The sequence below is a fragment of the Amycolatopsis sp. PSD-21 genome, assembly GCF_055561455.1.
In genome coordinates this window covers 1567048-1682390 of record NZ_CM145712.1, presented here as the reverse complement: position 1 = coordinate 1682390, position 115343 = coordinate 1567048, and the positions used below count along the sequence as shown (strand labels likewise).

The 115343-nt window shown below is 69.5% G+C and carries 87 protein-coding genes and 1 pseudogene (2 of these 88 only partly in view); 27 read left to right on the top strand and 61 right to left on the bottom strand.

Annotated features, from left to right (window positions below; all coding sequences use genetic code 11):
* Window positions 1-660 carry the 5' portion of a DUF5925 domain-containing protein gene (locus ACZ1DY_RS08295; RefSeq protein WP_465484062.1) on the bottom strand. It extends 405 nt beyond the left edge of the window, so 660 of the gene's 1065 nt are visible here — the first part of the coding sequence; its start codon is at window positions 658-660; the stop codon falls past the left edge of the window.
* A gap of 151 nt (window positions 661-811) precedes the next feature.
* On the opposite strand from ACZ1DY_RS08295, the gene ACZ1DY_RS08290 reads away from it, so the two are divergent.
* On the top strand, window positions 812-2002 hold the full coding sequence (locus tag ACZ1DY_RS08290) for an ATP-binding protein (protein WP_465484061.1): 1191 nt from the start codon (window positions 812-814) through the stop codon (window positions 2000-2002).
* Window positions 1999-3720: a tetratricopeptide repeat protein gene (locus tag ACZ1DY_RS08285; RefSeq protein ID WP_465484060.1), complete on the top strand. Its 1722-nt coding sequence runs from the start codon at window positions 1999-2001 to the stop codon at window positions 3718-3720. Before ACZ1DY_RS08290 ends, ACZ1DY_RS08285 begins: the two co-directional genes overlap by 4 nt.
* Before the next feature lie 40 nt (window positions 3721-3760).
* On the opposite strand, the gene ACZ1DY_RS08280 is transcribed toward ACZ1DY_RS08285, so the two are convergent.
* Window positions 3761-5488 (bottom strand): DUF2334 domain-containing protein, encoded by a 1728-nt coding sequence (locus tag ACZ1DY_RS08280; RefSeq protein WP_465484059.1) that lies wholly within the window; start codon window positions 5486-5488, stop codon window positions 3761-3763.
* Window positions 5485-6642 (bottom strand): non-hydrolyzing UDP-N-acetylglucosamine 2-epimerase, encoded by a 1158-nt coding sequence (gene wecB / locus ACZ1DY_RS08275; RefSeq protein ID WP_465484058.1) that lies wholly within the window; start codon window positions 6640-6642, stop codon window positions 5485-5487. Before wecB ends, ACZ1DY_RS08280 begins: the two co-directional genes overlap by 4 nt.
* 301 nt (window positions 6643-6943) lie before the next feature.
* Here wecB and ACZ1DY_RS08270 point away from each other — a divergent pair, with 301 nt between their 5' ends.
* From ACZ1DY_RS08270 to ACZ1DY_RS08260, 3 genes are read left to right on the top strand one after another with little or no spacing between them, the layout of a single operon-like run.
* The gene (locus ACZ1DY_RS08270; protein WP_465484057.1) at window positions 6944-7111 is read left to right on the top strand and encodes a hypothetical protein; all 168 of its coding nucleotides are present in this window, start codon (window positions 6944-6946) and stop codon (window positions 7109-7111) included.
* A 4-nt stretch (window positions 7112-7115) separates the two neighbouring features.
* Entirely contained in the window at window positions 7116-8615 is a 1500-nt protein-coding gene (locus ACZ1DY_RS08265; protein WP_465484056.1) for a glycosyltransferase family 2 protein, read from the top strand.
* Window positions 8615-9286, top strand: coding sequence for an RlpA-like double-psi beta-barrel domain-containing protein (locus ACZ1DY_RS08260; protein WP_257488725.1), 672 nt, complete (start codon window positions 8615-8617; stop codon window positions 9284-9286). Before ACZ1DY_RS08265 ends, ACZ1DY_RS08260 begins: the two co-directional genes overlap by 1 nt.
* A 3-nt stretch (window positions 9287-9289) precedes the next feature.
* Here the strand turns inward: ACZ1DY_RS08260 and ACZ1DY_RS08255 are convergent, their stop codons facing one another.
* Genes ACZ1DY_RS08255 through ACZ1DY_RS08245 form a run of 3 tightly spaced genes read right to left on the bottom strand, consistent with a single transcriptional unit; the run spans window position 9290 to window position 11273 of the window.
* On the bottom strand, window positions 9290-10369 hold the full coding sequence (locus tag ACZ1DY_RS08255) for an MAB_1171c family putative transporter (protein WP_465484055.1): 1080 nt from the start codon (window positions 10367-10369) through the stop codon (window positions 9290-9292).
* Window positions 10366-10848: an ImmA/IrrE family metallo-endopeptidase gene (locus tag ACZ1DY_RS08250; RefSeq protein WP_126737690.1), complete on the bottom strand. Its 483-nt coding sequence runs from the start codon at window positions 10846-10848 to the stop codon at window positions 10366-10368. The genes ACZ1DY_RS08255 and ACZ1DY_RS08250 overlap by 4 nt, the downstream gene beginning before the upstream one ends.
* Before the next feature lie 2 nt (window positions 10849-10850).
* Window positions 10851-11273, bottom strand: a complete 423-nt coding sequence (locus tag ACZ1DY_RS08245; RefSeq protein ID WP_257488727.1) for a helix-turn-helix domain-containing protein — start codon at window positions 11271-11273, stop codon at window positions 10851-10853.
* 156 nt (window positions 11274-11429) lie between these two features.
* Here ACZ1DY_RS08245 and ACZ1DY_RS08240 point away from each other — a divergent pair, with 156 nt between their 5' ends.
* The 4 genes from ACZ1DY_RS08240 to ACZ1DY_RS08225 all read left to right on the top strand — a co-directional run bounded on the left by ACZ1DY_RS08240 (window position 11430) and on the right by ACZ1DY_RS08225 (window position 13476).
* Window positions 11430-11696, top strand: coding sequence for a hypothetical protein (locus ACZ1DY_RS08240; RefSeq protein WP_126737688.1), 267 nt, complete (start codon window positions 11430-11432; stop codon window positions 11694-11696).
* A gap of 11 nt (window positions 11697-11707) precedes the next feature.
* Window positions 11708-11989: a hypothetical protein gene (locus ACZ1DY_RS08235; RefSeq protein ID WP_192746216.1), complete on the top strand. Its 282-nt coding sequence runs from the start codon at window positions 11708-11710 to the stop codon at window positions 11987-11989.
* A gap of 105 nt (window positions 11990-12094) precedes the next feature.
* A complete protein-coding gene (locus ACZ1DY_RS08230; RefSeq protein ID WP_465484054.1) occupies window positions 12095-12535 on the top strand; it encodes a hypothetical protein in 441 nt (146 codons plus the stop codon).
* A gap of 383 nt (window positions 12536-12918) precedes the next feature.
* Entirely contained in the window at window positions 12919-13476 is a 558-nt protein-coding gene (locus ACZ1DY_RS08225) for a M23 family metallopeptidase (protein WP_257488729.1), read from the top strand.
* A 3-nt stretch (window positions 13477-13479) separates the two neighbouring features.
* Here the strand turns inward: ACZ1DY_RS08225 and ACZ1DY_RS08220 are convergent, their stop codons facing one another.
* Window positions 13480-13917 (bottom strand): hypothetical protein, encoded by a 438-nt coding sequence (locus tag ACZ1DY_RS08220; protein WP_465484053.1) that lies wholly within the window; start codon window positions 13915-13917, stop codon window positions 13480-13482.
* A 160-nt stretch (window positions 13918-14077) separates the two neighbouring features.
* On the opposite strand from ACZ1DY_RS08220, the gene ACZ1DY_RS08215 reads away from it, so the two are divergent.
* Window positions 14078-14818, top strand: a complete 741-nt coding sequence (locus ACZ1DY_RS08215; RefSeq protein WP_465484052.1) for a hypothetical protein — start codon at window positions 14078-14080, stop codon at window positions 14816-14818.
* Window positions 14819-15009: 191 nt separating this feature from the next.
* Window positions 15010-15825, top strand: a complete 816-nt coding sequence (locus ACZ1DY_RS08210; protein ID WP_465484051.1) for a hypothetical protein — start codon at window positions 15010-15012, stop codon at window positions 15823-15825.
* Between the two features lie 50 nt (window positions 15826-15875).
* Here the strand turns inward: ACZ1DY_RS08210 and ACZ1DY_RS08205 are convergent, their stop codons facing one another.
* Complete coding sequence (locus tag ACZ1DY_RS08205; RefSeq protein WP_465484050.1) at window positions 15876-17222, bottom strand: flavin monoamine oxidase family protein; 1347 nt, start codon at window positions 17220-17222, stop codon at window positions 15876-15878.
* Between the two features lie 112 nt (window positions 17223-17334).
* On the opposite strand from ACZ1DY_RS08205, the gene ACZ1DY_RS08200 reads away from it, so the two are divergent.
* Window positions 17335-17961 carry a TetR/AcrR family transcriptional regulator gene (locus ACZ1DY_RS08200; protein WP_126737683.1) on the top strand — a complete coding sequence of 209 codons (627 nt, stop codon included), beginning with the start codon at window positions 17335-17337 and terminating at the stop codon, window positions 17959-17961.
* Between the two features lie 52 nt (window positions 17962-18013).
* The gene (locus ACZ1DY_RS08195; RefSeq protein ID WP_465484049.1) at window positions 18014-19000 is read left to right on the top strand and encodes a glycosyltransferase; all 987 of its coding nucleotides are present in this window, start codon (window positions 18014-18016) and stop codon (window positions 18998-19000) included.
* A 6-nt stretch (window positions 19001-19006) separates the two neighbouring features.
* On the opposite strand, the gene ACZ1DY_RS08190 is transcribed toward ACZ1DY_RS08195, so the two are convergent.
* The 4 genes from ACZ1DY_RS08190 to ACZ1DY_RS08175 all read right to left on the bottom strand — a co-directional run bounded on the left by ACZ1DY_RS08190 (window position 19007) and on the right by ACZ1DY_RS08175 (window position 21947).
* The gene (locus tag ACZ1DY_RS08190; protein WP_257488735.1) at window positions 19007-19417 is read right to left on the bottom strand and encodes a hypothetical protein; all 411 of its coding nucleotides are present in this window, start codon (window positions 19415-19417) and stop codon (window positions 19007-19009) included.
* Between the two features lie 78 nt (window positions 19418-19495).
* On the bottom strand, window positions 19496-20707 hold the full coding sequence (locus tag ACZ1DY_RS08185; RefSeq protein ID WP_257488736.1) for a peptidoglycan-binding protein: 1212 nt from the start codon (window positions 20705-20707) through the stop codon (window positions 19496-19498).
* A 34-nt stretch (window positions 20708-20741) separates the two neighbouring features.
* Window positions 20742-21056 carry a hypothetical protein gene (locus ACZ1DY_RS08180; RefSeq protein ID WP_126733846.1) on the bottom strand — a complete coding sequence of 105 codons (315 nt, stop codon included), beginning with the start codon at window positions 21054-21056 and terminating at the stop codon, window positions 20742-20744.
* 243 nt (window positions 21057-21299) lie between these two features.
* The gene (locus ACZ1DY_RS08175; protein WP_126733848.1) at window positions 21300-21947 is read right to left on the bottom strand and encodes a response regulator transcription factor; all 648 of its coding nucleotides are present in this window, start codon (window positions 21945-21947) and stop codon (window positions 21300-21302) included.
* An 88-nt stretch (window positions 21948-22035) separates the two neighbouring features.
* Here ACZ1DY_RS08175 and ACZ1DY_RS08170 point away from each other — a divergent pair, with 88 nt between their 5' ends.
* Complete coding sequence (locus tag ACZ1DY_RS08170; RefSeq protein ID WP_465484048.1) at window positions 22036-22917, top strand: oxidoreductase; 882 nt, start codon at window positions 22036-22038, stop codon at window positions 22915-22917.
* A 303-nt stretch (window positions 22918-23220) separates the two neighbouring features.
* Here ACZ1DY_RS08170 and ACZ1DY_RS08165 read toward each other — a convergent pair whose 3' ends face one another.
* Window positions 23221-23787 carry a hypothetical protein gene (locus tag ACZ1DY_RS08165; protein WP_225949953.1) on the bottom strand — a complete coding sequence of 189 codons (567 nt, stop codon included), beginning with the start codon at window positions 23785-23787 and terminating at the stop codon, window positions 23221-23223.
* Between the two features lie 28 nt (window positions 23788-23815).
* Here ACZ1DY_RS08165 and ACZ1DY_RS08160 point away from each other — a divergent pair, with 28 nt between their 5' ends.
* Complete coding sequence (locus tag ACZ1DY_RS08160; RefSeq protein ID WP_257488740.1) at window positions 23816-24217, top strand: winged helix-turn-helix transcriptional regulator; 402 nt, start codon at window positions 23816-23818, stop codon at window positions 24215-24217.
* Between the two features lie 139 nt (window positions 24218-24356).
* Here ACZ1DY_RS08160 and ACZ1DY_RS08155 read toward each other — a convergent pair whose 3' ends face one another.
* From ACZ1DY_RS08155 to ACZ1DY_RS08085, 15 genes are all read right to left on the bottom strand, one after another.
* Window positions 24357-25439 (bottom strand): 3-deoxy-7-phosphoheptulonate synthase, encoded by a 1083-nt coding sequence (locus ACZ1DY_RS08155; protein ID WP_465484047.1) that lies wholly within the window; start codon window positions 25437-25439, stop codon window positions 24357-24359.
* Window positions 25440-25610: 171 nt separating this feature from the next.
* A complete protein-coding gene (gene dpgD, locus ACZ1DY_RS08150; protein WP_465484046.1) occupies window positions 25611-26408 on the bottom strand; it encodes an enoyl-CoA-hydratase DpgD in 798 nt (265 codons plus the stop codon).
* A complete protein-coding gene (gene dpgC / locus ACZ1DY_RS08145) occupies window positions 26405-27622 on the bottom strand; it encodes a (3,5-dihydroxyphenyl)acetyl-CoA 1,2-dioxygenase DpgC (RefSeq protein WP_465484045.1) in 1218 nt (405 codons plus the stop codon). The genes dpgD and dpgC overlap by 4 nt, the downstream gene beginning before the upstream one ends.
* Complete coding sequence (gene dpgB, locus ACZ1DY_RS08140) at window positions 27619-28281, bottom strand: enoyl-CoA-hydratase DpgB (protein WP_465484044.1); 663 nt, start codon at window positions 28279-28281, stop codon at window positions 27619-27621. The genes dpgC and dpgB overlap by 4 nt, the downstream gene beginning before the upstream one ends.
* Window positions 28275-29375 (bottom strand): 3,5-dihydroxyphenylacetyl-CoA synthase DpgA, encoded by a 1101-nt coding sequence (gene dpgA, locus ACZ1DY_RS08135; protein ID WP_465484043.1) that lies wholly within the window; start codon window positions 29373-29375, stop codon window positions 28275-28277. Before dpgA ends, dpgB begins: the two co-directional genes overlap by 7 nt.
* A gap of 284 nt (window positions 29376-29659) precedes the next feature.
* Entirely contained in the window at window positions 29660-31363 is a 1704-nt protein-coding gene (locus ACZ1DY_RS08130) for an ArnT family glycosyltransferase (protein WP_465484042.1), read from the bottom strand.
* Between the two features lie 196 nt (window positions 31364-31559).
* The gene (locus ACZ1DY_RS08125; protein WP_465484041.1) at window positions 31560-32177 is read right to left on the bottom strand and encodes a dTDP-4-dehydrorhamnose 3,5-epimerase family protein; all 618 of its coding nucleotides are present in this window, start codon (window positions 32175-32177) and stop codon (window positions 31560-31562) included.
* Window positions 32178-32193: 16 nt separating this feature from the next.
* Entirely contained in the window at window positions 32194-33303 is a 1110-nt protein-coding gene (locus ACZ1DY_RS08120) for a DegT/DnrJ/EryC1/StrS family aminotransferase (RefSeq protein WP_465484040.1), read from the bottom strand.
* Window positions 33300-34265: an NAD-dependent epimerase/dehydratase family protein gene (locus ACZ1DY_RS08115; protein WP_465484039.1), complete on the bottom strand. Its 966-nt coding sequence runs from the start codon at window positions 34263-34265 to the stop codon at window positions 33300-33302. Before ACZ1DY_RS08115 ends, ACZ1DY_RS08120 begins: the two co-directional genes overlap by 4 nt.
* On the bottom strand, window positions 34262-35677 hold the full coding sequence (locus ACZ1DY_RS08110; RefSeq protein WP_465484038.1) for an NDP-hexose 2,3-dehydratase family protein: 1416 nt from the start codon (window positions 35675-35677) through the stop codon (window positions 34262-34264). The genes ACZ1DY_RS08115 and ACZ1DY_RS08110 overlap by 4 nt, the downstream gene beginning before the upstream one ends.
* A gap of 70 nt (window positions 35678-35747) precedes the next feature.
* Complete coding sequence (locus ACZ1DY_RS08105; protein ID WP_465484037.1) at window positions 35748-36821, bottom strand: alpha-hydroxy acid oxidase; 1074 nt, start codon at window positions 36819-36821, stop codon at window positions 35748-35750.
* Window positions 36818-37876, bottom strand: a complete 1059-nt coding sequence (hppD, locus tag ACZ1DY_RS08100; protein WP_257488751.1) for a 4-hydroxyphenylpyruvate dioxygenase — start codon at window positions 37874-37876, stop codon at window positions 36818-36820. Before hppD ends, ACZ1DY_RS08105 begins: the two co-directional genes overlap by 4 nt.
* 101 nt (window positions 37877-37977) lie before the next feature.
* Window positions 37978-39168: a cytochrome P450 gene (locus tag ACZ1DY_RS08095; protein WP_257488752.1), complete on the bottom strand. Its 1191-nt coding sequence runs from the start codon at window positions 39166-39168 to the stop codon at window positions 37978-37980.
* Between the two features lie 14 nt (window positions 39169-39182).
* The gene (locus ACZ1DY_RS08090; RefSeq protein WP_257488753.1) at window positions 39183-40919 is read right to left on the bottom strand and encodes an amino acid adenylation domain-containing protein; all 1737 of its coding nucleotides are present in this window, start codon (window positions 40917-40919) and stop codon (window positions 39183-39185) included.
* On the bottom strand, window positions 40916-41746 hold the full coding sequence (locus ACZ1DY_RS08085; protein ID WP_465484036.1) for an alpha/beta fold hydrolase: 831 nt from the start codon (window positions 41744-41746) through the stop codon (window positions 40916-40918). The genes ACZ1DY_RS08090 and ACZ1DY_RS08085 overlap by 4 nt, the downstream gene beginning before the upstream one ends.
* A 171-nt stretch (window positions 41747-41917) precedes the next feature.
* Here ACZ1DY_RS08085 and ACZ1DY_RS08080 point away from each other — a divergent pair, with 171 nt between their 5' ends.
* Complete coding sequence (locus ACZ1DY_RS08080) at window positions 41918-43204, top strand: aminotransferase-like domain-containing protein (RefSeq protein ID WP_465484035.1); 1287 nt, start codon at window positions 41918-41920, stop codon at window positions 43202-43204.
* Between the two features lie 358 nt (window positions 43205-43562).
* Here ACZ1DY_RS08080 and ACZ1DY_RS08075 read toward each other — a convergent pair whose 3' ends face one another.
* From ACZ1DY_RS08075 to ACZ1DY_RS07965, 23 genes and pseudogenes are all read right to left on the bottom strand, one after another.
* Window positions 43563-44603, bottom strand: a complete 1041-nt coding sequence (locus ACZ1DY_RS08075; RefSeq protein WP_465484034.1) for a methyltransferase — start codon at window positions 44601-44603, stop codon at window positions 43563-43565.
* Window positions 44604-44666: 63 nt separating this feature from the next.
* Complete coding sequence (locus ACZ1DY_RS08070) at window positions 44667-46496, bottom strand: ArnT family glycosyltransferase (RefSeq protein ID WP_465484033.1); 1830 nt, start codon at window positions 46494-46496, stop codon at window positions 44667-44669.
* Window positions 46497-46509: 13 nt separating this feature from the next.
* Window positions 46510-47328, bottom strand: a complete 819-nt coding sequence (locus ACZ1DY_RS08065; protein WP_465484032.1) for a PIG-L deacetylase family protein — start codon at window positions 47326-47328, stop codon at window positions 46510-46512.
* 32 nt (window positions 47329-47360) lie between these two features.
* Complete coding sequence (locus tag ACZ1DY_RS08060; RefSeq protein ID WP_465484031.1) at window positions 47361-48506, bottom strand: glycosyltransferase; 1146 nt, start codon at window positions 48504-48506, stop codon at window positions 47361-47363.
* A 20-nt stretch (window positions 48507-48526) separates the two neighbouring features.
* On the bottom strand, window positions 48527-49300 hold the full coding sequence (locus tag ACZ1DY_RS08055) for a class I SAM-dependent methyltransferase (protein ID WP_465485627.1): 774 nt from the start codon (window positions 49298-49300) through the stop codon (window positions 48527-48529).
* A gap of 64 nt (window positions 49301-49364) precedes the next feature.
* Window positions 49365-50579: a glycosyltransferase gene (locus ACZ1DY_RS08050; RefSeq protein WP_465484030.1), complete on the bottom strand. Its 1215-nt coding sequence runs from the start codon at window positions 50577-50579 to the stop codon at window positions 49365-49367.
* 15 nt (window positions 50580-50594) lie between these two features.
* Window positions 50595-51812, bottom strand: coding sequence for a glycosyltransferase (locus ACZ1DY_RS08045; RefSeq protein ID WP_465484029.1), 1218 nt, complete (start codon window positions 51810-51812; stop codon window positions 50595-50597).
* Between the two features lie 21 nt (window positions 51813-51833).
* Window positions 51834-52991: a glycosyltransferase gene (locus ACZ1DY_RS08040; RefSeq protein WP_257488762.1), complete on the bottom strand. Its 1158-nt coding sequence runs from the start codon at window positions 52989-52991 to the stop codon at window positions 51834-51836.
* Window positions 52992-53003: 12 nt separating this feature from the next.
* Complete coding sequence (locus tag ACZ1DY_RS08035; protein WP_257488763.1) at window positions 53004-54245, bottom strand: cytochrome P450; 1242 nt, start codon at window positions 54243-54245, stop codon at window positions 53004-53006.
* A 201-nt stretch (window positions 54246-54446) separates the two neighbouring features.
* Entirely contained in the window at window positions 54447-55643 is a 1197-nt protein-coding gene (locus tag ACZ1DY_RS08030; RefSeq protein ID WP_465484028.1) for a cytochrome P450, read from the bottom strand.
* A complete protein-coding gene (locus ACZ1DY_RS08025; protein ID WP_465484027.1) occupies window positions 55633-56790 on the bottom strand; it encodes a cytochrome P450 in 1158 nt (385 codons plus the stop codon). Before ACZ1DY_RS08025 ends, ACZ1DY_RS08030 begins: the two co-directional genes overlap by 11 nt.
* 23 nt (window positions 56791-56813) lie before the next feature.
* Complete coding sequence (locus tag ACZ1DY_RS08020) at window positions 56814-57989, bottom strand: cytochrome P450 (RefSeq protein WP_465484026.1); 1176 nt, start codon at window positions 57987-57989, stop codon at window positions 56814-56816.
* 327 nt (window positions 57990-58316) lie between these two features.
* On the bottom strand, window positions 58317-58526 hold the full coding sequence (locus ACZ1DY_RS08015; RefSeq protein ID WP_126733878.1) for an MbtH family protein: 210 nt from the start codon (window positions 58524-58526) through the stop codon (window positions 58317-58319).
* Window positions 58527-58540: 14 nt separating this feature from the next.
* The gene (locus ACZ1DY_RS08010; RefSeq protein ID WP_465484025.1) at window positions 58541-64102 is read right to left on the bottom strand and encodes an amino acid adenylation domain-containing protein; all 5562 of its coding nucleotides are present in this window, start codon (window positions 64100-64102) and stop codon (window positions 58541-58543) included.
* An 88-nt stretch (window positions 64103-64190) separates the two neighbouring features.
* Window positions 64191-76157: a non-ribosomal peptide synthetase gene (locus ACZ1DY_RS08005; protein ID WP_465484024.1), complete on the bottom strand. Its 11967-nt coding sequence runs from the start codon at window positions 76155-76157 to the stop codon at window positions 64191-64193.
* A gap of 622 nt (window positions 76158-76779) precedes the next feature.
* Window positions 76780-85964, bottom strand: a pseudogene (locus ACZ1DY_RS08000) (amino acid adenylation domain-containing protein); the annotation flags it as partial.
* 56 nt (window positions 85965-86020) lie between these two features.
* Window positions 86021-87967, bottom strand: coding sequence for an ABC transporter ATP-binding protein (locus tag ACZ1DY_RS07995; RefSeq protein ID WP_465484023.1), 1947 nt, complete (start codon window positions 87965-87967; stop codon window positions 86021-86023).
* A 440-nt stretch (window positions 87968-88407) separates the two neighbouring features.
* The gene (locus ACZ1DY_RS07990) at window positions 88408-89250 is read right to left on the bottom strand and encodes a prephenate dehydrogenase (RefSeq protein ID WP_465484022.1); all 843 of its coding nucleotides are present in this window, start codon (window positions 89248-89250) and stop codon (window positions 88408-88410) included.
* Between the two features lie 109 nt (window positions 89251-89359).
* Window positions 89360-90157, bottom strand: a complete 798-nt coding sequence (locus tag ACZ1DY_RS07985) for a helix-turn-helix domain-containing protein (protein WP_371878873.1) — start codon at window positions 90155-90157, stop codon at window positions 89360-89362.
* A gap of 1334 nt (window positions 90158-91491) precedes the next feature.
* On the bottom strand, window positions 91492-92100 hold the full coding sequence (vanX, locus tag ACZ1DY_RS07980) for a D-Ala-D-Ala dipeptidase VanX (RefSeq protein WP_465484021.1): 609 nt from the start codon (window positions 92098-92100) through the stop codon (window positions 91492-91494).
* Entirely contained in the window at window positions 92097-93137 is a 1041-nt protein-coding gene (gene vanA-Ao2, locus ACZ1DY_RS07975; protein WP_371878874.1) for a D-alanine--(R)-lactate ligase VanA-Ao2, read from the bottom strand. The genes vanX and vanA-Ao2 overlap by 4 nt, the downstream gene beginning before the upstream one ends.
* A gap of 1 nt (window position 93138) precedes the next feature.
* Window positions 93139-94170, bottom strand: coding sequence for a VanH-AOV family D-lactate dehydrogenase (gene vanH, locus ACZ1DY_RS07970; RefSeq protein ID WP_306856041.1), 1032 nt, complete (start codon window positions 94168-94170; stop codon window positions 93139-93141).
* A 121-nt stretch (window positions 94171-94291) separates the two neighbouring features.
* A complete protein-coding gene (locus tag ACZ1DY_RS07965) occupies window positions 94292-95017 on the bottom strand; it encodes an alpha/beta fold hydrolase (protein WP_465484020.1) in 726 nt (241 codons plus the stop codon).
* A 69-nt stretch (window positions 95018-95086) separates the two neighbouring features.
* On the opposite strand from ACZ1DY_RS07965, the gene ACZ1DY_RS07960 reads away from it, so the two are divergent.
* Entirely contained in the window at window positions 95087-95752 is a 666-nt protein-coding gene (locus tag ACZ1DY_RS07960; RefSeq protein WP_465484019.1) for a TetR/AcrR family transcriptional regulator, read from the top strand.
* On the opposite strand, the gene ACZ1DY_RS07955 is transcribed toward ACZ1DY_RS07960, so the two are convergent.
* Window positions 95673-96134 carry a hypothetical protein gene (locus ACZ1DY_RS07955; RefSeq protein WP_465484018.1) on the bottom strand — a complete coding sequence of 154 codons (462 nt, stop codon included), beginning with the start codon at window positions 96132-96134 and terminating at the stop codon, window positions 95673-95675. The two genes, ACZ1DY_RS07960 and ACZ1DY_RS07955, sit on opposite strands and share 80 nt — an antisense overlap.
* Before the next feature lie 237 nt (window positions 96135-96371).
* Here ACZ1DY_RS07955 and ACZ1DY_RS07950 point away from each other — a divergent pair, with 237 nt between their 5' ends.
* From ACZ1DY_RS07950 to ACZ1DY_RS07940, 3 genes are all read left to right on the top strand, one after another.
* Window positions 96372-97253 carry a helix-turn-helix domain-containing protein gene (locus tag ACZ1DY_RS07950; RefSeq protein WP_465484017.1) on the top strand — a complete coding sequence of 294 codons (882 nt, stop codon included), beginning with the start codon at window positions 96372-96374 and terminating at the stop codon, window positions 97251-97253.
* Between the two features lie 157 nt (window positions 97254-97410).
* A complete protein-coding gene (locus tag ACZ1DY_RS07945) occupies window positions 97411-99591 on the top strand; it encodes an RICIN domain-containing protein (protein WP_465484016.1) in 2181 nt (726 codons plus the stop codon).
* A gap of 152 nt (window positions 99592-99743) precedes the next feature.
* A complete protein-coding gene (locus ACZ1DY_RS07940; RefSeq protein ID WP_465484015.1) occupies window positions 99744-100433 on the top strand; it encodes a VCBS repeat-containing protein in 690 nt (229 codons plus the stop codon).
* 69 nt (window positions 100434-100502) lie between these two features.
* On the opposite strand, the gene ACZ1DY_RS07935 is transcribed toward ACZ1DY_RS07940, so the two are convergent.
* The 3 genes from ACZ1DY_RS07935 to ACZ1DY_RS07925 form a co-directional block, all read right to left on the bottom strand.
* Window positions 100503-100802: a DUF1540 domain-containing protein gene (locus ACZ1DY_RS07935; RefSeq protein ID WP_257488780.1), complete on the bottom strand. Its 300-nt coding sequence runs from the start codon at window positions 100800-100802 to the stop codon at window positions 100503-100505.
* 110 nt (window positions 100803-100912) lie between these two features.
* Window positions 100913-101809: a PDR/VanB family oxidoreductase gene (locus ACZ1DY_RS07930; protein ID WP_465484014.1), complete on the bottom strand. Its 897-nt coding sequence runs from the start codon at window positions 101807-101809 to the stop codon at window positions 100913-100915.
* Complete coding sequence (locus ACZ1DY_RS07925) at window positions 101809-102438, bottom strand: MSMEG_1061 family FMN-dependent PPOX-type flavoprotein (protein ID WP_257488782.1); 630 nt, start codon at window positions 102436-102438, stop codon at window positions 101809-101811. Before ACZ1DY_RS07925 ends, ACZ1DY_RS07930 begins: the two co-directional genes overlap by 1 nt.
* Window positions 102439-102505: 67 nt before the next feature.
* Between ACZ1DY_RS07925 and ACZ1DY_RS07920 the strand changes: the two genes are divergently transcribed.
* Both ACZ1DY_RS07920 and ACZ1DY_RS07915 read left to right on the top strand, forming a co-directional pair.
* Window positions 102506-103123, top strand: coding sequence for a TetR/AcrR family transcriptional regulator (locus ACZ1DY_RS07920; RefSeq protein WP_192746273.1), 618 nt, complete (start codon window positions 102506-102508; stop codon window positions 103121-103123).
* Between the two features lie 62 nt (window positions 103124-103185).
* Window positions 103186-103404 carry a hypothetical protein gene (locus ACZ1DY_RS07915; protein WP_126733895.1) on the top strand — a complete coding sequence of 73 codons (219 nt, stop codon included), beginning with the start codon at window positions 103186-103188 and terminating at the stop codon, window positions 103402-103404.
* Between the two features lies 1 nt (window position 103405).
* On the opposite strand, the gene ACZ1DY_RS07910 is transcribed toward ACZ1DY_RS07915, so the two are convergent.
* Window positions 103406-104221, bottom strand: a complete 816-nt coding sequence (locus ACZ1DY_RS07910) for an oxidoreductase (protein ID WP_465484013.1) — start codon at window positions 104219-104221, stop codon at window positions 103406-103408.
* Window positions 104222-104369: 148 nt separating this feature from the next.
* On the opposite strand from ACZ1DY_RS07910, the gene ACZ1DY_RS07905 reads away from it, so the two are divergent.
* On the top strand, window positions 104370-105041 hold the full coding sequence (locus ACZ1DY_RS07905; protein WP_257488784.1) for a GbsR/MarR family transcriptional regulator: 672 nt from the start codon (window positions 104370-104372) through the stop codon (window positions 105039-105041).
* A gap of 65 nt (window positions 105042-105106) precedes the next feature.
* Here ACZ1DY_RS07905 and ACZ1DY_RS07900 read toward each other — a convergent pair whose 3' ends face one another.
* Window positions 105107-105925 (bottom strand): peptidoglycan-binding domain-containing protein, encoded by an 819-nt coding sequence (locus ACZ1DY_RS07900; protein ID WP_192746277.1) that lies wholly within the window; start codon window positions 105923-105925, stop codon window positions 105107-105109.
* 255 nt (window positions 105926-106180) lie between these two features.
* On the opposite strand from ACZ1DY_RS07900, the gene ACZ1DY_RS07895 reads away from it, so the two are divergent.
* From ACZ1DY_RS07895 to ACZ1DY_RS07885, 3 genes are all read left to right on the top strand, one after another.
* A complete protein-coding gene (locus tag ACZ1DY_RS07895) occupies window positions 106181-106942 on the top strand; it encodes an NBR1-Ig-like domain-containing protein (RefSeq protein WP_465484012.1) in 762 nt (253 codons plus the stop codon).
* A 223-nt stretch (window positions 106943-107165) separates the two neighbouring features.
* Window positions 107166-107735 (top strand): YbhB/YbcL family Raf kinase inhibitor-like protein, encoded by a 570-nt coding sequence (locus ACZ1DY_RS07890; RefSeq protein WP_257488786.1) that lies wholly within the window; start codon window positions 107166-107168, stop codon window positions 107733-107735.
* Between the two features lie 32 nt (window positions 107736-107767).
* Complete coding sequence (locus tag ACZ1DY_RS07885; RefSeq protein ID WP_465484011.1) at window positions 107768-110893, top strand: AfsR/SARP family transcriptional regulator; 3126 nt, start codon at window positions 107768-107770, stop codon at window positions 110891-110893.
* Here ACZ1DY_RS07885 and ACZ1DY_RS07880 read toward each other — a convergent pair.
* Window positions 110877-111620 (bottom strand): ABC transporter permease, encoded by a 744-nt coding sequence (locus ACZ1DY_RS07880; RefSeq protein WP_126733900.1) that lies wholly within the window; start codon window positions 111618-111620, stop codon window positions 110877-110879. The genes ACZ1DY_RS07885 and ACZ1DY_RS07880 overlap by 17 nt on opposite strands.
* The gene (locus tag ACZ1DY_RS07875) at window positions 111617-112549 is read right to left on the bottom strand and encodes an ATP-binding cassette domain-containing protein (RefSeq protein ID WP_465484010.1); all 933 of its coding nucleotides are present in this window, start codon (window positions 112547-112549) and stop codon (window positions 111617-111619) included. Before ACZ1DY_RS07875 ends, ACZ1DY_RS07880 begins: the two co-directional genes overlap by 4 nt.
* 132 nt (window positions 112550-112681) lie before the next feature.
* Here ACZ1DY_RS07875 and ACZ1DY_RS07870 point away from each other — a divergent pair, with 132 nt between their 5' ends.
* Window positions 112682-113893 carry a cytochrome P450 gene (locus tag ACZ1DY_RS07870; protein ID WP_465484009.1) on the top strand — a complete coding sequence of 404 codons (1212 nt, stop codon included), beginning with the start codon at window positions 112682-112684 and terminating at the stop codon, window positions 113891-113893.
* Here ACZ1DY_RS07870 and ACZ1DY_RS07865 read toward each other — a convergent pair.
* Entirely contained in the window at window positions 113883-114443 is a 561-nt protein-coding gene (locus ACZ1DY_RS07865) for an NADPH-dependent FMN reductase (protein ID WP_465484008.1), read from the bottom strand. The genes ACZ1DY_RS07870 and ACZ1DY_RS07865 overlap by 11 nt on opposite strands.
* A gap of 15 nt (window positions 114444-114458) precedes the next feature.
* A protein-coding gene (locus ACZ1DY_RS07860; RefSeq protein ID WP_465484007.1) for an EamA family transporter crosses the window boundary here: on the bottom strand, window positions 114459-115343 show its 3' portion. It continues 21 nt past the right edge of the window; 885 of the gene's 906 nt are visible here — the last part of the coding sequence; its start codon lies off the right edge, out of view; the stop codon is at window positions 114459-114461.

Below are 115343 nucleotides of genomic sequence, written 5' to 3'. Positions count from 1 at the left end.
GTTGTCGACCTGGCACCAATCCCGCCATTCGTGCGCGAGCGCGCGCACGGCGGTCGTCTTGCCGGTGCCCGCGGGGCCGTGCAGGAGCACCAGCCTGCCGGTGACGTCCTGCGGCCGCACCGTCATGAGCGTGTCTAGCGCGGTCACCGCCGAGCGCGGGTAGTTGCCGCGGATCTCCTGCCACGGCGGCAGATCCATCGTCCTGGGCGCACGAACCCCGGCGCCACCGCAGCCCTGCACGTGCCAGAAACCGACCGGTACGGCCGACTCCCCCGGCGTCCCGGTCCGTGCGGTCCGGACAGCGGCCGCGAGCACCTCGTCCGCCAGGTCGCCGGAGGTGGCGGACACGCATACGGTCGCGGCGCCGGCACGTCTCCGCAACGCGACGAGTGTCCAATCAGGTCCGAAGGCGAGGTGCGAGTGCCGCCCGTCCAGTTCATACGTCAGATCCGCGTCGACTCCCGGCGGCAGCAGCGTCGCCTCCGGGGAGACCTCGGTGATTTCGGCGGCTCGTGAGTGCGGCTGCGCACCGGTGATGAAAGGCTCCATCGCCAGCGAATTCAGCACGCCTTCCATCGGCGCGTTGCCGCCGAAGAACATCGCACGGTCGAGCGTTTCGATCGGTACGGGCTGGGGTGTTTCCGTTGTCCTTGCTGTCACCACGCCACGATCCATCCGGCGAGGCAGGCGCACATCAGGGACCGTCCCCCAATTCACCCCTGACAGGGACCACCCCCGGTGCCCCGGCGATCGAAGGGATGCTTTTCTGTCCCGGACGGACATGGCCACGGCTCATATGAGAGAGAACCGCATGACCAGAGACGACAAGGCAGATCCGGACGACGGCTTCGTCGAGGTCATCGCGCGCGAGGTGGAAGCCGATCCCGGCAATCTGGCGCTGCGCGAGGACTTCGTCACGCTTCTGCTGGAGCGGGAGCCGGAACGCGCCGCCACCGAACTGGCGGCGTTCGAGGCCCACGGCGGTGATCCGGGGCGGGTCCGGCTGCTGCGCGCCCGGCTGATGGCGACGCGGTTGCGCGCCTCGAACCCGCCGCCCGCCGAGGCGGTTCCTGCCCCGGCCGACGAGGACCACCAGGAAGGCGCTGTGTCGGCGTCGCTGTGGGACGCCGAGCGCCCGAAGGTGACGCTGGGCGACGTCGCGGGGCTCGCCGAGGTCAAGCAGCACCTGAACACCGCGTTCCTCGCTCCGCTGCGCAACCCTGAGCTGGCGGCCGCGTTCGGGCAGAAGCCGGGTGGTTCGCTGCTGATGTACGGCCCGCCCGGCTGCGGGAAGACGTTCATCGCCAGAGCGATCGCCGGCGATCTCGGCGCCTCCTTCCTCCACGTGACCCTCGCGGACCTGCTCAGCAAGTGGATCGGGGAGAGCGAGAAGGCTATCCAGAGCGTGTTCCGCCACGCCCGTGCGGCGACACCGTGCGTGATCTTCTTCGACGAGTTCGACGCGCTCGGTGGACGGCGTACCTCCGGCGGCGGCGGTTCGCACGCGATGCGGATGCTCGTCACCCAGCTCCTGGAGGAGCTCGACGGCATGGCGGGCACGAACGACGGCGTCTACTTCCTGGCCGCGACGAACCGGCCGTGGGACATCGACTCCGCGCTGCGCCGTCCGGGCCGGATCGACAAGACCGTGCTGGTGCTGCCGCCCGACGCGGTCGCCAGGGCGGCGATCGTCCAGGGTGCCCTTGCTGGCAAACCCGCCGCGGACGTCGACGCCGTGGCCGTCGCGGCGGCGACCGAGGGGTTCTCCGGCGCCGACCTCAGCCACTTGACGACCACCGTGCTGCAGAAGGCGATGATCGAATCGATGAACAGGAACGAGCTGGTGCCGGTCACCACCGACGCGCTGCTGGCCGCGGTGGGCGACATCGTCCCGTCCACGACGTCCTGGTTCGACCAGGTGGCACCGGTCCTGGAATACGGCGTCGACGACGGCACCTTCGACCAGCTCCGGGCGTACCGGGTCAGGCGGGGCATGCGATGAGCGACACCGTCGAGCGGGACCTCGACCTGGCCTGGGAACTCCTCGAAGCGCAGCCGACGCATCCCCGGGTCGCCGAGCTGGCGGCGCGGGTGCTCGCGGCCCAGCCGGAGCGGAGCAGCGCGTCGATGGTGCTCGCCTATCACCGTGAGTCGCTGGGCGACGCGGACGAGGCGCGGCGCCTCTATCTCCGGGTGGCCGGTCGCCACGACAGCCAGTTCATCTGGGCGGCTCGTGCGCTCCGGCATCTGGAAACGGCGGAGAACAACCACGACGAGGCGCTGCGCTGGGCGCGCACCGTGCTGGGCCGGAACCACGAGGACTGGGACGATCGCATGCAACTGGGCAACACCCAGGCGCGTTCCGGGCTGCACGAGGCCGGGTGGCGGCAACTCGACGAGGCGGTGGAGCTGTGCGCGCGGACGGCGCCGGACGACCTCCCCAAAGCGCTGGCGAAACGCGCGGAGTACCTGCTGGCGAGCTGCGCGCCACCCGAACGGTTCGTTCCCGCGGCCGAGGAGGCCATCCGGGCCAACGCGGCGGACTCGTGGGTCGCCATGTTGCTCGGCTACGCGTACCTGGCGCAGTACCGGTTCGACGACGCCGAACAACTCGGTCTTCGGCTGCTGCGTACGGATCCGACCGACGACCTGTTGCAGACACTGGTGGATACCGCCCGGACGATGCTGCGGATCGTCGAAAAGGCGCGCGGCGACGACATCACCCTGGCGGATATCCAAGGCACCGGCGCGCTCGAGATGGCGTGGCAGCAGATCCGCGACCTGAAGCTCGGCATCGACCTGGACTCCGCACTGGCCGCGCTGGACGCGGTGATGCCCGCCGAGCTGCGCGACAGCCTGCGGCCGGGAGCCACGGCGGGCGATCTGGCCGACGGCGACGAAAGGGTCGGCTCCATGGTCGCGAAGGAGCTGCTCACCTGGCACGACGGCCAGCCGCCCGGCTCCGGTGCCACCTGGGGCTGGACCGAGTCGTTCCGCCTGATGTCGGCGGCCGAGATCCTCGCCATGAACGCCGAGATCGAGGCAGACCAGGCGGCGCACCCCGATTGGCCGGAGAAGGAGGTCTGGGACCAGGTGATGACCGACGACGCCGGGACCTACCTGGTCGCCGTCGCGTTCGGAAAGCTGGTGAAACGCCGGGCGGGACGGCCCGACGAGCCCGTCGCCGACTCGATGGCGGACTGGATCTGGGACCGGGTGGCGGGCTTCGGCGGCCGGGACCCGCGGCCGGCACCGCTGAAGACCGAGGAACCCACGGACGATCCGCTTCCCGCTCCCGGGACGCCGCTGACCGGTGTCATCGAGACGATGTGCGCCGCACTGGGCAGGCCCGAGGATTCCCCGGCGTGCGCGGAACTGCGGGAGCTCTTCCCAGGCTTGACCGTCCGGCGGAGCGAGCTGGTCCCCGACGAGCCGAGCGTCGACGGCGTCTACCTCGAGGCGCTCGAGGGGCTGGTGACGAGGATCGGTGTCGACGTCGCGGTCTGCCCGGCCGCGGACCGGCTGATCTCCGGGCTCGACCTCGGCGGGCATCGTGGGTCCGTCGACGCCTACGTGCGGGCGCACGGGGCCGTTCCGCAGAACAGCTGGGTGAACCGTGCCAACGGCGAAGCCACGGTCGTCTACGACTTCGCCGGGCACCGGCTCGGCTTCCGCTGGGCGGACGGGAGTATCGCCCACATCCACGTCACCGGTGCCTGAGCGGCGGCCGGCGCCCTGATCGGAGGCGCCGGCCGGACGCTCAACCGCGGGCGACCTCGCTGGCGGTGGTGAACTCGTATCCCTGCGCCCGCAGGCCGAGTACGACCGTGCTCAGGTGCTCCAGCGGCAGGAACGGGTGGAAGAAGAAGCTCGCCACGTTGTCCCGGACCACTTTGGACTTCGCGCCGTCGGCGAGCAGGTCCGCGGGCAGGCGGGCCGGATGCTGGTTGAACGGCTCCGGTGCGACGTGGTCCAGGTTCTCGGGGATCACCACCGCGCCGTAGACATCCCTTACCGGGTAAGGGAAGTACTGACCGTACTTGGTCTGGTACGACACGGTCGAGGTGGAACCGCAGGCGCCGCGCGGGCAGTATCCCGCGAAGTAGCTGCCCTGGTCGTAGCGCGCCGCGAAATGCGAACTGACCTCTTTGTAGTCCACCGCGGAACCGCCGTAATGCGGGAACTCGAACACTTCCGGCTCCGGCAGCCCGACCCGGCGGAACTCGCCGAGCCCGGTGGCGATCCGCCCGCGGAACCATTCCGCGGAATCGCCGGGCACCGGCCCGGTCTCCACGACGTGGTTGTTCTCGTCCACGATGGCCGTGTAGAACTCGTAATCCGCGGAGCTCGCCCCGCCGTAGGGGTTCGCCAGCTCCTCGAACTGGTGGCTGTAGCCGTGCATGATCATCGTCGCGCCACGCCGGATCGCGTGGTGCAGCGCGTCGACCAGGGCCGGGCTGTCCACGAGCCGGGCGAAGGTCGGCCTGCCGCCGTTCGCGACGCCGTGCGGGTCCGCGTAGTACGGGTAGACCGCGAGTGAGAACGGAATCCCTTGCCCACCGAGCAGATCCGCGATCCGGCGGATCTGGCCGGGGTCGGTACGCGGCCCGATGTCCTCGATCCGCACGAGCGCGCGGTGCCGTTCCTCGGTCTTCGGAGCGAGGGTGCCGAGCAGGATGTCGGCGGCGGCGAGGTACCGGTCCCCCTCGTTGACGTAGGAGAACGGCGCCTCCGCGAGGTAGGTGAAGGTCCCGGAACGCACCGCCCACGGCGTGGGTTCACCGCCCGTCCCGCTCTCCGCGAGCACTTCGTTGACCGCGGGGTTTTCCCGCCGCACCAACGGAATCGAGCCGATCTCGGGATTGCGTTCCAGCGGAACGTTCTTGTAGCGGACCTCGGTCGGCGAGGTCGGGGTGCGGCCGACCGGCGTCCATCCCCAGCGCGCGGTGATACCGGGGTCGTGTTCCGCCAGGCGATGGATGTTCTCGCCCATCCAGACGACCGGCACCTTCGCGGCGGCCACGTCCGCGAGCAGCGCGGCGGGCAGCGCGGCCTCGCTGATCGAGCCGACGTAGACCAGCGCCTGGTATCCGCCGATCTCGCCCGCCCGGTAATCGGCCGCGGCGCGCATCGTCCAGCTGCCCGCCCGCGAGACCAGGTTCGCGGTCTGCATCGCGTGCGCCTCGGCCATTCCGGCCTCGTCCGCGGCGGCGGGCGGGTTCGGCGCGTCCCGCTCACCCGCGTCGTAGACCACGAGCGTGCGGTGGGCGCGGTTCCCGCCAGGCCCGGGGCTGCCGACCTCGCTGCCCAGCGCCAGCCGGTCGCCGAGGGAGACCGGGGCGGCCGCCGGCGACGCGAGGATCGCGCTGGCCGGGCGCGTGTACACGACCAGCGTCACGAGCCCGGTCGCGACGACGACGGCCAGCGCCGCGAACCTCAGCCCGGCGGGTGTCCGGCGGCGCCGGTGTCCCTTCCGTTTCCCGGTCATACCAGCACACCTCCCGGCAGCGCGGCGAATTCCTCCACCGGCTCGGCGGTCAGGCCGAGCAACCGCGCCAGCGCGAGCTCGGTGCGCGACGCGGCCTTTCCGTCGCCGAACGGGTTGCCGTTGCTCATCATGGCCGCCCGGGCCCGCGGGTCGGTGAGGAGTTCCGACGCCGTCCGCACGATCAGCTCGCGGTCGGTGCCGACCAACCGGGCACAGCCCGCGTGCACGGCCTCCATCCGCTCGGTGACCTCTCGCAACACCAGCACCGGCACGCCGAAGGTCGGCGCCTCCTCTTGGATCCCGCCGGAATCGGACAGGACGAGTGTGGCCGCCGCGAGCGCGCCGGCGAGTTCGTCGTAGCGCAGCGGCTCGGTGACCACCACGCGAGACACGCCGCCCAGTTCGGCGCCGACCAGTTCGCGGACGGCCGGATTCGGATGCGCGGGCAGGACCACGCGTACACCGGGATGCCGGGCGACCAGTTCGGCGACCGCGCGCAGCACCTGACGCAGGGGCTCGCCCCAGGATTCGCGGCGGTGCGCGGTCACCAGCACCAGCGGCTCACCACGGGTGGCCGCCTCCACGGCGGCGGCGACCCGTTCGTCGCGGTAGTCCACCGCCCCGCGGTCGGCGATGGCGCGGATCGCGTCCACCGAGGTGTTGCCGGTGACCAGGATCCGCTCCGCGGCGACGAGTTCACGCGACAGGTTCTCCGCCGCGGCCGGGGTCGGCGGCAGGTGCAGGGACGCGGCCTGAGTGACCAGCCGCCGGTTCAGCTCTTCCGGGAAGGGCGCGGCCAGATCGAACGAGCGCAGGCCCGCTTCCAGATGTACCACCGGGATCCGGCGCCAGAACGCGGCGAGCGTGCCTGCCAGCGTGGTCGTGGTGTCCCCCTGGACCACCACGACCGCGGGCGGTTCGCGTTCGGCCAGCTCGTCCAGGCCGGTCAGCATCTGGCCGAGCAGTTCGGGCTGGCCACCGTCGCGGCGGTGCAGCGGCAACGTGACGTCCGCGCGGGCCCCGAAGGTCTCCAGCGCCTGATCGACCATCGTCGGATGCTGCCCGGTGGCGACCAGCACCGGCTCCATCCGGCCCGCCAGTTCGATCGCCTCCGCGACCGGCGCCAGTTTGATCGCCTCCGGCCGGGTCCCCATCACGAGCCACACCCGCGGCCGGGTTCCTTGTTCATTCCAAACCATTACTCCCCCAAGGTTCGAATATTGTTTTCGGCGACTCCGCGCACTTCGCAAGATCCTTTGTGCGGGGCGCTGTGCCCGGTGCGACGCAGAGTGGTTCTGTCCGGTTCCCGTCGAATTACCTCACCCGATCGAGGGAACCGGGACGCGGCTCCTCACGTCGTACTCGACGATGCGAGACCGGCCGGGGGGCCCGGACGCATCACGCGCAATCCTTCGCACACAAGGATTTGAGCACTTCTAGCTCTTGGGGGAGAACATGTCTGTGATCCGGATCGGACCGGCGGTCGGCGCGACGGCGACCATGGGGCTCACCGCGAGCGCCGGGATTTGGCTGCCGCTGTCACTCGCCGCGTTCATTCTGTTGCTTTTCGCCATTCGCTCGATTCTCGTCCGAATCGCGCCCGCGCCGGAAAGGGGGCAGTAGCGAAATGGAGACCAGTCTGTCCGTCATCGCCACCATCATGGTCGGCGTCCTGATCTGGTGGCCGCTGCAGAACCTCGTCCTGGCGGTGTTCGCCTGGCGGTCGCCGCAACGACCACGCAGTGTGCGCCGGACGCCGGATCCGGTGCCGTTCTGGATCGTCATCCCGGCACTGAACGAAGAACGCGTCATCGCGAACACGGTGCGCAACGCGCTGGCCACCGGTACCCGGTACACGCCGGTCCGGGTCGTCGTCGTGGACGACGCCTCCGACGACGCGACGCCGCGGATCCTGGCCGGTATCAGGGATCCGCGGCTGCACGTGCTGCGCCGCGAGCTCCCGATGGCCCGGCAGGGCAAGGGCGAGGGCCTCAACACGGCGTACCGCTACATCCTCGAAATCGCGCGCCGGGAAGGCACGATCGAGCAGACGATCGTCGGGATCGTGGACGGCGACGGCCGCTGCAGCGACGGGATGCTCGACGAGATCGCCGAGCTGATGGCGGAGAAGTCGGTCGGTGCCGTGCAATGCCGCGTGCGCATCCACAACCGGCACAAAACGCTGGCGCTGCTCCAGGATCTGGAATTCGGCGCCATCGCGGACTCCGCGCAGTCGTTGCGTGACCTGGTCGGCAGTGTCGGCCTTGGCGGCAACGGCCAGTTCACCCGGCTGTCCGTCCTCGCCAGGTTCCACCCCGGCCCGTGGTCGGCCTGCCTGGTCGAGGACCTGGAACTCGGCCTGCGGCTGCACCTGGACGGCATCCGCGTGCGCTACACGAAATCCGCGTGGGTCACCCAGCAGGGGTTGACCGACGTGAAACGGTTGCTGCGCCAGCGAACCCGGTGGGCGCAAGGGAATCTGCAATGCTTCCGGCATCTTCGCAGGCTGACCACGTCGAGGTTCGTCAGCGGCGTCGGCCTCGCCGACTTCCTGATCTACCTGCTCTCGCCCTGGCTGACCGTGCCCATGTCGCTGCTGCTGGTCGGGCTGGTCGCGGCCTCCGCGGTGGCGCTGGCCACCGGAAGCACCCTCGGCGGACTGGTGGCCACAGTGGACACTCTGCCGACGTCGGCCGCGATGCTGGTGGGGCTGGCCATGCTGCCGAGCCTGCTCTGGGGGCTGGTCTACTGGATCCGGCTCCGCGACGAGAACATCTTCCGCTGCCTGTTCGCCGGGCTGCTCTACCCGTGGTTCCTGGCGCTGGGCATCATCGCGACGTGGCGTGCGCTGTTCCGGCTCCTGTCCGGGCGCAACGGCTGGGCCAAGACCGAACGGCTCGCCGAAGACGGCCAGGCCGCGCCGCCGATACCGATGCCGTCGATGCCGTTGCCGTTGCCTGTCCCGGTCCCCGCGCCCGCGCCGCGCCCGGCCACCCCGCCGGCGACGCTCGATCCCAGTGTCACGCAGCCGATTCCCCCGGGGGTCCTGGCCGCCGCCGAACCGACCCGGCCGGTGCCGCATCCGCTGGCCGAAGCCGAACCGACCCAGCGACTGGAGCGAGTGTGATGGCAAGCCGGCACCGGCGCGGCCCGAAACGGAACAGGCTCGTTCTCGTCCTCGCGGCCGTCGTGCTGGCCCTCGCCGCGGCCTCCACCATCGACCGCGGCGACGCCGGGAAGGAGTCGTCCGCCGGGTGGTACGTGACCGTGTACTACACCGCCGTCGAAGCGCACTACGACGACGATCCCGTGCCGGTCACCGGCTGCCTGGTGATCGACTGCGAACGCGGTGACGACCCTCTGGGGCGCTACCCCGAAGGTTTCGTGCAGGCCGTCGAAGCCGAAGGGACCGGCCGCATCGTCAGCGGGCGGCACGCCGGCCGCTACCTGAACTGGTCGCACGACACCGGTTTCTGGCTGGACAACGCGCCCCGTGACAGCCACGGCCGTCCGCTGGAGCCGTTCGTCTCCGCCGCCGCGGACCCGAACGTCCTCGGCGCCGGCCGCGAACTGCGGATCACCGGCTGCGGCACCGCGGAGGACGGCTCGGCGATCGACGCGGCCGTCTGCGACAAGCTGCGTTCCGCCTCCTGGCGGATCATGGACGAGTTCACCCCCGGCCTCGGCGGCGACCGGCACATCGACGTCTACCTCGGCGAGGAGACCCGGCCGGATTTCACCTCCGACCCGATGTACTCGTCGCTGCACAACGCCACGCTGGAGCTCGGGAAGCCCTGACCGTCAGGACAGGCGCCCGGCCTCCGCCAGCGCGCGTTCGCGTACCTCCCGCACGACACGGGACTTCGCGAACGCGGACGACATGGCGCTCAGCCAGGCGCTTTCGTCCCGCACGCTGGGTTGCGGACCCGCCGGGTGGTTCGGCCAGCTGCGGCCCGCTTCCCGCATCACCAGCGCCGCCGCGAGTTCGGCGGCGGCGCGCGTGGGTCCGTCGACCGGGGTGCGCAGCCAGTCCCCGAGCTGCGGCGGAACGTGTGCCCGCACGGCGAGGAGACCGTCACGGATCTCGATCACCCTGCGGTACAAGGTGAATTCGAGGTCGTGGCGGACGGGCAGCGCGATCTGCGGATGGGCGGCGACGAGTTCCTTCCACAACGGCGTCACCGCCCGGATCCCGCGCCACGCGCGCACCAGCCGGAGCGCGCCGTCCCAGGTGGTGAACAATCCGCCGGCGACCCACAGCACCATCGCGCAGAGGCCGACCAGGCGGGCACGCGGCAGGAAGTCGAGGTCCGCGAGGTCCGTGATCTCCAGCCACAGTGAGGGAAGCCCGGAGAACAGCACCCACACGATGGTCGCGACGGCGGCGCAGACCAGGATCCGCAGCCCGGTCCGGAATGTCCCTTGTGGACGGACCTTGGCACTGCGGGCCAGCGTGCGCGTGAACATCACCAGGCAGGCCACCCCGTACGTCGTGAGGACGACCTGGTAGACGACGACGCTCCACCGCCACTGGAACGCGGGCGTGCCCACCTCCAGCCGATGCGGGGCGATGTCCAGGTAGCACAGGACCATCAGCGCCCAGCACAGCAGGATGCGCCAGAACGGCGTCGGCTTCTCCGGTGACCGGGTGCTGCGGACCAGCTGGACGAGCGCGCGCATCGCGAGCAGTTGCAGCGCGTTGGTGACCAGCCGCGGGAGCAGGTCGTCGCCGAGGAACCGGACCGTGGCGTCGGCGGAGAGGGCGAGGCCCGCCGCCATGCTGAGGAAGAACGTGGCCAGATGCCTCGGCCCGGCGCGAACCGTCATCAGCCGGGCGAGGCCGATCGCCGCCAGCAGCGCGGCGGACAGATAGCTGATCATGAACCGAGGGCGTGGCGCAGCCGGTCGGATTCCGGCGCGGCGCTCACGGCTCGGCGCATGAGCAGCGATGCGACGAGTTCGGCCTCCTTCTCCTGCTCCTGCGCGTACGTGGTGCGGCCAAGGACCCGGCGGACCAGGTCGGCCGAAAGCGAGGGCGCGACCATCGCGGCGATCGCCTCCGGCCGCACCTCGCCTTCGACGTGCCCGCACAGCAGATGGCCGAGTTCGTGCAGCAGGATGTGCCGCTGGTGCAACGGAGACGTGTCCCGCGTGTAGAACACGTAGTCCGCCCGGTCGGTGGCCGCGAGCACCCCGCACGGCGCCCCCGGCCGCGCCTCGAGCGCCACCAGTTCGATGGGCCGCCCGCGCATCGCCGCGACCTCGCCGAACAACGTGGTGACGTCGAACGGTTCCGGTAACCGCACGGTGGCCGCGATCCGCTCACATCTGCGCCAGAGCGCGCTCTTCCTGCCGAACATCGCTACTCCCCCTGGTCACGCATGGCCTCGCGCCGCTTGATCGCCTCGACGATGTCGGTCACGGTGCCGAGCCCCTCCTCGGACAGCGTCACCGCGCGCAACGCCAGGTTGCGCACCGCGGTGTTGCGCAACGCTCCCAGCAACTCGACCTCTTCGGCAAGAGCCCTTCCCTGTTCGTCGTCGAAGAAGTACGCGGGCGGCACCTGGAAGAACGCCGCGAGCGCTTCGAGGTGCCGTTTGGTCGGATTGTCCCGGCGGCCCGTCCGCAGCTGCCAGAGGTAGGCGGCGGAAAACGACTCGCCGGTGATCTCGCGGCAGGCCCGTGCCACCTCCTCGTGGCTGTGCTGCTCGCCGTTGGGCCGCCGGACCACCTGGAAGAGGCGGTCGATCCGGTCGGTGAGCGTGGTCGCCCGTGGTTCGGTCATCTTCACCTCCGTAAGCTGAAATGAATCTCAGCCTTGGTCGCGTTCACATGAGTTGACATGAACGCCTGCGGTCCCTTACGGTCACCACGTTAGCTGAGATGAATGACTGAAGGGAGTCAGTCGATTCTGGCTGACGACCCAGGAGGGGGAGCTCCCATGAGGAAGTTGCTGACCGCGGTGGCACTGGCGGCCGCCGCGATGACCGTGTCGGCGACGCCGGCACTCGCCGTGGAGACCGGATACTTCTACGGCTCCGGCATCGGTCCGGGCCCGTCGGACGCCATCGGGTCGGCGGAAAAGGTCGCCCGGACGTACGCCCGGAACACGAACTGGCTGGACTCGCAGTGCTACGTCCGCGCGTCCGACGTCCGGTCGCACTTCTACTACTACAGCGCGATCGTCGAGCTCTACTGCCAGCGATGAAAGGGGAAAGCATGAACAGGACGATCGCCCGCGCGACGGGGGCCGCCGTGGCCCTCGCGGGACTCATGACACTCGCGCCAGGGGTGGCGAGCGCCGCGGAGACCAGGGCGTTCCTCGGGACCACCGTGGAGAAGACGTCGGCCTCGGCCAAGCGGACGGCGTTGCAGCAGGCCTACGATCACGCCTCCGTCTACGGGTACACGCCCGACCAGTGCGTGACCATCCACCTGTACTCGGTGAAGATCAGCTTCGTGATGTACCGGGGTGAAGCCGGGATCCACTGCACGAAGTAGGCGGCGCCGCGAAAGCCACTTTCGGGACATCTGATGTCCCGAAAGTGGCTTTCGCGACACCCGCGCCCCGGCGAACGCGCGGATCGCGCAGGCTAGGTTGGCCGGATGAGTCTTCTCGATGACGTGGCCGAGCGCGACGGCTGGCGCTGCTGGGTGTGCGACGAACCGGTCGACCCGGACATGTCGGTGAACGACCCGCGCGGGCCGAGCGTGGACAGCCGGACCGCCGACCGAAAGGCCAAGATCCCCGAGCGGCTCGCGCATCGCGGGTGCAACACGCGCAAGGGTGCGGTCAAGGTGGTCATCGCCTGGCCGGACCGCCTGCACGTGGCCGACCCCGCGCCGCTGATCACCGTCGCCGGAAGGCTGGAGCGCAAGGGAGGCCGCGAACTGGTCGCCCACTGCCCGACGGAGCGAGACGCCAAAGAGGCCGCGGAGTGGCTCGAAGACCGGTTTTCCCGCCTGGTACCGGGATTGCCGGTGACCGCGGGCGTCGAGCCGGGCGGAGGCCAGTTCCTCGTCATCCTGAACGCCGGGCGCCGGTGACGTGATCGGCGGGCAACGTCCGTCTTAAGAGGACACCGCCGGACCGTCATCGCGCACGCCTGCCCAGCGGGATGGAACGTGAGTGATGTGTTGCGAAAGCCACTTTCGCAACGTTGAAGGTTGCGAAAGTGGCTTTCGCAACACGCAACCCCGACGTGGGCCACGAACGAACCAGAGTCAAACCGGACCCGCGGCGGCTGAGCGTCCTTTATGGACTATCCGGTCGCACCACTGAGACCTGCTCGGCAGTCGACCTCTCGATAACCCTTTCGCCGCCTTCGCGCAAGCCCTGAACGCACCATTGTCCGAGCCGTGGCCTGCCTGTTTAGTCAGGGACACCCTGCCGACGACAGGGCCTTGATCACTCGGAAAGCGAGGACGCCATGGGCATCACCGGAAGGGCATTACCGCGCCGGCTCGGCACGATCGCGGCCGCCGTACTGATGGCGGCCGGTCTCTCGATCACCGGCTCGGGCACGGCTTCGGCCGCGAACTACTACTACGAACTGCCGTTCCCGGCAGGCGAGGCCTACACCGTCTCCCAGGGACCCGAAGGAACCTTCTCCCACACCGGCCCCTACAACGAATACGCCTGGGATTTCGCACTTCCGGCCAACTACGAGGTTTCCGCCGCGCAGGGCGGCCAGATCCTCGTCTCGGACTGGTCGCCGTACTGGCAGAACGGTATCGAGGTGATCATCCGGCACTCCAACGGCACTTGCACGCACTACGCGCACCTGAACCGGGCCCTTTACAACGCGGGTACCTGGGTCCCGCAGGGCCGGGTCGTCGGCTGGTCCGGCACCACCGGGGCGTCCACCGACTATCACCTGCACTACCAGGTCATCAACTGCTCCACCCGCGTCGGCATCTCCTCCACCCTCCAGGGCGGCGTCCCGCGCACCGGTTCCAGGCCCGTCAGCGTCAACACCAGGGCCTGACAGTCAGTCCGCCGTCTTCGTGATGGTGACGCGCGCCGAGCCGCTCTGTTCGTCCTGCACCAGGATCTTCAGCCCGTTCCCCTCGTAGCGGACGATGGCGAGGTTCGCGTTGTGGGTGTCGGCATAACCGAGACCTGGCAACGACTCCGCGTAGAAACTCTTCGCGGTCTCGGTGTCCACGCCGGAGATCCGGAACGACACCACGGTGTCGGTCGCCCGGGGACCGGACGCGGTACCACCCGGCGGCAACGGGAACTCGGGCGACGGCCAGCCCGCCGGCATCGGGTAAGCCGACGCCGAACCCGCTGCCGCCGGGGTCCCGGTCGCCGGCTGGCTCGATCCCGCTGCCGCCGGGGCGGGCGGCGGCGGATCACCACCACAACCCCCGATGGCCAGGCACGCGACCAGTGCGAGCAGCGAAATCCCACGCCTTTTCGTCATACCGGGAAAACTACCTCACGGTCGACGGCGGCGAACTTGAGGCCATAACGGCGATTTCACCCGAAAGTGGGTACGGCGGCCGTAATTCCCCGCATTTCATCGGTATTTCATCGGCGCTCATTAGCGTTCGGCGGGCAAACCCGACAGTGGGGAGAAACCGATGAAAAGAACCGGAGCACGTCTGCTCGCGACCGCCGTCCTGTCCGTCGTCACCCTGGCGGGCGCCATCGCCGGAGCAGGCGCGGCGCAGGCGGCGCCCGCACGGCCGGACGGACCGTGCGGGCCCGTCATGTTCGTCGTACCGGGTTACCAGGACGGCGGAGCGCAGAAACTCCTGGACCGGGCGTTCGCACCCGGCGGCGCCGACCCGGTGCGCATTCCGTATCCGAACGGCGCCGGGGACGTGAATCTGTACGCCGACGTCGACGCGGGGGTCGCCAATCTCCGGACGGCGCTTTACAACCTCTATGTCACCTATGGCTGCGACCTCGAAACGAAGGTCTACATCGTCGGTTTCAGTCTCGGCGCCCTCGTCGCGGGCACGGTGCTGGAAACCGAACCACCCGGACGGAACATCCAGGGCGTGCTGTTCGCGGACGGGCGGCGGCAGCCCGTCGAGTCGAACTGGCCGGGTGACCCCGGCGGGCTGATCGGGCATCTGCCCGTTCCCGGCCCCGGCGGTGCCGGTTTCCGGCCGGTGGATTCCTTCCGGTACCCGACGCTCAGCCTGTGCAACGGGCCGAGGGCGGCCGGTGGCGCGGACCTGATCTGCTTCGGCGGCACCAATCTGGACAGCTATTTCAGCTCGCACCCGTATTACAGCTTCGAGGTGGGCAACGAGCTGAACATCCACGGTGAAGGCCCGTACCCGAACAACCTGCGCAACCGCGTCATCCCGTAACCGCCTTCGCGACCTCCCCGGCGGCCCATGCCGGGGAGGTTGCGTCACAAACCGAGGTCGTGCCCTCGCGGACACGGCGGTCCGGACCTTCGGGCACCTCTGCGCCGCACGGGCCTTTCGAAGCAACCCCATTCCGCTTCCGGCGTCTTCCGGACAAAGCTTCGAACAACGGATGCGAGAGGGGCGCTGAAATGAAATTCACCGCGAAGAAGACGATCAAAACCGCCATTGTGGGCGGCGCGTTCGCCGCCACCGCACTCCTTTCCGCGTGCGGCGGGAACAATGTCGCGGGAAATGGTTCTCCGGTGAAGAACGCGGCCGTCGAACAGGCGCAGGCGGGTGGCGGCCAGGGGGCGGCCGCCGGAGGTTCCGGCGCCGAGTCGACCAACGGCGATGTCAACTGCAGCAAGCACGGTGGCCAGGTCGGCGCCCCCGGGCGGCCGCGAATGGATCTGATCGCGGTGGCCGCGACCGACGGCACCACACCGGGCTGCACCGAGGCGTACAACGTGATCACCGAGTATTACGAGAAACTGCCGCAGGCCGAAGGCCCCGGCGAACGAGTGCTCGACGTTCAGGGCAAATGGACCTGTGCCCGTCTGACGGAATCCGGCACCGAGGTGGTCTGCGGCGTGCCGAACAGCTCCCTGCAATTGGAGACGAGGCGCGCGGGCGGCGAACAGAACCGCAAATTCCCGAACACCACGCAGGATGTGCAGTTCACCGGATACGACGCCAATCTGCGAATGGTGCGCTTCCAGCTGATGGCCGACCAGTCCGGCGGCAAGACGTACCGGCTTCCGCTGCGGTCCGGCGCGGAGGTGTTCAGCGCGGCCACCCTGTGCCCCGGCGAATCGGTCACCGTCGACGACGAGGGCTACGGCGACCTGCCGTGCGGCAAGGACCGGCTGATCCAGCAGTTGCGTGACGGCAACCCGGTGCTCGCGCGGATCAGCGTGAACGGTGCGGACCAGATCACCACGGTCAAGGAGATCTACCGCCCCTGACACCGGGAAAACCGGCGGCCGGGACTTCACCCGGCCGCCGGTTTCGGCGTTCACCCCTCCAGGTGAGCGAGAACTTCGGCCGCGGCGCGATGCCCGGAACGGACGGCGCCGTCCATGTAGCCGTTCCAGATGTCGGAGGTCTCCGCGCCCGCCCAATGGATGCGCCCGACCGGTTCGGCCAGGGCGGCGCCGTACTGGGTCCACACGCCCGCGCCGAGGCGGCCGCCGTAACAGCCCCGCGTGTACTCCTCCTCCATCCAGTTCTGTTCGGCGTAATCGATCGGTTCCGCCGCTTCCGGCCCGAACTGGTTCACCAGCGTGGCCACCGCGGCCTCGCGGCGTTCCCGGGGCGACAGACGGGCGGCTTCGCGGGCGTGGGCGCCCTCGAAGAATCCGACGAGCACGCCGCAGGAGCCGTCCGGCGGCGAGTTGTCCAGGGTGACGCAGAGCGGGTCGTCCAGGTTGAACGCGAAGCCGTTGAGCCCTGCGTCGCGCCAGAACGGCGCCGGGTAGGCCACCTGCACCTTGATCACGCTGCCCATCGGGATCTGCTGGGTCAGCCCGTCGCGCGCCGCCGGGAGCGGCGGTTCGTAGTGCAGCCGTCCCGCCAGGGTGGGCGGGATCGCCACGATCACCCGCTGGGCGGCGATCCGCCCGCCGTCGTGGCGCACCTCGATCCCGTCCGCGTGGTGGGCGATACCGCGAACCGGCGCCCCGAGCGTGACGACGTCACCCAGTCGTTCGGCGAGCCGCTCGGAGATCAGGTGGGTGCCGCCCACGACGCGCAGCTCCTGCGCACCGCCGGTGGTGGCGACGAGGACGTCCAGCGACCCCGCGGATTTGACGTAGAACAGGAAGTGCAGCAACGACATCTCCGCCGGCTCCGCGGAGAACACCGCGGGGACGACGGCTCCCCAGAACGCGAGGGCCTCGGCGTCGCTCGTGGCGGCGCGAAGCCATTCGTCCAGGGTCTTGCGGTCCAGCTCCGCGGCTGACGTCCACGGCGAGGCGAGCGACACGGTGTCCGCCAACGCCTCGAGTTCGAACTTCATCCGGCCGACTTCGAGCAGCGCCTGGTCGGACAGCCCGAAGGTCACGTCGGTGTAGGTGGTGCGCCTGCCGTTGTAGACCGTCACCGCCGCCCCGTCGTCGTAGGTCGGAAACGTCTCGAGGCCGAGTTCGGCGACCAGCTTCAGGACCTCGGTCTGCGTCCGGCCGATCCACTGACCGCCCATCTCGACCGGAACCCCGTTGACCAGTTCGTGGCCGAGGTTGCGGCCCGCCACCCGGTCCCGCGCCTCCAGCACGGCGACCGTGCGGCCCGCGCCGGTCAGCTCGCGAGCGGCCGTCAACCCGGCGAGGCCCGCTCCGATCACCACGACATCGACAGTGCGCACGGCAGACTCCCCAATTTGTCGGTCGGTTGTCCGACTTAAAGTAGGACAGGCGTCCACCCCGCACAAGGGCCGATATGCGAAACTCGGACACGACCGACGAAGGAGAAGCCGGATGGCCTACGTGAAGGCGGCGGAACGCGAGGGGCAGATCGTCACCGCGGCGATCCGGGTGCTCAGCAGGATCGGCGTACCCGGGACCACGCTCCGCTCGGTGGCCGCCGAGGCGGGGATCTCGCTGGGCACCCTGCACTACGTCTTCCCGAGCAAGGACCAGCTGTTGCGCGCGGTCATCGGCACGGTCGTCGAGGACATCTCCGACGCGCTGCGCAGCGGCCTCGACCCGGACAGGGGCTTCGAGCACGCGCTCCGGACGGGCATGACGACGTTCTGGGACAAACTCGTCGAGGGCGACGTCGGCTTGCAGATCATGCAGTACGAGCTCTCCAGCTACTCGCTCCGGAGCGAGGCGCCAGACCTCGCCCGATCCCAGTACGAGGCCTACATCTCGCTCGTGACCAGGCTTTGCGAACAGGCCGCCATCGCCGCCGGCGAACGTTGCGCCGTCGGATTCGACACGCTGGGACGACTGGCACTGGCCTCGGTCGACGGCCTGATCCTGCAGTACGTGGCCAATCCGGACCCCGTGCGCGCCCACGGCGACCTCGAACGAGCGCTGGACATGATCGTGCTGCTGGCGGATCCGCAGCCCGTCGCGGCGCGCCCCAGGAATCCGCGCTAGCATTCAGATGACGTCAACATCTGGGTTGAACATCTGAATGAAACTGGTGCGTATGCGGATCCTCTTCGCCAGCCTCGCCTCGGTCGGTCATACGTATCCGCTGATCCCGCTCGCGATCGCCGCCAGGGACGCCGGGCACGAGGTGCATTTCGCCGCCGGAGAGAACGTCCACCCGCCGCTGCTGCAGAACGGTCTCAGGCCCTTTCGCCCGGCGGACGCGTTCTACGAGATCTACGCCGAGGATGTCGAAGCGGATCTAGCCCGGCTACGGCCCGACCTCGTCGTGCACGAATGGGGGCAGCCCGGGGTGGCCATCGCCGCCGAGCGCGCCGGGATCCCCGGTCTCTGGCACGGATTCGGCCGCATGTTCCCCGACGGGATCGGGCTCGAACCGCCGACGAGGCCCGACCGGCCGCATCTCGACGTCTGCCCACAGTCCTTGCAGGACAAGAACTTCCTCGCGACGGCCGAACGCGTCGCGCTGCGTCCCATGCCCTATTCCGAACCGGCGACACCACGGTGGCGCGTCGAAAAGTCCGCTCGCCCGCTGATCTATCTGACGCTCGGCACCGCCTTCGGCACGCCGGAACTCCTCGGCACGGTGATCCGCGGGCTGGCTCCGCTCGGCGCGGATGTGGTCGTCGCCTCGGGCCGGGTCCGGCCGGAGGAACTCGGCGCCGTGCCGGGCAACGTGACGGTGCGGGAGTGGATCCCGCAAGCCGAGCTGCTGCCGCACGCCGACGTGGTCGTGCACCACGGCGGCAGCGGCACCACACTCGGCGCGCTCTCCGCCGGCGTCCCGCAACTGGTCCTCCCGCAGGGGGCCGACCAGTTCACCAACGCCGAAGCCCTGTGCGCGGCGGGCGCCGCGCTGAGTCTTCACCCCGGCGAACCGAGCGCGGAAGCCGTCGCCGCACACGTCGGGAACCTGCTGGGGCGGAACGACCATCGCGACGCGGCCAGGGCGATCGCCGGGGAGATCGCCCGGATGCCCTCCCCCGCCGAAATCGCCCGCGCCCTGCCGGACTGGGTCTCGTAAAGCGGCTCAGAAGCCGAAGAGCTCCTGCGGCACCTCGTGCTCGTCCGGCCACGTCAGCCAGGCGACGTCGGTCGGGCCGATGGCGCAGTTGGCCACCCGCCAGGACCGCGGGTCGTCGTCGACGCCCGTCTCGCTCCTCTTCTTGAGCAGGGCGACGTAGACGTCGGACATGACGCCGTCGGCCCGCTTGTTCTCGTAGATGGTGCCTGCGTAGTACGAGCGACCGGGTTCAGTGCCGCGCATCGTCCCCTGCAGGAACACCCAGGGGCCGAGCCGGTCGAGCTGTTCCACGGCGACCTGGACCCGATCACCGAATTCCTGGTCGAGCCGGGCGGTGGCGGCCTGGAGTACCGCCTCCCGGACCGGGTCGCCGGGGTTCAGCGACACCGGGACGGGTCGTGCGGACGGGGTGTACATCGAGCTACCTCCCACTGGCGGGCGGCGACGCGAGCGAACGCGTCAGCCTGCCCGGTGCTGCTCTGGCGGTCTGTCGGATCAGGTCGGCGGGGTGAGGATCTTCACGAGGCCGCCACCGCCGCCCATGCTGATCCTCTGCGAACCGTCGGGGTTGACGTTGTTCGAGCCGATGAACTGGCCATCGCCCGCGTACAACACGACGTGCCCGCCGTTGTTCGAGATCACCACGTCGCCGGGTTTCGCTTCGGAGAGCGGCACCGACTTCCAGCCGTCCGCTTCGAGGTTGGCCGTCAGGCCCGCGACCGAGGCACTGGCCTGCCCCTTGTCGATCAGGCCCGCCGCCTCGAGACAGCCGGAGACGAAGTTCGCGCAGTTGACGTTGTTCGGCACCCACGACTGCATGGCGGGCAGCTCGCCGCTGCCCTTGAGGTCGCCGGCGTTGCGGCCGAGGAACTGCTCGGCGATCTTCGCCGGGTTGTCGCCCCGGGCGTCGATCGGCTTCGCGGGCCTGCCGTCGCCGGGCACCCCGGCGGGGCCGCCACCGCCACCGCCGCCGCCTCCACCACCGCCGCCGTCTCCCCCGCCGTAGCTGGGTGTGCTGCTGAGGTTGGAGTTGACCGGCTTCGCGTTGACGCTCGACGCCGTGGTCTGGCCGTCGTCGGCGGGGATGAGCTCGATGAAACCGCCCTCGATCTCCAGGCCGAGCGGCTTGAGGAGATCGTCGATCTGCTTCTCGGCGTCGTCGAGCGCCTTCTCGATCTCGTCCTTCTTGCTGTTCGAGTCTTTTTCGTTGAGCTGCCGGAGCCGCTCGATGTCCGACGCGGCGGCGGCGATCTCGTTGTCGTCCTCGGAACTGTTCTTCCGGCGGCGAGCCGAGTCGATCAGCTTGCGGTTGTCCGCGTCCTTGTCGTTGGCTTCCTGGGCGAGCTGTGCGACCTTCTTCTTGACCTCGTCGAGGATCTCGGACACCCGCTGGAGGATGTTCTTGGCCGCCTCGGCCTTGTCGCTCACCTTGTAGCTGGCCTTGCCGAGCTTTTCGAGGTGGTCGGCGACGGCGTCGGCGTCCTTGCCCTCCCAGTGGCGCAGGACGTCGTCGCGGAAGACCTTGAGATCGTCTCCGAGGTCGTTGGCCCTGGTGGCGGCTCCGCCGACCTTCCTGGCCTGGTCGTTGACCGCGCCCGAGTTGAGCTTCTGCGTCTGCTGGGCGTGTTTGTCGATGGCGTCCAGCGACTTCGGGCGGTCGTGCGACGGGTCGTCGAGCGTGCTCGGATTCCGCTCCGCGGTGGTCATCGGTAAATCCCCCTGATTCCCGTCTTCAGTCCGATCAGTCCCGCTCGCGACCGTTGCCGCGGAGGGTGTCGACACCCGCGGCTTCGTCGTTCCGCATCCGCTGCGCGGCGTTGGCCAGCGCGTTCGACGCGGCGTCGACGAGCTTCGCGGCGGCCGCCAGTTCGGCGTTCACGCCGCGGTGGAAACCCTTCATCGTGGTCCCCGTGCTGGCCGCGTTCTTCAGGTCGCCGAACGCGCCTCCGGGATCGCCGTCGCCCAGGTCCTTGCCCGTGCCGGTGTAGCCGTCCTTGAGCCCGCCGACCTTCTTGGCCAGTGCGGCGATCTGCTCTGGATCGAATCGGCGAGTCATGAATGATCCCTCCAGTCCGGCGCCTGCGCGCGTGCTTGCCTGACCCACGATGTCTACCCGCGCACCCTATGAGTTCACACCCACGTGTGCGCGCCGTTTCCCGAAACGCGTCGACGCCGTTCGTGTACACCGACGCATCCGGCGGCGCGTTGGTTCCCGGAAGATTTCACCGGCATCCTCGGCGCAGAGATCTTACCCTCTCGGCACCTGCCTCCAGCAGCCGAAGCTCACCCGGTCGGGGGGCTAGACCAAGCCCAGCTCGCGCGCCCGGACGCCGGCTTGGAAGCGGGACTCGGCGCCGAGTGCGGCCATCAGCTCGGCCACCCGGCGCCGGTAGGTCCGCACGCCGAGGCCGAGGCTCCGGGCGGCGGCTTCGTCCTTGACGCCGCTGCCGAGCAGGTCCAGCACCGCGGGCGCGAGCCGCCGGATCTCGGACACCCGCGCGTCGAAGACGGCGAGATCGGTCGCCGCCCGCCAGGTCGCCTCGAACAGCGACATCACGCCCTGCACGGTTTCGGGCTGGGTGATGACGCTGTAGCCGCGCTGCCCGGCGACGAGGTCCCCCGCCAGGATGACGAGCCTGCCGTCCATCACGATCGTCTCGTTGACGTCCTCGGTGGAAATGCGGACCTGGGCTCCATGCCGGTCGCGGACCCTCGCGAGCTCCTGCGCGGCTCCCGGGTCGAGCAGCAGACCGGCCCGGTAGATCTTGCGGATCCGGACCTCGCCCGCCCGGCGCTCGGCGATCTCGCCCGCTCCGTGGGCGGCGACCCAGGTCGCGAGGTCGTTGGCCGCGCACGCCATGTCGGTCACGGTCGAGAACAGGTGCCCGACCCGGCGGAACAGCTCTTCCTCGCCGCGTACGACCGTGACCGCATCACTCGTCCGCATGACATCGATACTGCCTCAACCGCGCGACCCGGTGGCAGGTTGTTGCCATTTTCTGACTACGGAAGGCCTCGTCACGACGCTGGTGGTCATGACGAACTTTCACGAAACCTGGCGGCTCGGGGACCTCACCGTCAACCGGATCGGCCTCGGCGCGATGCGGCTGACCGGGATGCCGTGGGACGAGAAGCCCAAGAGCCGCGAAAGCGCGATCGCCGTCCTGCGCCGCGCGATCGAACTCGGCGTCGACCACATCGACACCGCTTCGTTCTACTTCACGCCCACGCGCTCGGCGAACGAACTGATCGCCACCGCGCTCCAGCCCTACCCCGAAGGCCTCGTGATCACCACGAAGGTCGGCGCGGGCCGCGACCGCGACGGCGAATTCTCCTTCGCGCGCCCGGATCAGCTCCGCGGCCAGGTGGAGGAGAACATCCGGCAGCTCGGCCTCGACCACCTCGACGTCGTCAATCTGCGCTGGGGCGCCGCGATGGGCAAGGAGCCGGGCTCGGTGGCGGAACATTTCGGCGCGCTGGCGGAATTGCGCGAGGCAGGCTTGATCCGCCATCTGGGTGTCTCCAACGTCGTGGCGGACCAGCTGACCGAGGCCCTGACGATCGCTCCGGTGGTCTGCGTGCAGAACCGCTACGGCCTGGCCGACCGGGAGGACGACGCGCTGCTCGACCTGTGCGGCGAACACGGCATCGCGTTCGTGCCGTTCTTCGCCGTCACCACTTCGCTTCCCGGCGCCGCCGCGCCCGACGCCGTTCCGGGGGAGGCCGAGGTCGCGAAGGTCGCCGCGGCACACGACGCGACCCCGGCGCAGATCCGGCTCGCCTGGACCCTGCACCGCGGCGCGCACGTGCTCGCCATCCCTGGGACCGGCGACCCCCGGCATCTGGAGGAGAACGTCGCGGCGGGCGGCATCCGGTTGAGCGAGGAGGAGCTGGCATTGCTCGACGGTGTCGGCTAGCGACGGGTCGGGAGTGGTGTGGGTGGGGGTGTGTGGAAATAGGGACGTTGAGTGTCCCTATTTCCACACACCCTCTCCCGAATTGGTCGTGACTGGGACGGTCTCGCCGGACCGTGTGGATTTCGGGTCATCGAACGCCCCAAAATCCACACAGTGATGGACGCGGTCCGGTTTACCTCCTCGCGAGACCTTGCGTATGGCATGAATCAATCGGTCGGTCCGGAGGGGCAGGCGAAGTGCCAGCTGTTGCGAAGGGGACCTTCGCTGCATCCGATGCGGTGAAAGTCCCCTTCGCCCAGGCCGTCAGCGGCGGATCCGGTGATCCACGGCGACCCAGTTCGTCTCCCAGGTCGTCCCGCCGTCGGCCGAGAACGCCTGCTCGAAACGCGCCTCGTCCGGGCCGTGCCGGAAGACGAGGAAGCGCACCTTGATCGGACGGCCGCCGAGCTGGTCGTCGCCGTGGAACTCACCGACACCGTCGCGGAACCCGCCGTGGACAGATGGGGTGAGCAGGCCGTCCCGCATGTTGACGAAGGTCAGGCTCCACCGGCCCGCCTGCGGTTCGTACAGCCGCAGGTTGAGCGCGTCGATGCGCCCGTCGGGACCCGAGACCTCGAATTCGAGGGCGTTCGCCCGCCGGTCCATGAGCGGGCGGACGGTGCTGGTGCCCGCGAACTGGAGCCACTGGTCCGCGGATTCCGAAAGCGGCTCGGCGAGCACCCGCACCGTGGAACGCCAGGTGCCGATCTCCCAGTCGAAAGCCCGCTGGGGATCGGTGCCCGACGTCGACGCGGCGCCCGACGCCGCCGAGGCGATCAGCATCAGGGCCGAAAGGCCCACCGTCAGGATTCGTTTGTATGGCACGGTCATGGTCCGACTATCCGAGCGGAGGACGACCATGGACAAGAAGGCACCTGCGGGTAACCTTCCGCGTCCCAACCCGCTGCCCGGCTGTCCGATGGCCGCGGCGTTCGCCGCGATCGGCGGGAAATGGAAGCTGACCCTGTTGTACTGGCTCGCTCACGGCGAGACCCATTTCGCCGGCCTCCGCCGCCGGGGCGCCCCCATCACCCCCAAGGTCCTGGCCGAGCAGTTGCGCGAACTCGAGGCCGACGGACTCGTCGAACGCGTGGCGACCGGGCCGGTCCCGGCGCGCGTCATCTACCGGCTCACTGCTTACGGGGTCACGGTCCTGCCCGTGGTCGAGGGCGTCCGGGTCTGGGGCGAGGCGCATCTCGAACGCACCCGGGGCGACGCCGCGCCGAACACCGCGATGGGCTGCGCCGAGTCGATCGGATAGCGCACACGCGTGACCAGACGGACGACACACGTGACCAGACGGACGCCTCACGTGATCAGACGGACGGCACGCGTGATCAGACGCGCATCTCGCGTGATTGGAGACGTAACTCGCGTGTTTGGGGGCGTAACTCGCGTGATCAGAGGGCGCGCACGCCGGAGCGACGGGCGGAGGTCGCGGTGGCGAGGGTCCGCAGGACCTCCTTGGTGGCGGCGAGGTCGATGCAGGCGTCCGTGATGGACTGGCCGTAGGTGAGCGGGCGGTCGGGGTGGAGGTCCTGGCGGCCCGCCTTCAGGTTGGATTCGAGCATGACGCCGACGATGCCGCGCTGACCGTTCTTGATCTGTTCGGCGATCTGGCCGGCGACGACGGCCTGGCGCAGATGGTCCTTGCGGCTGTTGTCGTGGCTGGCGTCGATCACCACCCGCCGGGGCAGTCCCGCGTTCTGCAGGGTGGTCAGCGCCGCGCGGACGGACGCCGGGTTGTGGTTGGGCGCGCTGTTGCCGCCGCGCAGCACGAGATGACAGTCCGGATTGCCGACCGTGTGCAGGATCGCGGGCAGGCCGCTGGGATCGACGCCGGGGACGACGTGGCGCGCTTCGGCGGCACGGATGGCGTCGACGGCGACGGTGACATCGCCGTCGCGGCGGTTCTTGAAACCGACCGGCATGGACAGCCCGCTGGCCAGCATGCGGTGGTTCTGGCTTTCCACCGTGCGGGCGCCGATCGCGCCCCACGAGACGGTGTCGGCGAGGTACGCCGGGATGGTGGTGTCCAGCCATTCGCACGCGGCGGGCAGGCCGCCCTCGGCGAGTTCGAGGAGCAGGTCCCTGGCGATGCGCAGGCCGCGGTTGACGTCGCCGGTGCCGTCGAGGTGCGGGTCGTTGATGAGCCCCTTCCAGCCACCGACCGTGCGGGGCTTCTCGAAGTACACGCGCATGACGACCAGGAGATCGTCGGCGAACCGGCCGGCGAGGGCGGCGAGGCGGTCGGCGTATTCGAGTGCCGCCGCGGGATCGTGGATGGAACAGGGCCCGGCGATCACGAGCAGCCGGTCGTCCGTGCCGTCGAGGACGCGCAGGACGTTTTCCCTGCCCTGGCGCACGGTGTCGGCCGCGTTGGCGCCGAGCGGCAGTTCATGGTGCAGCAGGGCGGGCGTGACCAGCGGGACCATCCGGTCGATGCGCTGGTTGTCGAGTTCGACCGTGGCGAGCGTTGTCATCACAGATATCCAGGATTTCTGCCGGCACCGGGCGAAGGGAAAGCCGGGATTTCCGGCCCGGCCGGCGGTCTCGGGTGAACGAAGAAACAAACCCGGCGTTGTTCGAGCGAGAAAGTCTCTTACCCGGAATCTTCCACCATTCGCCACACGGAACAACGGTCCAACCCGAATTCAGCGACCGGTCCAGACCGGATCCCGTTTCTCGGCGAACGCACGGGGTCCTTCGCTCGCGTCCACACTGGTCCGTCGCCGTTCTTCCCACGGGTACGAGGTTTTGAACGCCTCTTCGAGCGGGAGGTCGAGCGAGCGCAGCGCGGCCTCCTTGATCGCGCGGACCGAAAGCGGGGCCGCGCGCACCAGATCGTCCGTCCATTCGGCGACGCGCCGGTCCAATTCCGCGAACGGCACGACTTCGTTGACCAGTCCGTGGTGAAGTGCCGTCGCCGCGTCCATTCGGCGCCCGGTCAGCAGATATCCCATCGCCACCTTCAGCGGAAGCTGCCTCGGCAACCGGAACACCCCGCCCGCCCCGGCGATCAGGCCGAGGCGGACCTCCGGCAACGCGAAGACCGCCTCGTCGGAGGCGACGACGATGTCGCACGCGAGCGCCAGTTCGAAACCGCCGCCCAGCGCGTAGCCGTGCACCCGGCCGACCACCGGTTTGGACAGGGTGAACCGGTCGGTCAGCCGGGGATGGCCCGGCTGACCGCTGCTGCCGAACGTCGACGCCTCCACACCCTCCTCGGTCAGCCGCGCGCGTTCCTTGAGGTCCTGCCCGACCGAGAACGCGCGATCCCCCGCGCCGGTCAGGACCACCACCCGGACGTCGTCGTCGGCTTCGACGTCGTCCCAGATCCCGGCGAGTTCCGCGTGCATCCGCCGGTTCATCGCGTTCAGCGCTTCGGGCCGGTCCATCGTCACGTACGCGACGTGGTCCTTCTTCTCGTACCGCACCGGTCCTTCGCTCATCGCGAGCCCACCGCGAAACCGTCCACCTTGCCGATCACGTCCGCGCCGTAGATGCGCAAAGCCTGCTGCAGCGCGAATTCCGCGATGTACCGGCGGAATTCTTCCGGTGGTTCCTCGGCCAGGTTCAGCATGCGCCGGTTGGCGACCACGGCTTCCCCGTCGAGCCGGACGAGCGCGCCGTCGATCGCCGCGTCCAGCTCCTCCGGCGCGACGACCTCGTCGACGATCGACCGCGCGTCCGGCTCGTCCGCTCGCAGCTTGCGGCCACCGAGGATCACCTGCCGGGCCACGCGGGGCCCGGCGATCCGTGAAAGCCGGAAGTTCGAGACCCCGGGGATGATCCCCTCCTTCGCCGCCGGAAGGCTGAGATACGCGTCGGACGCCGCCAGCACGTGGTCGAAAACCAGCAGCAGCTGGGTCCCGCCGCCGATGGCGAAGGAATCGACGGCCGCCATCCACGGCTTGTCGGTGAACCTGGAATGCCAGGAATCGTCCGTCAGCAGACCCCGGAAGATCTTCTGGATATAGCCCGTTTCCCGCCGAAGCAGGAAATCCACGAGCGGGATCTCGCCGGCGCTGAGCTTCTTGAGGTTGATCCCCGCGCAGAACACGCGGCGCCCCAGATAGCGGGGATGGCTCATCACCCCGCCCCGCACCAGTCCCATCCGGACGGACGGATCGAGCAGCGTCAGATCGACCGCCGTCTCCATGTCGTCGACCTGCTGGGCGTCCTCGGCGTTCAGGCAGTCGTCGCGGCACAGGGTCAGGTGCGCGACGCCGTCGCGGCGTTCCAGCCGGACGGCCTCCATCTCCACCACACCGGTCTCGAGGAATTCGGGCAGCAGCCGCTGTGCCCTGGCGGTGGGCCGGAGCATGGCGTCGAGCAGATGAGGACCGGCCTTCGGCGCGCGCAGGATCCCGCGCAGGAAGATGCCCTGGTCGATCTCGCGCCCTTCCTTCTCGGCCTGTGGACGCGACCGCTCGGCCGCCATCTGCTGCTCCGACGGCACCAGACCGGGGAAGGCGAGCGCGGCGGCGCGGACGAGTTCGTCGAGGCGCAGATACCGCGTCCGGCCGTCGGTCAGCTCGGCGTAGATCTCTTCGGCGTGCGCCTCGACGAAGGCGGTGCGCGCCGCCCGGATCTCGTCGTCGACCCGGTGGGCCTCGCCCGCCAGGGCCCGGAGATCGAGCCCTGGCGCGCTGTCCGTCGTCACGACTTGGCTTCCCGCCGCAGGGCCCGGTCCGCCGCGGCCAAATGGGAACCGAGTGCCTCCTCGAAGGCGGTCGAGCCCGCCTCGAAGATCAGCTGGCGCCGGATCGCCAGCTCGGCGCCATCCACCACGGACTCCACTGTGGGCAGGACCGCGGCCGGGTCGGCGGACACCTCGTCGATCAGGTCGAGGGCGAGCGCCCGGTCCGTCCCGATCGGGGTGCCGAGCAGCACCGCCCGCCGGATGCCCGCCGCGCCGGCCTGTTTGGTGAGCCGGTACACGGTCATCCCCGGCCAGGTGCCGCCACCCGCCAAGGCGAGCCGCAACGTGGTACCCGGCTCGGCGATCCGGACGTCGGCGGCGAGCAGGAGATCCAGTGCCATCCCGGCGCATTCACCCGACGCCACCACGGCCGTGAGCCTGCCGAGGCGTTCGAACCGGCGCACGGCCCGCTCCCATTTGGACACCAGGCCGACCGCGAGTCCCTTCGCCCAGCCGTCCGGCGGGGCACCCGTGACGTGGATGGTCACCGGCCCCGGCTCACGCTGGTCCTCGGCACGATCGCAGAGCGCCGCGATCTCCTCGACGGCCGCGGCGGACAGCGGACGGGAGCCGTCGAAACGCAGCACCAGGTCGCCATTGTTCTCGTTACGCGTCACCATTGAATAAGCGCCATTTCGATTGTGGAGCCAGGCCCCATGGTCATGAGCACGCCGTAGTCCCCCGGGCGGGCGACGTCTTCGTCGGCGAGCCGCTCGTAGGAGAAGAGGAAGGAGCCGCTGGAGAGGTTCCCGTAGTCGCGGAGAACCCCGGTGGTGTGGCGGACGTCGTACCGGCTCAGGCCGAGGTTGACGACGACCGCGTCGATCACCTTCTTCCCGCCGGAATGCACCAGCCAGTGGCCGATGTCGCTGCGGCGCAGACCCGTCCCGGACAGGAGCCGGTCGATGACGATTTCGGCGTGCGCCCCGACCACGTAGGGAATCTGCGGGTCGAGGAAGAAACTGAACCGGTCCTGGTCACGGTCCCAGTCGTAGCGCATCGCGTCGACCGCGTCGGTGATGATGTAGCTGGCGAATTTCAGGACGCGCGGACCCGGCACGCGCCCGTCTCCGGAAACGAGCGCGAGCGCCGCGGATCCGTCGCCGAAAAGACTGTTGACCACCGCGGTCCGCATCGTGCCGTCCAGGGCGTAGGCGGCGGAGCACGCCTCGCTGCACAGGACGACGCCGAGTTCGCCAGGGTGCGCCGCGGACCAGCCCGCGACCACGTTGAGCGCGTTGAGACCGGCGTTGCAGCCCATGCCCACGATGTCCGACCGGCTGCAGTGCGGGTCGATGCCCAGCTCGCGGATGATCAGCGCGCTGAGGCCGGGGGTGAGGAATCCGGTCGAGGTGACACAGCACAGGTGACGCAGATCGGAAAGCGTCGCCCCCGCCGACTTCAGGCAGGCTTCGAGCGCACGGCAACCCATGTCGACGGCGATCTTCTTGTGCTTGTCGAGCAGATCGCCCTGCGGTTCGGCCGCGCGGGCGCCGCCGCGCTCTTCCGGCGGCAGGGTGAGGAAACGCCGCTCGATGGCGCTGTTCAGGAAGACCGAGCGGATCTTCGGGTCTTCGATGCCGAGGATTTCGAGAAGTTCGGTCTGCGAGTAGGACGCCGAGGAGACCGCGGTCCCCACGCCGGCGAACCGGGTGATCTCGGTGAGTCCGGTGAGGACGGAAAGGTCTTCGGCCGGTTCGATGATGGTAGTCATCGGTACATCCACCCCCATGTTCTGAGCTTGCTCCGAAGCAGCTGCTTGACCTGCGCAGCGGGCATTGGTCTCACCTTTCGCGGATCTCAGTGGACAATTCCGAAATTAGGCTTCGCGGATCTCGATGGTCAACGCGTCCAAGCCCTTTTCGCGCCGGAAACCGTTACCGGCTCACGATTCGGGACCGGGTGGCACGTGTCGCGAAAGCCACTTTCGGGACTTCTGGTGTCCCGAAAGTGGCTTTCGCGACATGGGGCGACTGTCTCAAGTGGACCAGCCGCGCGTCACGGGCGGCGGTAGATCGTCATGGAGTGCCCCACCCGCTCCACCGGCGTGCTCCCGGCGATCAGCGCGCCCAGATCGCCGGTGACACCGCCGGTCTGCCCGCCCCCGCCGGTGCCGCCACCGCCCATCGGATCGGAGAAGGCCCCCAGGACCGCGGAATCCGACACGGCGAGTACCCCGTGCACCTGGTCCGCGGGCACCGTGAGCGGATCGGCGGCGTCGATGCCGTAGTGGGACGGCAGACCACTCCCCTGGTAGACGAGCCAGGTGCGTTCACCCGCGTAGTCCTTCTTCAGGCGGTCCGCCAGGCGGCCCAGGTCCTGTCCCCAGTCGACGTTCGAATCCAGCAGGTACCGGTGGGTGTTCTCCGGCCCGCCGAACGCCTCGTTGGAATACGGGAGGTAGTACGGGAACGTCATCAGCGAACTGACCGCGGCGAAGGCCACGACGGTCACCGCGGCCACCTTCACCCACCGTCTCCGGACGACGAGCACCGCGGCCGCCGCGACGGCCAGGAACATCGGCGCGAAGGCCAGGTACCGCACGCCGTTGTCGCGGACGATGACCATGGCCGTGGCCATCAGCAGGGCGGTCGGGAGGAGCACGTATGGCGCGGCCGGGCGCAATCGCCGCACCGACAGCAGCACGGCGGCGCCCGCCAGCCAGATCGCCATCGCGCCCAGCGGCGTCTTCACCAGCAGCGCGGCCGGGCCGTAGTACCACAGCGATCCCGTGTAGTGCCTGCCGAACAGGAAGTTGTGCCACACGTGGTCTTCGAGTTCGAACTGGAACCGCATCCCGTCCTTCAACGGCTGCGGGAACGGCAGCCACTCGACGAGGGTGCGCATTCCGTGCAGCGGTTGCATTCCCGACGGCGTCTCCCAGCGCAGCCGCGGATCCACCACGAGGTAGGAGGCCCACACGACGGCGATCGCGATCAGCGCCATCCCGGCGGCCGCCAGCACACCACGCCCGATCAGCAGCGCCGGGGACTTCAGGTCGAGACCGCGGGCGCGGCGGGCGTGCCAGACGGACAGCACGGCCAGCGGGATCAGCACCGGGACCGCCACCAGGGAAAGCACTTTCGTGGCCGTGGCCGCGCCGAGGGCGAGCCCGGCGAGCGGCAGGTAGAGACCGGGGCGGCGCCGGGCACGCCACACCAGCCAGACCGACGTCAGCAGGAACCCGGCCACCGGCACGTCGAGCGTCGCCAGCGAGCCGTGCGCGATGACGTCTGGCGAGAAGGTGAACAGGGTGAGCGCCAGCAGCCCGCCCGCGCGGCCGGCCAGATCGGACGCGAACGCGAAGACGACCAGCCCGAACAACAGCGTCAGCAGGATCACCGGCAGCCGCGCGAACAGCATCAGCCGTTCCGGATCGTTGCCCGCCTCGTAGACGACGTGCTTGCCGAGTTCCCACTCGTGGCCGTCGAAGCCGGGGCCGACCTTCGGGTCGGTGAGGGCCACCCCGGTCGCGATGATGATCTTGCCCAGCGGTGGATGTTCGGGGTTGTACCGCAGGCTGTGCTCTTCGAGGTAGACCACCGCGGTACCGACGTAGACCGGCTCGTCGATGGTCGGGGACTGTTCCACGGCGGTCGTGATCATCGCGAACGCCATCTGGGTGAGCAGGGCGAGCACGGCGCCCGCGAGCAGCCACCGCTGGTGCCGCCGCACCCAGGCGATCCACTTCGAAGTGTCCATTGACGGCTGAAGGCCATCGGTCGTCAAGTTCGGCGTCCTTCCCCCGGCGGGCCGGTGCGCCCGGCCCGCCCTGGATAACGATTACCCGGCCGGGCGCCCGCGCCTTCGAGGGCCATCACGGTCGGCGCCGCCGTTCGGGCGGCGCCGAGTCGGGTCCGTGATGGCCCTCGTCGGCCGGGCGTGGATGAAGAGAAAGTCAGACGGAGAGCGGAAGAACGGACAGCCGCCGTTCGATCTCCTGGCAGGCGTCGTAGTCGGGGAGCATCCCCTGCTCCTCCGCCTCGCCGAGGGTGAGGGCCGCAGTGTCCCGTTCGGACAGGATCGGCACGACGTCGGTGTCGATCGGCAGGCCCAGCGCGGGGTCCAGCGGCGAAAGGGCGAGCTCGTTCTCCGCCACGTAGGGCGAGGAGATCATGTACGACATGACGGTGTCGTCTTCGAGCGCCACGAAGGCATGGCCGACGCCGACCGGGAAGTACATGGTCCGGAAGTCCTCCTGGTCCATCAGGACCGCGTCCCATTTGCCGAACGTCGGCGAGCCGACCCGGATGTCGACCACGATGTCCAGTGCCTTGCCGCGGGGGCAGTAGACGTACTTCGCGGTGCCCGGCGGGGTCACGGTGTAGTGGATACCCCGCACCACACCGCGTTTCGACCGGCTGTGGTTCGTCTGTGCCACCGGGAAGAGCGGGCCGCCGTGGGCCTCGATGAACGCCTCTTCCTGGTACGGCGAAACGAACAGGCCCCGGTCGTCGGGGAAGACGCGCGGGGTGAACTCGAGCGCGCCTTCGACGGCGAGTTTGCGTGCTTGCACGGTTTTGCTCCTGTGGTCAGAGGGTGGACAGCACTTCGCGGACCGCGTGGACGACCTTGTCCTGCAGGTCGGGCGAGAGCGCGGGGTACATCGGCAGCGAGAAGATCTCGCCCGCCAGCTTCTCGGTGACCGGGAGCGAACCCTTCTCGTAACCGAGGTGGGCGAACCCGGTCATGGTGTGCACCGGCCACGGGTAGCTGATGTTCAGGTGGATGTCGTACGCCTTGAGGCGTTCGAGGATCTCGTCGCGGCGCGGGTGCCGCACGACGTACACGTAGTACACGTGCTCGTTGCCGGGGACGGTCTTCGGCAGCTTCAGCTCGGTGTCGCCGAGGGCGTCGACATAGCGCTGGGCGACCGTCCGGCGGCCCGCCGTGTAGGCGTCGAGCCGCTTGAGCTTGCGCCGCAGGATCTCGGCCTGGACCTCGTCCAACCGGCTGTTGTGGGCAGGCGTCTCGACGGTGTAGTAGCGCTCCTCCATGCCGTAGTACCGCAGACGGCGCAGTTTCGCGGCCACGTTCTCGTCGGAGGTGATGGCCGCGCCGCCGTCGCCGTACGCGCCGAGCACCTTGGTGGGATAGAAGGAGAACGCGGCGGCGTCGCCGGTCGTGCCCGCGATCGTGCCGTTCTGCCGCGCGCCGTGCGCCTGGGCGCAATCCTCCAAAATGGACAGTCCGTGCTTCGCGGCGAGCGCCTTGAGCGGCGCCATGTCCACGCACTGGCCGTACAGGTGCACGGGCAGCAGGCATTTGGTGCGTTCGGTGATCGCCGCTTCGACCTGGCCGGTGTCCATCAGGAAGTCGTCCTCGCGGACGTCGACGAAGACCGGGGTGGCGCCGGTGCCGTCGATGGCGACGACCGTCGGGGCGGCGGTGTTCGACACCGTGATGACCTCGTCGCCGGGGCCGACGCCCAGCGCCTGGAGGCCGAGCTTGATCGCGTTCGTCCCGTTGTCGAGCCCGACGCAGTGCCCGACGCCGTGGTACGCGGCGAATTCCGATTCGAACCCGCGCAGGCTCGCGCCGAGCACGAGCTGCCCCGAGTTGAACACCGTCTCGACCGCGTCCAGCAGATCGAGCCGTTCGGTCTCGTATTCGGCGAGGTAATCCCATACGCGCGTGGTCATGTGCGAGCCTTTCCGTGAACGGGGGTGGTCAGCGCGGCGACGGTGCGACGCACTCCTTCGGGCAGTGAGATCTCCGGACGCCAGCCGGTGATCGCCCGGAACGGCGTCGAATCGATGGTGACGCTGCGAAGATCCGTCGACGGCGCGTGCGACGGAGGCTCGACGCAGACCACGTCCACCGGATCGCGTCCGGTGTGCGCGGCCATTTCCTTCGCCACGAGCCGGAAGACGTCGGCGAGCTGGTCTCCCCGGCCGGCGCCGAGCAGCCAGTGGCCGCCGACCAGCGCGTCCGGTGCGGCCAGCGCCGCGGTGAAGGCGGCCGCGATGTCCTCGACGTGCACCAGGTCGCGGCGCACGGTGCCGTCACCCCAGATGGTGAGGTCCTGCCCGTCGAGCGCGCGGCGCGCCATGGCGGACACGACGCCGCGGTCGGAGTTCGCGCCCTCGGTCAGGGTCTCGCCGAACACCGTCGGCAGCCGCAGGCTGATCCCGCGCACGCGGCCGTCGGCCGTGGCCTTCTTGAGGACCTGCTCCGCAGCCAGTTTCTGCTGGTCGTACGGGGTGCCCGGCTCGTCGGGCTCACTCCCGTCGATCGGCTCCCGGGGCGGCACCCCGACCTGCGACGCGGCACCGCCGTAGAGCACGAGCGGCTTGCCCTCGACCACGTCGACGAGATCCCGCATCACGCCCAGATTCACGCGTTCGGCCTCTTCGGTCTCGGCGACGCGCCAGCCGCCGTCCGCGAGGAGCAGGTACACGATCGCGTCCGAGCCCGCGACCGCTTCGGCCAGCGCGGCGCGGTCGGTCAGGTCGGCGGTGACGACGGTCGTTTCGGCCAGGCCGTTCGGTGGCGTGAGCTTCCTGCGCGACACCGCTCGCAACCGGATCGGTTGCCGCGCCAGCGCGCGCGTGACGGCCGAGCCGACGAAGCCCGACGCCCCGAGGACGGTGATCTGTTTCATTTCAAGCCCTCTCGTTGCGGCTGTGCCGACGCGGCGTTGATACAGGCGAGCAGGGTGCGGGCTTCGACGTTGACGTAGTGCCCGTGCCGGGTGAGCGCGGTGAGCTGGCCGGGGGTGACCCAGGCGTAGCCCGCCGGGGCCTCGACCGTGTCGTCCGCTTCGATCGCGAGATACCGGGCCCGGACGTTGAGGAAACGGCCGCCCTCTTCGGAATGCATGGCCTCGTACCGGATCCGCGATCGCGGCGCGTCCAGCACGTAGTCGAGGAAGGGCGGACGGCTCTCCGCCGGCAGATGCGCGTAGTTCTGGGGCGTGCACTGGACGGTCGGCGCCAGCTCGACGGTGTCCAGGAACCCGCCGTCGGCGCGGGCGTGCACCAGTACGTGGGGCACGCCGTCGATCTCGCGGACGAGGAACGCGACCACCCCCGTGCCGACCGATTCCAGCAACGGCTGGGTCCAGCTGATCTTCTCGCGGTTGCCGCCCTTCACGGCGACCGCGAGGACCTTGAAGTACCGGCCGTCCTCGTGCTCGATCGCCTCGACGCCCTGTTTCCAGCCGCAGACGTCCGTGAGCGGGATGCGCCGCGCGCGCACGTCGTGGCGCGAACGCTCGTTCGTGAACCAGGACAGGAGCTGGACGTCGGACAGCAGCGCGCCGGGGGTCTCGTCGTGGTACGGCAGACAGGACAGCACGCTCCTGGCGTTCATGTTGATCGTCTCGTCCTCGTGCATCAGCTCCGCGATCTGGCCGAGGGTGAGCCAGCAGAAATCGTCCCACATCGGCACGTCGTCGACGGTCTCGACGATCATGTTGCGATTGGACTTGCGGAAGAACCACGAGCCCTGCTCGGCCTGGAGGACGTCGACGATGATCCGCTCCGGATCGGGCGGGGCGAAGTACTCGATCAGCTTGACGTTCGTGCCGCCGTGCGCCTTGGTGTAGTTGCTGCGGGTCGCCTGCACGGTCGGCGAGAGCTGCACGAGGTTGGGGTTCCCCGGCTCCATCTTGGCCTGCATGAGGAAATGCAGGACACCGCCGAACTCCTTGGCCAGGATGCCGAGAATGCCCACCTCGGGCTGTTTGATGACCGGCTGCCGCCACTCGCGGTACGGGCCGTCGCCGTGGGGGCCGTCGGCCTCGACCACGTGCAGGCCCTCGATCGCGAAGAACCGCCCGCTGCTGTGCACGAGATTCCCGGTCACGTCCTCGAACCGCCACTGGTCGAGCTCGGCGAACGGGATGCGCTCGACGTGGAAGACGTTCGCCTCACGGCGTTCGTCGATCCACGAGCGGACGTCCTTCGTCGCCATGTGGACGCCGCCGGTCGTCGAGGCCGAGAGGGCGATGCGGTCGGCGTGGTCGCGGTCGTCGCGAGGGCGCACCGTCACGGGTGCGAGAAGGGGCAGCATCAGGGACTCACCTTTCGCGTGGGTCGGGTGGGTCGTGAGTGGCGTTTCGGGTTAGAACCCGAAACGCCACTCACGACCCGCTGTACCGAGTGCTCAGCCGCCGGATCGCGCGCACCGAATCGCAGCCCGCCAGGCCCATCGCGTTCCGGAGTTCGACGGCGAGCAGGTCGAGCACCTGCCGGGCGCCCTCCTGGCCGTCCGCGGCGAGCCCCCACATGACCGGCCGTCCGACCAGCACACCGGACGCGCCGAGGGCGATCGCCTTGAGTACGTCCCCGCCGGTCCGGATCCCGCCGTCCAGCAACACTTCGCAGCCGCCGGAGACCGCGTCCGCGATCTCGCCCAGCATCGTGATCCCCGGTACGGCGCCGTCCAACTGACGGCCTCCGTGGTTGGACACCACGATCCCGGCGGCTCCCGCGTCGACGGCCCGCACGGCGTCCTCGACCGCGAGGATCCCCTTGAGCACCACCGGAAGGTCCGTGTGCGCACGGACGGCCTCGATGGATTCCCAAGTGGCCGGGGCGAATTCGCGCGCGGTGTGGTCGGCGACGGCCGAAAGCCCTTCGGTACGGCGATGCGCGGCCGCACCGGCGTCGAAGTTGGCCGCCGTCACCGATTCCGGCAACGCGAAACCGTTCCGCATGTCCCGCAGCCGCCGTCCCATCCACGGGACGTCGACGGTGAACACGATCGCCTCGCAGCCCGCGTCCTCCGCGCGGTGCACGAGCTCCAGCGACCGCTTTTCGTCGCGCAGCCAGTAAAGCTGGAACCACGACCGTCCACCGACGGCCGCGACCTCCTCCAGCGGGACACTGCTGAGCGTGCAGATGGTGTACGGCACGCCGGCGTCCCGCGCCGCACGGGCCGCCGCGAGCTCACCCTCGGGATGGAACAACCGCTGGTACGCAACCGGCGCGACCGCCACGGGAAGCGCGGCACGCCGGCCGAGGACATCGGCCTCGGTGGTGCCGCCGGAGAGTTCGCGCAGCATCCGGGGGATCACGAAGATCCGCTCCAGCGCGGTGCGATTGGCCTCCAGCGAGGACTCGGCCCCGCTGCCCCCGGCGAGAAAATCCCAGATCTCGCCGGGGAGGGCCGCCCGCGCGGCACGTTCGAGGTCGTCCAGGCAGAGGGGGGTCATCGCTGGGCGGGGCCCAGCTTGCTCTGGCCGGTGCGCTCCAGCTCCACGGCTTCGTACAGGGCCTTGATGTTGGAGCTGCCGAAAGTGCCCGCACCCTGGCGCTCGATGATCTCGAAGAAGATCGTCTTGCGCGGGTGGGTCGAGGCGGTGAAGATCTGGAACAGCTGGCCGCCGTGGTCCTCGTCGGCGAGCAGCTTCGTCTCGCGCAGGTCGTCCAGCGAGTGCGTCTCCAGCTCGATCCGCTCGCCGAGCAGGTCGTAATAGGTGTCCGGGGTCTTCAGGAATTCCACGCCCCGCGCGGAAAGCTCCTTGACCGCGCGGACCGCGTCCGGGCTGGTGAACGCGATGTGCTGGACGCCGGAGCCGTGGTGCTCCTTGATGAAGTCGTCGATCTGACCGGGGTCGGCGGTCTTGTCGGGCTCGATCAGGGTGAGGGTGACCGCACCCGACGTGCTCTGCACGACGGTGGAGTTCATCGCCTGGGCACCGACCACGATGTGCTCTTCGAAGATCTGCTTGAACCCGAGGGCGCGCTCGTAGAACGCCACCGTGGACGCGAGGTCGCCGGCGTTCAGGCAGACCGCGAAGTGGTCGATCTCGTTCAGGTCCACGCCACCCTTGCCGCGGAAGGCTTCCGGCGCTTCCCCGGTGCCGTCGCTCTGGATCAGGGTGTGCACGACATCGCCGAAACCGCTGACGGTGGCCGTGACCGAGTCCGCGCGCTTCTCCGGCTCGCGGATGGGCTGCGCGCCTGCCTTCACCGCGGTCTCGAAGGCGGCGGCCACGTCGGGGGTGCGCAGCGCGATGTCCGCCACGCCCTCGCCGTGGGTCTGCAGGTAGGTCGCGCCCGGGTGCCGGTCGGTCAGCGGCTCGGTGAGGACCAGCGCGATCCCGGCGTGCCGCAGCGTCACGCTCCGGTGGTCCTCCGACCGGTCCGTGGCCGCGACGGAGAAGTCGTACCTGTCCATCCATCCGGACGCGGCGGCCTCGAGGTCGGCCACGTACATCTCCACATGGTCGATCTCGAAATTCTGCGTGTTTTCGTGAGCAGACAAGACATTCCTCCGTGGAATAGATGTGATCCTCATGGCAAGAATGGCGCGAAGCCGACTACGCATCAATGCTGTCCGCTTGACACATGGTCCTAATAGGACGGTCAGCGGCCCGTGAACCGCACCGGGAGCTCCCGGTACCCCTGCACGACGACCGCCCGCAACCAGGACGGCTCCTTCGTGAGCTCCACTCGCGACACTCGTGCGGCCACTTCCCGCAGCACGACCGCCAGCTCGATCCGCGCGAGCGCGGACCCGAGGCAGTGGTGCATACCGTGGCCGAAAGCGATGTGCCGATTGGGTTTCCGCCCGGGGCGGAACGTGTCGGGATCCTCGAACACGGCGGGATCCCGGTTCGCCGCGGGCAACCACGCGACCACCGGCGTCCCCGGCTCCAGGTCGCGGCCGTTGAGGGTGACCTCCCCGGTCGTCACCCGCAGGACGTGCATCGCGGGCGACGTCCAGCGCAGCACCTCGTCCACGACGGTGTCGACGTCCACGTCGCCGTCCCGCACCTGCGCCAGAAGCCCCGGCACGGTGGCGAAAGCGTGCACCGCGCCGGTGATCGCGTGGCGCGTCGTCTCGTTGCCGCCGATCAACACGTTGTCGCAGTTGAGCAACACGTCGTCGATCGACAGCTCGTCGTCGGAAAGCAAAGTGCTGACGAGGTCGTCGCCAGGGCTCTCCCGGCGCGCGGTGATCAGTTCGTCGAAATAGACGAGGATCTCGGTATGCGCCTGACGCGGCGTCATCCCGTCGAACAGCTCGTCCTCGCCGCCGAACGCGTGATTGGTCAGGTCGATGAGCATGTCCTGGTCTTCGGCGGGCACGCCGAGGATTTCGCAGACGACGGCGGCGGGGATCCGCGGGCCGATCGCCGCGGCGACGTCGCACACGTCGCCGTCGAGCACCCGGTCCAGGACGGCGGACACCTCCGCCCGCACCCGCTCCGAGAGCTTGCGCGCCGCCGCCCTCGAAAGCAGCGGCCCGACCAGCTTGCGCAGTTTCCGGTGCTGGTCCTGTTCGGAGACCACCATCATCTGGCCGCCCGAGTTGTCGGGATGCTCGCGGTCGAAGCCGATCATCATCCCGTATTCGGAGGTGAACGGGGCCGACGGCCCGAGCACCGCGGCGCACGCCCGATGAGAGAACACGGACCAGAACCCGCCGGGCGAGCTGCCCGGCTCGCTCCACACCATCGCGTCTTCCGCCGCGTACTCGCGCCACCGGCCGTGCCGGTCCAAAGTCGTGTAGAGGTCGGGATTTCCGAGGTCGACGGCTGTCGTCGTCTGCATGACTGGTCTCCAGGTCAGGTGTGGGCGCCGTCGAGCACCTTGGCCAGCCGGGCCACCGTCGGCGCGTCGAAGAACGCCTGCACCCTCAGCCGGATCTTCAGGCGTTCCCGGATCCGGCTCACGAGCCGGGTGGCGAGCAGCGAATGGCCGCCGATCTCGAAGAAGCTGTCGTCCACGCCGACGCTGCTGACGCCGAGCACCTCGGCGAACAGCTCGACCAGGATGATCTCCGTCGGAGTGAGCGGTTCCCGGCCCGCCGCGGCGCGCCCGGCGTGCTCCTCTTCGGGCGTGGGCAGGGCGACCCGGTCGATCTTGCCGTTGGGCGAGACCGGCAGGCTGGGCAACCCGACGATCACGTCGGGCACGAGATATCCGGGCAGCTGCGCGCGAAGCGGCGTCAGGATGCGTTCGGCGGGGACGCGCTCGCCGCCGGTGCCGACCACGTAGGCGACGAGCCGGTTCTCGTGCTCGGTCACCACGGCCTGGGCCACCCCGTCGACCGCCAGCAGCGCGGCCTCGACCTCGCCCGGTTCGATCCGGTGGCCGCGCACCTTCAGCTGGTCGTCCACCCGGCCGACGAAGACGTACTGGCCGTCCGCGCGCGTGCGGACCCGGTCCCCGGTGCGGTACATGCGGCCGCCCGGGGTGCCGAAGGGATCCGGCAGGAACCGTTCCGCGGTCGCGGCCGCCCTCCGGAGATAACCACGGGCCAGGCCGGGCCCCACCGTGTACAGCTCGCCGACGTCCCCGTCCTCGACCGGCCGCAGCCTGTCGTCTAGGACATAGGTGCGGACACCGGTGATCGGCCTGCCGATCGGCGGCGTCTCCTCACCGGTCAGCGGCTCGCTCGCGGTGACCGCGACCGTGGTCTCGGTCGGGCCGTAGGCGTTGATCATCACGCGGTCCACCGCCCAGCGCTTCGCGACCGGGGCCGGGCACGCCTCACCGGCGACCAGCAGCGTCAGCCCGGTGGGCAGGCCGCCCGACTCCTCCAGCGGCGCCAGCGCCGACGGTGGCAACGTGACATGCGTGATGCGCTGTTCGCGCACGAGGCGGGAAAGCGGCTCGCCGGGGACCAGATCCGGCGCGGAGGCCAGCACCAGGCAGCCACCCGCCTGCCAGATCGGCCAGAACTCGGCGACGGCGGCGTCGAAACTCGGCGAGGCGAAGGCCAGCAACCTGCTGTCCGGCCCCAGTTCCTGGCGGCGCACGTAGTCGTCGGCCAGGTTCGGGATGCCGCGGTGCGTGACCAGCACGCCCTTCGGCCGTCCCGTCGAGCCTGAGGTGTAGATGACGTACGCCGGGTGGTCGGGACGCAGGGGGCTGATGCGCTCCTCGTCGTCCAGGTTCGGCTCGGACAGCCCGGGTTCCCGTTCCACGCTCAGGACGACGGGGGCGCCGTCCACGTCCTGCCCCGGCAGGCACAGCAGGCAGTGCGCCGCCGCGTCGTCCAGCATCTGCCGCTTGCGTTCCTCCGGATAGTCCGGGTCGACCGGGACATACGCGGCGCCTGCCTTGTGCACGGCCAGGATCGCGATGACGAACTCGATCGACCTCGGCATCGCCAGCGCGACGAGCCGCTCCGGGCCGACGCCGTGCGCGACGAGCCGCCGGGCGAGCCGGTTGGCCTCGCCGTTCAGCTCGGCGTAGGTGAGGGTGGTGGTGTCCATCGCCACCGCCTGCCGATCCGGCAGGACGGCCGCGGTCGCCTCGAACAGATCGGGTGTCGTGGCCGCCGAAAGGACGGTCATACGGTCTCTCCCAGTGTCTCGCGCGATCCGGCGCGGAGGAACCGGATCAGCTCGCGGTTCACCGCTTCCGGGTTCTCCAGGTAACCGAAATGCCCGCACTCGGGGATCGTGCGGTAGGTCGCGCCGGGGATCGCGGAGGCCAGCTCCAGTCCGCCGGCGGGTGGCGCCACGAGGTCGTGCTCGAACGAGATGACGTGACAGGGCACCTTGATCGCCTGGTAGGCGCCCAGCCGGTCCGGCAGCGCGCTCACCAGCAGCTGCGCCCGGACGCCGGGCCCCCACGCACTCGACGCCGCGAACAGGTCGAGCCAGTCGGCCGCGGCGTCGTCGTCGGCGAGTGTCGCGGGCCCCAGGTTGTGCATGGCACGGACGGCGGCGAGGAAACCGGGCGGCAGCTCGATCCCCTGCTCGATCAGCTGCGCCTCGCCCTCGGCGAGCTCCCGCTGGACGACACTGCTCTTGCCGCAGGCCGCCATCAGCACGACCGAATCCAGCAGTTCCGGTTGGGCGAGCGCGAGTTCCTGCGCGATGTACGAACCCATCGAGGTGCCGACCACCCGGCAGGGCACCGCGTCCAGGTACTCGATCAGGGATGCCACGTCGTCGACGAGATCCGCGATCGTGAACCCGCCCGCGCCGTCGTCGCTCGGCGGGATCCCGCGGTTGTCCATGGTGATCACCCGGAAACCGGCGGCGCGGAGCGCGGGTACCTGATGGAGGTCCCACACCGAACTCGGCGCACCGGTGCCGGTCAGCAGAAGAACGGGCGGGCCGTCACCACAGTCGTTGTAGGACAACCGGATCCCGTTCTCGGTTGTCATCAGCATGATGTTCCTCCGGGAAAATGGCCGCTGCGCCGGGATTCGATGGTGCGGCGCGGATCCGACCGTACCTTCGGGGATCGAGTGTCCGGACCATTCGACGATGGACATTATCGCCGAAATGGCGTCCACGGCCCGTTCTTGACACCTCAACGGCGTATGGAAATCCTAGTATTCATGGATTCAAACGGTCTGTCCACTCACTGGAACGTGGAAACACTGCATGGATCGCTCACCGATCCGGCCATCTCGTCGATGAATCTGCTCAACGAACTGATCGACGAATACCCTGTGGCCATTTCCATGGCGGCAGGCCGGCCGTACGAAGAGTTCTTCGACATCCGGCTCATCCACGAGTACATCGACGCCTATTGCGCGCATCTGCGCGAAGATCGAAAACTGGACGAGGCGGGGGTGACCCGCACGCTCTTCCAATACGGCACCACCAAGGGCGTCATCGCCGACCTCATCGCGAAGAACATCGCCGAAGACGAGAACATCGACGCCGCCCCGGAATCCGTCGTCGTCACCGTCGGCGCCCAGGAAGCCATGTTCCTGCTCCTGCGCACCCTCCGCGCGGGCGACCGCGACGTCCTGCTCGCGCCCGCCCCCACCTACGTCGGGCTGACCGGGGCCGCGCTGCTCACCGACACCCCCGTGTGGCCGGTGCGCTCGACCGAAAACGGGATCGACCCCGACGACCTCGTCCTCCAGCTGAAGCGGGCCGACGAGCAGGGCAAGCGGGTGCGGGCCTGCTACGTGACCCCCAACTTCGCCAACCCCACCGGCACCAGCATGGATCTGCCCTCGCGGCACCGGCTCCTCGACGTCGCCGAGCAGAACGGGATCCTGCTCCTGGAAGACAACGCGTACGGACTGTTCGGCTCCGAGCGCCTGCCCTCGCTGAAATCCCTCGACCGATCGAACTCCGTGGTCTACATCGGCTCCTTCGCCAAGACCGGCATGCCCGGCGCCCGCGTCGGCTTCGCCGTCGCCGATCAGCGGATGGCCGACGGCGGCCTGTACGCCGACCAGCTTTCGAAGCTCAAGGGCATGCTCACGGTGAACACGTCCCCCATCGCCCAAGCCGTGATCGCCGGGAAACTCCTGCTCAACGACTACAGCCTCACCAAGGCCAACGCGCGGGAAATCGCCATCTACCAGCGCAACCTGCGACTCACGCTCAGCGAACTCGACCGGCGGCTCGGCTCGTGCGCCGGCGTCAGCTGGAACACCCCCACCGGCGGATTCTTCGTCACCGTCACCGTCCCGTTCGTCGTCGACGACGAACTGCTGGAAATCGCCGCGCGCGACCACGGTGTGCTGTTCACGCCGATGCACCACTTCTTCGGCGGCAAAGGCGGATACCACCAGCTGCGGCTGTCGATCAGCCTGCTCACTCCGGAACTGATCGAGGAAGGCGTCGCGCGGCTCGCGGCGCTCATCACGCCTCGGCTTCCCTGAGGTCGCTCGGGTACAGGAAAGGCCCCCATCCGCGGTTCGGGATGGGGGCCTTTTCGTATTCCGGGACGTTGCGAAAGCCACTTTCGCAACGTTGAAGGTTGCGAAAGTGGCTTTCGCAACCCTCCGGGTCCTGGGTTCGCGAGCCGAAAAGCGCGAAGGTGACTTTGCGTGAGGGGTGTGTGGAAATAGAGACATTGAGTGTCCCTATTTCCACACACCCCGCCACGAGAGGACCAGTCACAAGTACGTGAAGGGGTCCTTCACGTACTTCGCAGCAGATAGAGAACGTCGCGAAAGCCACTTTCGGGACATCAGACGTCCCGAAAGTGGCTTTCGCGACACGGGCCGAGGCAACCGATCAGGGCTTGGTCCCGGTCACCAGCGCGTGCTCGAACGGCAGCTCCACCGAGCGCACGTCCACACAGCCCACCGACTTGAGCCACGCCGACGCCTCCGCCTGCGGCCAGGCCATCCCCCGCCCGGTGGCGAGAATGTTGAGGTACAACGAAAGCCGCGCGGAGAGCGGGCCGCCGGTCTCGTCGTCCGCGGCCGCGAAGCCGTAGATCGAGATCTTCCCGCCGGAAGGCAGCACCTCGTAGGCCTTCGCCAGCAGCATGACGCACTGCTCGGCCGTGAAGGTGTCGAGCACGTGGCTGAACAGAGCGTGGTCGGTGCCGCTGGGGAAAGCGTCGGTCAGCAGGTCGGCCGGGTGCAGGATGAGCCTGTCGGTGACCTCGGCAGGCACGCGCTGCGAGGCCAGCTCCACGCTGCTGGGCAGGTCGAGCAGCGTGGCCTTGAGGCCGGGGTTGGCCTTCAGCAGGGCCGCCGCCGTGGTGCCGTCGCCGCCACCGACGTCGAGCAGGTGCCGCGACGACTTGACGTCGATGTGCTCCAGCAGGCCCGGCATCGTCTGCAGCGAGAACGCCGACATCGCCGTGTAGAAGATCCGCGCCTTCTCCGGGTCGTTGCCGAGCCGCGCGTACAGCGTGTCCCCGGGGCCGTCGAGGGCGTCGAGGGCCTCGTTGGTGCCGGCGCGCAGCGCGGAGGTCATCCGTGCGAACGCCGGGTAGTAGATGGTCTTCCAGCTGAGCAGGATGTGCTGCCAGCTCTCCGGTCCGGTCGTGGCGAGCAGTTCGGTCGCGACCGGGTGGTTCACATAGTCGACGCCCCGCTTCTCGATCAGGCCCGACGTGGTCAGCGCGAGCATCAGGACGCGCACCTTGTGCGGCTCCAGGCCGGTGAACTCACCGAGCGCCGCGGCGTCGGCACCGCCGCGCTCTTCCAGGAAGTCGAAGATGTCTAACTCGATACCGGACACCACCGCGTTGAACAGGGCGGGACCGTTGGCGATCAGCTGGAAGCGGCGGTGAACCTCGGTGGAGTCGAGCGATTCCTGCATCGGCGGTTTTCCTTTCCGGCCGGCGGAGACTTCCGCAGACGTTGAGAACGACACCGGCCCGCCTCAGAACGAGCCGGACGCCGGCCCGGCGTTGGCGTCGAAAGAGCTGCCGGAGTAATCGGGATGGAGTACGGAGATGGCATAGGTGGCGGGCGCGGCGATCATCGCCGCGACACCGACGACGAGGGCGGCGGTGACCAGTGATTTCGAAGCGTTCTCACGCGTTCGAGCCACGATCAGCACGACGAGGGCGGCCACCCCGAGTACGAGCGTGCCCCATTTCGCCCAGGGCAGGAAGTTCGGGTAATGGGACCACAGCCAGGCGCCCCAAGCCAGCTCCGCCGCGATGGCGATCGGCAGGATCCAGCCCTGCCTGCCGCTGTTGTGGTACGCCCGCCAGAAAGTGACGATGCCGAGCGCGGAAAGCGCGGCGATCGCCGGAGCGAGAGAGGCCACGTACGCGGTGTGCGCGACAGCGCTCGCGCTGAAGACGAAGAGGAAGGTCACCAGCCAGACGCCCCACATCACCAGCCCGCCGCGCACCGGATCGGTGCGCTCGGCGCGGCGCCACCACCAGAGCCCGCACAGCAGGGACAGCAGGGCGAGCGGGAACAGCCAGGCGATCGCGACGCCGAGGTGACCGTCGAGCAGTTTGGTCGCCCCCATCGGATCCGCCCGAGTCTCCATTTTGGACTCGTCCGGCTGCGGGCCGCCAGGGCCGAGGGGCTGGCCGCCTTCGGCCTTCGGGCCGAAGTCGCCGTTCTGCTCGTCCTGGTGCTTGGTCCCGAAGTTCCCGTTCTCGTCCAGTCCCTGGCCGCCGCCGGGGCCCTGCGGATCGCCGGGGCCACCGCCAGGACCGTCACCCGGACCGCCCTGGGGCCCACCGGGGCCGTCACCCGGACCGCCCTCGGGGCCTCCAGGCCCGCCAGGACCACCGGGGAAGTCGCCAGGTCCGCCGCCGGGACCACCGGGGCCGAGCGACGGCAGGCCACCGCGGCCGTTGGGGTCCTCGGCGCCGGGCAGGTGGATACCGACCCGGCCGAGACCGTTGTAGCCGAACACCATGGCGAACGCGCTGTTGTTCGTGGTGCCGCTGATATGCGGACGAGAGCTGTCCGGGGTGAAGGTGTAGAGCGCGATCCACGACAGCGACACCGCCAGCGTCACCACACCGGCGAGCGCGAGATGCTTCACCCGGCGGCGCAGTTCCACCGGGGCGCTCAGCAGGTAGCCGATGGCCAGCGCGGGCAGGATCATCCACGCCTGCACCATTTTCGCCTGGAAGCCGATGCCGACCCAGACACCGGCCCAGACGAGCGACCGGAGCCGCGCCTCGAGCACGGCGCGCTGGTAGGCGTCGACCGCCAGCACCAGGCACATGGTGAGCAGGCCGTCCTGCATGCTGTGCCCGAACATGGACGCCAGCACCGGGGTGAGGGTGAAGATGCCGGCGGCGAGCAGGCCGGGCACGACACCCGCCCAGCGGCGAACGACCCGGTACAGCACCAGTACCGAGATCACGCCTTCGATCACCTGCGGCAGCGCCAGCGACCATTCGTGGTAGCCGAAGATCTTGGCCGAGATGGCCTGCGGCGCGAACGATCCGGCGAGTTTGTCGAGCGTGTACGTCGCTCCGGGGTCGACGGTGCCGTAGAAGAACGCCTTCCAGCTCTCGGACATGCTCTTGGCCGTGTCCGAGTACAACGGCGCGAAGTCGACCCTCGGCAGGTTCCAGGCATAGAGCACCAAGGCCACGAAGGCGATGCCCAGCAGCACCGGCCGGGCCCACCGCGGCTGATCGGCGGGTGAGCGCCAGAACGCCCAGCGGCCGCGCACACCTTCAGGGGCGGGGTCCGGTGAGGGTGACGGCAGATGGGTGAGTGTTGCGGACACTCCGGTACCTCGCTTAACCGTTGTTTTCGTCGAGGAGAACGGGCCAGGTGGTTTCGCCGAATCCGCCCCGCGGCGAGTTCTTCCGCGCGTGCTCGTCCAGCCTTGCGAACAGATTCTTGTTCCTGCCGTTGAGCATCGCCAGCTGCGAAGAATAGCACTCGACGGCTTCTCGTTTCCGTTTCCAGGTCTCCGTGGTCGCGGATTCGAATTCGGAAGTGCCGAGCCGGAAACCGGCGGGAAGTTCGATCGTTCCCGGGTTGAACATCGAATAGGGAAGGTCTTCCCAGAGCCGTATCGGGACGTTCTTCGCGCGCGCGGCGGAGAACGCCGCCAACGCGGCGTCACGGGTGGCCAGATTGTCGGGATGGTCGACGACGGCCGCGCACGTGACGATCAGCGTCGGCTCGAACTCCGAGACGGTCGCCTCGATGTCGTCCCTGATCTCGGCGACCAGACCGTCGTCGCCCGGCGAATCCTGGGCCACCGCGAGCTTTTGCCCGCCCTCCACGTGATCGGTGAGCCACCGGCCGTCCGGCAGCCTCCGGTAGATCGAGTCGAGGAACCGGCCGTGCCGGTACGCCAGGCCGAGATGGGTGAGCGCGGCGATGTCCTCGTTCCGACGATGGAGCGGCGCGTCGTCCTCCGGGGAAAGACCCCAGACCGCGTGCATTCGTTCCGCCGCCGCGGAATAGGGAGGCGGAGCAGTTCCCGCGAAGACCGTGTAGACGAGCACCTCCGCGCCGTCCAGCGCCGCCTGGGCGAGGCTCGCGCCGAGGGAAAGGACCGCGTCGTCCAAATGCGGGGAGATCGCCAGCAGCCGGCGTGGAATCATGGTGCTGATTTTGGTTACCGCCTTGTCGGGCTTCAACTTGTGAGCCTGGACAGCGCCCGGACTTCGGCGCGCACGAATTCCGCGGCCACCGTCGTCCCGTCGGTGAGGATCGTGCCGGCGACCGCTTTCGCGCGTGCCGTGGTTTCCGGGGTCAGCGCCGTGACGAGCGCGGCGGACAGCGAATCGACCGTCGGGTTCGGTCCGTCGTGCGCCACGCCGATGCCGAGTTCGGCCACCTTGGCGGCGAAGTGCGGGTGGTCCGCGATCTGCGGGACCACGACCTGCGGAACCCCCGCGAGCGCCGCCACATGTGTCGTGCCGGTGCCACCGTGGTGGACCGCGGCGGCCACGCGGCCGAAGAGCGCTTGCAGGTTTTCCTCTCCGACGGCCAGACAGTCGGCGCCGTCGTCCGGCAGCGTCAAACCCGCCCAGCCGTGGGAAAGAACGACACGGCGTCCCTGGGCACGGATCGCCTCGACGGCCACCTTGGCGATGTCGGCGGGAGCGGGCGAGCAGCCGAAGCCGACGTACACCGGTGCCGGACCGGCGGCGAGAAAAGCCTCCAGCTCAGCGGAAAGCGGACGATCGTCGGGGTGGATCCACGCACCGGTCCGGACGCCGTCGGCCGCCGGTGCCAGGAGCGGATCCGCCGCCAGCAAGGGCTTGTCGGTGGTGCTGAAGTCGTACAGGTTCTTCACCGGCGGGAGACCGATCGAAGCGCGGAGCTCGTTGAGCGCGCCGCCGAACATCCCGTCGGCCCCGTTGTTGTACATGCCCCGATGTTCGAGCGACGGCACGAGCGCCGGCGAGGGAACGACGTAGAAGTACGGGATACCCAGCTTCTCCGCCACCGAACGGACACCGATCGCGCCCGACAGCAGGCCGGTCGCCACCACCGCGTCACAGCCCTCGGCGGCCGCCGGGATCTTGTCGAACTGCTCCGCGATCCCCGCGATCGCGGCTTCGGGCGATTCGGGCGGCCCACCCAGCTTGCCCGCCTCTTCGAGCACGGGCTTGCCGACGACGACGTGCGGCACGCCCACCTCGGCCAGCCGCCCGGTGTAGTCGGGAGGCGCGCACATCCGCACCTCGTCACCCTGCTCGCGCAACCGCAGTGCCAGTGCCACCAGCGGTTCGACCTCGCCGCGGGTTCCGTACGACCAAAACAACACGCGCATTTCGTATCCCCTGGTGTACTTCAGCGCCGGACCGCGGCGATGCCGACCGTGGCGTAATTGATGGTGAACGACCCGCCGATTTCGTCGATGGCCGAGCCGAGGTACGCCAGGAACCGGGCGCGCGCGTCCTCCGCGAGGTGGTTGAGCCCGCCCTGTGTCGGGATCTGGTCCAGCCACTCGTCACGGGTGCAGACACGCGACCACTCGAAGCGCAGTTCCTCCGGCTGGCTGAACGCGCCGGTCCGGAGGATGCCTTCGGCCGCCTTCACGTACTGCTTGGCGTAGACCTGCTGGACGTACTCTTCGACGTCTTCGTCCTTTTTGGACGGCGGCTCGAACTTCACGTCCGGCATGGCGTGCCGGTACGCCTCCCCCTGCGCCGTCATGACGGCCTCCGGCAGCTCGAAACCGTTGTCGAACAACGCGATCAGGCCATGCGGCGCGAGCACGTCCGCCACCTTGGCCGCGCCCGCGAACGGGTCCACCCAGTGCCAGGCGGTTCCCGAGGTGACCGCGTCGAAGGTGCGGCCTGCCGGATCCCAATCCTCGAACTTGGCCACCTCGACGTCGAGACCACGCCTGCGGGCGACCTCCGCCATCCGCGCGTCCGGCTCGACGCCGAGCACCGTGCACCCCGCCGCCTGGAACGGGCGGGACGAAAGGCCGGTGCCGCAGCCGACGTCCACGAAGTTCTTGCCGGGGCTCATCGAGACGATCCGGTCGACCAGTGCTTCGGGGTAGGTGGGCCGGGCGCGGTCGTACCGTTCGGCGTCGGCGCCGAACCACTGCGCCATCTGCCGGTTCTCGTGCGGTGCTGCAGCCAGATCGGACATTTTCCTCACCCTGGTCGGTTGATGGTCAGACGGAAACGCGGCCGACGGCGGCACGCAGACGCTCGGCGGCCACGGTCGTCCCGTCGCCGCGGAGCGTGCCCGCGACGGCTTTCGCGCGGGCCCGGGTCTCCGGGGACAGCGCCGTCGCGAGCGCGGCGGACAAGGAATCGAAAGTGGGGGCCGGGCCGAACTCCTCGAACGCCACGCCGATACCCAGCGCGTCCACCTGCTCGGCGAAGTACGGCTGGTCGGTGATCTGGGGCAGCACGACCTGCGGGATACCGGCCCGCGCGGCGACCGTCGTCGTGCCCCCGCCGGCGTGGTGGACGACCGCGGCGACGCGGCCGAACAGCGCCTGCAGGTTCACCTCTCCGACGGCGAAGCAGTCGGCCCCGTCGTCGGGCAGGGCCATGTCCGCCCAGCCCCGCGAGAGGACCACCCGGTGCCCCTGCGCGCGGATCGCCTCGACGGCCAGCTTCACCGTGTCCGCGATTTCGGGCGTGCTGCCGAAACCGACGTACACCGGCGGCGGCCCGGCGGCGAGGAACGCCTCCAGGTCGGCGGGAAGCGGCCGCTCGTCGGGCAGGATCCACGCGCCGGTCTGCACGGCGCCGAGCTCGGGCCGGGGCGGGGCGAGCACCGGGTCCGCCGCCATCCAGGGCTGCTCGGTGAAGCCGTACTGGACGAGGTTCTCCACCGGCGGCAGGCCGAGCGCCGCGCGGCGGCCGTTGAGCGCGTCGGAGTACCGCCGGGAGAAGACCTCGTTGTAGAAGTCCCACAGCGCCCGGTTGTCGTCCATGGCCTCCTCGGGCGGGCGGCCGTCGCCCCGCGACAGGGGCGGCGGATAGTACGGCGACGGCAGGTAAATCGGGCAGTACGCGGCGTAGAAGTACGGAATGCCCAGGCTTTCGGCCACCGACCGCACGCCGATGGCGGCAGAGAGGACGCCGGTCGCCAGCACCACGTCACAGCCCTCGGCGGCCGCCGGGACCGCGTCGAACTGCTCGGCGAGCTCGTCGGCGGGGCGCCGGGGCTCCGGCCCTTCCGTCATCCCCCGCATCATGGCGTGCAACGACTGCCCGACGGGGACGAACGGGACGGCGAACTCGGCCAGCCGTTCCGCGGTGTCCGGCGGCGCGCACACCCGCACCTCGGTGCCGAGTTCCCGCAACCGCACCGCCAGCGCGACCACCGGTTCGACGTCTCCGCGGAGACCGGTCGTCGACAACAACACACGCATCTCGTACCCCTGGCTTCAGACGGAAACGCGGTCGACCGCGTCGAGGAGGAATTTCGCGGCCACGGCGGCCCCGTCGGTGCGGACCGTGCCCGCCACGGCCGTCGCCCGCTCCCGGGTTTCCGGGGCGAGTGCCGTTTCGAGCGCGGCCGACAGGGACTCGAAGGTCGGTGTCGGGCCCTCGTGCGCCACTCCGATGCCGAGTTCGGCCACCCGGCCGGCAAAGTACGGCTGATCCGCGATCTGCGGGACCACGACCTGCGGAACACCCGCCCGCGTCGCCGTGGTCGTCGTGCCCGCGCCGCCGTGATGGACGGCGGCGGCCACCCGGCCGAACAGGAGCTGTTGGTTGCCCTCCCCCGCGGCGAAGCAGTCGCTCCGGTCGTCGATCAGCGCGAGATCGGCCCAGCCACGGGAGATGATCACGCGGCGGCCGTGGGCCCGCACCGCCTCGATGGCGACCTTGGCGGCCTCGTCGGGGGCGCGCATGCTGCCGAAACCGACGTACACCGGCGGCGGGCCGGCGGCGAGGAACGCCTCCAGTTCCGGGGAAAGCGGCCGCTGGTCGGGCAGTGTCCAAGCGCCGGTCTGGACGACGTCGAGATCCGTCGGCTGGAGCGGGGCGAGGGCCGCGTCGGCGGCCAGCAGCGGGTGATCGGTGAAGCCGTACCCGAAGACGTCCTCGACGGGCGGGAGACCGATCGCGGCCCGCTGGCTGTTGAGCGGCTCGCCGAAGCGGTTGAGCGCGCTCCGGCTGTTGCGCTCCCACAGCGCCCGGTTGTCGGTGCCTTCCGGCGCGGGAGGCTCGCCGAGCGGGGGCGGCGGCGCGTAATGCGGCGACGGGATGAAGCGTGGGCAGTAAAAGCCGTAGTAATAAGGGATTCCGAGTTTCTCCGCCACGGACCGGACGGCGACCGCGGTGGCCAGCATCCCGGTCGTCACCACGACGTCGCAGCCCTCGGCGGCCGCCGGGACCTCGGCGAACTGGACGGCCATCGCCTCGGCCGAAAGCCGCGGCCCGTCCTCGGGGGACGGCGGCTTCGCCCCCTTGATCGCGGTGCGGGTCGAACCTCCGACCGGTACCAGCGGGACACCGACCTCGGCCAGCCGTTCGGAGGAGTCCGGTGGCGCGGCCATCCGCACCTCGGCGCCCGCCTCCCGCAGCCGTACAGCCAACGCCACCAGCGGCTCGACGTCCCCTCGGCTTCCGGACGTCGCCAGCAACACGCGCTTCACGTAATTCCCCGTTCTTTCAGTTCAGGCGGGAACCGACGGCTTTTCCCGGCTGACCGCGTCGCGCAGCAGATCCACGGCCACCGCGGTCCCGTCGGCGGGGATCGTGCCGGCGACCTCGATCGCCTTGGCCCGCGTCTCGGGGGCCAAGGCCGTGGTGAGCGCGGCGGACATGGCCTCGAACGTCGGGGCGGGCCCTTCGAGGGCGACCCCGATTCCCAGTTCGGCGACCCGGTCGGAGTAGTACTGCTGGCCGACGATCGACCGCACGATGATCTGCGGCGAACCCGCGCGGGTGGCGATATGGGTCGTGCCCGTGCCGTCGTGGTGGATGGAGACGGCGACCCTCCGGAACAGCTCTTGGAGGTTCACCTCGTCGACGGCGAAGCAGTCGTCCTCGTCCTCTGGCAGGTCCAACCCGGCCCAGCCACGCGAAAGGATCACGCGGTGCCCCTTCGCGCGGATCGCCTCGATGGCCACCTTCGCCGCGTCGGCGGTGCCGGACGAGCTGCCGAAACCGACGTACACCGGCGGCGGACCGGCGGCGAGGAACGCCTCCAGGTCGGCGGGAAGCGGCCGTTCGTCGGGCAGGATCCAGGCGCCGGTCTGCACGGCCTCGTGCCGCGGCTCCAGCGGCGCGAGGATCGGATCCGCGGCCAGCAGAGGCTTTTCGGTGGAGCAATAGTCGAAGAGGTTCTTCACCGGCGCCAGGCCGATCTCGGCCCGCTTGGCGTTGAGCGCGTCACCGAACAGGCCGTCGGCACCCTGGTTGTACATCTCGCGCTGCGGCGCGTCGAGGTGGCTCGGCAGGTGGATCGGGCACAAAGCGACATAGTAGTAGGGAATTCCGAGCTTCTCGGCCACCGATCGCACCGCGACGGCGCCGGACAGCAGACCGGTCGCGACCACGACGTCGCAGCCTTCGGCGACGGCGGGCATCTGGTCGAACTGGTCGGCGATCCCGGCGGCGGCGAGCTCGGGATCCCGGCCCTCGCCGTCGTTCATCCCGCGGTCCGGCCGGGCGACCGGCACCAGCGGCACGTCGATCTCGGCCAGCCGCTCCGCGCTGTCCGGTGGCGCGCACACCCGCACCTCGGCGCCGGATTCCTTCAACCGTGCGGCCAAGGCCACCAACGGCTCGACATCCCCGCGTGAGCCACACGCCCACAACAACACGCGCATTTCGCTTCCCCTCTACCAGGTGACCGGCAATTGATCCGGGCAGTCGATGAACGCGTTCCGGAGCTTGACCTCGTCGTTGGACACCGCCAGGCGCAGCCCGGGGAATCGCTGCCACAGGGACTGATAAGCCATGCGCAGCACCGACCTCGCAATCGCGGCGCCGATGCAGTAATGGATGCCGTGCCCGAAACCGACGTCCGAAACCGGCGGGCGCCGCGCGTCGAGGACGTTCGGGTTCGGCGTCAGCGCTTCGTCCCGGTTCGCCATCAGGATCGAGCAAAGGACGTAATCCCCCGCCTTGATCAGCTGTCCGCCGACGACGACGTCCCTGAGCGCCATCCGCGGATTCGGCTGCTGCACGGGCGAGAGATAACGCAGCAATTCGTTGACGACGCGATCCGCTTCTTCCTTGCCCTCGAAGAGCATCTGCTTCTGGTCCGGGTGGTCCAGGAGCGCGAGCACACCGAAGCCCAGCATTCCCGCGACGGTCTCGACACCGCCGAGCAGCAGCGCCGTGCACAGGCCCTTCAGCTCGTCGTCGGTGACGTTGTCGCCGTGCTCGCGGACGAGCATGCCGAGGAAACCGTCGTCGGGAACCTTGCGCTGGCGGGTGATGAGACCGAGCAGGTACTGGTTGAACGCCGCGCTGTCGGCGGCCCTCGCCTTGAATCCGCGGCTGAGATCGACGTTGCGCCGGATACGGCGGATGAACTCGTTGCGGTCGTCGCGCGGGATGCCGAGCAGTTCACAAAGGACACCGCCGCCCACCGGGTCGGCGAAAAGTCCTTGTACGTCAGCGGGCGGGCCTTCGGCCTCGACCTCGTCGAGACGTTCGTCGATGAGTTCCTGGATCGCGGGTTCCAGCCGCCGGATCCGCCGGACGGTGAACTCCGGCGTCAGCATCCGCCGCAGCCGCGTGTGCTCTGGCGGGTCGTAGGTCGAGATCTGGCCGACGAACTGCGGCGCCATGGGCACGTCTTCGCCGTTCGTCGTCCGCTCGGCTTCCGCCTCGGTGAGCCGGGGCCGCGTCGTGAAGTTCTCGTGGTCGCCGAGGATCTTGCGCACGACGTCGTACCCGAGCGCCTGCCAGACGTAGCCCTTGCCGAGCTGCGTGGACGCGTCGCCGAGAATGCGGACCAGCGGGCCCTTCTCCCGCAACGTGAACATGTCCTCGTGCGGATCGCAGTGCGTCCTCATCATGTAGTTGGCCGTCGGCTCCACGGCCGGCGCGACCTCGTCGATTGCGTGCTCCATACCGATGGAAGCTCCTTCAGTGACCTGCGGTCCGGCCGTCTGCCGCGCCGCAATCTTCATCCGCGATCGGGCGGGACGTCCAGCGCCGCCATGGACGACTCGGGCGCGGGGTGGGTCCGGTGGGTCGTGAGTGGCGATTCGGGTTCTAACCCGAATCGCCACTCACGACCCGCTGTACCGACGCCTAACCGCCACCCTCACTCACCACTCGACCATCAGGCTCGTGAGCCCGTAAGCCGGCGTGGTGAGGCGGAACATGGTGTCCTTCTCGGGATCCGCGAGCCTCAGGTCCGGAAAACGCTGCCACAGCAACGTGAAGACCGTCCGCAGTTCGAGCCGCGCCAGCGAAGCGCCGAGACAGTGGTGGATCCCGTGCCCGAACGCCACATGCGGCGCGGGCTCCCGCGTGAGATCGAGCCGGTCCGGATCCGGTACCAGCGCGGGATCACGGTTCGCCATGGGGAGCGAGCAGAGCACGGTCTCGCCCTCCTTGATGACCTCGTCCCCGATGACGACGTCCTCCATGGCGGTGCGGGGTGTCGGGGCGTACGGCACGGTGAGGTACCGGATCAGCTCGTCGACCGCCCGATCCGCCGCCTGGCCGTCGCCCCGGATCGCGGCGAGTTGTTCGGGATGCCGCAGGAGAGCCAGCACACCGAGGCCGATCATGCCGGAAATGTTGTCGTCACCGGCCAGCATCACCTGAACGCAGAATCCCCGCAGTTCCTCGTCGGTGGCCTCATCGCCGTGTTCGGCGACGACCGCGCCGATCAGCCCTTCGCCGGGCTCCTCGCGGTTCCTGGCGATCATCGCCAGCAGGTAGCGGGAGAACGCCTCTCCGGCGGCCGCCCGCCTCCGCTGGCTCAGCGACGCATCAAGATGTCCGTGGCACAGCTTGAGGAACATGGCGCGGTCGTCACGGGGAACCCCGATCAGTTCGCACAGCACGGCTCCCGGCACTTCGTCGGCGACGAGCTCGATCACGTCGGCGGGGGATCCCTCGTCCTCCATGGCATCGAGCCGTTCCGTCACGATCTGCTCGATGTACGGCTCCATGCGCCGCATCTTGCGCAGGGTGAATCCCGGGGTCAGCTTCTGCCGCATCCGGGTGTGCTCGGGCGGGTCGTAATCCATCAGGTTGCCGACGAGCTCCTGCGGCCGGAAGATGCCCTGCCCGCCGACCTCGTCCTGCTCGTGCCAGCGGCGCCGGGTGCTGAATCGCTTGTGGTCACCCAAAACCTGGCGGACGACGGAGTGTCCCGCGGCCATCCAGATGGTTTCGGCGTCCGCCCCGGTGCCCACCGTGACCTTCGACAGCGGCCCGGCGGCGCGCAGCTCGTCCGCCGGATCGAGGTCCTGCCTGCGGATGTGCAGCGGACGCGTGTCCTCACCACTCAACGGGGAGCTCCTCGATGTTGAACGGGGCGGGTTTGCCCGCCACGAACCGCAGTTCCTCCTCCGGGACCGCCAGCCGCAGCGCCGGGAAACGGCGCGCCAGGATCGGCAGCGCCACCCGCAGTTCGAGCCTCGCCAGCGGGGCCCCGACGCAGTGGTGGATGCCGTGCCCGAAGGCGAGATGCCCCGGGCTGTTCTCCCGGGTGATGTCGAACTTGTCCCCGAGTGCTCGGTTGACCGCCAGCATCGAACAGGTCAGCACGTCACCGGCGTGGATCTCGTAGCCGGCGATGTTCAGGTCGACGAGCGCCGTCCGCGGCGAAGGGGCCTCGACGATCGTCGGAAAGCGCAGGACTTCCTCGGTCGCGCTGTCCACCAGTTCCGGGCGCTCGCGCAGCAAGGACAGCTGCGCCGGGTTCGTCGCGAACAGGAGCACCGCCATCGCCAGCTGGGCGGCCATCTGCTCGACGGCCACGATCAGGATCGCCTCGGCGAGCCCCGAAAGTTCCTCGTCGCTGACCTTGTCGCCGTGCTCGCGCACGATGAAGCCGATCAGCTCGTCGCCGGGATCGCGGCGTTCGCGGGCGGCGAGCTTTTCGCAGTAGTTGACGACGCCGAGGCTCGACTGGGCCCGCTGCTTGGGGATCCGGCTCTCCCGGCTGTCCCGGATCATCCGCGACAGATCGGCCTGGTCGTCGCGCGGGACTCCGAGGAACTCGCAGGCGATCAGCGCAGGGATGGGCCAGCCCGCGTACCGGACGAAGTCGATCGGCGAACCCATGCTCTCCAGATCGTCGAGGCCCTCTTCGATGACTTCCTCGACCCGCGGCCGCAACCGCTCGATCCGCCGGACGCTGAACGCCCCGGCCACCGTCCCGCGCAGGCGGGTGTGATCGGGCGGGTCGTAGGCCTGCAGGATCCCCGGCAGGTGGGCGCGGTCCGCCTCGTCGTCGACCGGCCGCATCGAGCTGAACCGCGTGGCGTCGGCGAGGATCTCGCGCACCTCGTCGTACCCGGTGACCAACCATTGCCTGCGGCCGTTCAGCCCCGTCTCCGTGTCGTACCTGTGCAGCGGGCCTTCCTGGTGCAACGCCCAGAGCTCCGGCGCCGGATCGAGCCGGATCCGCTGATGCGGCAAGGGAACTACCATGATTCTCCTCAGGCTTTCTGGCGTTACCAGTCGAGCGGCAGGGCTTCCACGTCGAACGGTGGCGGTCCGAACTTGAGTTTGCGATCGGGCTCGGCGAGCCTCAGCTTGGGGAAACGCCGTGCCAGCGCGGGAATCGCCTCCCGGAACACCATCTCCGCCAGCGGCCTGCCGAGGCAGTGGTGGATCCCGTGCCCGAACGAGACATGCGGCGACTTCTCCCGGGTGATGTCGAATTCGTCCTCCGGCGCGGGGAACTTCGCCCGGTTCGCCCCGAGCAGGGAACACGTGACGGTGTCACCGGCCTTGACCAGACGGCCGCCGATCGTCACATCCTCCTTCGCGATACGCGGGTGGAGTTTCTCGTCGGTGGTCAGATACCGGTTCAGCTCCTCCAGCCAGTCCGGGATCGTGTCCGGCTGGTCCCGCAGGATGTCGAACTGCTCCGGGAAATCGACCATCAGCAACGCGCCCGCCGCGAGGAACCGGGCGACCTGGTCGCCGCCGGCGCCCATGATGAACGCGGCCACTCCGGCCAGCTCCGCGTCGGTGATCTCGTCGCCGTGTTCGCGCACCACGACGCCGAACAGGTCGTCACCGGGATCGCGGCGCACGCGGGCGACGGCCTTGTTCATGTACTGCATGTACTTGTTGCCCGCCGCGTTGCGCCGTTTGTCCGTCCGCTCGGTCCGGCTGGCGTGCAGGGTGCGGGACAGATCCGCCTGGTCGTCCCGCGGGATGCCGAGGAAGTCGCAGGTCGCCGTGGTGGCGATCGCCCACCCGAAATGCGGGACGAAATCCACCGGGCCGCCTATGTCCTCGATGGTGTCCAAGGCGTCTTCGACGATCTGCGCGACCTCGGGCCGGAAGTCCTTCATCCGCCGCATGGTGAACGGCGGGGTGACCAACCGGCGCAGCCGCGTGTGGTCCGGCGGGTCGTAGTGGGTGAGGAAACCGGGCCAGGCGATGCCTGCCGCGGTGCCCCCGTAGATCAGGCGCGCGCTGAACTTGTCCGAGCTGAGGACCTGGCGGACCTCGTCGTAGCCGGTGGCGAGCCAGGCCGTCCGCCGTTCGCCGTCTTCCTCGGTGCCCAGGGCGGAGATGGGGCCTTCGGCCATCAGGGAAAGGAGTTCGGCCCCCGGGTCGAAGCGGTTCCTCCGGTGGATTTCCAAACCCTTGACGACGTTGAGCTCCTCGAACACGGCAGTTCCTTTCGCCTCGACCGGCCGTCGCGCGCGGGAATGATGTTCTCGGCTTGGGCGGACGAGCGTCGAGTTCGTCCAACCGTCCGGATCTGGGCGTGCTTCTCGTTCCGGGCCCTCGCCGCTCGCGCCGGAGCGCGTGTCGCGAAAGCCACTTTCGGGACGTCAGATGTCTCGAAAGTGGCTTTCGCGACACGGTCGCCGTCGGGAGCGGGCTCCGGCGGGTCGTGAGTGGCGATTCGGGTTCTAACCCGAATCGCCACTCACGAGCACAAGCGGGCGCCGAGCTCGTCCAACCGCCCGGATTGAGCGGCTGGACACCCTCGCTCAGCCGTTGACTTCGGCGATCAGGCTCTTCGGCCGCAGGTCGGTCCAGTTCTCCTCGACGTAGGCGAGGCATTCCTGGCGCGAGGCCTCGCCGTGGACGCGGGTCCAGCCCGCGGGCACCTCGGCGAACGTCGGCCAGAGCGAGTGCTGGCCCTCGTCGTTCACCAGCACGAAAAAGGAACCGTCTTCGTTGTCAAAGGGGTTGCTCATGATCGCTTTTCCTTTCACGCGCCCGGCCGAGGCCGGAGCTTCTCGGCGACGATGGATCCAATCTGGACCAACGCCGCGGGTTGCACCATGTCGTAATGGTTGGTCGGGATCTCGTGGTGTTCGATCGTGCCGCTGGTGAAGTCCTTCCAGCCGGCGACGGCCTCCGACACGGGCAGGTGCGCCGGCCGGTCCTCCGAGGCGACGAACAGCAGGATGTCGCCGTTGAACGGCGACGCCGTGTGCTGCGGCCCCACCTTCCAGAGGTTCTTCATGACCGCTTCCAGCCGCTCCCGGGCGCCGGGGCCCTGGACCATTCCGCCCGCCAGCTCCAGATCCTGCTGTTTCCGTTTCTGGAGGCCGTCTTCGTCGCGCGCGGCCTCTTCGGTCACCGTGCCGGTCGCGTTCCGTCCCATGTAGACGGGGTAGGCGTCGAGCAGTGCGAGCAGGCCGAGTTCTTCCCCGTCGGCTTCGAGCATCGCGGCCATCGCCTGCGCGATCCGGCCGCCGAGCGACCAGCCGAGCAGGTGATACGGCCCGGTCGGCTGCACGGCACGGATATGCGCCAGGTAGTCGGCCGCCATCTCTTCGACGCTCTCGGGCAGCCGTTCGGTCCGCGCGAGGCCGCGGGCCTGCACGCCGTAGACCGGCTGGTTCGCGGGGAGATGCCGCAGCAGCGGCCCGTAGTTCCAGCTGAGCCCGCCGCTCGCGTGCACGCAGAACAGCGGCGGCCGGTCGCCGCCCGCCTGCAGCGGCAACAGGATCTCGTAGTCGCCCGTCTTCACCGAGGTGCTCGTGCGCTTCCGCTCCCCCACCACGATCAGGGTCTTGGCCGGGGTCTTGCGGGCGAGCAGGCCGGTGTTCAGCATCCGGTGTCCCGGCTCGCCGAACGGGCAGGGCTCACCCGTCTTGCCCTCGTCCACCACCGGTCCGGTGACGTAGAGATCACCGACGACGCCGGGGGCGACGGGCCGCTTCTGGCCGTCGAGCACCAGTGCGCCGACCGGGCCCAGCTCCGCGACGACCGAAGGCACTTCGCCCGCCCACCGCGCCGGCGCGATCGCCGGACGGCCGCGTTCGGTCTCGTCGAGGAAGAGGTCCAGCTCGCTGATCCGCCGCTGGGGATCCTCCGCGACCTGCTCCAGGACGTGGACCAGCCGCCGTGCCACCGATTCGGCCGTGGCCTCGTCGAAAAGGTCCGCGGCATAACGAAGAGTGCCTTCGAGACCGTCCTCGTTGTCGTCCTCGTCGAGCCGCTCGGTGAGCTTGAACGCGAGATCCAGTTCCGTGGCCTCGGTTCCGCCGGGTTCGACGCTGGTGCGCAGCGCGGGCAGTTCCGCCGCGTCCCACGCGCCGATGTCCTCCTCGTCGACCTCCAGCCCCACCTGAAACACAGGATGGCGGGACAGCGAGGCCGGCAGGTCCAGCAGGTCGACGATCCGCTCGAATGGCACGTCAAGCTGCTGGCGCGCACCCCGCACGGCCTCCTGCACCCGCGTGACGACCTCGAGGAAGGTCGGATCGCCGGAGAGATCCGTGCGCAGGGCCAGTGGCCGGGTGAACGGCCCGATCATCGGCTCGAGGTCGATGAGATCCTCGTCCCGAGCCAGCTTCGTCCCGATCACCAGGTCTTCGCCCGCGCCGGATTTGCTCAGCAGCATCGCGAGCCCGGCGTGCACGACGTGGATCGTTTCCGCGCCGAGCCGTTCCACCGCTTTGGTCAGCCGTTCGTACGGTTCGGCGCCGAGCCGCAGCGCGACCGTGCCCGCCTTGCGCGACGGGACGGCCGGACGCGGCCGGTCGAACGGCAGCACCGTCTCCCCTTCGATCCCGGTGAGGGTGTCCCGCCAGAAGACGACCTGTTCGTTGATCAGGCTGCCCGGTTCGTCCTCGTCCGCGAGGAGCCGCTGCTCCCAGATCGCGTAGTCGGCGAACTGCAGCGCCAGCGGCGCGCGCTCGGGAACGCGGCCCGAACGCCGTGCGCCGTACGCGGCCGACAGGTCGCGGAAGAACACGTCGAGCGAGTCGTCGTCGGCGAGGATGCGGTGCAGCCGCAGGTGCAGCACGTGTTCCTTTTCCCCCAGCGCGAACAGATCGCAGCGCCACGGCACCTCACGAGTGAGGTCGAAGACCGACGCTCGCAGCCCGGCGAGCAGGACGGGAAGCTCTTCCTCGGTGGCGGGCACCGGGGTCAGCTCGATGGCCGCCGGCTCGTGGACGAGCTGCCGGACGTTCTGCGCGTCTCCGGGGAACGTCGTGCGCAGCACCTCGTGCCGGGTCGCGACGTCGCCGAGCGCGGCCGCCAGCGCGGCCACGTCGAGCCTGCCGCGCAGGCGCAGCGCGACCGAGATCTGCAGTCCGGCGGTCTCCTCACCGGGGTCGGCCAGCAGCCACGCTCGCAGCTGCCGTGCGGTGAGCGGAACCCGCTCGGGCCGCTCGGCGGGCTCCAACGCGGGACGGGACTTCGCGGCGAGCGCCCTGGCGACACCGGCGGGCGTCGGCGAGGAGAACAGCTGCCGGATGGGCAGATCCACGCCGATCACCTCGCGGATCCGCGCGATGAGCCGCATCGCCAGCGCCGAGCTGCCGCCGAGGTCGTGGAAGGCGTCGTCGACACCGACGTTGTCGACGCCGAGGATCTCCGAGAACAGCTCGCAGAGCACCTTTTCGGATTCGCTCTCCGGCGCCTTCTCCGACGCGCGGCCCGCGAGATCCGGGGCGGGCAGCGCCCGGCGGTCGACCTTTCCGTTGGGAGTGACCGGAAGGCCGGGCAGGGCGACGACCGCCATCGGGACCATGTACGCGGGCAGCACGAGACCCATCTGGCGCTTGATCTCCTCCGGTCCGGCGTCGCCGCCGTCGGAGACGAAGTACCCGACCAGCCGCTTCTCGCCCGGCTGGTCCTCGCGCGCCATGACGACGGCCTCGACCACGCCCGGCTGGGCGGCCAGCACGGATTCGACCTCGCCCAGTTCGACGCGGTAACCGCGGATCTTCACCTGGTCGTCGGCGCGTTCGAGGAACACGACCTCGCCGTCGCGGGTCCAGCGCGCCAGGTCGCCGGTGCGGTACATGCGCTCGCCCGGGACGAACGGGCACGCCACGAAGCGCTCGGACGTGAGGCCCGGGCTGTCGAGGTAGCCGCGCGCCAGGCCCGTTCCCGCGATGTACAGCTCGCCCGCCACACCCGGCGCGACCGGCCGCAGGAACGCGTCGAGGATGTAGATCCGGCGGTTCGTCATGGGGTGACCGATGGGCAGTTCCCGGTCGACGACGTCACCGGGTTCGATCGGGAGCCACGTCGCGCACAGGGTGGTCTCGGTCGGCCCGTAGGTGTTGCGCACCCGGAGATTCGGCTGGGCCCGGCGCAGGTTCTCCACGGACTGCGCGGGAACGATGTCACCGCCGGTGCCGATTTCGACCAGGCCGTCGAAACATTCCGGCGACGTCTCCGCGAGCGCGCGGAAGGTACCGGCGGTGAGGTGGACGTAGTTCGCGCCGCGCGCGACGGCCTGCCGCACCCCGGCCGCGTCGAGCACACCCGGCTCGGTGAGCAGGACACGCGCACCCGTCGAGAGCGGCACCCACATCGCGTACAGCGACGGGTCGAAGACGTGCGTCGCGTGCATGAGGACGCCGTCGCCGGGGCCGATCTGCCAGCCCTGATCGCCGGCCAGACCCGCCACGCCGCCGTGCGGGATCCCCACGCCCTTGGGCAGGCCGGTGGAGCCGGAGGTGTACATGACGTACGCCAGATCGTGCGCGCTCGGCCGGAATTCCCGTGCCGTGGCTGCGGAAGCGTCGATGGCGGCCCGCGTTTCCGGTGCGTCGAGGACGATCGTGTCCTTCGGCACGACGCCACTGGTGGCCTGCGTGCACACCACGACCGAGACCGCGGAGTCGTCGAGGATGAACGCGATCCGCTCGGCCGGGTACTCGACATCCACCGGGACGTAGGCGGCGCCCGCCTTCCAGATCGCCAGGAACGCGATGATCAGGTCCGGCGACCGCTCCATCGCCACGCCGACGCGGTCGCCGCGGCCGACACCACGGACAGCGAGATACGCGGCCAGCCGGTTCGAGGCCTGGTCGACGGCGGCGTAGGTCAGGTCCGCGCCCGCGGCGTCGGTGATCGCCACCGCTTCGGGCGCCTCGGTCACCCGCCGCGCGAACAGCTCGACGACGGAGTCGCCCGGCACGGGCCCCTCGGTCGCGTTGAATTCGTTCACCACCAAGGCGCGTTCGGCCTCGCTCAGCAGCGTCAACCGGCCGACGAGGACGTCGGGTTCGGCGACCAGCCGCTCCAGCACGCGGGCGAGCGCGCCGACGACCGATCCGGCGACCTTTTCGTCGAACAGGCCGCGGTCGTAGTCGAGGATGAGCGGCATCTGCTCACCGGGGCCGGTGACCAGGGTGAACGGGTAGTGCGACGAGTTGCGTCCCCGCTTCACCGGACGCAGGGTCAGGCCGCCGTGCGCCTGGCCGAGTCCCTTGCGGGGGAAGTTCTCGTAGATGACGAGCGTGTCGAACACCGCGCCGGGTCCGACCACGGCCTGCACGTCCTGGAGGCCGAGGTGCTGGTGCGCCATGAGCGCGGACTGGTCGCGCTGCAGTTCGGCGAAGAGGTCGACGGCCCGCTTCGCGCCGTCGAGCCGGACCCGCACCGGCAGGGTGTTGAGCAGCTGGCCGACCATCGACTCGACACCCGCCAATTCGGCGGGACGGCCCGAAGCGGTCGCGCCGAACACGACGTCGGTGCGGCCGGCGAGCTGCGACAGCACGACGGCCCACGCGCCCTGCACGACGGTGTTCAGCGTGAGGTCGTGGCCGCGCGCGAAATTCGCCAGCCCGTCGGTGAGTTCCGTGGACAGCTCGACGATCTCGGTGTCGATCTCCGGCACCCGGCCGGTATCGGCGGGCGCGACCGCGGTGGGCGTGTCGATCCCGGCGAACTCCTCGCGCCAGGCCGCGCGGGCGATCTCCTTGTCCTGCTTGCCGAGCCAGGCGAGATAGTCCCGATAGGACACTGTGGGCGGCAGCCCGGACGCGTCCCCGCCCGCGGCGTAGATCGCGGCGAGTTCGCGGTGGATGATCGGCATCGACCAGCCGTCGGTCAGCACGTGGTGCAGCGTGTGCACCAGCCGGTGGCGGTCCGGGCCGAGCCGGATCAGGTGCAGCTTCATCAGCGGCGCCACCTCGATGCGGAGCCGCTCGGCCAGCTCGTCCGCGGCCAGCCGGTCCACTTCGCTTTCGAGGATCTCCTCCGGCAGCCCGGTGAGATCCGTTTCGCGCCAAGGGATCTGCGCGTCCCGCGTGATGACCTGCACCATCTGCGCACCGCTGACGTAACGGAAACAGGCCCGCAGCGCGGCGTGCCGGTCGACGAGTGCCTGCCACGACGCCCGCAGCAGCGCGGCGTCGAGCGGGCCGTCGATGCCGTAGACGGTCTGCACGGTGTAGGTGTCGGGCCCGTCGTCGTCGAGCGCGGTGTGGTAGAGCATTCCCTCCTGCAGCGGGGAAAGAGGCCAGACGTCCTCCACGCTGGAACGCGGTTTCGCGCGAGTGTCGTCAACGGTCACGATCTGCTCCTTGGTGAAGTGGGTGAGTGAACTCGCGTTCGCGATGGGGGTCGTGAGTGGCGTTTCGGGTTAGAACCCGAAACGCCACTCACGACAACCCGGCCTCAAGCTGTTCCAACTGGTCAGCGGAAAGCGCCACAAGGGATCCCCCTGCGGACTCCGGCTCCGGGGTGGCCTCGCCTTCGGGCGGGATCTCCTTGACGAGCGTCGCCAGCCGTTCCGGTGTCTTCTCTTCGAACACCTGCCACGGGCTCAGTTCCAGCCCTTCGCGGCGGGCGCGGGCCGACAGCTGCATCGAGATGATCGAGTCGCCGCCGAGTTCGAAGAAGCTGTCGTCGGGCCCGACCTGCTCCAGGCCGAGCACCTCCGCGAACAGCTCACACAGCTTCGCCTCCATTGCCGTACGCGGGTCGCGGCCGGAGGACAGGCCGGAGAAGTCGGGTGCCTGGAGCGCCCGGTGGTCGAGCTTGCCGTTCGGGGTGAGCGGCATCTTCTCCAGCGCCACGAACGCCGCGGGCATCATGTACTCCGGCAGCCGGGCGGCCGCCATCTCGCGCAGCACCGACGTGAGCGAAACATCGGCCTCGTCCGCGGGCACGACGTACGCCACCAGCCGTTTGTCGCCCGGCCCGTCCCGGTGGACGGCGACCGCGACCTGCGCGACGCCCGGATGTCCGGCCAGCACGTTCTCGATCTCCGCGGGTTCGACCCGGTAGCCGCGCACCTTGACCTGCGCGTCGACGCGGCCGACGAAGATCAGCTCGCCGTCGGGATCCCAGCGGAACCGGTCGCCGGAGCGGTACATACGCTCGCCCGGCGTGAACGGGTCGGCGACGAACCGTTCAGACGTCAGACCCGGCCGTCCGAGATACCCGCGGGCGAGTCCGGCACCCGCGATGTACAGCTCACCCGCGACCCCCGGCGGCACCGGCTGCAGGTACGCGTCGAGGATGTAGTGCTTCACGTTCCGGATCGGGCCGCCGAGCGGGACGACCTCGTGTCCCGGCGACAACGGGGCGCTCATGGTCGAGCAGATCGTCGTTTCGGTGGGGCCGTACGCGTTGATGAACCGGCGCCCCGGCGACCAGCGGTCGACCAGCGCGGGCGTGCACACCTCGCCGCCGGTCAGCACGCCGCGCAGCGTGTCCGGCAGATCCTCCTCCACCGCCAGCACACTCGGCGACACCGTGAGATGCGTGATCCCCCACTGCCGCAGCGCGTCGCCGAGGGTCACCCGCGGCGGCATGCTCTCCGCGTCGGCCAGCACCAGGGTCGCACCGGCCAGCAAGGACATGTACAGCTCCGAAACGATGGCGTCGAAGCCGATCGCGGACAACTGCAGCACCCGCGACGACGCCGTCACACCGAGGCGTTCGATATGCGCGGTCGCCAAGTTCCCCAGCCCGGAGTGAGTGACCTGGACGCCCTTCGGCACCCCTGTCGACCCGGACGTGTAGATCACGTACGCCGCGTCGGTCGTCTTCACCGACGGCAGCACGACCGACGGATCCGCGGCGGGAAGTTCGTCCAGCAGCAGGATCTCGCCGTCGAACGTCTCCGGAACGACCGCCCGGGTGGCCGACGTGCAGACCAGCACCTGCGGCGCCGAACTGGTCAGCATCAGCTCGATCCGCTCGGCCGGATAGTCCGGGTCGACCGGGACGAACGCCCCGCCGGCGAACGTCACGCCCATCATGGTCACGACGAGTTCGGCCGACCGTTCGACCAGCACCCCGACCCGGGACTCCCGCCGGACACCGAGTCCGACGAGCAACCGCGCCAGCGTCTCGACCTCGCCGAGCAGTTCGCCGTAGGTGAGGGTCCGCTTCGCGTCCTCGATCGCCACCGCGTCGCGCGACCGCTCCACCTGACGGCGGAACAGCACCGGCAGCGCCTCGGCCTCGAACGGCACCGCGGTCCGGTTCCACTCCTCGATCACCAGACGGCGCTGCTCGGGCCCGATCAGGGCGACCCGGCCGACGGGGATCCGCGGTTCGGTCACCACCTGGTCAAGCGCCCGGATGATCGAGGCGACGATCTCCTCGATCCGCGTCCGGTCGAAAACGTCCGGCCGGTAGATGACCTCGCCGTGCACGCCGCCGCCTTCGGAAGCGCGGATCGACAACGGATAGTGCCCGGTGTCGTCCGGGATCCCCGCCGGGCGCAGGGCGAGGACGTCGGGATCGTCGGACGGCGGGGGCGGCGGCGGGTAGTTCTCGAACACCACGATCGTGTCGAAGGCCGCGCCGGGGCCGGCGAGCTGGTTGATCTCGGTCAGCCCGACGTGCTGGTGCGGCATCAGCGCGACCTGGCGTGCCTGCAGATCCGCCAGCATCTCCAGGAACGGCTGGGCGCCGGTGAGCCGCGCCCGGACCGGCAGCATGTTCATGAACAGGCCGACCGCGGATTCGACCCCGGGGATCTCGACCGGCCGTCCGGCCACCGTGGTCCCGAAGACGACGTCGTCCCGTCCGGTCAGCCTGGCCAGCAGAAGTGCCCACACGCCTTGGAAAAGCGTGTTCGTCGTGACGCCGTGGCGCCGGGTGAACTCCATCAGGCGCCCGCTGAGGTCGTCATCGAGTTCGAAGCGGACGCGATCCGGCTCGATGGGCACGGCGATCGTGTCCGGCGGCACCACGTGGGTCGCCTCGTCGAGCCCGGCCAGCTCCGTCCGCCACGCTTCCTTGGCCGCCGCCTTGTCCTGGCGGGAAAGCCAGGCGAGGTACTCGCGGTACGACGTCGGCGTGGGCAGCTGCCGGTCATCTTCGTACGCCGCCATCACCTCGCCGAGGAAGACCGGAAGCGACCAGCCGTCGGCCGAGATGTGGTGCGACCTGAGCACCAGCCGGTGCCTGCGATCGCCGAACCGCACCAGATGCAGGTGCAGCAGCGGCGCCTTCGCCAGGTCGAACCGCTCGGCGTGCGATGCCGCCGCGAGCCGCTCGAATTCCGCCAGCGCCTCGTCCTCGGGCAGGTGGGACAGGTCGGTTTCCTGCCACGGCACCGGAACATCGCGGACGACGGCCTGGACCGCGGTCCCCGAGCCGAGGCGGTGGAAACCCGCCCGCAGCGCGGGATGCCGGTCGAGCAGGGTCTGCCACGCCGCGCGGAACCGGGCGACGTCCAGCGGCCCGTCGAGGATGATGTCGCGGATACCGGCGTAGACGTCCGGCCCGCGCTCGTCGACCGCGTGGAACAGCAACCCTTCCTGCAGCGGGGAAAGCGGCCAGATGTCGTCCAGGCTCGGTACGAGGGCCTCGACGTCCGTCACTTCTTGCTGGGTCAGCGTGATGAGCGGGAAGTCCGACGGCGTGTGCCCGCCCGCGCCGCCCTCGGTGTGGCGAGCGAGCCCGGTCAGCATGTCGAGCCACACCTGGCCGAGCGACTCCGCGTCGGCCTCCGTGAGCAGGCGTTCCGCCCAGGTCAGAGTCAGCGTGAACTCCCCGTCGAGCACGACGGCGTCGATCTCGACGGCGTGCCGCAGTGGCAGGTCGTCCTCCGCCGTGCCGCCGATGGTCCCGGCCAGCTGCCAGGGTTCCGCGTCGCCTTCGGGCCGGGCCGAGAACCGCCCGAGGTAGTTGAAGCCGATCTCCGGCGACGGCAGCGCCGCCAGCGCCTTCCCGGTCTCCGCGTCGAGATACCGCAGCATCCCGTAGCCGAGCCCGCCGTCCGGCACCGCTCGCACGTTTTCCTTGACCTGCTTCAGCAACTTGCCGGGCGTGTCCGCCCCGGCGGTGTCCAACCTCAACGGATGGACGTCGGTGAACCAGCCGAGCGTCCGCGACAGGTCCATCCCGTCGAGCGGCTGACGGCCGTGACCTTCCACGTCCACCACGACGGCGGTGCCGCCACGCCACCGGGTGACCGCGCCGGCGAGGGTCGCCAGCAGTACCTCGTGGACGCCGCAGTGGAAGGCCGTGGTGGTCTTCTCGACGAGCACGCTCGCGCGATCCCTCGGCAGGGTCCACGACTTGCGCCCCGAAGTCGCGATGGTGTCGCGCCGAGGATCGAGTTCGCCGACCCGAGCCTGCGCGCCGTCGAGGATTTCCGTCCACAACTCCAGTTCCCCGGTCCGCGACGCCGCCTGATCGGCCACCGTCCGCGCCCAGCGCCGGAACGAAACGGGTGGTGGGGCGAGCACCGGTTCCTCGCACGCCGCTTGCAGATCGGCCAGCAGGACACGCCACGACACCACGTCGACCGCGAGGTGATGGGCGGCCAGCACGAGCCGTCCCTCGGAGCCGGCATCCACCCAAACGGCCTGGAGCATCACGCCCGCGACGGGGTCAAGCCGTCCGGCGGCCTCGTGCGCGTGGCGCTCCGCGATTTCGTCGAGGTCACCGGCTCCGGCCTCGACCCGCTGGAGCAGCGCCGCCGCGTCGACGGATCCGCGTTCGGCCACGACCAGGCGGGAATCGATCACCTGGCTCCGCAGCAGGTCGTGGGTGTCGATCACCGCACGCAGACCGGCCGTCAGCACCTCGAGAGAAAGGTCGCCGGGCACGCTCGCCGTCACCCACTGCGCCAGCGCGCCCCGCGACATCGCGCCGGGATCGCGTTCGAGCAGCGCCCGCACGACCGGCGTCCACGGCACCTCGCCGACACCGTCGACGACCTCGGCCTCCTGCACGCCGCGCTCGGCGACCGCCGCGATCCCCGCGGGGGTCTTCTGCTCGAAGACCTGCTTGGCACCGAAGACGAAGTCCTCGCGCCGGGCGCGGGCGGCCAGCCGCATCGAGAGGATCGAGTCGCCGCCCAGTTCGAAGAAGCTGTCGTCCGCGCCGACCCGGTCCAGGCCGAGGATCTCGGCGAAGAGATCGGTCATGACGCGTTCGGCCTCGGTCCGCGGTTCGCGGCCTGCCGGTTTCCCGGCGAATTCGGGGGCGGGCAGGGCGGCGCGGTCGATCTTTCCGTTGAGGGTCAACGGGAAGGTGTCCAGCACCAGCACCACCGCGGGCACCATGAACTCCGGCAACCGCTCCGCGAGCCGGGTGCGGATCGCTTCGGATTCCAGTCCCGGTTCCGCGGTGACGTAGGCGATCAGCCGCTTCTCGCCGGGACGTTCCTCCCGCGCCACCACGACGGCCTGCGAGACGTCGGGCAGCGCGGTCAGCGCCGCCTCGATCTCGCCCGGTTCGACGCGGTAGCCCCGGATCTTCACCTGGGAGTCGGCCCGGCCGCCGAACAGCAGCTCGCCGTCGTCGGTCCAGCGCGCGAGGTCGCCCGTGCGGTACATGCGCTCACCGGCGGCGAACGGGTTCGCGACGAAGCGCTGCGCCGTCGCGGTCGGAGCGCCCAGATAACCGTGCGCCAGACCGGCACCGGCGAGGTACAGCTCGCCGGTCACGCCCGGCGCCACCGGCTGCAGGAACGCGTCGAGCACGTACGCCTGCCTGCCGGCCAGGGGTCCGCCGATCGGCAGGACACTGCCTGTCTCGGCGCCGGGCTCGAGGACGAGCCAGGTGGCGCACAGCGTGATTTCGGTGGGGCCGTACAGCTGCCGGAACCGGACGTCCGGGCAGGCGCGGCGCATCCGCTCGACGGAGGCGAGCGGCACCGCGTCGCCGCCGGTCAGGATTTCCCGCAGCCCGGTGAAGGATTCCGGCGCTTCCTCGGCCACCACGCGGAAAGTCCCGGCGGTCAGGTGGATGGTGGTGACACCGCGTTCGACCGCTTCCCGCACCCGCTGCGCGTCGACCGCGCCCGGTTCCGCGACCACGACGGCGGCCCCGCTCACCAGCGGCACCCAGATCTCGACCAGCGACGCGTCGAACGCGTGGGAAGCGTGCAGCAGCACGCGATCTCCTGGCCCCTGCGACCAGCCCGGGTCGCCCGCGAGCGCCGCGACACTGCCGTGCGGCACCGAAACACCCTTCGGCACGCCGGTCGATCCCGACGTGTACATCACGTAAGCCGTGTCGTGCGCGCCGACGATGACCGGCGGCGCCGCGTGCTTCGTCGCGCCCATGACCACCGGCTCGACGCCGTCCGGCACCGAATCACGGCTAGCCGCCACGCAGATCGCCAGCACCGCACCGGAATCGGCCAGCATCCGCTCGATCCGCTCGGCGGGGTAGTCCACGTTCACCGGAACCTGCGCCGCACCGGCCTTCCAGACCGCGAGCAGGGCGACGATCAGATCCGCGCCGCGCTCCATCACGACGCCGACGCGGTCCCCGCGACGGACTCCGCGCGCGGCCAGGCCTCCGGCCAGCCCATCGGATTCACGGTCGAGTTCGGCGTAGGACAGCGTGCGATCCCCGTCGACGACCGCCACCGCTTCGGGGGATTCCGCGGCCCGCCGCCGGAACAGCTCCGGCACCGTGACACCCGTCGTCGCCTCGCCTGTCGCGTTCCACCGCTCCACCACGGACACGCGTGCCGGTTCGCTGGTCACACCGAGGCGGCCCACGGGAAGCGAGGCCTCCGCAGACACGCGCTCCAGCACCCGAACGACCTGCCTGGCGACCTCGGCCGCGGTCCCGGCGTCGATCCGGTCGGGCCGGTAGGCCACGCGGATCAGCAGGCTCTTGCCGGGCGAAACGCTCATGGTCAGCGGATAACCGGTGCCGGTCCGGGTCTCGACAGCGCTGATCGCGACCCCGCCGTCGTCGCCGAGACCGTCGGCGTCGTGCGGATAGTTCTCGATCATCACGATGGTGTCGAAGACCGCGCCCGAGCCCGCCGCGCGCTGCACCTGCGACAGCCCCAGGTACTGGTGCTCGGACAACGCGGACTGCCGGGCCTGCAGATCCTGGAGCATTTCCAGCACCGGCAGATCCCCGTCGAGACGCACGCGGACCGGGACGGTGTTGATGAACATCCCCACCATCTGTTCCACGTCCGGCACGTCCGCCGGACGCCCGGAGACGACCGTCCCGAACACGACGTCCGTCCGGCCGGCCAGCCGCGACAGCACCAGCGCCCACGCGCCCTGGACGATCGTGCTCAGCGTCAGGCCGTGACCGCGGGCGAAACCGGTGAGCGCCCGCGTCGCGGCCTCGGGCAGCAGTTCGGCGTGCTCTCCCGGCACGACCATCGCCTTGTCCGCGTCGGCGTCCACGACGGTCGGCTCGTCTGAACCGGCGAGTTCGGCCCGCCACGCCGCCTGCGTCGCCTGCTCGTCCTGGCGGCTCAACCACGTCAGGTAGTCCCGATAGGACGGTGACTTCGACGGCGCCTGCCCGCCCGCGTACGCGATCGACACCTCACCCAGGACGAGCGGCGTGGACCAGCCGTCCAGGAGAACGTGGTGCGACGTCAGCACGAACCGGTGCCGCACCGGGCTCAGCTTGATCAGCATCAGCCGCAGCAGCGGCGCCTTGGTCACGTCGAAGCGCTCCGCCTGGTCTTCGGCGAGCAGGCGTTCGATCTCCGCGGCCGCGTCGGCTTCCCCGACGTGCGACAGATCGACCGTGCGCCAAGGGATTTCCGCTTCGGCGGCGACGACCTGCACCGGCTCGCCGGAAGCCAGCTGGTGGAAACCGGTCCGCAGCGTCTCGTGCCGGGCGACCACCTGGTTCCACGCGGCGCGCAGCCGCTCGGCGTCGAGCGGCCCGTCGAGGTGGAGGATCCGCTGGCTCTGGTAGACGTCGACGCCGTCGTCGGCGACGGCCCGCTCGAAGAGCATGCCTTCCTGGAGCGGCGAAAGCGGCCAGATGTCGGTCAGCCCCGGGGTCGCGGCTTCCAGCTCGGTCACGTCCTGCTGCGCCAGCTCGACGAGCGCGAAGTCGGACGGCGTGTGCCCGCCGGCGGCGGCATCCGCGGCGAGCGCGTTCAGCGTCGCCAGCCAGGCCTCCCCGAGACGTTCCACCGTGGAGGGGTCGACGTCCCGGCCGTCGATGGCCAGCCCCAGCCGGGGCCCGTCCGGCGTGTCCTGGACCTCCGCACCGACCTCCACGGGGTGGGCCAGGATCATGTCCGGGCCACCACCGAGCGGCCCTTCACCCGCCGGCTGCCACGCCGGGTCCTTGGCGGAAAGGCTTGTCCGGCCGAGGTAGTTGAAGCCGATCTGCGCGGACGGCAGCTCCGCGAGCCGGGCGCCGGTGTCGGGGTTGAGGTACCGCAGGAGCCCGTAGCCGAGCCCGTCGCCGGGAACCGCACGGATCTGTTCCTTGGCGGTCTTCAGCAAGTCCCCCGCGGTGACGTCGAAGCGGACCGGGTGCACGCTGGTGAACCAGCCCACGGTGCGCAGCAGGTCTTCGCCGTCGGCGGCCTCGCGGCCGTGGCCTTCGACGTCCACGAGCACCGCGCCGCCGGTTCCACGCAGCGCGCCCGCGAGACCCGCCAGCAGGACTTCCTGGATCCCGCAGTGGAAGGCGCCCGGCAGCCGGGTCAACAGGTCGTTCGCCGCGTCGCCGGACACCGTCGCGGACCACGAGTGCGTCTTGCCCGGGCTCGGTTCCACGGCCGGTTCCGCGCCGTCGAGGAGGGCGATCCAGCGTTCCGTTTCGGCCACGGTGCGCTCGTCGCGCGCCTGGTCGGCCAGCCGCCGCGCCCACTGCCGGAAGGGCGTCGCCACGGGTTCGAGCGCCGCGCCTTCGTAGGCCGAGCGCAGATCGGGCAGCAGGATCCCCCACGAGACCGCGTCGACGGCCAGGTGATGCGCCACCAGCGCGAGCCGTCCCTCCCCGGTGTCAGGAGAGTCGATCCACACCACGCGCAGCATCGCCCCGGCCGCCGGGTCCAGCGTGGCCGTCGCCGTCCGGACCTCGCGTTCGGCGGTCTCGTCCAGGTTCTCCGCGACCACCCGTGTCACCAGGGCGGCCGCGTCGACCGCACCAGGCTCGGGCACGATCAGCCGTCCCGATTCCACCCGCGCCCGCAGCAAATCGTGCGTGTCCAGCAGCGCCTGCACGGCCTTGACCAGGGTGTTCTTGTCGAAATGCGCAGGGGTGACGATCACCCGTGCCTGCGCGAAGCCGGGGCGCACGGCGTTCTCGCCGAGGGCGAGCATCACCGGCGTCATCGGGATCTCGCCGACCCCTGACTCCACTGTGGACGGTGTCGCGGTTTCCTTGGCCAGCGCCGCCAGCCGCTCGGGCGTCCGGTGCTCGAACACCAGCCGCGGCGTCAGGGAGATCCCCTCCCGCCGGGCGCGGGCGGCCACCTGCATCGACGAGATCGAGTCGCCGCCCAGCTCGAAGAAGCTGTCCTCGACGCCGACCCGCTCCAGCCCCAGGACGTCCGCGAATACTCCACAAAGGACTCGCTCGTCCTCGGTCGCGGGTTCGCGGCCCGCCGCCTTCGAGGAGAAGTCCGGCTCGGGGAGCGTCTGCCGGTCCACCTTGCCGTTGACGGTCAGCGGAAGTTCGTCCAGCACCAGGATCGCGGCCGGGATCATGAACTCGGGCAGCGTCTCGGCGAGTCGCCCGCTCAGGCGCGCCGGGTCGAGATCCTGCCCCGCTTCGGGGACGGCGTACCCGATCAGCTGCTCACCACGGGCGATCACCACGGCCTGGGCGACCCCGGGCAGGCGGCCGAGCGCGACCTCGATCTCCCCGGGCTCCACCCGGTAGCCGCGGATCTTCACCTGGTCGTCGGCGCGGCCGGCGAACGCCAGCGTGCCGTTCTCCGTCCAGGACGCGAGGTCCCCGGTGCGGTACATACGCCCGCCGGGCACGAACGGATCCGCGACGAAGCGCTCGGCCGTCAGCGTCGAACGGCCCAGATAGCCTTGCGCCACACCGGCTCCGGCGACGTACAGCTCACCCGGCAGCCCCGCGGGCACGGGCCGCAGGAACGCGTCGAGCACGTAGACCCGCCGCCCCGCGAGCGGACGGCCGATCGGCAGCACCGATCCCATCTCGTCACCGGGTTCGAGCACCCACCACGTCGCGCACAGCGTGGCCTCGGTCGGCCCGTAGAGATGCCGCACCCGTACGTCCGGGCAGGTCCGCCGCACCCGCTCGACCGCCGCCGGCGGCACCGCGTCACCACCGGTCAGCACCTCGCGAAGCCCGGCGACCGACTCCGGTGCCTCCTCCGCCAGCACCCGGAAACTCCCGGCCGTCAGGTGGGCCGCCGTGACGCCGTCCGCCACGTAGCTCGCCAGCGCCGCGCCGTCCACCGCACCCGATCCGGCGAGCACCACCCGGGCGCCCGAGACCAGCGGCACCCACAGCTCGAACAGGGAGATGTCGAAAGCGTGCGAGGCGTGCATGAGCACCGCGTCGCCGGGGCCGACGTCCCAGCCCGGTTCGCCGACCAGCGCCGCGACGTTGCCGTGCGACACCGCGACACCCTTGGGCATGCCCGTCGAGCCCGACGTGTACATCACGTACGCGACATCGTCCGCCGTGGCGCCGATCGACAGCCGGGCGGACTCCGCGACCGCCCGCCGGGTCTCGGGATCGTCGAGGACGATCGGTGCGAGACCGCCGTCCAGGACGGCGTCCCGGTGCGCTTCCGTGCACACGACCGCCGACGGCTCGGCGTCCGCCAGCATGAACTTCACGCGTTCCGCCGGGTACGCGGGGTCCAGCGGGATGTACGCCGCGCCCGCCTTCCACACCGCGAGCAGGGTCGCGATCAGCTCGGGCGACCGGTCCATCACGACGGCGACCCGGTCGCCGCGCCGGACTCCCTTGCCGCTCAAGTACCCCGCGAGCCGTTCGGCCCGCTCGGCCAGCTCGCCGTACGTCAGCGTTTCGTCGCCGGCGACGACGGCGACCGCGCTTTCGTCCTGACGCGAGAACAGATCCGGTGCCAGAACGTTCGGTTCGGCCTCGGCCGACACACCCCACCGGACGACCGCTTCGCGCTCGGCCGCGGTGGTGACGTCGATGTCGGCGACGGTGAGGTCACGCGACAGCTGGCGCAGCACGCCGGTGAACCGCTCGACGATGTTTCGCGCGGCGGCCTCGTCGAACAGGTCCGTGAGGTAGTCGAGTTTGACGAGCATCGACTCACCGGGGACCGCGACCAGCGTCAGCGGGTAGTGCGCCGCCTCCTGGCCCTGATTCACGCGAATGCCGAAGGGCGCGGCGGAATCCGGCCCGCCGAGCTCGCGCGGGAAGTTCTCGAAGACGATCATGGTGTCGAAGCTCGCGCCGGGTCCGGCGGCCTGCTGGATGTCCGCGAGCCCCACGAACTGGTCGGGGATCAGCGCCGACTGCCGTCTTTGCAGCTCCGCCAGCATCTCGACGACCGGCGCCGAACCGCGAAGCCGCGCGCGCACCGGGACGGTGTTGAGGAACAGCCCCACCATTCCTTCCACGCCGGGCAGATCCGGCGGGCGCGCCGAAACGACCGCGCCGAACACGACGTCCGTGCGTCCGGTCAGTTGCGCGAGCACCATCGCCCACGCGCCCTGCACGACCGTGTTGAGCGTCAATCCGTTGCCGCGGGCCAGGTCCTCCAGCGAGCGCGTGAGCTCCGAGGGCAGCTCGACCGTGACGCTCTCGGGCACGCCTGGCGCGCGTCCCGGATCGGCGGGCGCCACCAGGGTCTGCGCTTCGAGGTCACCGAGTTCGTTCGTCCAGGCCGCGAGCGCCTTCGTCTTGTCCTGACGGCTCAGCCACGCGAGATATTCGCGGTACGGCGTCACTTCCGGCAGCTCCGCCGCCGCGTACAGCGCCGACAGCTCGTCGAACACGATGGGCAGCGACCAGGCGTCCATGATCGCGTGATGGCAGGTGACCACGAGGCGGTGGCTGTCGTCGCCGAGCCGGATCAACGTCAGCCGCAGCAACGGCGCCGTCGCGAGGTCGAACCGCTTCGTCCGGTCCTCCTCGGCCAGCTCCCGTACGGCCGCATCGGGGTTTTCGAGGTGGGACAGGTCGATTTCGCGCCAAGGCAGTTCCACCTGCCGGGCGATGATCTGCACCGTCTCGCCGGTTTTGCGCTGCCGGAAGCAGGCGCGCAGCGACGCGTGCCGCGCCAGCAACGCCTCCCACGCCGCGCGCAGCCTCGCCGCGTCCACAGGGCCGTCGAGCTCCAGGACCCAGTGTCCGATGTAGACGTCGAGCCCGTCACCGTCGTAGACCGCGTGGAAGACCAGCCCTGCCTGCAACGGCGACAGCGGCCAGATGTCCTCGATCCGCGACTGAGCCATCAATATCTCCCTCGATCAGCGAAGTTCTTCGGCGAATCCCGTCCTGCGCGAAGTCGAGGCGCCGACGTCGAATGCGGCATGTCCCCCCACCGAATCGTCGCCCGAAGGGCCGACCCGGACAACATGTCCAACGGGCCCCGTTTCCCTCTCGTGAACGCGGGGGTGTGTGGAAACAGGGACGTTGAGTGTCCCTATTTCCACACACTTCCTACTGAACGTCACCGCACCCAGGGACGCCAGGAGCGAGGGGGACTTTCCCCGCGTCCGATGCGGCGAAAGTCCCCTTCACGCCAGCTCACCTCAGGCCGGGGTGTTGCGAAAGCCACTTTCGCAACCTTCAACGTTCCGAAAGTGGCTTTCGCAACCCCTCACCTGGCCGGCCCCGCGTCGCGAAAGCCACTTTCGCGACGCCTGATGTCCCGAAAGTGGCTTTCGCGACACCCAACACACGCCGCCGGAAAGCGAAAAGGGGGTCGTGAGTGGCGTTTCGGGTTAGAACCCGAAACGCCACTCACGACCCCAACGCGAACCGCAGCCCCTAAACGGTGTCGAACTCCGACTCCAATTCCTCGATCTCGTCCTTACCCAGGTCGACCAGTTCGAAGTCGGCGGCGGGTTTCCGCGCCGCGGGCACCTCGTCCGGCTCCTCCCCCAGTTCGACGAACGACGCGAGCCCCGCCGGCGTCCGGTACTCGAAGACCTCCCGCGCGCCGAAGGTCATCCCCTCACGCCGCGCCCGCGCCGCCAGCTGCATCGAGACGATCGAATCCCCGCCCAGCTCGAAGAAGCTGTCGTCCGCGCCGACCCGTTCCAGCCCGAGCATCTCGGCGAAGAGTTCGCACAGCAGCCGCTCGATCTCGGTGACCGGTTCCCTGCCGGCGATATGCCCGCTGAAATCGGGCTCCGGCAACGCTTTCCGGTCGACCTTCCCGTTCGCGTTCACCGGCAGCGCGGCCAGCGCCATCACCACCGACGGCACCATGTACTCCGGCAGCAGCCCGGCGATCCGGTCGCGCAGCCGCACCGGGTCCACCCCGGCGCCGGACACGATGTAGCCGATCAGCCGTCCGTCGCGGACCGCCACCACCGCCTGGTCGACGCCCGGCTGGTCCGCCAGCACCGCCTCGACCTCACCCGGTTCCACGCGATAGCCGCGGATCTTGACCTGCGTGTCCGCGCGCCCGGCGAAGACCAGCTCGCCTTCGTCGTTCCAGTACGCCAGGTCGCCCGTCCGGTACATCCGCTCGCCGCGCGCGAAAGGATCGGCGACGAACCGTTCGGCCGTCAACGCGGTCCGGCCGAGGTAACCGTGCGCCACCCCGGCGCCCGCGATGTACAGGTCGCCCGCGACGCCCGGCGGCAGCGGCCGCAGGAAGACGTCCAGCACGTACAGCCGCCGCCCCGGATGCGGTTTGCCGATCGGCAGCGTCGAACCCAGCTCGTCACCCGGCCGGATCACCTTCCACGACGCGCAGAACGTCGTTTCCGTCGGGCCGTAGGTGTGCAGGACACGCAGGTCCGGGCACGCTTGCCGCACCCGCTCCACCGCGCCGAGCGGCACTACGTCCCCGCCGGTCTGGAAGTAGCGCAGCCCCGCGAAACAGTCCGGCTTCTCCTGCACCAGCGCACGGAACTGGCCCGCGGTGAAGTTCACCGACGTGAGGCCTCGCGCCGCGTGCGCGGCAAGGGTGTCCGCGTCGATCACGCCCGGACCGGCGAGGATCACCCGCGCCCCCGCCACGAGCGGCACCAAGACCTCGTACAACGCCGGGTCGAACGTGTGCGGCGCGTGCATCAGCACGGCGTCACCGGGGTGCAGATCCCACACCCGGTAGCCCAGCAGCGCCGCGACGGCGCCGTGCGGGACGGCCACGCCCTTCGGCGTTCCGGTCGAGCCGGACGTGTACATCACGTACGCCAGATCGTGCGCCCCGACCGGGACCAGGGACGCCTCGCCCTCGACCGGATCGTCCACGAGGATCCGCGGATACCCGGACGGCGTCGCGGTCCCGGCCCGGCACACCACCGCGGCCGCCGCGGAATCCTCCAGCATGAACGTGACCCGCTCGGTTGGATAGTCCGGATCGATCGGCACGTACACCGCCCCGGCCTTCCACACCGCGAGCCAGGCCGCCAGCAGTTCCGCTGACCGCTCGACCACGACACCGACACAGTCGCCCCGGCGCACCCCCCGGGCGATCAGGACCGTAGCGAGCTTGCCGGACCATTCGTCGAGTTCCGCGAACGAATACTCCCGGTCCGCGGCCACGACCGCCGTCGCGTGCGGGGTCGCTGCCACCTGGCGGCCGAACAGCTCCACCGCCGACGACGCGTCCACGATGTCGTCCGTCTCGTTCCAGCGCTCGACCACCAGCTCGCGGCCGGCGTCGTCCAGCACGTCCAGCCTGCCGACCGGTGTCCCCGGCGCCGCGATGATCCGCTCCAGCACGAGGGTGAGCCCGTTCAGCGCCGCCTTGGCGACGGACGCTTCGACGGCGTGATACTGCAGTTCGATCTCAAGGCTTTCGCCCGGCATGACACCGAGGGTCATCGCGTACGGCGTCGCCTGGTTGAAGTCCCGCAGGGTCAGGCTCAGCTCGGACGCCGAGCCGGTCGCCGGATCGGCGTAGTTCTCGAACACGACGATCGTGTCGAAACCCGCTTCGCCCAGCTTCTGGATCTCCGGCAGGCCGAGATGGTGGTGCGCCATCATCTCCGACTGCCGTCCCTGCAGCTCCGTCAGCATCCGCAAGACCGGCTGGGCGGCGTCCAACCGCACCCGGACCGGCACGGTGTTGATGAACAACCCCACGGTCTGCTCCGCGCCGGGCAGTTCGGCGGGCCGCCCGGAGACCACCGCGCCGAACACGACGTCCTGACGTCGCGCCAGCCTCGCCAGCACCAGCGACCACGCGCCCTGCACGAGCGTGTTGACCGTCAGCCCGTTGCGGCGGGCGAACTCGGCCAGCGCGGAGGTGAACTCCGGCGAATGGCGGACCACCTCGCTCGACGGCAGTCCGTGCGCCTTCCCCGGCGTTTCCGGCAACCCGAGCGACGTTCCGTCGGCCCCGTCCAATTCCGCGCGCCACGCCGCTTTGGCGGCCTCCTTGTCCTGCTTTCCCAGCCAGGCGAGGTAATTCCCGTAGGAACCCGGGGCACGCGCGACGCGACCCGTCGCGTAGACCTCCAGGAGATCCGCCTCGATGAGCGCCCGCGACCAGCCGTCGATGAGCAGGTGATGGCTCGTGGTCACCAGGCAGTGCTTGTCCGGGCCGAGCCGGATCAGCATCAGCCGCAGCAGCGGCGGCCGTGTGAGGTCGAACCGCGTGGAGCGTTCCTTCTCCGCGATCGCGTCCACCTCGGCGAGTGCGTCCACTTCGGACAGACCGGACAGATCACGTTCGGCCCACGGAAGTTTGACCTCGCGTGGGATGAGCTGGATCGTCTCGCCGTTCTTCCGCCGCTGGAAGCTGGCCCGCAGTGCGGCGTGCCTCGCGAGGACGACCTCCCAGGCCTTCCGGAACCGTTCGGTGTCCAGTGGTCCGTCGATGATCTGCGTTTGCTGGATGAGGTGGATGTCGGGCGCCTCGTCGTCCAAGGACGCGTGGTAGAGCATGCCCGCCTGCATCGGGGAAAGCGGCCAGACTTCGGCCAGTGCCGATCCAGAGGTTGTCGTCGAAGTGTTCACGATGCCCGGCCTTCGCTGAGTTCCGCTGCCAATGCTTCGAAGCTCTCGATCTCGTCCTGATCCAATTCGAGGAGACCGAAATCGGATGCGGTGTGCCCGCCCGCGGCGGGGTCTTCCGCTTGGGAGGCCAGTCCGGACAACACGGCCAGCAGTTCCTGGACCAGTCGTTCGATTCCGGCTTCGTCGAACACGTCGTCCGACCATTCGAGCATGAGGATCAGTTCCGGCCCGTCCGGCAGATCCTGGACGATCATGTTGACGGCCAGCGCGTGCGGCAGCCGCATGTCCGCGTCGATGGAGCCGCCGATCTCGCCGACCTGCTGCCACGCCCGCACCTCGCCACTCTCACCGGCGGCGAACCGGCCGAGGTAGTTGAACCCGATGCGCGCCGACGGCAGCGCCGCCAGCACCGGCTCGGTCTCGGCGTTGAGATGGCGCAGCAATCCGAACCCGAGCCCGTCGCCGGGCACCGCGCGCGACTGTTCCTTCACCGCCTTCAGCAACGTCCCGGCAGCCGCGTCACCGGCGAGCACCCCGTCCAGGTCGATCCCGGAGACGTCAAGGCGCACCGGATGCGTGCTGGTGAACCAGCCCACCGTCCTGGACAGGTCCATTCCCTCGGCGGGATGACGGCCGTGGCCTTCGACGTCCACCAGTACCGAGTCCGACGCGTTCCACCGGGCCAGCGCTCCCGCGAGCCCGGCCAGCAGGACCTCGTGCACGCCGCAGTGGAACACCACCGGCGCCCGCCCGGCCAGCACCGACGTCTGGGCGGAAGGCACCACCCACGACTTCGAGCGCACGGCGCCCGCCGGCTCCGGCTGTTCGCCTTGTCCGAGAATCGCTTGCCACGCCGCGAGTTCCGCGACCCGTTCGGCGGAGACCGCCCACTCCTGAAGCAAACCCGCCCACCGGCGGAAGGACACCGCCACCGGCTCCAGTTCCGGCTTCCGCCCGGCCGCCGCGGCCTCGCACGCCGTTCGCAGGTCCGCCGCCAGGACGCGCCACGAGACCCCGTCGACCACGAGATGGTGCGCCACCACGACGAGCCTGCCGACCCGGTCCGGTCCGGCGTCCAACCACACAATTTGGACGACCACGCCCGCGGCGGGATCCAGCCGCGCGACGGCCTCCCGCGCCACTTCGTCCAGCGTGCTGTCGTCGGCCTTCACGCGGGTGAAGGCCGCGGGAGCGCCACGCTCACCGACCACCAGCCGCCCGTCGACCATCCGCGCCCGCAGCATGTCGTGCGTGTCCAGCACCGCCGTCAGCCCTGCGGTCAGTGTCTCTTCCGTCAAGTCCGCCGGTGCGCCCAGTACCATCCACTGCGCGAAGCCCGGCGCCGCGGCGCCGTCCCCGAACAGCCGCATCACCGGCGTCAGCGCGACTTCACCAACCCCGTCCGCGTTCGATTCCTGCTGTGGCACAAGCGCTTTCACCACCAGCTGCGCGAGCCGTTCCGGCGTCCGGTGCTCGAACACCTGCTTCGGGGTCAGCGCGATGCCGTCGCGACGCGCGCGGGACGCGACCTGCATGGACGAGATCGAGTCCCCGCCCAGCTCGAAGAAGCTGTCCTCGACCCCGACCCGCGCCAGCCCGAGCACCTCGGCGAAGACCTCGCACAGGATCCGCTCGGCCTCGGTCGCCGGTTCCCTGCCGACCGTCTTCGACGAGAAATCCGGTTCGGGCAACGCCTTCCGGTCGATCTTCCCGTGCGCGGTCAGCGGCAGGACGTCGAGTGCCATCACCGCCGCGGGCACCATGTACGCGGGCATCCGTTCGGCGAGTCCGGTCCGCAGCGCCTCCGGGTCGACGTCGCCCGGCGACACGTAGGCGACCAGACGCCCCTGGCGAACCGTCACCGTCGCCTGCGTGACCCGTGGATCGTCGGACAACGCGAACTCGATCTCGCGCGGCTCGACCCGGAACCCGCGGATCTTGACCTGGTCGTCGGCCCGGCCGGCGGACACCAGCTCGTCCTCGTCCGTCCAATAAGCCAGGTCACCCGTCCGGTACATGCGCTCACCGGGGACGAACGGATCGGCGACGAACCGCTCCGACGTCAGCGCCGCGCGGCCCAGATAACCCCGCGCCACCCCGATTCCGGCCAGATACAGCTCACCGACCACTCCGCGCGGCAACGGCCGCAGGAACGCGTCCAGCAGATAGCCGCGCACCCCGGCGATCGGCCCGCCGAACGGGATCACCTCGCCGCGCGGCGCCAGCGGCATGCTCACCGTCGCGCAGATCGTGGTTTCGGTGGGCCCGTAGGCGTTGAGCATCCGGCGGTCGGCCGAAAGCCTGTCCACCAGTCCCGGCGGGCAGAGCTCCCCCGCCGCGGTCACCGTCTGGACCCCGGCCGGGAACACGTCGACGGTGGCCAGCACCGACGGCGGAGCCTTCACGTGCGTGACGTCCCACCGCTCCAGGGTGTCGCTCAGCGACGCCTGCGGCGGCAGATCCTCGTCCGGCGGCATCACCAGCGTCGCCCCGGAGAGCAACGCCATCATCACCTCGGACACGATGGTGTCGAAGCCGAGCGCCGCGAACTGCAGGACACGGGACGACGGCGTCACGGCCAGCCGGTCGATATGTGCCATCGCCAGGTTGCCGAGGCCCGAGTAGGTGACGATCACGCCCTTCGGGGTTCCCGTCGATCCCGATGTGTAGATCACGTACGCCGCGTCGCGCATCCCCACCGTCGGCAAGACCACGTCCGAGGCCGCCGCCAGGTCGATTTCGTCGAGCACGACGACGCGGTCGCCGAATTCCTCCGGCACTGCGTCGCGCGTCTTTCCCTGACACACCACCAGCATCGGATCCGCGCTGCCGAAGATCAGCTTCACCCGCTCGGCCGGGTACGCGGGGTCCACCGGGACGAAGACGCCACCCGAAAGCGACACCCCGAGCATCCCGATCAGCCACCACGCGGACCGTCCGGCCACCAGGCCGACCCGGCGCTCCCGGTCGACGCCCGCCGCCCGCAGGACGGCGGCGAACCTCGTCGCGCGGTCCCACAGTTCCGCGTAGGTCAGGTCGCCTTCGCCGTCCGTGACCGCCACCGCGTCCGGCCGCTCGGCCGCCATCCGCCCGATCAGCTCCGGCAGCGGCTCGCCGTCGATCAACGCGGGTTCCCAGCGGGGCAACGGGATCTCGCCCATGCCGGTCCGTCCGACGAACGCGGACGGATCCTCGACGACCGCTTCGAGCGCTCCGGCGAACCAATCCAGCAGGGAGTCGGCGACGGCCTCGTCGATCTGCCCGCGCCAGTAGGCGAGCTGGATCCGGAACTCCTCGCCCGGGATCACCCCGACCGTCACCGGGTAATGCGTCCCTTCGACCGTGCCCAGATACGAGAACTGGTCGGCGAAGTCCCGCGGGTAGTTCTCGAACACCAGCAGCGTGTCGAACATCGCGCCGGGTCCGGCCGTCTTCTGGATCTCCGTCAGCCCCAGGTGCTGATGCGGCATCAGTTCGACCTGTCGCCGCTGCAGGGCGGTGAGCATGTCCACAACGGACTGCCCGCCGTCCAGCGAGACCCGCACCGGGATCGTGTTCATCATCAGCCCAGGCATCGACTCGACGCCAGGGAGTTCGGCGGGACGGCAGGCGACCGTGGTGCCGAACACGACGTCGGTCCGCCGCGCGAGCCGCGCCAGCACCAGCGCCCAGGCGCCCTGCACCACCGTGTTGAGCGTCAGCCCGTGGTCGCGGGCGAAACCCGTGAGCCGGGTGTACAGCTCCGGCGCGAGATGGGTGACGCGGTAGTCGTAGTCCGTCGCCGTGTCCGACTTGGCGACCAGGGCGGGCACATCGATATCCGACAGCTCCGCCTGCCAGGCCGCGCGCGCCGCGTCCTTGTCCTGCCTGTCCAACCACGCCAGGTAGTCACGGTACGAAGCGGCCGTCCGGTCCGGGAAGCCGCCGGAGGTGTACGCCGCCGAGACCTCGTTGAGGATCACCGCCACCGACCAGCCGTCGGTCAGGATGTGGTGGTTCACCACCAGCAACCGATACCGGTCCTCGGCGACCTTGATCAGCACGAGCCGGAACAGCGGCGCCTTGGCGAGGTCGAACCGGTCCCGCTGTTCCGCCGCGGACAGCGCCTTGACGGCCTCTTCGACATCGCCGGCGCCGGACAGGTCGACCTCGCGCCACGGCAGCTCGACACGGCCGGCGACGGCCTGCACCGCCTTACCCGACGCGAGCCGGTGGAAGGTCAGCCGGAGTTCGGGGTGCCGGGCGAAGACCGCCTCCCACACCGACCGCAGCCTCGCCACGTCCAGCGGTCCGGTCAGCTCCACGATCCACTGGGTCTGGTAGATGTCGGGACCCTGGTCGTCGAGGGTGGTCTGGAAGAGCAAGCCCGCCTGGAGCGGCGCGAGCGGCCAGACCTCGACGGCGTCCGGGACCGAGGCCGCCAGTTCCGTCTCGTCTTCCGCGGTCAGCTCGACCAGAGGGCCCTCGACGAGCCGGTCCTCCACGGCACCCGCCACCGCGGCCAGCCGCGCGGGAGTCCGCTCGCCGAAGATCTGCGACGGCGTCACCAGCAGACCGGCCTTCGCCGCCCGGGCCGCGACACGCACCGCGAGGATCGAATCCCCGCCCAGCTCGAAGAAGCCGTCGTCGACGCCAGCCCGCTCGATGCCGAGCACCTCGGCGAACAGTCCACAAAGGACACGCTCCGCCTCGGTGACGGGTTCGCGCCCTTCGGCCTTCGCGGTGAAATCGGGTGCGGGCAACGCCGCCCGGTCCACCTTGCCGTTGCCGGTCAACGGCAACGCGGCCACCGCCAGCACCACGGCCGGGACCAGGTAGTCGGGCAGGACCGCTTGAAGCCGCTCGCGGACGAGCGCGGGTTCCACGTCCGCCACCACGTAACCGATCAGGCGGCCGTCGATCGGCACCACGACGGCCTCGTGGACGTCCGGCTGCGCGGTCATCGCGGCTTCGACCTCACCGGGTTCGATCCGGAACCCGCGGATCTTCACCTGGTCGTCGACACGGCCCGCGAAGAGCAGTTCGCCGTCCGGTGTCCATTTCGCGAGGTCACCGGTGCGGTACATCCTCTTGCCCGGCGCGAAGGGATCCGCCACGAACCGCTCCGCCGTCAGCCCTGGCCGGTCGAGGTAGCCGTCGGCCAGCCCGGCACCGGACAGGTACAGCTCGCCGACCACGTCCGGGGCGACCGGCCGCAGCGAGTCGTCCAGCACCCAGGCCTGCCGCCCGGACAGCGGACGCCCGATCGGCAGGACCGCCACCGGGTCGTCCTCCGGTTCGAGCACGTGCCAGGTGGCGCACAGGGTCGTTTCCGTCGGCCCGTACAGATGCCGGATCCGCGCGCCGGGCGCGGCGTGGCGCACCCGGTCCACCGCGTGCGCGGGCACCAGGTCGCCGCCGGTCAGGATCTCGCGCAGCCCCGCGAACGACTCCGGCGCTTCCTCCGCCACCGCACGGAAACTGCCGGCGGTGAGATGCGCCCGCGTCACCCCGCCCGCGACGGCCTCCCGCAGCCGTCGGGCGTCCACCGGCCCCGGCGCGGCGATCACCACCCGGGCGCCCGACACCAGCGGCACCCAGATCTCGCACAGGGACGCGTCGAAGGAATGCGGCGCGTGCATGAGGACCGCGTCGTCGGCGCCCATCGCCCAGCCGGGATCCCCGACCAGCTCCGCGACGCTCGAATGCGGGACGGCGACGCCCTTCGGCTTCCCCGTGGAGCCGGACGTGTACATCACGTACGCCAGGTCCTCCGGGCTCGCCGGAACCACCGCGACGTCGCCCGCCTCGTCGGCGACGGTGATCGCCTCGATCCCGTCCGGGACGCTGTCGCGCGTCCCGGCCGAGCACAGCATCAGGGACGCACCCGAATCCGCGACCATGAACGCCACCCGCGGCGCGGGGTACGAGGCGTCCACCGGCACGTACGCCGCGCCCGCCTTCCAGACCGCGAGCAGCGCCACCAGCAGATCCGCCGAGCGGTCGAGCATCACCGCGACCCGGCGGGCGCCACGGGCGGCCAACCGGCCGGACAGCCTGCCCGCGAGTTCGTCGAGCTCGCGGTAGGTCAGGATCCGGTCCCCGTCTACCACGGCCACCGCGCCGGGGGCCCGGTCCACCTGCCTGGCGAAGAGATCGAGCACCGTCGGTGCGGCCTGCGCTGCGGAACTCATCGTCATCCTCCGTAGACCACGGTGTCCAGCGGCTCTTCGTCGAACTCGTCTTCCTCGGGTTCCGGCTTGGGCGCGTTGTTCTCCGGCCTGGCGAACTGCGTGTGGTAGAGCTCCGAATACAGCCCGCCCCTGGCCAGCAACTCGTCGTGCGTCCCGCGTTCACGGACCGTTCCGCCGTCGATCACGAGGATCTGGTCGGCCTCGCGGATCGTGGACAACCGGTGCGCGATCACCAGCGACGTCCGATCGCGCAGCGCGGTCTTGAGCGCCCGCTGGACGGCCGCCTCCGACTCGGAGTCCAGATGCGCGGTGGCCTCGTCGAGCACGACGACCGTCGGCGCCTTCAACAGCAACCGGGCGATGGCCAGACGCTGCTTCTCCCCACCGGACATGCGGTAACCGCGGTCGCCGGTGACGGTGTCGAACCCGCGGGGCAGCGACTGGATCAGGTCCCAGATCTGCGCCCCCTTGCAGGCTTCGACCAGCTCTTCCTCGGTGGCGGTCGGGCGGGCGTAAAGCAGGTTCTCCCGGATCGTGTCGTGGAAGAGGTAGGCGTCCTGGCTGACCACCCCGACCGTGCCGCGGATCGAGTCGAAGGTGAGGTCGCGCAGATCGTGCCCGTCGAAGCGGACCGCGCCTCCGTTCGGGTCGTAGAGCCGGGAGACCAGGTGCGTGATGGTGCTCTTGCCCGCGCCGGACGGGCCGACGAGCGCGGTGAGGGTGCCCGAGGGCGCCTCGAAACTGATGCCGCGCAGGACGTCCGCCGTCTTGTCGCCGTTCTCCCGCTTGGTCCGCAGGTGCTCGAGCGACGCCAGCGACACCTCGTCCGCGGTGGGATAGCGGAACACCACGTCGTCGAACTCGATCCCCGGCGCCTTGCTCTTCTCGATTTCCTTGGCGTCCGGGCGTTCCTGGATCAACGGCTTGAGGTCGAGCAGCTCGAAGATCCGCGCGAAGCTGACCACCACGGTCTGCGCGGTCTCCTGCAGCCCGGACAGCTGGGTGATCGGCCCGAACAGCCGTCCCAGCAGGGTGGCGATGGCGATGAGCGTCCCGAGCTGGAACGCCCCCTCGATCACGAGCCCGCCGCCGACGCCGTAGACGACCGCCGTGGCGATCGACGCCATCAGCGCCATCATGGCGAAGGACATCCGCGCCCAGATGGAGATGCTGACGCCGATGTTGCGGATCTTGCCCGCCCGCTTGCGGTAGTCGGCCATCTCCTCGTCCGGGCGGCCGAAGAGCTTGGAGAGCATCGCGCCCTGGACGTTGAACCGCTCGTGGAGGAGTCCGCCGAGCCCGGCGTTCGTCTCCATCAGCGTTCCGGTGCGGCGCTGGATGATCCGCCCCACCCAGATCCAGGGGATGACGAACAGCGGGACCAGCACCAGCGTGACCACGGCGACCAGCCAGGACAGGTAGAACAGCTCGGCCAGCACGAGCAGGACGGTGACCACACTGGTGGCCGCCATCAGCAGATGACCGAACGCCTGCTGCGCCATGATGAGCTCGGTGTGCAGCCTGCCGACCAGCACCCCGGTCTGGGTGCGGGTGAAGAACGCGATCGGCAGCCGCCGGACGTGGTCGAGGGCCTGCACCCGGAGGTCGTAGGTGACCCCCTCCCCGATCTTCGCGGAGACGAAGGCGGACAACAGCGACAGCAGCGCGCCCGCCACGGCGAGGCCGGCGGTCAGCACCGCCATCAGGATGACGACCCCGAAGTCGTTCTTCAGGATGCCGCCGTCGATGAGTTCCTTCATCAGCAACGGGGTCGCGACGACGACGAACGCCTCCATCGCGGCGATCAGGACGAAGATCGCCACCTTGCCGACGTGGGGGCGGAAATACGCGAGGACTCTGCGCACCGTCCCCGGACGGACCCGGTTCGACCAGGGATCGGGGTCGTCATCGCTCTTGGGCGACGCCCCGAAGCGCAACATTACTTCCATTTGGGCATCCCTCTCACGCACGGAGTCGGCGAGTTCAATCGTGCTGAATCGTGTCGATGTCCACGAGTGGACCTCGCGGAGCATCTCCGTTCTGTTCGTCCACAAAGGACGTTGTCCGCCCGGTGGCCGTGTCGCGAAAGCCACTTTCGCGACGCCTGATGTCCCGAAAGTGGCTTTCGCGACACGCCTCGCCCACCTGAGCAGGCCAGCCACCTCAGCCCCCGCGGCGACGTTGCGAAAGCCACTTTCGCAACGTTGAAGGTTGCGAAAGTGGCTTTCGCGACCCCGCCACGCCCACCTGAGCAGGCCAGCCACCTCAGCCCCCGCGGCGACGTTACGAAAGCCACTTTCGCAACCCCGCCACCTGCCTCCCTCACGACCGACGTGGGCCGGAAGGGCCCATCACCGCATCAGACGCGGTGAAGGACGCCTTCACCCCGCTACCGGCCCACGACCGGAGCGGCGGGGATCCGGCCCTCGCCGTCCACCCCGCGCCACAGCAGATCCGTCACGCCGTCGAGGTCGCCCGACCGCAGCGCCGAGGCCGCCGCGGCGAGATCGGCCGCGATCCGGTCGAGCACCGCCGCCACCGGCAGCGCGTTCCCGGCAAGGATCTTCCGCCACAGCAAAGGATTTCCGGCCGCGATCCGGGTGACGTCGCGTAGTCCCTGCCCGGCGAGGCGCAAGGCGACGTCGTCGCCGCCCGCCAGGCTCGCCGCCACCGCCGAGGCGGCGACGTGCGGCGCGTGCGACACCAGCGCCACCGCCGAGTCGTGCTCGGCCGCGCCGACGGTGACGGCCTCGGCCCCGCACAGCGACACCAGTTCGCGGGTCAGCCGCAGTGCCTCGGCCCCGGTCTCGACGCCGGGGCACAGCGCCCACGGGCGGCCCGCGAACAGGCCGGCGCGCGCCGCGGCCGGACCGGATCGCTCCCGTCCCGCGAGCGGATGCCCTGGTACGTAAGAGATCAGGTCGCAGCCGAGCCGCTCCGCGTCGGCGATCGGACCGGCCTTCACGCTGGCGACGTCGGTGTACGCCCGCGCCGCGCCCTGCTTCTGGAGTGCGGCCAGCCGCTCCCCCACCAGGTGTGGCGGGACGGCGATCACCGCCAGATCCACTTCCTCGCCGGTCCAGTCACGGCCGGCGCCGAGTTCCCGCGCCACTCGTACGGCGTGTTCGTCGATGTCGGTGAGCTGGACGGCGACACCCTTTTCCCGCAGGGACAACGCGGCCGACGTGCCGATCAGGCCGGTGCCGACGACAAGCGCCTTCTCGATGGTCACAGCTACTTCTTAGGCCGCTCTCCCGGCGATGTCGAGCCACGCGGCCTGGGCACCACGAAGGGGACTTCTCCGCGCCACACGCGGAAAAGTCCCCTTCGCGCCTAAGCGATCACCGTGCGGCCAGATCGGTCGCGCGGCTCTCCAGATGATCCGCGAACCCCGCCCAGACCCGGGCGTGATCCCTGGCGAAACCGGCGACCACGCCGTACAGGTGCGGCGGGACCCCGTGCAGGATCCGTTCCCATTCCTGCCCGTCCATGGAGTGCATGGCGAGCATGCGCAACAGGATCCGGCCGACCTCGCTCAACCGCAGCGCCGGGTCGGCCTTGAGCCGCTCCAGCACGGTGAGCCGTTCCCGGTCCAGCGAGTGACCGAGGTCGGTTTCCGTCAGGCTCAACGGATCCGGCTTCGTGCGCAGCCTCCTGCTCCCGTCCGGGGTCGGGCTTTCCCCGCGCTCCAGCCTGCCGCGCACGTCCCGGACCGTCTCCGGGGAGATGCCGACCTGCTTGGCGACCTGGCGCAGCGAAAGGCCGGGATCGTTGCGGATCAGCTCGGCGGCGAGCTTCCGCCGCTCGGAGCTGTCCACCGGCCGGATCCGCCCGTCCCGCCCGATCCTGGCGCCGTTCCCGCCTTCGCCGCCCCGCCTGCGCAGGTCCGCCACGGTTCCCGCGGAGATGCCGGTCGCCGAAGCCACCCGCCGGTCGGACCACTGCGGATGCGTCCCGATGATCTGGACGGCCGCCCGTTTCCGGTCCGCGAGGGAAAGCGGCAGACCGTGCCGGATGTTCGCTTCCACCGCGAGCACGAAGGCGTCGGATTCGGCGCCGTCGATGAACCTCGCGGAGATTTTCGTATCGCCTCGTACTCGTGCCGCCTTCAGCCGGTGCAGGCCATCGACCACCTGCATCGTCGGTCGGTGAACGAGAATGGGCGGTAGCTCCCACTCCGCCGACAACAGTGTCTCGACATGCTCTGGATCCTCGCCCGAAGTTCGCGGCGAACACGCAGTGGACAGTCTCGACAGCTCGATTTCGACGACAGGGAGAGCGGACAAGTCAACTCTCGTCGGATCCACCTAGCCCCCATTGAATCTGTTGATTCAGCAACTTTCAGACATGGCACGGAAACCTCACCGTCCAACTGCTTGGCTTCGGTGGTTGGACACCATGAACCCGTCCGACGCCGGCCTCGGCAGCAGGGCGGGGTGTCCTCGACGGTGAGGATCCCTCAAGCGCCACAAGGAAGAACCGCATGCGGCGGCTCGTCCCGACGGTCTCCCAGTTGACCGCTGGCGCGTGTTCCGACGAACTACCGAAGCTGAACGGCATCCTCCCATCGCCCCGACGGCGATTTGCGAGACGAACGCTCGGCGACTCCGGCCCGGCAGGACCGACACCTGGTCAGCCTGACGGAACCGGCACCCGCTTCGGCGCGAGGTCCCGGACATGTCCGATCTATGGACTCCATACCTGCTCGGTTCAGAGGATCGGCGAGTGAAGTCTTTGGTTTGCCTCGTGGTCGCGAGTCACCGACGCACCCCCTCTGTCCCCAGCAAAGCGTGCACACCATGTCAGCCCCAGCTGATGCGCACCTGTGCAGCATGGCATGAACAATCCATGTCGGCAATTGACGAACAGTGTGATTTTCGTAGGTAACCAGGCGCTCAAGATCAATATCCGGAACTCCGCATGCGGTATTGACTCGATTGGCGAACATAAGTAAAGGGCCCGTGTACAAGCTCGTTCCCGGTGTCCCCGGTTAGCCTGTTCGCAGGTCTTGTTAGGCCGTTCGCGCGGCTCGTCTTCTACCGGGATGATCACAGCACCGGCGGTTCATGTTCCGTTCTTCGATACTTATTCACACGAACGGCCGAGCCCTCGTCCCACCGTCCGGGCGGAATCTCACCCGGCCGGGGAACACCCACGAGCAAAGCGAAGCGTGGCAGGCTGGAACCCGGCCCCGGTTCATCCGCGCCGCCCTCTCCGGCGGCGTCGTCCATCGATCCACCGGAAGGAGGTTCGTGCGCGCGGGGCGGCGAATGGACAGCGTTCGGCCTCCCGGTCACCACACGGGACGGGCCACGCGGTTCGGCCGCCGAACTCACCAGAGCCGCACGGATATTCATGGGATGAAATGGTGTTCGCGACAATTGTCGCGGCGGGGGCCTTCACAAACCCCGAAACGCGTGAAGGCCCCCTTCCCTCGGCTCAGCCGAGGGAAGGGGGCCTTCACGCGCGACACCTACGCGATGGGGAAATCGAAATAAGTGTCCGGGTAGGGCTCGTCCTTCAGGTTGTAGTGCCACCACTCGCACTCGTACGAGCTGAAGCCCGACCCCTCCATCACCGCGCACAGGTGCGCGCGGTTCTTCGTGGCCGTTTCCGTGACACCCGCCGCCCCGTGATGCGAGACGACGTCCATCAGGTCGTGGTCGCCACCCATGTCGGCGAGTTCGCCGGTGTCCAGGTGGTAGAGCGTCAGGTCCACGGTGCTGCCGCGGCTGTGACCCGACTTCGTGGCCACGTAGCCCTTCTCGAACATCTGAGGCCGGTCGATGTTCGGGTAGTGCCGTGCCTTCTTCCGGCCGTCTTCTGGCTCTTCCGCCCAGCGCATGAAGCGGTCCACGGCGCGCTGCGGGCGGTATCCGTCCCACAGGAGCAGCCCGAAACCGAGCTCCTCGGCCTTGTCCCGCGCCTTCTCCAGCGCCGCGCAGAACGCCCGCGTGCCGACGATCCGGTTCACCAGGTAGCCGTCCACCGGCTTGCCGGTGAAGTTGTCCCACGTGGCGTACTTGGCGTCCCAGCGGATTCCGGAGACGACCTCGTCAACGAAGACGAAATCATCCTTCATTCGTCACGGCCCGCCAGCGTCAGGTTCACCAGCCGGTCGATCACGTCGCCGAGCGAGAGGCCGGCGGCGTTCATCATGCGCGGGTAGCGGCTGTAGGAGGTCAGGCCGGGCAGGGTGTTGACCTCGTTGAGCACCACGCTCCCGTCCTCCTTGAGGAACAGGTCGACCCGCGCGAGCCCGCGGCAGCCCAGCGCGCGGTAGATGACCTTCGCCGCCTCCTGGACGCGGTCACGCGAGGAGTCCGGGATGTCGGCGGGGACGATGAAGCTCGAGTTCTCGGAGCCGGTCTCGGGGCTCTTCTCCTGGTGGATCTTGAAGAAGCCGTGGGTCAGCGCGACCCGGTCCACCTCGCCCGCGAACAGGTCGTCGCCGTTGCCGAGGATCGAGCAGCCGATCTCGCTGCCGATGACGGCCTCTTCGATCAGGATCTTCGCGTCGTACTGGCGTGCCTCGGCCAGCGCGGCGGGCAGCTCCTCCTTCGAGGCGACCTTGCTGACGCCGAACGACGAGCCCGAGCGGGCGGGCTTCACGAAGACCGGGTAGTTCAGCTGGTCCGGGTCGACGTCGTTGTCCGACGTGACGATGTAGAAGGTCGGCGTCTCGATCCCCGCGCCGCGGACGACGGAGTAGGTCAGGGACTTGTCGATGCACATGACCGAGCTCGGGAGGTCGCAGCCGACGTAGGGGATGCCGGAGATCTCCAGCAGGCCCTGCATCGCGCCGTCTTCGCCGAACTTGCCGTGCAGCACCGGCAGCACCACGTCGAGGGCGATCGTCTCGTACTTGCCCTCGTCCAGGACGAGCAGGCCGTGCACGCCGCGGTCCGGCGACAGGACGGCCGGGCGGACGTTGCCGTTCTCCCAATCCTCGGCGGGGCCGTCGCAGAGCATCCAGGAACCGCTCTGGGTGATCCCGATGTAGTACGGCTCGTACTTCTCGAGGTCGAGGTTCTTCTGTACCTCGCGCGCAGATTTGATGGAGATAGGATGTTCTTCGGAAAGCCCGCCGAACAGAATTCCGATTTTCAGCCTACCCATACTACTTCCCGCTTTCGAATTGGAGACAATTGATGATGGAGTTCTCGACAGTGTCACTCAGCGCGTGGTCCGTGTAATAGGCGGTATGCGGACTGATCAGCACGTTCGACAGTTTTTCCAGCCGCAGCAACGTTTTGCTCTCTATCGCCTTGTTCCGGCAGTCGGCGTAGAAGATGCCTTCCTCTCCTTCGAGGACGTCCAGCGCCGCTCCGCCCAGTTTTCCGCTTTCCAGCGCCGAAATGAGGGCTTCGGTTTCGATCAGCGGACCACGTCCGGTGTTGATGATGTACGCGCCGTCCTTCATCCGCTCGATGTTCTTCTCGTCGAGGAGATGATAGGTATCCGTGTTGAGCGGCACGTGCAGTGTCACGATGTCGCTCTGCTGCAGCAATTCGTCGAGCGGCACGTACTCGGCCGACGCGGTCAGCACCGTGTCGTATGCCAGCACCTTGCAACCGAAACCGCGTAACCGCTCCAGGACGGCGACCCCGATACGCCCTGTTCCGACCACGCCGACGGTCAGATCGCGCAGCTCTTTCCCGCGCACCTCGTTCAGCCGGTAGTCGTGGACCTCGGTGCGGCGGATGATGGACTTGGCGTCGCGCACCGCCATCAGCATGAGCATGAGCGTGAAGTCGGCGACGCTGTCCGGCGAGTAGGCGACGTTGCCGACGGTGATCCCGGCGCTCGCCGCGTATTCCACGTCGATGTGGTTGAAGCCGATGCTCCGCGTGGAGATGTATTTCACGCCCGCTTCGGCGAGCGCGAGAAGAATGGAGTTCGTGACCTTGGTCTTGTGACCGATACTGATACACCTGTTCCCGGAGACCAGCTCGATATTGGCCTCGGATACCGGTTCCTCGACAATGGTCGGCATTATGCCGAAACGAGGTGCCATCTCCCGGAACAGGGCGGCCTCGTCCTGACCGCATCCATAAATCGTGATTCCCGTTGCCAAGACGGCCGACGAGGGGGCGGACGCCAGCGATCCGGTGCGGGGGGCAGCTGATCGCGCTGGTTCGCTGTAGGTCATGCCCGACATTGTAGGCAGCGCGTTGTTGCCGCTTCTTATGGGGTTTTCGAGGCCCCGACAATAAGTTACCAACTGGTAGCGCCGAGTGCACGACGTTGTCCTTCACCTGCGCCGCACAGCTCTAACGCAGATCTTGCCCGCCCGCCCCCGGCGTCGAAACCGTCCCGTGACGGATGCCACAAAGCCACGCCGAAACGAGCTCCGCGAGGGCCTCCGGGGCGTCTCTCGCCATGAGATGACCCGCCGCCGGGACACCGGCGACGGCGACCCGGGGGTTGACCGTGCGCAAACGATCCACATCGACGTCGCGAAGCGGTGTGTCCCGCCCGGCGTGCACCACCAGGATGGGCAGGTCCAAGGCCCCGGCCGTCGCGAGCAGGGCCGGGCCCGAGCCGAGGACGTCCTCCACCAGGCGGGTGTAGCGGCCGCCGAGCCCGTGGAAGCCGAGCCACGAACGCGCCCGGGCCGGTTCGATGTCGGGGACGACGTCGACGAGCACGAGCCCGGCTGCCTTGGCCGCGACGGCGGGGTCCGCCAGCGCGGCGATGGCGGCCAGACCGCCGACCGACGCACCCACGAGGAGGATCGGCGCGGGCTGGCTCCCGATCATCCCCGCCACGTCACCGGCCAGCGCCCGGAGCGTGGTCGCCTGGCCGGAACTGTCCCCGTGACCGCGGAGATCGAAGGCCACCGACCGGAACCCGCGCCGGGCCAGCACCGCGGCGACCGGCGTCCAGACCGCACGGCGCTCCCCGCCCGCGTGCAGCAGCAGAACCGTCGGCCCGGTGCCGGTCACCGTGCCCCGCAGGGTGACCTCGCCCAGGTCGAGACTGATTTCGGTGGTCATACCCGCCCCCTTACCTTGGATGGTCAAGGTAGCGCGAATACCTTGGCACATCAAGGTACGATGCCTCTCGTGACGACACCGCGAGCACGACGGACTCCCGAAGAGGCCCGGCGGCTGATCCTCGACGCCGCGGCGGCGCTGCTCGCCGAGTCCGGTGTCGCGGCCGTCCAGATGCGGGCCGTGGCCGCACGGGTCGGCATGACCGACGCCGGCGTCGCCCACCACTTCGGCAACCGCGAGAAACTGCTCGCCGAGCTCCTCCGGCACGGTGGACGCCGTCTCCGGGACGCGCTTCAGGGCCTTCTCGCGAGCTGGCTGGACCGCGGCGCCGACCTGCTCGAACTCGTCGAGGCGCTGCACGATCTGTACCGGAACGGCTACGGCGAGCTGGCGATCGCGCTGCACGCGGCGGGCTGGCGCGACCCGGGCAGCGGGATGCTCGACCCGGTCGTCGACGCCCTCCACCGGCTGCGGCCGCCCGGCGGCTCCCTCGAAGACACTCGGCTCGCCGTCGCCGCCCTGCATCAGGCGATGGCCATGGAGGCCCTGTACGGGAGCGATTTCCGGCGCAGCGCCGGGATCAGCGGAGCCGCCGCGGACGACTCGGCCGCGCAAGTGCGCTGGTGGGCGCGGCAGCTCCACCTCGCCCTCGGGCTCAGGCCTGGTACGGACCTCGGTCGCCGAGATCAGGGCTCACCTGCGGGTTCCGGCCCTCCTGCCCGGGCACCGGGGTGACGGTCGGCTCCCGCACGGAGTCGACGCGGCCTTCCTCGCGCTTCCGCAACCGGGTCTCGACGACGTGGTCCTGGCGCCGATGGCCGAGTACGGACAGGGTGAGGACGTGGGCCACCGCCATGAGCAGCAGGAAAACGCCCAGCCTGCCGACGAAGGCGGCCGCCGAACCGGACCATTCCGGAGCCACGACCGCCAGCAGCGCCAGCATCCCGATCGCCGCCAGGTGGAAGACCGTCACCACCATCCAGGCCACCGACCCGCTTCCCTCGCGGGCGTCCGGCCCGGTGAGGTAGCGGCGGGCACCGCGATACAGGACCTGGCCGTCCGCGACGACGAAGATCAGGCCGATGATCAGGAAACCCGGAAGTTCGTTGTCGGGCATCGTTGCCTCCTCCGTTTCCCGGGGGATACCCCGGGAGTCCGGCGAGAAGGGCCTCATACCTCGATCGTGTGACCGACCAGGCCGGATTCGGTCTGATCGATGCCGTTGACAAGGATTCGCCAGAATCAGATCGCGGACGTTCTGCGGGACATTTCGCCGCGATCGAGAACCGAAGCGAACGAAATCCTTTTCCTGCCCCACGAAGGCGCCCCGAAGTGGTTGCGCGAGGATGCGGGGATGGGTTACCGGACCTGGATGCGGTACTTCACCCCATCCGCCGTGCACCGCCGGCTCGGCTTGGTGTGCCTCGGTGTCGGGCTGCAGCACGGAACCCTGCCCGTCGTGGGGCCGCGCGTGCTCGGCCATTACGTCGCCGTCGTGGTGTCCAAGGGGCGCGGATGGTTCGCCGTGGCGGGCGGCGAGCGTCAGGAGGTCGTCGCGCCCGCCTTGCTGTGGCTCGTTCCCGGGGTCGGGCATCATTACGCGCCCGACCCGGCGCACGGCTGGGAAGAGTGTTTCGTCGATTTCGACGGCACCGCAGTGGACGCTTATGTGGAACTCGGTTACGTCACGCCCGCGAAACCGGTGGTACCGCTGGGCGACGTCGAGGCGGTCCGCGACATCGTGAGCCGGATCGTGCGCTGCGCGCGGGGCGGCAGCCCGCTGGCCCAGGTCGACGCCTCGGCGGCCGTGCATCACCTGCTGGTGGCCCTGCGGCGGGCCGCCGACAGCACTCCCGGTGACGGATCCCTGCTGGAGGCGCTGGCGCGGGACGCCCTGTTGCCGATCAGTGTCGCGGAGATCGCGGCCCGCCGCGGCATGACGCTGCCCGAACTCCGGGCCGCGGTGCGGCGCAGCACCGAGACGGGTTTGAAGGACCACCTGCTGACCCTGCGCCTCAACCGCGCCAAGGAACTCCTCGCCACCACGCGAATGCCGGTGCAGGAGGTGGCCAAGGCGATCGGCTACGAAGACGCCGCCTACTTCAGCAGGCTCTTCACCCGGCGGGCCGGCCTCTCCCCCGCACGTTTCCGCGAATCGCGCGTCCAGGCCGTCCCCGGCGGCTGGAGTTCGCGCGTTCCCCCTCCCGACGACCCGCCGCTGGTGCCGACGGACTGAGCTTGGACTTCCGCACCACGCCGCTTGGACTTTCCACGCAATTACTGCATGAACGACGCTTGAAGTTGAGCGAACACGTTGACTTACGCGCAATAACGTTCATAACATCGGCGGCCGCCCCGCCAACTGTGGTGCGGGTCACCCTTGGGAGACAGTCATGCGGACCCTGCCTCTTCTCGGCGCCGCGGTGCTGGCCGCGGCGGCCACCACGGTGGTACCGGTGTCGTCCGACGCCGCGCCGCCGGACGCGACGTACACCATCACGGTCGACGCCAAGAAGTCGTTCAGCCCGACCACGGACACCCCGGCGAGTACCTATGTCGACAAGGACGGCACGTTCTACTTCCAGCAGGCGGCCGCGCTCTACGGCGCGGACCAGCCGCGGGAGTGGGACTTCTACAGCGGCCGCGATTTCGACGGCTTCACCAAGCACCCGATCAGCTCGGCGGTGAACCCGGCGAATCCCGCCGACCGCAACGACGACACCACCTGGCGCTGCAACAACAGCCCCACCGGCAAGGAATCCACGTACCCGCCCGCCGGATCGGGCTACTCGCAGCGGAACTTCTGCGATCTCGTCGGCACCTGGGTCGATCCGGACACCGGCGACTGGTACGGCCTGATCCACAACGAGTTCACGCCCGAACCGTTCGGGGCGTACTCGTTCTCCCATTACGACGCGATCGACATGGCTGTGTCGAAGGACCAGGGGAGGACGTGGCTCATCAAGGACCACGTGATCACCTCGCCGTACAGCACGAAACGCGGTGACACGGCGGCGTTCCCGCATCAGACGTTCGACTACGGCGACGGCGACCCGCGCCTGTTCGTCGACACGGCCTCTGGCTACTTCTACGTCTACTACGGCTCGCGCATCGTCCCGAAGGCCGGCGCCGGAGGCCCGATGACCGGGCTGGCGCACGTCGCCCGCTCGCCGATCTCGGCAAAGATGGCGTCCGGCTCGTGGCAGAAATGGTTCGACGGCGGCTGGACCCAGCCCGGCGTCGGCGGCCGCGAGAGCAACATGGTCCCGGTGTCCGCCCCCGGCGACACCGGCTACACCCCCGTCGCGGACGATTACGACCCCGCCAACACCGGCAACGTCAGCCAGCAGATCGCCGCGGGACAGCTGCCGCGCAAATCGGATCTGTTCATCATGAACATCGCCTACAACGCACATCTCGGTCTCTACCTCGGCGCGCCGGAGGCCGTGGACAGCGTCGTCCCGCAGCGCTATTACGTGACCGACGATCTGACGACGCAGAAATGGCGGCTGATCGGCGACACCGGGAGCTACACCAACCAGTCCTGGTACCGATGGTTCGTCGACGCCGCGAACAAGACGAACTCGACCATCATCGGCAAGCAGTTCCGTTCGTACTGCGCGGTGGCCTGCTCGAACAACGCGGGCGGCGAGTACACCACCCAGACCATCACGTCGTCCGCGCCCGCACCGTCCCCTGTGGACAGTTCCCGCAAGTACCGGATCGGTCTCGGCGACGGCCGGGTCCTCGCGCAGGGCACCGGGACCGCGACGACGTCGGTCGCGAGCACGACCGGCTCCGACCGCGAGGCGTGGCGGTTCTCCCCCGACGGCGACGGCTCGTACCGCGTGTCCAACGCGGCCACGGGCGGGCTCCTCGGAGTCGACGCCGTGCAGGCGGGCCGGGCGTGGGGCGCGAAACCCACCGTGACGTCGTCCTCGACGGTCGGGCAGCAGTGGTTCATCATCCCGTCCACTGTGGACAAAGGAACCTTCCGGCTGGTGAACCGCTACAGTGGGCTCGTGCTCGGCCTTTCCGGCAAGGCCTCACGCCTCGCGGAGACCACGCCGACGCGTTCGTGGACCGACGCCGGCGGGAACGCCGTCGGCGACGGCCGGACCGCGGCCGAGCAGACACTGAAGTTCACCGATGCCGGCGCCGGCACTCTCGGCGGGATCCACACTTTGGCCGCCGCGGGCAAGAACCTCGACGACCCGGACTCGTCGACGACCGCAGGCACGCCTCTGGTCACCTGGACGCCGAACCAGGGCGCCAACCAGAAATGGCTGTTCACCCGGCAGTCCGACGGTTCCTACACCCTGACGAACTCGCATTCGAACCTGTGCGCCGACGTCGAAGGCGGGGCCACCACCGCGGGCGCGCGCGTCATCCAGTGGACGTGCACCGGCGGGCCCAATCAGCGCTGGACCGCGACGAAACAGCCTGACGGCGCTTACAAACTCGCGAGCGTCCGCTCCGGCCTGCTGCTGACGACAACGTCCACTTCGGACGGTGCGGCCGTCACACAACGGGCCGACACGGGCTCCCCGCTCCAGTTGTGGAAGATCGGCTGATCCGGTGGCCCGCTCCTTCGGGAGCGGGCCATCCGGGGTTGCGTTCGTGTGGCGCATCACACTCCGGATGCACGTCCATGATCCGCAACCGTCTCCCCTGATGAGAGCACTTTCGGTGAAGAGTTCACCGGAGGCGTTGGAGGGAGAGCACCATGAACCACACCGGCATCATCCGTACCGCCACCATCACCGGCGTCGCCGCCGCGCTGAGCCTGGCCGCCGTCGTCCCGGCGCTGGCGAGCCCCCTGAGCAGCCCGATGGCCGCGCCGTCCGGCGACCCGGTCACCACCGTGGCCGACCTCGACGGTGACGGCGAGATCGAAACCGTCACGGCTCAGCTCACCGGCGACAACGACCAGGTCGTCTCCGCCACCGTGCACGGCACCTTCACTTCGATCCACCTCGGCGCCGACAGCTCCGTCCCGCTCCAGGCCCCGCGCGTCACGGACCTCAACGGCGACGGCCGCGCCGAACTGATCGTCACCCAGTCCGTCGGCGCCAACACCACGTTCTTCACCGCCCTGCACTACGACGGCCGCAATCTCAGCCAGGTCGTCGACAACGACAGTAAGCCGCTGTCGGTCGCCGAGGGCGGTGGCGTGGCCGCCCATCTGGGTTACCAGTGCACCCCGCTCGACGGCGGCGGCCGCACCTTCGAAACCGTCGCGGCCGAAGCCGACGACCTCGGCGCCGACCCGCTCACCTACTCGGGCACCCGCACCGTCTACACCCTTCGCGACGGCGCGCTGACCACCCAGAAGATCATTCCGATCGCCGGCCGCCCGGTGACCGACCCGGTGCTCGGCACCGACGCCGCGAGCTGCGACCAGGCCGGGAGCTGACACCCCGCCCCAAGCGCGTGAAGGCCCCCTTCCCTCGGCTGAGCCGAGGGAAGGGGGCCTTCACGCGAGTCACTGCGGCGCGTAGGTCAGGCAGTTGGCGGCGTGGTCACCCTCGCCCGGTCCCACCCGGACACTCGATGCGGTGCATTCCAGCGCGGAATTGTGACGGCAGTCGGACCGGGAGCAGGCTCCCACCTGTGCGGTCACTCGATCGAGTCCGCCCTTGGTGTTGAGCGGGACGAACGTTCCGCAGTCGGCCGACCCGTTGCCGCCCCCGACCGTGATGGCGAAGGCGTGGCAGCCGTCGTGGTTGTACGAACAGCCGCTGACCGTGCATTCGTGGACAGCCGGCATTTCGGTGGTGGTCATAACGACTCCTGTACTTCGTGGTGGTGGTGTCGTTCGGTATGACCAGGGTTACACCGGCCCGTTCCCGCGGCAATTCGGGGAATTTCCTTCACGTCCGGCGAGCAGTCGATTCACAGGTCCAAGTCGAGCCGGGAAGTCGCACGGGAAACACAGCAGTACATCCGTCCCGGTGGTGCGCCGATGTCGTCGCGGTGGTCCGGTTCGCCGCCGACGACACCGATCTCGCAACTGCCGCAGACCCCCTCACGGCATCCGGACGGGATACGGAACCCCGCATGGTTCAGAGCGTCCAGCAGTGACTCTTCGGCGGCGACCGGCACCGTCCGCCCCGATCGGACACAGTTCACCTCGAACGGCTCCGCGGGCGCGAATTCCTTGGCCATAGGCTGGAAACGCTCGATATGCAGCCGATGCGCGGGAAACGCCGCTTCGGCCGCGGCGAGCATCGACGCGGGGCCACAGCAGTAGACCAGCGCGTCCGGGCCGAGCCCGGCGGCCAGCGCGGCGAAGTCGGGCCTCCCGTGCTCGGCGGTGCGGTGAAGGCGCACCCTGTCGCCGTACGCGGCCTTGAGGCCGGCGGCGAACGGCATCGTCGCTTCGGACCTGCCCACGTACACCAACCTGGCCGAGGGGCCCGCCGCCGCCAGCATCGGCATCAGCGGCGTGATCCCGATCCCGCCCGCGATGAACAGGTGTTCCGGCGCGGGCAGCAACGGGAAGTTGTTGCGCGGCAAGGAGACGTCGAGGGTCCGGCCCGCGCGCAGGAACAGGTGGACGTATTCCGAACCGCCCCGGCTCAGCCGGTCGTACCGGACGGCGACCCGGTAGCCGCCTCGATCGGCCGGGTCCCCGCACAGCGAATACTGCCGGGTCAGCCAGTTCGGCAGCGCCACGTCGACGTGCGCACCCGGCTCCCAGGGCGCCAGCGGGCCTTCGGCACCGCGCAAGACGAGCGAGACGGTTCCTTCGGCGACCGGTTCCACGCGGTCGAGAACGGTCTTCTGCATCAGTACAACCGCCGGTAGCCGGTTTCGAGCATGGCCTCCACGACGGCCGGATCGACGTCGAGCCCCATCTGCTCGGCGGCGATCTCGCCGACGGACGGCAATTCGTCCGCCAGCGCCTGGCTCGCGGGATCCCAGAGCCGGGACCGGATCAGCGCGCGGCCGCAGTGGAAGAACGTCTCCAGCACGTCGACGACGATCGCCAGCTCCGCCGGTTTGCCCTCGGTGCGCATCCTGGCGAGCACGTCCGGCTCGTCGGTGGGATAGGCGCGGCCGTTGACCCGGAACACCTCCCGCACGCCGGGGACCACGAACATCAGGCCGATGCCGTCGTTCTCGGCGAGATTGCGGAACGAGTCGGCGAGTTTGTTTCCCGGCCGGTCGGGGATCGCCAGCGTGCGCTCGTCGAGCACCTTGACGAAGCCCGGGTAGTCGCCGCGCGGCGAGCAATCGGGCAGCCCCGTCGCGTCCGACGTCGCCATCGCCACGAACGGGGCATGGGCGATGAACCGGTGGCCGTGCCGGTCGATCCGGTCGTGGACCTTGGCCTCGATCATGGCCTCCGGCTCCCCGAGCCGGGCACGAACCTCTTCGGGCGACAGCCGACGCGGACGGGTATCTGTGCTGGTCATGGCACAATTATGAGCAATTGTTCAGCCTACTCGCTACTCGCTTTCGCGCCGCTTCACCGGGAGTGTCATGACGTCGGAGCAACGACGGCTTCAGCCGCGTAAACAGCCACGCCAGGTTCGGGCCGAGCTGACCAGGCAGCGCATCCTCACCGCCGCTGCTCACGTTTTCGCCGAGTACGGATACGCCGCGGGGACGACGAACCGGATCGCCGAACGGGCCCGGATCTCGATCGGTTCGCTGTATCAGTACTACCCGAACAAGGACGCGATCCTGGCCGAGCTGCTCACCCGCCACCTCGACGGCGACCGGGCCACCGAGACGCTGCGCCGGTACAAGGACTCGCCGGAGCCGCTGGAGACCGTCATCCGGGAGTTCGTGCGCACGGTGATCGAGAACCATCTCGACGATCCGCGGCTGCTGCAGATCATGATCGAGCAGGCGCCCCGCTCCGGCGAGCTGCTGGAACGCGTCACCCGGCTGGAATGGGAGATGATCGGTGACCTGCGGGAACTCCTCCACGGACACCCCGAGGTCCGGGTGCGGGACAAGGACACCGCGGCCCGGCTTGTCGCGTCCACGGTCGAACTGACCGTGCATCAGCTCATCGCCGCGCCCGGCTCCATCGACGTCACCCGGCTCGAGAACGAGCTCGTAGCGATGATCACCGGCTATCTCCGCGCCTGATTTCCGGGGGTTGACCAGGCGATGAGCGGGTATCCACCGGTGTGAGCCGAGTAGAGAACAGGATGCGCGACGTCGCCGCCCGCTGGCGGCGGAGAGGCGGCACGCTCGCGCTGCTGTGGACGTTGATCACCCTCGGCCTGGCCACGATGCTGTGGCTGTCGGGCTTCCGCGCGTGGCCGGTGTACCTGACGGCGGCGCCGGGCGCCGTCGTCTCCGTCCTGCTGTGGATCGGGGTCGCCCGCGCGCGGCGCAGGAGCGTCAAGAAGCAGCCGAGCGGGTGAGCTACTTCGTCGCGCGCATGGCCAGTTCGTCGAACTCGCGGTCGGGCAGCGTCCTGTTGAGTTCCAGGAGTTTTTCGGCGAGGTGGCCGACGGCGTAACGTGTTTCCGGCTTTTCGGACTCGACGGCGCGGCGGATGGCGTCCACGACGACGGAAGGGTCGGAGCCGTCGCTGAGCCCGGTTTCCCCGTGCCGCGCCATGGCTTCCGCCATCTCCCGGTACGCCCCGCGGCCGGAATACTCGCGGAGCTGCGCGGCGGTCTGGTCCTCGAACTCGGTCTTGATGATGCCCGGCTGGATGATCACGACGTCGATGCCGAACGGCGCGACCTCCATGCGAAGCGTGTCGGAGAACGCTTCGAGCGCGTGTTTCGAGGCGTAGTACCAGGCACCGAACGGCAGGGCGATCTCGCCGCCGATCGAGGAGACGTTGACGATCGTGCCGGACCGCTGGGCCCGCATCGCGGGCAGGACGAGCTGGACGAGCCTGGCAGGCGCGAGAAGGTTGACTTCGAGCTGGTCGCGCGCGGTGTCCAGCGGCACGTCCTCGACGGCACCGTGCAGGACGGTGCCGGCGTTGTTGACGAGGACGTCGATCCGTTGGTGTGCTTCGAGAACCACGTCGACCGCGTGGCGGAGATCGTCCTCGTTCCTGGCATCCATCTTCAGCGGATGGCCGCCCGCCTCGCGCAGGTCGGCCATCTTCTCGACACGCCTCGCGGCGCCGTAGACGATGTGCCCGGCGCGCAGCAGTTCCAGCGCGGTGGCGTGGCCGATCCCCGACGAAGCACCGGTGACCAGGCATACCTTGGCCGTCATCACGGTTCCCTCCCGATCTCTCGCTTTCCCCGAAAACACTAGGCTTGTTTTTCTGCAGCCAGCAACCGAACCGGGATGTTTTCCGAGGTGGAGTGCCTACAATCGATGCAATGACCATGGAGCTGAATGCACCGGAGGGGATAAACAGGTGCCGGGAAGACGCCTGACCCACGACGAGCGCGGGCAGATCGCTTCGGGACTGTCGGCGGGTCTCACGTACGCCGAAATCGCGCGTCGGCTGGGCCGCCCCAAGTCGACGGTGATCCGCGAAGTCGCGCGCAACGGCGGCGCCCACCGCTACCGGGCGGGCCAGGCGCAGCAGGCGACACGATGGCGGGCCCGCCGCCGCAGACCCGGCCCGCCGCCCGTCCCCGCGCGAACGCCGGAGACGGTGCGGGACTTCGAGACCGAATTCGCCGAGACGATGGCCGCGACCGGCGTCCCGTCGATGATGGCCAGGGTCCTGGCCGGCCTGTTCACCGCGGACACCGGCGGCAGTACCGCCGCCGAACTGGCCGCCAGGCTGGAGGTCAGCCCCGCGTCGGTGTCCAAGGCCGTGGGCTGGCTCGAACAACGCGGCCTGATCACTCGCGAACGCGAGGGTGGTCGGCAGCGGTACGTCGTCGACGACGACTTCGGTTATCGGGCCTGGCGTACCAGCCTCGACGCGATGACCCGATGGGCGGAGGTCACCCGGCGGGGCGCCGGGCTGATCGACGGGCCGGCGGGGGCGCGCCTCGACGCCACCAGCCGGTTCTTCCGGCACCTGCATCAGGACATGAGCGAGGCGGCGGAACACTGGCGGCGAACGGCGCGGTGATCACTTGCCGGGCACGGACGGGGCGAGCGGCCGAAGCCGCCCGCCCCGTCCGTGCCGCCGTGGGGTCACCCACGCTTGAATTCCTCCCAGGTCACCTTCTTCACCTTGGGGCCGTCGTCCTTGGCGTGGCTCGCCAGGCCGTTGAGACCCTTGAAGTAGTCACCGGCCTGAGCCTGCGCCTGCGGCGACATGTCGGTGTCGCTGATCGCGATCCCGTGGATGTGCTCGGCCCAGTTCCCCTGGCTCGGGGTGCGGTGCCACGCGGCGAACCCGACCTCGCGCAGCGCCTTCACCGCGGCGGTCTTGTTCGAGATGTTGTTCACCGAGATGTCGACGGCACCGCCGCCGTCGTGCGTCCCGCCCGAAGCACCGACGCCGCCGGCGTTGTACGAGCCCTGCGTGATGGTGAACTTCACGCCGGCCTTCTTCTCCGCGGCGGCGATCATGTCGGCGGTGCGCTTGTTGACCGTCTTGCCGTCCAGGCTGGTCTTCGAGCCGACGCTGATCGGCGCGGTCACGGTGTAGCGGCCCTTGCCCAGTTCGGTCAGCGAGCCCTTGCCCGGCAGACCGCTGGCGGCCAGGCCACTGTGCCCGAGCGACTTCTGGTACTTCTGGTACGCGGTCACCGTCGACGTGCCGAAGTGACCGTCGACCTGTTTCTTGTCGAGCAGGTTCTTCGCGGCCAGCGCCTGCTCGACCACCTTGACGCTCTCCCCGGAGCCCGGCGTGATCGACTGGTCCGGCTTGTACGGATCCCACATGGCCGCCTTGACCACGGCCTCCATGTTGACCGACGGCGCGGCCGCCGCGGGCTGTCCCGCCGTCACCCCCAGCGCGGTCGCGGACAGTGCGGCGAACATCGCGGCGGTTGCCACCTTGCGCATGGCTGCTCCTTCACTCGATGGCTGCTCCCCGTGAACAGCTCGTGACCGACACTGGCCCGGAAGCGGTGTCAGCCGGAACCGCCTGTACGGAACGTCTGACGTCAAAACCCGCAGGTTGACAGCGTCTGACAGCGACGGCGCCCGGCGGATTCCGCAGGTCGGCGCGGCGATCCGGACACGCTTCGCGATATAGTCACCAGGCCGCGCAGAGTGACGGGAATCGTTGTCACGTCGGACACGATCGCGAGGGGAAGCGTGCCGGAACCGCGAACCGAAGACCGGGCACCGGAGCTGGAAGCGTTCATGGACGGGCTGCGGAAGCTCCGGGCGCGGGCCGGGGAGCCGTCCTTCCGGAAGATGGCGGCGAAGTCCGGCGCGGTGTCCCACGCGACCCTGCACCTCACCGTCACCGGCACCCGGTTGCAGCCGTGGGAGACGGTCCGCGAGTTCGTCCGCGCCTGCGACGGTGACGAGGAGGAATGGCACGCCCGATGGCAGGGCGTCCAGCTCGTGCTGTCCGCCGACCGCGAACCCGAACCCGCGCCGCGATGGCGGTCCAAACGCGTCCTGGTGCCGCTCGCCCTCGTTCTCGTCGCCGCGATCGCCGCCGTCGTGGTCATCCTGCTGCCGGGCGAGGAGGACACGCCCGCGCCACCGCATCCCGGCGACTCCAGCAGATTCCTCGGCGACGTGACCATCCCCGACGAGACCGTGGTCAAACCGGGCACCCAGTTCGTGAAGGTGTGGGAGCTCGAGAACACCGGCACCGTCGAGTGGCGGAAGCGGTATCTGCGCCGCACCGATCTCCCGGTCGCGCCCGGCACTTGCCGCACCCCGGACCGGATCCCGGTCAACGACACCGCCCCGGGAGGCCGTGTCCAGGTGACGGTCACCGTGAACACCCCGCCGAACGCCCCGGCCGACTGCAAGGTCTTCTGGAAGATGGTCGACGAACAGGACCGCGAACTCTTCCCGGCCAGCAGGCCGATCTACTTTTCCGTACTCGTCCGCGCCTGAACCCGTCATTCGCGTGCTTGAAGACGTAACTCGCGTGATTGGAGGCGTAACTCGTGAGTTACGCCTCCAATCACGCGAATGACGCGCCGGATCACGCGAATCACGAGTTCGGCACCCGGCGAAAACACCTCGATAGGCCGGAAAAGTGCGCTAGCCGCCGGTTTCCGTTCTGCCTACGCTGGATTTCGCGCAAGGGAACCACAAACGGACTCGGGAGTCTCCGATGAGAGCAACGAGAATCGTGTTCTGCGCCCTGTTCGCCCTCGGCGCCGCCTGCCTTTCCCCGGCGGCGTCTTCGGCACAAACCGCGTTCACCTTGTCCAGCACCGCTTTCGCGGACGGCGGCCTCATGCCCAAGGTCCACGAGTGCACCAGCGGCGGCGGGCAGGATCCGGCCAAGAAGAACGAGTCGCCGCCGTTGGCCTGGTCGGGCGCTCCCGCCGCGGCGAAGAGCTACGCCGTCGTCATGCGCGACCTCGACAACGCCGCCCTGATCCACTGGGTCATCTACGACATCCCGGCGACCACGGCCTCGCTCCCCCAGAACGTCCAGCACGTCTACCGGCCACCGGTGCCCGCCGGCTCCCGGCAGGTCTACTACCGCGGGAGCGCGAGCCTCTACGGCTACCAGGGCCCGTGCTCGCCCTCGACCGTGAACACCTACGAGTTCGTCGTGCACGCCCTCGACCGGACGTCGCTCACCGGCCTGAACTCCGGATCGTCGACCCGGGCCGCCGCCCAGGCGATCACCGCGGCTTCGATCGGCTCGGCGAGGATCACCGGCGAGTCGTAAGTCCCCTGGTCACCCGTGGCAAAATCGGCCCAATGCAGATCGGGATGCTGGGGCCCTTCGAGGTGCGCACGGACGACGGCGGTCTCGCCGACGTGCCGGGTGCCCGGTTGAGGGGATTGTTGATCGCGCTCGCGCTCGAACCGGGCCGGGTGGTCCCGAAGGCGACGCTCGTCGACTGGATCTGGGGCGAACAACCGCCAGCCGACGCGACGAACGCCTTGCAGCGCCTGGTTTCCCGGCTGCGGAAGGTGCTGCCGGACGGGGTCGTGGAAGGACAGACGGACGGCTACCGGCTGAAGATGTCGCCCGACGACGTCGACGCCGTGCGGTTCGAGCGTCTCGTCGGCCAGGCCCGCGGCGACGAAGAGCCGAGGCGGCTGCGTGAGGCGCTCGCCCTGTGGCGCGGCGCCGCCATGCAGGACGTCGGCCTGCAGGACAGCGGCGCCTTCGACGCGGCGGTCACCCGGCTCGAAGGGCTTCGCCTGACGGCGTTGGAGGATCGGTTCGACGCGGAACTCGAGCTCGGCCACGGCGCGAAGCTGGTCACCGAACTGACCGATCTGGCCGCCGCGCATCCGCTGCGTGAGCGGCTCGTCGCCGCGCTGATGCGGGCACTCGCGGCGACGGGCCGCGACACCGAAGCGCTGCTCGTGTACCAGCGCACGAGGGAGGCCTTGGCCGACGCGCTCGGCGTCGATCCGTCGCCGGAACTGTCCGCGGTGCATGTCGCGCTGCTGCGGGGCGAGCTGGGACGGCGGGAGGAGAACCGCAAGACCAACGTGCGCGCCGAGCTGACCAGCTTCGTCGGCAAGGACGCCGACGTCGCCAAGGTCCGCGACCTCGTCACCGGGAACCGGCTCACCACCCTGCTCGGTCCCGGCGGGTCGGGAAAGACCCGGCTGGCCACCGAAACCGCGCGCACCCTGCTCGGCGATCTGCCGGACGGGGCGTGGCTGGTGGAACTCGCGGCCATCGGCCCGGCCGATGACGTCGCCCAGGCGACGCTGGCCGCGCTCGGGCTGCGGGACGCGCTGCTCGGCGACTCGTCGAACGCCGAACCCGCCGAACGGGTCATCGCCGCGATCCGCGACCGGGAAGTCCTGCTGATCCTCGACAATTGCGAGCACGTGATCGAGGCGGCCGCGGCGTTCGCCCATCGCGTGCTCGGGGAATGCCGCCGTCTCCGGATACTGGCGACGAGCCGGGAGCCGCTCGGCATCACCGGCGAGACGTTGTGGCATGTCGTGCCGCTGGCCGTACCGGACGTCCACGCCGGCCCCGCCGAGATCGAAGCCTCCCCCGCCGTCCGGTTGCTGCGGGACCGGGCGAGCGCGGTGCGCAAGGATTTCTCGGCGGACGAGGCCACGTGGGCCACCATGGCGCGCGTCTGCCGCATCCTGGACGGGATGCCGCTGGCGATCGAACTGGCCGCGGCGAGGCTGCGCACCATGTCCATCGAGCAGCTCGCGAACCGGCTCGACGACCGGTTCCGCCTGCTGACCGGCGGCAGCCGGACCGCGCTGCCCCGGCACCGGACGTTGCGCGCCATGGTCGACTGGAGCTGGGAGCTGCTGTCCGACGCCGAGCGGACGGTCCTCTGCAGGCTCTCGGTGTTCTCGGGCGGGGCGAGCCTCGAAGCGGCCGAGCGGGTCTGCGTCAGCGAAGCGGTCGAGCAGTACGAGGTCCTCGAACTGCTCACCACGCTGACCGAAAAGTCGCTGCTGGTCGCGGCGGGCGACGAAGCGCCGCGCTACCGGATGCTCGGCACGATCAAGGAGTACGCCGCGCAAAGGCTCGCCGAGGCAGGCGAAACGGTCGTGGCGCGGCACGCGCATCTCGCCTATTTCACCGAGCTCGCCGAGGCCGCGGAGCCGATGCTCCGCCGCGCCGAGCAGCTGGAATGGCTCGCCAAACTCAAGGCCGAGCACGACAACATCACCTCCGCGATGCGCGGCGCCCTCACCTCGGGCGAGGGCCCGGAGGCGATGCGGCTGGCGGCGGCCTGCGGCTGGTACTGGTGGCTCAGCGGGCACCGCACGGAAGGCATGGAGCTGGTCAGCGCGGCCGTCAGGACGCCGGGCGAGGTGGCCGACGACGTCGCGGCCGTGGTGTACGGGCTCGTCTCGCTGTTCGTGAGTTCCGGTTTCGCCGACGAACACACCGCCGCGAAGTGGATCCACGAGTCGTACCGGCTGGGCAGGAGCAGCGAGTCGCGGCATCCGTTGCTGGGGCTCGTCGTCCCGCTCGAACGCATGCTGGCCGGGGACGAAGCGCTGTCCGCGTGGGAACCGGTGCTGGAGGACGAGAACGACTGGGTCCGCGCCTTGGGCAGGCTGCACCTCGGCAAGATGCGGATCACGCTCGGCCATCCCGGCCGGGAGGCTGACGAATACCTGGAGCAGGCACTCCGCGAGTTCCGGGCGATCGGCGAGCGGTTCGGGATCTCGTTCGCCCTGACCGAACTGGCGGACCGGATCGCCACCCGCGGCGATTTCGCCACCGCGTGCGCGTACTACGAAGAGGCGGTCACGGTCGTGACCGAGGTCGGCTCCCTGGAAGACCTCATCCGGCTGCGGTCGCGGCAGGCGCAGCTGTACTGGCTGATGGGTGACGAGGAGGCCGGCGCGGCGGCGGAGGCCGAAGCGCAGCGGTACGCCGAAAGCGTCACCTGGCCGGGCGCACTGGGCATGCTCGCCCTCGCGCGCGCGGAGCTCGCCCACTGGCGCGGCGAAACCGAGGAGGCGGCGCGGCAGCTCGACATCGCGACGACGGTGATGGGCACCGAAGCCGATCTCGGCCACGTCCGCGCCATCAGCCACGACCTTCGGGGTTACTTCGCGGACGAGCTCGAAAAGTCCCGCGAACACCGGCGAGCGGCCTGGGAGGCGGCAGGCGAGGTGCGGCACGTGCCCCTGATCGCCCATATGCTCGTCGGGATCGCGGATCTCGCCCTGCGCCAGGACGATCCCGAGCAGGCCGCACGGCTGCTCGGGGCGGCCGACGAACTGCGCGGCCTGCCGGACCGGTCCCGTCCGGACGTGACCCGGATCGAGGAGACAGTGCTGCGCCGCCTCGGCGAAGCGAAATTCGCGGAGGCGGCGCGAGAAGGCACCGAAGCGGACTGGAAGCGGCTGGCGGAGGTCACGCTCGCTTCTTGAACGTCGAGGACGCCCACAGGTAGCCGGCGAGCGCGATCCCGGCGCACCAGCCGAGGGCGGGGAGCACGTCGCCAGCGGCCGGTGCCCCGGTGAGCAGCCCGCGCAGGGTTTCGATGATCGGTGTGAAGGGCTGGTATTCCGCGAACTCGCGGAGCCCCGGCCCCATCTTCTCGGCGGGCACGATCGCGCTGCTGAAGAACGGCAGCATGACCAGTGGCACCGAGGCCATCCCGGCGGTCTCCGGCGACTTCGCCGCCAGACCCAGCGCGACCGTGAGCCAGGCCGCCGCGAAACCGAGCAGGACGACGATCCCCACCACGCCGAGCCAGTCGAGGAAACCCGCCGCCGGGGAGAAACCGAGCAGGAAGGCGACCCCGGTGAGCGCCGCGATGGCGAGCAGGTTGGTCAGCACGCTGGTGACGACATGCCCGGTCAGCACCGCGCCGCGGGAGACGTCCATGACCTTGAACCGGTTGATGATGCCCTTGGTCATGTCGGAGTTCACCGCGGTCGCGGTCGCGCCGAGCCCGTAGCAGACGGCCAGCAGCATCAAACCCGGCGTCGCGTAGTCGACGTAATCGACGCCGACGCTGAACGCGTCCCCGAACACGTACACGAACATCAGCATCATCACGACCGGCATCAGGATCGCGTTGAACACCGAGGTCGGGTTGCGGACGAGGTGCTTGAAGTTACGGCGCAACATCACCGTGGACGCGGATTTCATTTCACTGCCTCCGTGCTGTGGCCCGTCAGGGCGAGGAAAACGTCATCGAGATCGGGGGTGTGGACGGAGAACTCTTCGGCGGCGACCGCGTACTCGTCGAGCCGGTCCAGCAGCGAGCGCAGGGATTTCGTCCCGCCGTCGCTGGGCACCCGCAGGGCGAGCGACTCGTCGTCCCGGGTGGCCCCGGGGAAGATCCGCGCGGCGGCGTCGAGTTCTGCGACGGTGGTGAACCGCAGCCGGACATGCGTTCCGGGCATCCGGCGCTTGAGCTCGTCGGGCGTACCCTGCGCGACCAGGCGGCCCTGGTCGAGGACCGCGATCCGGTCGGCGAGCTGGTCGGCCTCTTCGAGGTACTGAGTGGTGAGGAAGACGGTGACGCCGCCGTCCACCAGTTCGCGGATGATCGACCACATCGTGCGGCGGCTGCGCGGGTCCAGGCCCGTGGTGGGCTCGTCGAGGAAGATGATCCGCGGATCGCCGACGAGCGTCATCGCCAGATCCAGTTTCCGGCGCATGCCACCGGAATAGGTCGACGCCGGTTTCCGCGCCGATTCCACCAGGTCGAAACGCTCCAGCAGATCGGACACGACCCGTTCGCCCGCGGTTCCGCGGCTCAGGTCCACCATCAGCTGCAGGTTCTCCTGGCCCGTCAGCAGTTCGTCCACCGCCGCGAACTGGCCGGTGACCCCGATCGCCGCACGCACCGCCTTGGCCTCCGTCACGAGGTCGTGGCCGGCCACCTTCGCCGTCCCGCCGTCCGCCTTCATCAGGGTGGTCAGCAGGTTCACCGTGGTCGTCTTCCCCGCCCCGTTCGGGCCGAGCAGGGAGAAAATCGTGCCGGCGGGGACTTCCAGGTCGATACCGTCGAGCACGACCTTGTCCCCGAAGGTCTTTCGCAGTCCCGAGACCGCGATCGCTGTTTCTGTCATGGGCACCACTCTGGGCGGCCGCGCTGACACGGCCCCGCCACGGCGCTGACACCAGCTGTGTCAGCGCCGTGTCAGCGCGCTGTCAGTACTCGTGGGCACAGTGGTGGCACAACCACCACGAAAGGCGATGCGATGACTCAGACGGTTCCCGTCCCGCAGGGTCTCCCGATGGACCGCGACGCGGGTCCCTTCGACCCGCCCAGCGAGATCACGCGGCTGCGCGAGGCTCGCCCGGTGAGTCCCATGATCTTCCCCGACGGTCACGAGGGCTGGCTCGTCACCGGCTACGACGAGGCCCGGCAGCTGATGGCCGACACCCGGTTCAGCTCGCGCCAGGACATCGGCATCCTGCACGCCCCGTACGAAACGCCGGGGATGCCCACCCCGACCGAGCCGTCCCCGCCGATGCCGGGAATGTTCGTCGCCATGGACCCGCCGGACCACGGCCGGTTGCGCAAGCGGCTCACCGGCGCTTTCACCGTCAAGCGGATGAAGCAGCTCGAAGACCACATCGTCGAGATCACCGAACGGCAGCTGGACGCGATGGCCGCGCTGGTCCCGCCGGTCGACCTGGTCAAGGAGTTCGCGCTGCCGGTGCCGTCGCTGGTGATCTGCGAACTGCTCGGCGTCCCGTACGAGGACCGGGAGAAATTCCAGGCCGACTCCGCCCAGCTCATGGTCAGGGACCAGACGCTGGAGGAGAAGATGGCCGCGTTCATCGGGATGAACACCTTCCTCACCGAACTGGTCACCCGTAAGCGCGAGACGCCCGGCGACGACATCCTGTCCGACCTCGGCCGCCACGAAGACCTCACCATCGAGGAGCTGACGGGAGCCGCTTTCCTGCTGCTGCTCGCGGGCCACGAAACCACCGCGAACATGTTGTCGCTGGGCACTTTCGCGCTGCTGGAGCACCCTGACCAGCTGGCCGAACTGCGTGCCGACGCGGAGCTCATGCCCGGTGCCGTCGAAGAGATGCTTCGCTACCTGTCCGTCGCCGACATCTTCTTCCGTTATGCCACGGAAGACCTGGAACTCGGCGGCGAAACGATCCCCGCGGGGTCGACCGTCATCATCTCGCTGCTGGCCGCGAACCGCGATCCGCGCCGGTTCGAGAATCCCGACGCCCTGGACCTGCACCGCAACGCCCGTGGCCTGCTGTCCTTCGGGCACGGCATCCACCAGTGCCTCGGCCAGCAGCTGGCGCGGATCGAGATGCGCGCGGGCTTCGAGGGATTGCTGCGCCGCTTCCCGACGCTCGAGCTCGCCGTCCCCGCGGACGAGGTGAAGCTCAAGACCGACATGAACATCTACGGGGTCCACGAGCTGCCGGTCACCTGGTGAACGGGCGAATGGCCCCGGCGAGCGCGGTGAGCAGTTCGGCCAACAGCGACGCGGTGAAGTCGTCGGTCAGCGTGCCCTCGCCGTCGAAGCGTTCGTGACTGCGGAACACCGTCACCTCGGGTTTGACGACGACGTCGGCGCCGATCGACGCGAGGATCTGCCGGAGCGCCTGCTGGGCGCGGACCGAACCGAAAGCGCCCGGTGAGGCACCGGCGATCGCGATCGGCTTGCCGGGAAGCGGCGATTCGGCGGCCGGCCTGCTCGCCCAGTCGATCGCGTTCTTCAGCGCCGCCGGCACGGACGCGTTGTGTTCGGGGGTCGCGATCAGGAGCCCGTCCGCCCCGGCGACCCGGCGCCGGAGATCCGCCACCGGTTCCGGTGGCGAGGCGGTATCGAGGTCCTGGCGGTAGAGCGGCAGGTCGCCGATTCCCCGGTACAGCTCGATGGTCATCCCGCCGGGGTTCAGCTTCCTGGCCGCGTGCAGCAGGGCCGTGTTGTACGAGCCGTCGCGCAGGCTGCCGGAGATCGCGAGGATCTTGAGTTCGGTCATGATCGGTTTCCTTCGTCAGTTCTTGGGGCGGGCGAGGGTCTGGCTGAGCGTCAAAGCGGTGAGGGCGATGGCGAATCCGGTGAGCTGCCACCCGGTGAGGGTCTGGCCGAGCACCAGGAATCCGGCGGCCGTGGCGACGAGGGGGTTGGTCAGCGTCAGCAGGGAGACCGACGCCGGGGCGAGGCGGTCGATGCCGCGGAACCACAGCGGGTAGGCCAGCGCGGTGGTGACGATGCCGATGTAGCCGTAGCCGAGCAGGTTCGCGGTCGTCAGCGAGTCCGGGAGACCTTCGAACAGCAGCGTCGCCGGGGCCAGGACGACGCCGCCCAAGGTCAGCTGCCAGCCGGTCATCGCCAGCGGATGCCCGGGACGACCCCATTTCTTGGTCAGGATCAGGGAAACGGCCATGAGCCCGACGGCGGCGAGCATGGCGGCCAGGCCGAGCGGGTCGAGGCGGGCTTCCGCCGACAAGGTCAGCAGGGCGACACCACCGGCACCGGCGATCGAGGCGAACAGGATCGGCGCCGGCGTCCGGACGCGGAGCATCGGCAGCGCGAGCAGGGCGACCAGCAGCGGTTGGAGGGCGCCGAGGGTCGCGGCGACCCCGCCGGGAAGGCGGTACGCGGCGAAGAAGATCAACGGCAGGAAGGCGCCGAAGTTGAGCATTCCGAGCACGGTCGTCTTCCACCACCAGGATCCGTGCGGGAGCCGCCTGGTCAGCGCGAGCAGGAGCAACCCGGCCGGGAGCGCCCGCAGCACGGCGGCAAGGAGGGGCCGGTCCGGGGGCAGCAGGGTCGCGGTGACGACGTACACGGTGCCCCAGCTGGCCGGAGCCAGTGCGGCGAGCCCGGCGTCGCGGAGCGTCGGCCGCGCTGCCGCCTGCCCGGTCGGAACGACAGG

Excerpts from the sequence above, each read along its gene's own strand:
- ACZ1DY_RS07915 (WP_126733895.1), top strand. The coding sequence starts at position 103,186 with ATGCGCGACGTCGCCGCCCGCTGGCGGCGGAGAGGCGGCACGCTCGCG.
- ACZ1DY_RS08130 (WP_465484042.1), bottom strand. The coding sequence starts at position 31,363 with ATGGACACTTCGAAGTGGATCGCCTGGGTGCGGCGGCACCAGCGGTGG.
- ACZ1DY_RS08175 (WP_126733848.1), bottom strand. The coding sequence starts at position 21,947 with ATGCGGACGAGTGATGCGGTCACGGTCGTACGCGGCGAGGAAGAGCTG.
- ACZ1DY_RS08200 (WP_126737683.1), top strand. The coding sequence starts at position 17,335 with ATGGCCTACGTGAAGGCGGCGGAACGCGAGGGGCAGATCGTCACCGCG.
- ACZ1DY_RS07920 (WP_192746273.1), top strand. The coding sequence starts at position 102,506 with ATGACGTCGGAGCAACGACGGCTTCAGCCGCGTAAACAGCCACGCCAG.
- ACZ1DY_RS07865 (WP_465484008.1), bottom strand. The coding sequence starts at position 114,443 with ATGACCGAACTCAAGATCCTCGCGATCTCCGGCAGCCTGCGCGACGGC.
- ACZ1DY_RS07945 (WP_465484016.1), top strand. The coding sequence starts at position 97,411 with ATGCGGACCCTGCCTCTTCTCGGCGCCGCGGTGCTGGCCGCGGCGGCC.
- ACZ1DY_RS08005 (WP_465484024.1), bottom strand. The coding sequence starts at position 76,157 with ATGGCTCAGTCGCGGATCGAGGACATCTGGCCGCTGTCGCCGTTGCAG.
- ACZ1DY_RS08190 (WP_257488735.1), bottom strand. The coding sequence starts at position 19,417 with ATGTACACCCCGTCCGCACGACCCGTCCCGGTGTCGCTGAACCCCGGC.
- ACZ1DY_RS08235 (WP_192746216.1), top strand. The coding sequence starts at position 11,708 with ATGAACAGGACGATCGCCCGCGCGACGGGGGCCGCCGTGGCCCTCGCG.
- ACZ1DY_RS08040 (WP_257488762.1), bottom strand. The coding sequence starts at position 52,991 with ATGCGCGTGTTGTTGTGGGCGTGTGGCTCACGCGGGGATGTCGAGCCG.
- ACZ1DY_RS08095 (WP_257488752.1), bottom strand. The coding sequence starts at position 39,168 with ATGCAGACGACGACAGCCGTCGACCTCGGAAATCCCGACCTCTACACG.
- dpgD (WP_465484046.1), bottom strand. The coding sequence starts at position 26,408 with ATGAGCGAAGGACCGGTGCGGTACGAGAAGAAGGACCACGTCGCGTAC.
- ACZ1DY_RS08080 (WP_465484035.1), top strand. The coding sequence starts at position 41,918 with ATGGATTCAAACGGTCTGTCCACTCACTGGAACGTGGAAACACTGCAT.
- ACZ1DY_RS08270 (WP_465484057.1), top strand. The coding sequence starts at position 6,944 with ATGTCTGTGATCCGGATCGGACCGGCGGTCGGCGCGACGGCGACCATG.
- ACZ1DY_RS08015 (WP_126733878.1), bottom strand. The coding sequence starts at position 58,526 with ATGAGCAACCCCTTTGACAACGAAGACGGTTCCTTTTTCGTGCTGGTG.
- ACZ1DY_RS07935 (WP_257488780.1), bottom strand. The coding sequence starts at position 100,802 with ATGACCACCACCGAAATGCCGGCTGTCCACGAATGCACGGTCAGCGGC.
- ACZ1DY_RS08195 (WP_465484049.1), top strand. The coding sequence starts at position 18,014 with ATGCGGATCCTCTTCGCCAGCCTCGCCTCGGTCGGTCATACGTATCCG.
- ACZ1DY_RS08185 (WP_257488736.1), bottom strand. The coding sequence starts at position 20,707 with ATGACCACCGCGGAGCGGAATCCGAGCACGCTCGACGACCCGTCGCAC.
- ACZ1DY_RS07880 (WP_126733900.1), bottom strand. The coding sequence starts at position 111,620 with ATGAAATCCGCGTCCACGGTGATGTTGCGCCGTAACTTCAAGCACCTC.
- ACZ1DY_RS07910 (WP_465484013.1), bottom strand. The coding sequence starts at position 104,221 with ATGACGGCCAAGGTATGCCTGGTCACCGGTGCTTCGTCGGGGATCGGC.
- ACZ1DY_RS07870 (WP_465484009.1), top strand. The coding sequence starts at position 112,682 with ATGACTCAGACGGTTCCCGTCCCGCAGGGTCTCCCGATGGACCGCGAC.
- ACZ1DY_RS08210 (WP_465484051.1), top strand. The coding sequence starts at position 15,010 with ATGAAATTCACCGCGAAGAAGACGATCAAAACCGCCATTGTGGGCGGC.
- ACZ1DY_RS08180 (WP_126733846.1), bottom strand. The coding sequence starts at position 21,056 with ATGACTCGCCGATTCGATCCAGAGCAGATCGCCGCACTGGCCAAGAAG.
- ACZ1DY_RS07890 (WP_257488786.1), top strand. The coding sequence starts at position 107,166 with ATGAGAGCAACGAGAATCGTGTTCTGCGCCCTGTTCGCCCTCGGCGCC.
- vanX (WP_465484021.1), bottom strand. The coding sequence starts at position 92,100 with ATGAAGGATGATTTCGTCTTCGTTGACGAGGTCGTCTCCGGAATCCGC.
- wecB (WP_465484058.1), bottom strand. The coding sequence starts at position 6,642 with ATGGGGACCCGGCCGGAGGCGATCAAACTGGCGCCGGTCGCGGAGGCG.
- ACZ1DY_RS08280 (WP_465484059.1), bottom strand. The coding sequence starts at position 5,488 with ATGACCGGGAAACGGAAGGGACACCGGCGCCGCCGGACACCCGCCGGG.
- ACZ1DY_RS08230 (WP_465484054.1), top strand. The coding sequence starts at position 12,095 with ATGAGTCTTCTCGATGACGTGGCCGAGCGCGACGGCTGGCGCTGCTGG.
- dpgA (WP_465484043.1), bottom strand. The coding sequence starts at position 29,375 with ATGACTACCATCATCGAACCGGCCGAAGACCTTTCCGTCCTCACCGGA.
- ACZ1DY_RS08110 (WP_465484038.1), bottom strand. The coding sequence starts at position 35,677 with ATGCTGCCCCTTCTCGCACCCGTGACGGTGCGCCCTCGCGACGACCGC.
- ACZ1DY_RS08060 (WP_465484031.1), bottom strand. The coding sequence starts at position 48,506 with ATGCGCGTGTTGTTTTGGTCGTACGGAACCCGCGGCGAGGTCGAACCG.
- ACZ1DY_RS08165 (WP_225949953.1), bottom strand. The coding sequence starts at position 23,787 with ATGACCGTGCCATACAAACGAATCCTGACGGTGGGCCTTTCGGCCCTG.
- ACZ1DY_RS08035 (WP_257488763.1), bottom strand. The coding sequence starts at position 54,245 with ATGGAGCACGCAATCGACGAGGTCGCGCCGGCCGTGGAGCCGACGGCC.
- ACZ1DY_RS07930 (WP_465484014.1), bottom strand. The coding sequence starts at position 101,809 with ATGCAGAAGACCGTTCTCGACCGCGTGGAACCGGTCGCCGAAGGAACC.
- ACZ1DY_RS08225 (WP_257488729.1), top strand. The coding sequence starts at position 12,919 with ATGGGCATCACCGGAAGGGCATTACCGCGCCGGCTCGGCACGATCGCG.
- ACZ1DY_RS08285 (WP_465484060.1), top strand. The coding sequence starts at position 1,999 with ATGAGCGACACCGTCGAGCGGGACCTCGACCTGGCCTGGGAACTCCTC.
- ACZ1DY_RS08105 (WP_465484037.1), bottom strand. The coding sequence starts at position 36,821 with ATGACCCCCCTCTGCCTGGACGACCTCGAACGTGCCGCGCGGGCGGCC.
- ACZ1DY_RS08215 (WP_465484052.1), top strand. The coding sequence starts at position 14,078 with ATGAAAAGAACCGGAGCACGTCTGCTCGCGACCGCCGTCCTGTCCGTC.
- ACZ1DY_RS07900 (WP_192746277.1), bottom strand. The coding sequence starts at position 105,925 with ATGCGCAAGGTGGCAACCGCCGCGATGTTCGCCGCACTGTCCGCGACC.
- vanA-Ao2 (WP_371878874.1), bottom strand. The coding sequence starts at position 93,137 with ATGGGTAGGCTGAAAATCGGAATTCTGTTCGGCGGGCTTTCCGAAGAA.
- ACZ1DY_RS08160 (WP_257488740.1), top strand. The coding sequence starts at position 23,816 with ATGGACAAGAAGGCACCTGCGGGTAACCTTCCGCGTCCCAACCCGCTG.
- ACZ1DY_RS08055 (WP_465485627.1), bottom strand. The coding sequence starts at position 49,300 with ATGGCGCAGTGGTTCGGCGCCGACGCCGAACGGTACGACCGCGCCCGG.
- ACZ1DY_RS07875 (WP_465484010.1), bottom strand. The coding sequence starts at position 112,549 with ATGACAGAAACAGCGATCGCGGTCTCGGGACTGCGAAAGACCTTCGGG.
- ACZ1DY_RS08260 (WP_257488725.1), top strand. The coding sequence starts at position 8,615 with ATGGCAAGCCGGCACCGGCGCGGCCCGAAACGGAACAGGCTCGTTCTC.
- ACZ1DY_RS08155 (WP_465484047.1), bottom strand. The coding sequence starts at position 25,439 with ATGACAACGCTCGCCACGGTCGAACTCGACAACCAGCGCATCGACCGG.
- ACZ1DY_RS08240 (WP_126737688.1), top strand. The coding sequence starts at position 11,430 with ATGAGGAAGTTGCTGACCGCGGTGGCACTGGCGGCCGCCGCGATGACC.
- ACZ1DY_RS07995 (WP_465484023.1), bottom strand. The coding sequence starts at position 87,967 with ATGGAAGTAATGTTGCGCTTCGGGGCGTCGCCCAAGAGCGATGACGAC.
- ACZ1DY_RS08220 (WP_465484053.1), bottom strand. The coding sequence starts at position 13,917 with ATGACGAAAAGGCGTGGGATTTCGCTGCTCGCACTGGTCGCGTGCCTG.
- ACZ1DY_RS08120 (WP_465484040.1), bottom strand. The coding sequence starts at position 33,303 with ATGACCACGCGCGTATGGGATTACCTCGCCGAATACGAGACCGAACGG.
- ACZ1DY_RS07955 (WP_465484018.1), bottom strand. The coding sequence starts at position 96,134 with ATGCCCGACAACGAACTTCCGGGTTTCCTGATCATCGGCCTGATCTTC.
- ACZ1DY_RS07965 (WP_465484020.1), bottom strand. The coding sequence starts at position 95,017 with ATGACCACCGAAATCAGTCTCGACCTGGGCGAGGTCACCCTGCGGGGC.
- ACZ1DY_RS08250 (WP_126737690.1), bottom strand. The coding sequence starts at position 10,848 with ATGTTCGGCAGGAAGAGCGCGCTCTGGCGCAGATGTGAGCGGATCGCG.
- ACZ1DY_RS08075 (WP_465484034.1), bottom strand. The coding sequence starts at position 44,603 with ATGCAGGAATCGCTCGACTCCACCGAGGTTCACCGCCGCTTCCAGCTG.
- dpgB (WP_465484044.1), bottom strand. The coding sequence starts at position 28,281 with ATGGTGACGCGTAACGAGAACAATGGCGACCTGGTGCTGCGTTTCGAC.
- ACZ1DY_RS08090 (WP_257488753.1), bottom strand. The coding sequence starts at position 40,919 with ATGACCGTCCTTTCGGCGGCCACGACACCCGATCTGTTCGAGGCGACC.
- ACZ1DY_RS08065 (WP_465484032.1), bottom strand. The coding sequence starts at position 47,328 with ATGATTCCACGCCGGCTGCTGGCGATCTCCCCGCATTTGGACGACGCG.
- ACZ1DY_RS08265 (WP_465484056.1), top strand. The coding sequence starts at position 7,116 with ATGGAGACCAGTCTGTCCGTCATCGCCACCATCATGGTCGGCGTCCTG.
- ACZ1DY_RS08050 (WP_465484030.1), bottom strand. The coding sequence starts at position 50,579 with ATGCGTGTGTTGTTGTCGACGACCGGTCTCCGCGGAGACGTCGAACCG.
- ACZ1DY_RS08115 (WP_465484039.1), bottom strand. The coding sequence starts at position 34,265 with ATGAAACAGATCACCGTCCTCGGGGCGTCGGGCTTCGTCGGCTCGGCC.
- ACZ1DY_RS07950 (WP_465484017.1), top strand. The coding sequence starts at position 96,372 with ATGGGTTACCGGACCTGGATGCGGTACTTCACCCCATCCGCCGTGCAC.
- ACZ1DY_RS07940 (WP_465484015.1), top strand. The coding sequence starts at position 99,744 with ATGAACCACACCGGCATCATCCGTACCGCCACCATCACCGGCGTCGCC.
- ACZ1DY_RS08085 (WP_465484036.1), bottom strand. The coding sequence starts at position 41,746 with ATGCTGATGACAACCGAGAACGGGATCCGGTTGTCCTACAACGACTGT.
- ACZ1DY_RS08290 (WP_465484061.1), top strand. The coding sequence starts at position 812 with ATGACCAGAGACGACAAGGCAGATCCGGACGACGGCTTCGTCGAGGTC.
- ACZ1DY_RS08025 (WP_465484027.1), bottom strand. The coding sequence starts at position 56,790 with ATGGTAGTTCCCTTGCCGCATCAGCGGATCCGGCTCGATCCGGCGCCG.
- ACZ1DY_RS07925 (WP_257488782.1), bottom strand. The coding sequence starts at position 102,438 with ATGACCAGCACAGATACCCGTCCGCGTCGGCTGTCGCCCGAAGAGGTT.
- ACZ1DY_RS07985 (WP_371878873.1), bottom strand. The coding sequence starts at position 90,157 with ATGCAGGTGGTCGATGGCCTGCACCGGCTGAAGGCGGCACGAGTACGA.
- ACZ1DY_RS08255 (WP_465484055.1), bottom strand. The coding sequence starts at position 10,369 with ATGATCAGCTATCTGTCCGCCGCGCTGCTGGCGGCGATCGGCCTCGCC.
- ACZ1DY_RS07885 (WP_465484011.1), top strand. The coding sequence starts at position 107,768 with ATGCAGATCGGGATGCTGGGGCCCTTCGAGGTGCGCACGGACGACGGC.
- ACZ1DY_RS08245 (WP_257488727.1), bottom strand. The coding sequence starts at position 11,273 with ATGACCGAACCACGGGCGACCACGCTCACCGACCGGATCGACCGCCTC.
- ACZ1DY_RS08170 (WP_465484048.1), top strand. The coding sequence starts at position 22,036 with ATGACGAACTTTCACGAAACCTGGCGGCTCGGGGACCTCACCGTCAAC.
- vanH (WP_306856041.1), bottom strand. The coding sequence starts at position 94,170 with ATGACCTACAGCGAACCAGCGCGATCAGCTGCCCCCCGCACCGGATCG.